This window comes from Litchfieldia alkalitelluris, assembly GCF_002153425.1.
Classification (GTDB): domain Bacteria; phylum Bacillota; class Bacilli; order Bacillales; family Salisediminibacteriaceae; genus Evansella; species Evansella alkalicola.
The window spans coordinates 3,268,095-3,383,437 of the sequence record NZ_KZ119600.1; the positions used below are offsets into that span (position 1 = coordinate 3,268,095).

Below are 115,343 nucleotides of genomic sequence, written 5' to 3' on the forward strand. Positions count from 1 at the left end.
CATCTTCTTCGTAGAAGTGATTTGCTAAACCTATCCTACATGCCTCTTCTCCAGAAACGGGTTCAGCTGTTAATAACATTTCTGTTGCTTTCGCCTTACCAACAAGCCTCGGTAGTCGCTGCGTCCCCGCAAATCCTGGGATTAGTCCCAACTGAAGCTCTGGTAGCCCTAATTTGGCCTCTTTAGTTACAAGACGGATATGACAAGCCATAGCCAACTCTAGTCCACCTCCAAGTGCTGCTCCATGAATAACTGCAATTACTGGTTTTGGAAACGCTTCAATTTTTGAAAAAACTTGTTGGCCACTCTTTGCTAACTGCGTGAATTTAGTTTTTCCAGTAGTTTTAGTAAACTCCTTAATATCTGCACCTGCTGCAAAAAAACGCCCTTCCCCATGAAGGATGACAGCCTTTACATCCTTGTCTTCCCTAAGTTGCTCAAATGCATCATCTATTTCCTCAATCATCGTCTGCGATAAAGCATTTGCAGGAGGCTGGTTTAAAGAAACATAACCAATTTCCCTATCCTTACTCACTTGTACCCTGGTTGTTGACACAACAATACCCCCTTTCATAAAACAAAGCTTTTCTATCAAGGTATACAATAATTACCTTGATAGAATCGATTAATGCTTTTTTAAACCATTAAGTAACATTTGATTTAAAGGTTCTGCTAGTGGTGTTAGTTCATAGCGGTGATCTTTCATGACCCAGTTTGTCACGACTTCATCAATAGCACCGAAAATAACTTGCCGTGCAATTCGGATATCTAGACCATCGGAGAAGAATCCTTCCTCCACTCCCTCGATGATGATAGAATCGATTAAACCTAAATAACCTTTTAATATTTCATTAATTCTATTACGTAGGGCGATGTTAGACTGCCTTAGTTCTAGCTGTGTAACGATTGCTAGGTTGTAATCAGCTTCTAACTGCTCAAGGTGCAGTGAAATTAACCTAAGTAATTTATTTTCAACAGATGTTTCTATGTCCAGCTGCTCTTTACTATGTTGAACAAACTTCCCCATTTTCTCCTCGAATAAAGATATTAGAATTGCTTCTTTATTCGTGAAATATAAATATATCGTCCCGTCTGCTACGCCTGCTTCCTTGGCTATTTTAGAAACTTGTGAATTATGATAGCCATTCTCTGCAATCACTTTTACAGCAGCCTCGATAATTTGATCGTATTTTTGTCCTCGTTTTTTTGCCAATATGATCACTTCCCCATTCGCCCTAATAAAAATGAATGATCATTCATTCATGTTTATTATTTTAGATTATCTTATCCTAACTGTCAAATGAATAATCTTTTTTTTAGGAAAAAATGAGGAAAAGTTATCTAGTTGTAGGAGAAGTTCCGCTCTCCACTATACACTAAATTGTACACTTACATACAATATATTAGCCTTTATGAAGGTGAGATTAAAAGTATTAGTTTTACCATGGAAGGTGGTGCTGTATCGATGATCTTTTTAATCACACTAGTGCTATTTATTCTCTTAGTAATTGTGGGAGCTGCGTTTTTCAGTAACCGCCCTTATTAAACCAATAAAACCAGGCCCTATAAGCTTTTAAAATAGCCCGCTATGTTAATCACAGCGGGCTTTACTTCATACTTTCACTTTATCAACTGCTTTGTTTTGTTATTGACTCTGACTTCTTCTTTTCTTCATCTACTAGAGCCCTTCGTAGTACTTTACCTACCATAGTTTTCGGCAATTCATCGCGGAATTCATACAGGCGAGGTACTTTGTAAGCAGAAAGGTGTTTTCTACTAAATTCATTGAACTCTTTTTCCGTCGCTTCAGCACCGTCTTTTAATACAATGAATACTTTCACTGTCTCTCCTCTATAGGGATCAGGAACCCCAATGGCTACAGCTTCCTGAACTGCCTCATGCTCGTAGAGTACTTCCTCAATCTCTCGGGGATAAATATTAAAGCCCCCTGCAATAATCATATCCTTTTTCCTGTCTACAATGTAGAAGAATCCTTCTTCATTCATGTATCCCATATCACCAGTAAGAAGCCAATCATCATGAAATGTTGCTTCCGTCTCCTCTGGTCGATTCCAGTAACCTTTCATTACTTGGGGTCCTTTAATTGCCAATTCACCGATTTCCCCTGGTTCGGCCCTTTCCCCTGTTTCAGCAGATATGATGGCTACATCAGTATCTGGCCAAGGAATACCGATACTACCAGTAGGCCTTTCCCCCCACATTAAATTGAAATGGGTAACAGGTGAGGCTTCCGTAAGGCCAAATCCTTCTGAAAGCTTACCACCAGTTAAGCTTTCAAATCGTTGCTGAACCTCTACTGGTAAAGGCGCAGAACCACTAATACATACTTCAATGGAGGATAAATCATATTTCTTCACGTTTGGATCATTAATTAACCCAATATACATGGTAGGTGCACCTGGAAAAATGGTTGCCTGTTGCTGTTCAATTGTCTTCAACACTTGCTTCGTGTCAAAACGAGGCAATATTACCATTTTTGATCGATCCATTACTGCGTAATTCATACCTACAGTCATGCCATACACGTGGAAAAATGGTAGTGCACATAAAATAACTTCATTTCCATGATCCGTATTATACATCCACTCTTTACATTGGGTAGTATTAGCCACAAGATTATGGTGTGTAAGCATTACTCCTTTAGCTACACCAGTCGTTCCACCTGTGTATTGAAGGAGTGCTAATTCTTCCTTCACATCTATTTCTAATGGTATTTCTTCTACTTTTGAACCTTTTAAAAGTTTTACAAGTGAATGGGTACTATCGTTATACTCCACCTCAGGTTTAAAACCGTAATTTCTCTTTTGAATAAATGGGTAAATGAGATTTTTTGGAAATGGTAAAAAGTCCTTAACACCAGTTACAATGACATGTTCCAGTTGCGTCTTATTAATAACATTCATCACGCGACCATACACTAGGTCAATACAAACCATTACTTTAGCACCTGAATCAACCATTTGATGCTCCAGTTCACGCTCTACATATAATGGATTTGTTTGAACAACAGTGGCACCAGCTAACAAAGCCCCATAATAACAAAATACAGATTGAGGCGTGTTAGGTAACATGATAGCTACGCGATCCCCTTTCTCCACTCCTAAGCTGCGAAGACTATTCGCAAACCGAAGAGCCGCATCGTACACTTCACGAAAGCTCATCTCTTTTCCCATAAAATGAAGAAGTATCTTATCAGGATCTTCCTTTGCTGCTTCCTTTAAATATTCCTGAAGCGGCTTTTCGTCATAATCAATATGGGTAGGAATTTCTTCCGGATAATGAGCTAACCACGGTTTTTGAACTATTTCCCCCATGAAACGTCCTCCTTTGTATCCCCTTTCTAAACAAGACATTCTAAACCCCTCTAATGTCCATTGTAATGAAACCGATTACAAAAATAAACTATTTTGTGACAATTTTTTAAATTTTTTATTTTGTTCGAAATAATGTTACTACTAAAAAGCTTGCAAAAATCACTTTTTTACCATAGCAAATTCAAAATTCCAATGCGATTTAACTATGTACTTCTTGTAATAATGTACTTTTTTAACTTTTTTCATATAGTAAGGAATTTGAATGAAGTTATATCAATTTAATTCCCAAAGCTTTTTTGAAAATATTGTTTGTGCTCAGATGAGCATTATGAATTAGAAAAAACAGGTGAGCGATTAGTTCACTCACCTGTCGGTATTATTTTTCCGATACACCTGCTGCTTCTTTAATTTTTTTCTTTTCTTCCTCTACTAAAACTCGACGTAGAATTTTTCCTACCATCGTTTTCGGAAGTTCTTCCCTAAATTCAATTAATCTCGGAACCTTATAAGCTGCAAGATGTTTCCTAGAAAACTCCTCTAGTTCTTTTTCTGATACATTTCTTCCATCTTTCAGTACTATAAAGGCCTTAACCGTCTCACCACGATATGGGTCAGGCACACCGATGACACAAGCTTCTTGAATATCCTCATGCTCATATAAAACTTCTTCTACTTCCCTAGGATAAATGTTAAATCCTCCAGCTATAATCATATCCTTCTTTCGGTCTACGATATAGAAAAATCCATCTTCATCCATATATCCCATATCTCCTGAAAGGAACCAATCATCTTTAAATGTTGCCTGTGTATCCTCAGGACGATTCCAATATCCCTTCATCACTTGCGGTCCACGAATGACTATCTCTCCGATTTCATTTGTACCTGCTAACTCTCCTGTTTCAGCAGAAAGAACTGCCACATCAGTATCTGGCCAAGGTACTCCAATACTACCTGTTTTCCGTTTTTCCCACAGAAGATTAGAAGTTGCTACAGGAGAAGTCTCCGTTAAACCATAACCTTCGACTAAACGGCCACCTGTGATTTTTTCAAATTTATTTTGAACTTCTAGAGGTAATGGTGCTGAACCACTGATACAAGCTTTGATAGATGACAGGTCATGTTTTCCTATATCAGGGTGGTTTAATAAACCGATGTACATCGTTGGAGCCCCTGGGAATAATGTCACTTTATGCTTTTCTATCGCCTTTAAAATATCCTTTGGATCAAACTTAGGCATAATAATCATTTTATATCCCATACGAATAGATAAATTCATTACCGTTGTCATCCCATAAACATGGAAAAATGGAAGTGCTGCAAGAACAACTTCATTCCCTTCTTCCATCTTATACATCAATTCCTTACACTGTTGCGTGTTGACAGTCAAGTTGTAGTGAGTCAACATACACCCTTTTGCAGGTCCTGTTGTTCCACCTGTATACTGTAACAATGCTAAATCTTCCTTAGGATTAATGTCTACTTCAATCTCATTAGCCTCCCCTTTATTCATAAAGTCTACAAAGGGGTGAAGTTTTTCATTATAGGTTAAATTTACACTAATACCAGTATTTTTCTTTTGAATGAAAGGATAGATCACATTTTTCGGGAAAGGTAAGTAGTCTTTAATTCCAGTCACAATGACATGTTCAAGCTTAGTTTTTTCGAGTACCTTAGCTACCCTTGGATACACAAGATCTAGGCAAATGATCACCTTAGCACCAGAGTCATTCATCTGATGTTCAATCTCCCGCTCCACATAAAGTGGGTTTGTCTGCACTACTATAGCTCCTGCAAAGAGGGCACCATAGTAGGAGATTACAGCCTGAGGTGTATTAGCTAACATAATTGCTACACGATCCCCTTGCTCTACCCCAATAGAGCGTAATTGATTCGCTAGCTTTAATGCTGAATCATACAACTCACTGTATGTCATTTCCTTTCCCATAAAATTGAGTGCAGATTTATTAGGAAACTTTTCTGCAGCTCGTTTAAGGTAGCTTTGTAGTGTTGCAACCTCATAATCAATCGTCCTAGGCTGTTCTTCTGGATAGTGCTCAAACCAAGGTTTTTCTGTCAATGTTTCCATTTCATTCTCCTCCCTTTAAACAAAGATCTCTCCTTTTTAAAATTCAGTGAAAAGTACTCCCAATTTATCTTGAATTAGTACTATAAATACAAACATGAGCACTATATCAAAAATGATTTGAGTTTCCTTTTCACTGATAGGCATTCTCCTCTTAATCCTATTTTAATGAAAACGCATTCAAAAGGAAACCTATTTGTTTCAATTTTTAGAATTTTCTCTAAAGGTGAAGTGAATTACTTCATTTGTTTGAGGGTTAATTCTTGAAAAGTGCAAAAAACTTATCTCCTCACCCATACCCATGAAGTGTATTTTTTAAAACATATTTTTTGAAATTGTTATTTTGTAGGCTCCCATGATAATTAGATTGTTGAAACAACCTGTGGTCATCTCCCTTTCCGCGGGCATGCCGCTTGTTCCTTTATTTAGAGGACTTTATATATAGGAAAAGCCGGGCAATAACCGCCCGGCCTTTGTTGTTCTAGGTCCTGATCATACTCTTTGGAATGCCATAAAGATTACGGGCTCTTGTAACCTTTACCGTATTCTTTCAAATAACCAAAATGAAGACTCAAATTGCTTCGCTACTCCAGTTCAGTCTCCATTCTGAAAAAATGAAGACTCAAATTGCTTATCTTCCTCATTTCAGTCTCCATTCTGAATCAACTCCATAAAAACTGCCGAATTATGTAAATTCTGGTGTATCTTTTTAAAAAAACCATGCTGTTGTTTTTCTTAACAGCATGGCTAACTTGAACTAAACTATTTAAGCAAAAAAGAACCAATACACAAGACCAGAAATAATAAATAATCCACATAAAACAACTAACACTTTCCATAATGTTTCCATATATTCACCTACATAAATATTTATTTCAGTTATGACTCATTCTATTATTCTACCACTATTTTTATTGTAGTGCCCTGTTCAAAGATTAAATTGGTATTGAATATCGCTGCCAAGACTACCTTTTATATTTATCAATGTATACTCGCTCCGATAATATAAGATAATGCTACTGATAATATAAATGACAAGAAACCAACAGCACGATTATCATTCTTTAATTCATTATCTACTTTAAAACCTGGAGTTAAAAATTCAAAAATGAAATAGACAAACACTAGGAGTATGAATCCAAAGGTACCCCATCCTAACATGGCCAGTACTGAATCATTATGCATGATTGAATGACGAAATACATTGGCAACACCGAATATTTTGCCCCCTGTTGCCAATGCAACAGCTACATTCCCATTTTTCAACTCAGTCCAAGTGCTATATCTTGTAACTAATTCAAATATGGTTAAATAAACAACGATAGAAACAACCACGATACTATACATACCAGCTGTGTATATATATTCATGGGCAAATAGATCCCCCATCATTTCCCCCTCCTTATTATTTCAAAGTAACAACAGTTACTCCAGAGCCTCCTTCACCCATACTACCCATTCGAGTTCCTTTTACGTTACGATGTGATTTCAACAAATCCTGTACACCTTTTCGGAGAGCACCTGTACCCTTTCCGTGAATGATAGAGATTTGGTGATAGCCAGCAAGAACAGCATCGTCCAAATACTTTTCCACTTCCATCATGGCGTTCTCGAATCGTTCGCCACGTAAATCGAGCTCTGTTTTCACGTGCGAATCCTTCCCTCTTATGGTAGATAGGGGGTTTTTCTCTACTTGTTTAGGACGGTCAATGTAGAGTAAATCATCCGCCTTTACTTTCATTTTCATCATACCAAGTTGCACAAAGTACTCTTTTTCATTTACTTGTTCAACGATGTGACCTTTTTGATCAAAGCTAAGAACCTTTACTTCGTCCCCAGGGATAAGCTTTTTCTTTCCTTTTTGCTTTACTTTCTCTTGCTCCTTTTGTTTCCGTTTTTCTACTAAGCTTGGAGTTGCTTCTTCTAGACGTTTTTTTGCGTCTATTAGTTCATGGTCTTTTATATGAGGATTATTCTTTTGAATTTCCCTTAACTCTCCGATAATCGATTCTGCTTCTAATTTTGCCTTTTTAACAGATTCTGCTGCTTTTTCTTCCGCTTCTTTTAAAACCTTTTCTTTTTCCCTTTCAAGTCGGGCAAATTCATTTTCTAAATCGCGATGAAGTTTTTCAGCAGCTTTCCTCAGAAGTTCCGTGTCTTCCATTTCCTTTTCAGCGCGCTTTCTACTGTCTTCTAAAGAGGCAATCATATTCTCAATTTTATTTGTATCAGCTCCTATATGGCTTTTTGCATCATCAATAATAGTATCACTTAAGCCCAATCGACGGCTGATAGCAAAAGCATTACTACGTCCAGGTACACCTATTAAAAGCCTGTACGTAGGTCTTAACGTTTCCACATCAAACTCTACACTCGCATTCATTACCCCTTCACGATTATAGGCATATCCCTTCAATTCACTGTAATGGGTAGTAGCAATTACCTTTGCCCCTGCATTGTATACATAGTCAAGAATGGATATGGCTAATGCTGCTCCTTCTGTTGGGTCTGTTCCAGCACCTAATTCATCAAAAAGAACGAGGGAGCGATGATCTACTTGCTCCAATATGTCTACTATATTTGTCATATGAGAGGAGAACGTACTTAAACTTTGCTCAATTGACTGTTCATCACCAATATCTGCAAAAATATGGTTAAATACAGCAGCAGAAGAGCCTTCCTCACAAGGAATTTGTAGACCTGACTGAACCATGAGAGTCAAGAGACCTACCGTTTTTAAAGTAACGGTTTTCCCCCCAGTATTTGGTCCTGTAATGACGAGAGAAGAATAATCTAAACCGATTTCAATATCAATTGGTACAATCTCATCAGAAGGAATTAATGGATGACGAGCTTTCATCATTTTTATGTAACCATCATCATTTAACTTTGGTTGTGTAGCATTAATTTCTTGACTGTAATGTCCTTTGGCAAAAATAAAGTCAACCTCTGTCATGACTTCAACTATCGTCATCAGCTCATCTGCCACTTCACTAACAAGGCTAGAAAGTTCATGTAATATCCTATCAATCTCCATTCGCTCCTTCATTCTCGCCTCTCTTAATTCATTATTAATTTGGACGACGGAACTAGGCTCAATGAATAGGGTAGCTCCAGAAGCGGACTGATCGTGTACCATTCCACCAAAGTGGCTTCTGTATTCCTGCTTAACTGGAATGACAAATCTGTCATTACGTATCGTTATAATAGCATCTGATAGCATTTTTCGGCCACTCGCTGAACGGGTGATACTTTCTAATTTTGAGCGTACATTTGATTCTTGGGATCGTATTTGCTGGCGAATTCCCCTTAAAGCTGGACTAGCAGAATCTAGTACATCTCCATTTTCATCAATCGCCTGTTTAATTTCACGTTCAAGATCAGTTAACGGCGTCATCTGAGCAACTAACTCTGGCAGGATTGTAAGCTCTACTTCATCTTCTACCATTCCTTGAACAAAAGTCTTAAACCTACGACTTCCATAAACAGTTGAAGCGATGTCCAATAATTCCATTTCATTTAAAGCTCCGCCGATTTTAGCACGCTTAACGGCAGTCCTTATGTCTCGGATCCCTCCCAACGGTGCTTGTCCTCTCAATCTTAAAACCTTTGTTCCCTCATATGTTGCATTTTGTTGATGTTGTATGTCAGTTAAATCGAATAAGGGAGTTAACTCCTCTACCCGTTGTTTTCCTAAACTACTACTGGCATGTTGGACTAATTGGTTCTTCATTTTATTATATTCTAATATGCGACAAACCCTTTCTAGCAAAAGGGACACCTCCTTTTCTATCTCTATTACCGTTTAAGGATATATGACCTTAACTCTTCCTCTGACCATGTATTTACAACTGTGCTTTTTTTCAACCATCCTCGCTTACCCGTTTTCACGCCAATTTCCATGTGATTGAGCCAAACAAGATGATGAGCATCAGTATTAATTGCAATTTTTGCACCTGCTGCTTGTGCTTTTGCAACCCATTCAGCAGATAAGTCTAATCGATTAGGATTAGCATTTAACTCTAAAATTGTATTTGTTTCTACAGCCATTTTAATTAATTCATCATAATCTACTGGATAACCCTCTCTTCTCCCAATTACTCTCCCAGTAGGGTGTGCGATCATTGCAACATGAGGATTCTCCATAGCAGTTCGTATTCTTTTCATTATCGTTTGCTTGTCCTGCTGAAATGCAGAATGGATAGAAGCAATGACGAAATCCACATCTTTTAATACATCATCTTCATAATCTAATGTACCGTCTGGCAAAATATCCATCTCTATTCCCGTAAAAATAGTAAAATCATTAAACTGTTCGTTTAGTTTACGGATTTCCTCATGTTGACGTTTCAATCTTTCAACAGTCAATCCGTTAGCAACCTTCAAAAATTGTGAGTGGTCTGTAATTGCCATATATTGATAGCCTCGTTCACGGCATGCATTTACCATTTCCTCAATAGAATCACCACCATCACTCCAGGTCGTATGCATATGCAAATCACCGCGAATATCCTTTAAATCGATTAAGGGATAATCTTCACTATTTTTCTGATAAACCTCTAATTCGCCTTTTCCTTCTCGAATCTCAGGTGGGATATAAGCTAACCCAAAATGATTGAAGAACGCTGCTTCTGTGTCAAAGGTAACGATTTCCCCTGTTTCTTCAATTTCCACACCATATTCACTGATCTTCTGTCCACTTTCCTTAGCACGCTGGCGCATGAAGACGTTATGATCCTTCGATCCAGTAAAATGATGGAGGGTTGTAGTAAATTCAGAATCCTTCACCATTCTAAAATCTACAGGCACAATAAGGTCATCAAACTGGAGTTCAAGACTAATCTTCGTTTCACCATGACCGCTTACCTCTCGAATATTTTCCATCGCAATGATTTGCTCACCAACAGAAACTGGGTCTTTCGTTGATAAGATAAAGTCTAAGTCCTTTACCGTTTCACGTCCACGGCGGAAACTACCTGCTAGTTGGAACCTAATGATCCCTTTCATTTCCTTTAGACGATCCTGGATTAATTCAGCAACAGGTATAACTTGAGCAATGGTTAACCGTTCTGGACGCTTTCCAAACACATCTAAAGCCGCTAATATTTTTTCTTCTGTCTTCTCCCCAAATCCTGGTAAAACTTGAACTTTTTTTTCTTCACATGCTTTTCGAAGAGACTGTACATCAACAACATTCAGCTCCCGATAAAGCTTTCCAATTTTTTTACCCCCTAATCCTGGAAGCTTTAATAGAGGAATTAACCCTTCTGGCAACTCGTCTTTCAACTCATTTAGGAGGCTTGATACACCTGTTTTAACTAACTCTTCTATGACTGCAGCTGTCCCTTTCCCTATACCTTGGAGTGCTGCTGGATCCTCTATTTCATTAATTGTACGTTCATCTTTCTCTAGAGCCATTGCCGCTTTTCTATATGCAGAGATTTTAAACGAATTTTCACCTTTAATCTCTAAATAAACTGCAATGCTCTCAAGTGCTTTAATAATTTCCTTTTTATTTAATGCGCTCATTTGATCACCTTCATGTCTATTTTCTGTTTCATCATATCTATTAATACCACTGCGGTGCAACTGATTCAACCAAGCATATTAAAGATAGCTTCCCGCTAATAACGGAAAGCTATCCTTTAATCAATATTTAACCAAAGCTCCTTTAATCTATCCGAAATGACAGGCGTATAATCAAAGATCATTTGAGCAAAAGATGAATGTTGTAGTACTTCTTGAATAATACCTATTTGTATAAGTGCAGCAAGATGTAAGACGATAACTATGATTAATAATCCCTCGATAAAACCTAGAATACCACCAAGCCAACGATTTATCATATTAAGAATTGGCAGATGAGCTAAAAAGTCAAATAATGATCCCAAAACTTGCATAATTATTTTCGTTCCAAAAAATAGTATAGCAAAGGCAATTCCATTATAATAGACTCTTTCAACTCCAAATGCATCTACTAAAAGAGTCAGCCCGGAATCTTCAGATAATTGCGGAAATGGAATCCACAGTCTTATGTAATGTGCAACTTCTTGATAATAGCTATAAGCAACGTAAAAAGCGACGACAAAACCAAGCAAATGTATGAGCTGGAGAATCAGTCCCCTACGAAAGCCCACAAAAAAGCTGATGACTAATGCAAAAAACAGTAAAAAACTCAGCATCTCTATTAATCCTCATCTTTCTTCTCTTTTTCCAACGCTTCTAACAATGATAGATATTCATTTCCAATATTCACGGCTGTTAGTACAGCTAATTTATTTGTATCTAAATATGGGTTATTGGTCTTTATATCACGCATTTTCTGATCAATAAATTTAGCTACCGCTTTAACATGTTCTGGGTTTTCTGAACCCACAATAGTATACTGCTGTCCATAAATGGATACGATTGTTCGACTCTTTCCTTGTCCCTCTTCCACTCAAAGACCTCCATTCGTCATAGAAATCCTATTTTATATCATACCATGATGAAACGTGTATGAAAATATAAAGTATTAATTAATCATATACAGTGACGAAAATAGTTAGGTTGTCTATACTAATGAAAGAGTATTTAATTCCATTAAACCAATGAAAAGGGTGAATATCTATTGAGCTATGAAGTTCTTAAGGTGTCAAAAAAAACATTGGACGACATGAAAAAAGACTATCAAAATTTCTTAAAAGTTCCAGCCCCACAAGGTGCAGTATTTGCTGCCAAAACAGGTGGCTGTTCCATTACAGGTTATCAATCGGGGAAAGTTTTATTTCAAGGAAAAGAAGCAACCATGGAAGCAAGGAAATGGCAAGGGAATATAACGTCCTCTTCCTCCTCTAGCACTGGCTCTACTAAAAGTGCAAAGAAATCTGTTGATTCCCATTCCTATCAACCTCCTGGAAATTTACCAAATCTCGTTTTATTAGGGAGCGACGAAACTGGAACAGGTGATTATTTTGGTCCAATGACAGTTGTCTGTGCGCATCTTTCTGAATCTCAGATGAAAACAATTGAAAACTGGGGAATTAAGGATTCTAAAATGATTAATGACACAACCATCAAAGAACTAGCTCCCCGATTGATTAAAGAGTGTACATATAGTTTATTAGTTCTAAAAAATGAAAAATATAATTCTCTTCAAGAAAGTGGGATGAATCAAGGTCAAATGAAGGCCCTTCTTCATCACCAGGCCATCACCAATGTGATGAAAAAGTGTCAAGAAGAGGGTTTAAATTATGAAGGCGTTTTGATTGATCAATTTGTAACACCACCAAAATACTTTGATTACTTAAAAACAAAGGGAAAGAAATGGGAGTCTACAAAGCCAATTTACTTCGCAACAAAGGCCGAAAACCTCCACCCTGCAGTTGCAGCCGCTTCCGTTCTTGCTAGATATTCTTTTTTAAATGAAATGGACAAGTTGGAAAAAGAAGTAGGACTTCCAATTCCAAAAGGGGCAGGGCCAAAAGTTGATCAAGCAGCAAGGTTAATCTTACAAACTAAAGGCAAGGACACTCTCTATCGCTGCTCAAAATGGCACTTTGCAAATACGAACAAAGCAATGAGAGGTTGAGAACATAAACATCAATAGAGCTTTATTACCTTTTAATTTTACTGGATCCACACTGAAAATGAGGGATCGGGTATGAGATTTTGTTTTTTCTAATTTTCATACCTGATCATGCGGCGATCTGGTATGAGATTTTGTTTTTTCTATTTTTCATACCTGATCAAGCGTCGAAACCCCAAAATAGGTTTATGGTAACAGGAGAAATTACCCTTATTTAAAATTCAGCACCGAAAATAGTGAAAATAGATGAGAAATTCCCGCTAATAACTTGAAAACCATGAAAATTTGATTCCAGAGTGTAGCTTAAAGGGAAAAACTACCCTTGTTTACCCTTATCCAATATAGATTCTGCAGCTTAAAGGAAAATCTCCCCATATCCCATATTTTAAGAATCCTTAGCTCCATATTTAAAGAGATTGTTTAAGATAAAAAAACGAGACAAATTCACTATGTGAAAATGTCTCGTTTTTGCTATATAAGTTTTAGTTTTCTACCTCTAAACGGAACTACTTACTCAAAAGTAAATAGCCTTGTTCTTACTATAACTAGAATTTAAGATCGCAAAGTCGCGCCTAGTTTTTCTTTTAATCCTTCTAATACTTTCTCATGGACAGTTGTAACTTCATCTTCCGTTAATGTTTTCTCAGGGTCTTGATACCTTAAGGAGAAAGCAAGTGATTTCTTCCCTTCTTCCAGGTGCTCCCCTTGATATAAATCGAAGAGTTCTACATTTTTCAAAAGTGGGCTACCTAATGCTACAATTTGCCGCTCCACATCTTCACTCTTCACTTTTTCGTCAACAACAAGGGCAATGTCACGCTCCATTGCTGGATAACGAGGAATTGTATCATAACGTACTTCCTTAGAAGGCTCAGACAAGACGTATCTTAAATCAATTTCAAAGACATAAGTCTCTGGAAGTGACCATTCTTTCGCAACAACTGGGTGTAATTGTCCAACAATACCTACTTGGAAACCATCTAATTCCACAATGGCTGTTCTTCCTGGGTGGAATCCTTTTGGTTCTCCTTGAACAAATCTGAGTTCACCTTGAACATTTAATTCCGCAAATATCCCTTCTACAATACCTTTCGCTACAAAGAAGTCCACTACCTTTTTCTCTGCTTGCCAGCTATGCTCATGCCACACACCCATCAAAGCACCAGATAGTAAAGTCTTTTCATCTGGCTGTTTACTTGCTGACTCTTCATCAGTATGAAAAACAGAGCCCATTTCATATACACGAACATTAGGCATACTTCGATTCTTATTGTGACTCAACACTTCTAATAAGTGTGGTATTAATGTAGTCCTTAAAGTACTACGGTCTTCACTCATTGGGAGTGCTACTTTTACTCGATGAGATACAGACTCTGTGAAAAACGCTTCTTTCTCTGCTGTAGTTAATGAATAAGTAATTGCCTCATGTAGTCCAGAATTTTCTAGGAATCTTTTAAGCTTCCTCTTTTTTGCCTGCACTACTGTCAATCCGCCTGGCGTAGTCGCTGTGTTCGGTAAAGTTGTTGGAATATTATCATAGCCATACAACCTCGCAACTTCTTCTATAATATCCGCAGCAATGACAATATCCTGTCTTCTTGTAGGAACAGAAATAGTAAAATTGTTACCAGCGACAGTTGCTTCAAATTTTAGCTTACTAAAAATACTCATTACAGTATCTGTATCTATATCGGTTCCTAATAGTCCGTTAATTTTGTCTAGACTGATGTTGATTTTCTTTTCGCTTCTATCAAGTTCATCATAAGCAACAACCCCTGACAAAACTTGACCACCAGCAAGTTCAGCAATCATGGCAGCAGCTCTCTCACCAGCTTTCTTAACACGATTTGGGTCCACTCCCTTCTCAAAACGGGCGCTTGCATCACTTCTAAGACCTAAATCTCTAGAAGCTTTGCGTACAGTAGACCCTTTAAAATATGCCGCTTCTAAGAGTATATTTTTTGTATCATCTTGAACCTCTGAATCTGCACCACCCATGACACCAGCCAATGCTACTGGCTCAGATCCATTTGTAATCACTAAATACTCATCAGAGAGCGTACGTTCAACGTCATCTAGGGTCACCATTTTTTCCCCATTATTAGCTAGACGTACTAACACTTCCTTTGACCCAAAGCGATCATAATCAAAGGCGTGAAGAGGTTGTCCGTATTCTAATAAAACATAGTTTGTAATATCTACAACATTGTTTATTGGACGGATACCAGAAGCCATCAATCTTGTTTGAAGCCATAACGGAGATGGTGCAATAGTTACATCTTTAATCATGGTGGCACCGTAATATGGATTGTCTTCATTTGCTTCAACATTTACAGAGACATAATCAGATCCCTTTTCAGATGCTTCGCTTAGGTTAACTTCAGGAAGCTTTACATCACGACCTAAAATTGCAGCAACTTCATACGCTGTTCCAACTAAGCTTAAGCAGTCTGCACGATTCGCAGTAAGATCTAATTCTAGGACAGCATCATCTAAGCCTAAAAGTGCAAGAGCATCGCTGCCTGGTGTAACTTCTGTTGGGAAATTGAAAATTCCTTCTGCAAATTCTTTAGCAACAACTTTCCCTTCAAAACCAAGCTCCTGTAAGGAACAAATCATCCCCTCTGACACTTGACCTCGAAGTTTTGCCCGCTTAATTTTCATTCCCCCTGGTAACCTTGCCCCAACCTTTGCTACAACCACATATTGATCTGCCCCAACATTTGCTGCTCCACAAACGATTTGGACTGTTTCCTCTTCCCCAATATCTACTTGGCATAGGTTCAATTTATCAGCCTCTGGATGCTTCTCACATGCAAGGACTTTACCAACAACAATATTTTTTAACCCTTTGTTCATTACGTGAACAATATCAACCTCTACACCACTTCTTGTCAATTTTTCAGCAACTTCATGTGGCGTTAAGTCATCTAATTCAATATAGTCTTTTAACCATTTATATGATACAAGCACATTTGTTCCTCCTTTAACTTTCTTTCATTAAACCCTTTTGAATTGTGATAAAAAGCGAGTATCGTTTGTGTAGAAATGACGGATATCGTCTACACCATATTTCAACATGGCGAACCGTTCAACACCCATTCCGAAGGCAAAACCTGTATATTTTTCTGGGTCAAAACCACTCATGCGTAACACATTTGGGTGAACCATTCCTGAACCTAATACTTCAATCCAACCTGTTTGCTTACACGTACGACACCCTTCTCCACCACAGATCGCACAGGAAACATCTAGCTCTGCTGAAGGTTCCGTAAATGGAAAATAGCTAGGACGCAAACGGATTTCACGCCCTTCTCCAAAATAACGTTTTACGAATTGCTCGAATATCCCTTTCAAATCACTCATTCTTATATTTTCATCGATCACTAATCCTTCAATTTGCATAAATTGATGGGAATGAGTAGCATCATCTTCATCACGACGGTATACTTTACCAGGACAAATAATTTTTACAGGCCCTTTCCCTTCATGCTTTTCCATCGTACGTGTTTGTACTGGCGATGTTTGTGTTCGAAGTAAAAGATCATTTGTAATAAAGAAAGTATCCTGCATATCTCGTGCTGGATGGTGCTTCGGTAGGTTCAATGATTCAAAGTTATAGTAATCTGTTTCTACTTCAGGTCCTTCTGCAACAGTAAAACCCATTCCGATAAATACATCCTCGATTGTTTCAACAACTGTAGTTAAGGGGTGACGGCTACCTTTACTAATAGGCCTCCCTGGCAATGTTACATCAACACTTTCTTCCTTGAGCTTAGCGGATAGCGCTTCTTCCTCAAGCTTTTGCTCTTTTTCTTCAATAAGTGCTGTCACTGCTTCACGCACATCATTTGCAACTTGCCCAACTTTTGGACGCTCTTCTTTAGAAAGCTTCCCCATCCCTTTCATTACTTCTTGAATTGGACCTTTCTTTCCTAAGTAAGCAATTCTTAACTCTTTAAGGTCTTTAAGGTTTGTAGCTTCTTTTACCTTGTTTAACGCTTCGTCCTTTAGTTCTTGTAGACGATCTAACATACTATTTTTCCTCCTTTTATCCTTCAAAGCTTTATTTAATGGCTCTGTTATTCATCAATGTTGATTTTCACTATTGTCGGTTCCAATTAAAAAATTTTCACTGTAGATTATTTAAGAAATGGGCTCTGTTAAAGGATAGTGTTGAATTTAACACTTTCGATTTTTTGTGTAAGGTACACCTGTCTCTTCCTCTACGAGCAAATGCTTCGTAGCGTATCCGTCGAGACAACTCGCAGCATACTCGTGATGTTTGTGCTCGTTCCTGCGGGATTAAAGGCAGGGGTAAGACCCCGCAGATGCAGGAGGCAGGACGCCGACATTACGCCGTTGCCCACAGGAAGTGGGCAAGTTCTTAGGCGGAATTTGGAGGAGGCTTACCAGCCTCCCGCGGCAAAGAAGACACTGCGAAGAATGAGCAGATGTCGCACTTGTACCTTGCGTGAAAGCGAGTACCAGTAACAAAAAATCAACATCTAAATTTAACAAAGCCTAAGAAATAAAAAAAAGCTTCGTTCCCAGAAGGGACGAAAGCTCGCGGTACCACCCTTGTTAATGGTTGGCTTCCATAAAGAAATGCCTCCCATTCACTTTAAAGATTTTAACGGAAATCTATCCGGATCACCTTCATAAGATATACTTATGGTCCAGTGTCAACTCCAGAGTGAATTCAACTGTGCTCCACATAGAAATGCTTTCAGTCTAGGACATTTCCTCCCTTAATGGGAACGGTCAGTTTACTACTCTCTTTCATAGTTTTTTCATTATGCAAACTAATTTAAATTTATGCTAATCATTATATAAGTTTTTCCTTGAAATCGCAAACTCTACTTTAAATCTCTATTATCCCCTTAAGTGATAAAGGAGAATACCAGTAGCAATACTTACGTTTAATGACTCAGCTTGGCCGTGTATTGGGATATATAAATTCTGGTCACACAGTTCTAATAAAGATTCTTGTACGCCATTTCCTTCATTCCCCATAATTAAGGCGAAGTTTTCTTGAGGTTCAATAGCATTGTAAGTACTACCAGTTAATGACGTTCCAAATATGGGTATACTCTGATCCCTACATAGTTGAACGGCTTCTTCTAAATTCATTTTTTGAACTGGAACATGGAAAGCTGAACCTTGAGTAGACCGGAGTACTTTCCCATTAAACAAGTCGACTGTTCCATCTCCAAGTATCACTCCATCAACTCCAGCTGCATCTGCAGTTCTTATCATAGCCCCGAGATTACCAGGATCTTGAACCCCATCAATAAATAAAAATTTACCCTTTTCCAGTAAGATATTTTTATTGATTGGCAGGTCACAAATGGCAGCATATCCTTGTGGAGTTTCTGTCTCACAAACTTCCTTCATAACTTTTTTAGTGACGTATACCTCTGAGAGATTCAAGACCTTCCATTCATGAGGAGTTTCTTTCTCTTCCTCAATGAGAAGTTCTTTAATCGGGAGCTCAGCTTTTAGCGCTTCTTCGATGAGATGCACTCCCTCTATTAAAAATTGGCCTGCTTTTTCTCGACCTTTTCTAGTATGTAACTTTTTCCATGACTTTACCTTTGTATTTTGAAGTGATTCAATTACCTCCACCATTCCCTAACTCCCCTCTTGAATAAAACAGCAAAAATATAATCACAAAAGTTCAATGGTGATTATTTCTTTCTATCACATAATCATACCCCATTTCACTCATACTATAACAGACTAAGTAACTAAAATCTGTAAAGTTGTTTACCTACACAAGAAAGGAAGATCTAATATGAGTTTCAATCTACGTGCTGCTATTATGCAGAATATCACTGGAAATAGTGCTGACGAAGTAGAAGCAACTATTGTCGATGCTGTGCAAAGTGGAGAAGAAAAAATGCTACCAGGTTTAGGTGTTCTATTTGAAGTTTATTGGAATCAAGCAAGTGAACAAGAAAAACAGCAAGTAGTAAATGAAATTTCAAAAGGCCTACAATAAAGCAACTTATATCGTTTTTGCTGGAAGAACTGCTATTTAGCAGTTCTTTTTTTGGTTTTATAAAAAGATAAAACGGTTAAAGCGATATAAACTACATTTATTTACTAAAGGGGCCTGTTAAATGAAGCAGTCGATTAAATCTAATACAGTATTTTTGATTTCTGCCGTCTTAGTAATTTCTATTGCACTCTGGGGATTCCTCACCCCTGAACATATGAATAGAACAATGGACGATCTATATCAATTAATTAATAATAGTTTCGGTTGGATTTACGTTCTCAGTACTGCTACAATGATTGGCTTCTGTTTATACTTGGGATTTGGACCATACCGACACATGAAACTAGGTAAATCAACAGATAAACCAGAGTACAGTTATTACTCATGGATTGGGATGTTATTTGCAGCTGGAATGGGTGTAGGTCTTGTTTTTTGGGGAGTTGGGGAACCTTTATCCCATTATGAGAATCCACCAAATGCGGAGTCTCATTCTTCTGAAGCGGGGGAAAGGGGAATAGTATATGGCGTCTTTCACTGGGGGATCCATCCATGGGCCGTATATGCTATTGTAGCCCTTGGTCTAGCATTTGCTAAATTCAGAAAAAACCTTCCTGGGCTCATTAGTTCAAGTTATTTTTCATTACTTGGGAGAAAAATTAATGGTCCCATTGGTTATTCTATAGACATCATTGCAATTATAGGAACAACGGTTGGTATTGCTACTTCGTTTGGACTTAGTACAATTCAGTTAGGGAGTGGTCTTGAACAGCTAATGGGAACTGACAATACCATCACACTGCAACTATTTATCATCATTATTATTACTTGTATATTTATTTTTTCAGTCGTTACTGGAATTAATAAAGGAATGCGTTACTTAAGCAACATTAATTTGTTTATTGCTTTGTTTTTAATGATTTCCGTTATTACCCTTGGTCCAACATTATTTATAATGGAGCATATTCCGAAAACAGTTGGAAACTATTTGAGTGAATTTGTCTCACTAAGTTTTCAAACAACACCATACAGTGATAATGAATGGATTGGTGATTGGACTTTCTTTTATTGGGCTTGGGTCATTTCATGGAGCCCTTTTGTCGGGACGTTTATAGCCAGAATATCCAAAGGGCGTACATTGCAGGAGTTTATATTAGGTGTTTTATTTGTCCCTGCTCTAGTAACTATTATTTGGTTTACAGCGTTTGGAGGATCCGCAGTTTACAACGAAATTGAAGGACACACCTCCATTTCAGAAACTGTATACAAAGAGCCAGAAACAGGCTTATTTCTCTTACTCAATGAATTGCCATTTGGCGTCATTTTAAGTGCCTTAGCATTATTATTGATTAGTATTTTCTTTATTACATCAGCAAATTCTGCAACATATGTGTTAGGAGTTTTTTCTTCCAAGGGGAACTTAGAACCTAGAAATAACGTTCTTGTCATCTGGGGGCTCCTCATCTCTTCCATCGCTGGTGCTATATTAATAAGTGGCGGTATAGATGGTTTACAAGCCCTTGCTATAACCACTGCCCTTCCATTTACATTGTTGATATTGTTGATGATGGTCTCCATGCTGAAGTCACTAAAAAGGGAAGGGAAAAAACTTCATAAAGTTTCTGAAAAAGAAGATTGGTAATCTAGTCTAACGACAATTTTCCAATACAAATATAAAGGCTGTCCCAAAAATATGATTTTGGGACAGCTTCTTATAATGATGACGATAACCCAGCAATTAGCAATTACTCAAACGTAATTGCATCTACTGTCTTGCGGTCTAATTTCTTAATTACTTCAACAATTAATTTAACTGCATTCTCAAAGTCATCACGGTGCAGAATCGCAGCATGTGTATGAATATATCTAGTTGCAATTGTGATGGAAAGGGCTGGAACTCCATTAGCAGTAAGGTGAATTGCTCCAGAATCAGTCCCTCCTGCTGCAACAGAGTCAAACTGATATGGAATATCATTTTCATCTGCCGTATCTGTTACGAAGTCTCGTAGACCTTTATGAGATATCATGGAAGCATCATAAACTAAGATTTGAGGTCCTTTCCCCATTTTTGCCAAGGCGTCCTTTTCAGTTACACCTGGCGTATCTCCAGCAATTCCTACATCAACGCCAAATCCAATGTCTGGTTGAATATGGTGAGCAGATGTTCTTGCACCACGAAGTCCTACTTCCTCTTGAACAGTTCCTACACCATAAACAATGTTAGGGTGTGATTCATCCTTCAAACGTCGAAGAACTTCAATAGCGATGGCACATCCAATTCGATTGTCCCAAGCCTTTGCCATAAGCATTTTCTCATTTTTCATTACAGTAAACTCACATACTGGGACGATTGAGTCTCCAGGGCGAACCCCAAACTCTTGTGCTTCCTCCTTACTTGTTGCACCAATATCGATAAACATATCCTTTTTATCAACTGGTTTCTTTCTAGCTTCTGGAGGAAGAATATGTGGAGGCTTTGAACCAATCACACCTGGCACATTGCCATTACGAGTCATGATTGTAACGCGTTGTGCAAGCATGACTTGCTCCCACCAACCACCAACTGGTTGGAACTTCACAAAGCCTTTATCGTCAATGTGAGTGACCATGAAACCAATTTCATCAAGGTGGCCTGCGACCATTATTTTAGGTCCATTAGCGTCCCCTGTTTTTTTAGCAATTAAGCTTCCTAAATTGTCTGTTTCAATATCATCAGCAAACGGTGCAATGTACTTTTTCATCACATCACGGACTTCACGTTCGTTGCCCGGGATTCCATTTGCATCTGTCAATTCCTTCAACATGGTTAAAATTTCATCCATCTATTATGTACCTCCTTCATTTTTTAGGCTTGTTAAAACATTTAAGCCTACGAAAATAAAAAATATTATGTCACTTACCTATTATAACGACTCCACTGAATATTCTCAAATTACGGAAATCGAAATAATTGAAATTACTTTTCAGAGCCTAGTGTCTAGACTTAGTTATTATTTACAAAAACCTCATGAATATTAATAGCCATTATCTTGTCTATCAAAATTCACGTTGTTTTTCTTTTCATATGCTTTAACAATCTGTTGTTCAGAAAAGTTAAGGGCTGCTCCTAATTGAAGATATGCATGAAATAATGTTGTGTATGAGTTAGAGCTTTTATCCTCTCTGAACTTATGAACTCCATTTAGAACTTCATAAAAGCATGGCACAAGATCTTCTCCTGTTTTTTCCCCTTCACTATTCATATCATAAACCGTGTTTACTTTATCGAAGTCACATTCCAGACCTACAGATAAAATGAAGTGAATACCATCTACATATTCTTCTAATATGATTTCGTTTGGTGAAGGTCCCTTTTCACTCCAAAATTTAAAACATCTTGTTTCATTTGCTAGTTCTGCTAATTCCACATAAAAAGCCATTAATTTCCTATCTAATAAATCTTCATTTCCTAAGTTATGCTTTTTTTCTATGTATGAATCCAATTGCTTTTGCATGTCATACAAACTTCTAAAATCCACTTATAATCCCCTCGATTCTATACATTCACAAAATTATTCTCTTATTATAACAAAAAAATGTACTTTTTCTGAAACCTTATTGTAACTAATACGTAGAAGTAACGAGTATTATAATATATATCAAAAAACACATGAGTTTATAGCTTATAACCACATGCTAAGAGAATTGTATAAATGGCTATCCTGAAAATAGGGTATAGAATAATACAAAGATTCTCTTGAAGGAGAGAGGCATATGATAACTGTTATCATTTTTCGATTATTACTCCTGGTTGCCATAGGAATTATTATCTATAGTATTGGCAAGTATTTATTTGACCCACGGAGAAAATTGGAAGCTGCACATTCTCAAGGCACTTTCCACTTTTTAGATGACCCCAATAACGTTCGAAAAAATTTATTGTTCACCTATAGAGGTGTTTTGTTTGAAGGTGAAAAATTCCTTGGTCCAACAGAAGACTCTTTTGAAGTAACTTCTATACTGATTGGGACAGAAGAGGTCGATAAGCTCCAAGGACTTAGTATTAAAGACTTTCATTTTTTGGAGAAAGAAATTCTCATTCATTACCCAAAAGCTGAAATTGAATGGAAAAGTCCAATGAAAGAATTGATTAAAAAACAAAAGAAGAATCATGAATATTAAAACAAGCTGCTATTAGTAGCTTGTTTTTTATTTAAATCCTCCTCACCTCATTAAAACCCCTTTCTTCGTACATACTATGAATAATTAATGTACGAAGGAGAATCTTCTATGCACACAATTTGGAAAGGCACCATCTCTTTTGGACTCGTTAGTATCCCTATTAAGCTTCATGCAGCAACAGAGAATAAAGATGTTAAGCTAAGAAATCTCCACAAAGATTGTCACGCTCCCATAAAATATGAGAAAACCTGTTCTGAATGCGGAAAAGAAATTTCAAATGAAGAAATCGTCAAAGCTTATGAATACACCGAAGGAAAATATGTGGTCTTAGATGACGAAGAATTGGAAAAACTAAAGAAAGAACAAGAAGAAAAGGCTGTAGAAATAATCGATTTCGTCAAACTTGAAGAAATAGATCCAATTTATTTTGATAGAACATATTATGTAAGTCCTAATGAAGGTGGGTCTAAAGCTTATTCATTGTTACGAAAAGCACTAGCAGATACAGATAAAATTGGTTTAGCTAAAATAACGATTAGATCAAAAGAAAACCTTGCTGCTGTAAGAGTATATGGTAAAACCCTTGTTATGGAGACATTACATTTTCCTGATGAAGTGAGGGATATAAAGAGCGTTCCTAACGTTCCTGATGAAGCTAACATTCAACCGAAGGAATTAGAAACAGCCAAAACTTTAATTGACCATTTAACTGCTGAATTTGACCCATCAAAATATACTGATGACTATCGCTTAGAACTGTTAGAGTTAATTCGAGAAAAGGTTGAAGAAGACAAAGGTGTTACGAAACAAGAGCAAACAAATGTAATTGACTTAATGGAGGCACTTGAAAAAAGTATCGAAAAAGCTAAACCAAAGAAAACAAAAACAACTGCTAAGAAAACAACAAAATCTACTACCACCAAGAAAACAACAAAGAAAACAACAACTAGTAAACAAGAAAAAGCTGCTAAGTAGTTATGATAAGAGGATTTGTTTATGAAACTAAAGCTTATTAAACCTTTTGAACCAGTTAGTGCTGATGAGATTCCCACAGGTGATAATTGGATTTCTCAAATCAAATGGGATGGCACCCGTATTCTAACATACTATGACGGAGATGAAGTAAGGCTTTTTAACAGAAGGAAAAATGAGCGGACCCATCACTTCCCTGAAATTAGTGATATCAATGACTATTGTTCTGCTAATTCCATCATTTTAGATGGGGAGGTAATTGCTCTTGATAAAAATGGAAAGCCCTCCTTTCATGAAGTCATGAAAAGGGATGCGATTCGGAAATTGGAGAAAGTAACGTATATTAAGGACGATGTCCCTGTCTACTATATTATATTTGACGTCCTTTACCTGAATGGGCAATGGATAATAGATAGACCTTTAAGGGAGCGGCAAGAAATACTCTCGAAAGTCATTAACCCAAATAGAAATATACAGTTGGCCAAAAGTCAACTAGATGGAGATACACTTTTTGAAGTAACAAAAGAGCAAGATATGGAAGGAATTATTGTAAAGGACCTCGATAGTCCTTATAAATTGGATAAAAAAGATGCAAGTTGGCTGAAAGTAAAGAATTACCGAGATATTATCGCAGTGATAGGAGGAGTGACTTACCGTGATGACATTGTTAACTCTGTTTTGCTTGGACTATATAATGAAAAAAGACAATTGTTCTTTGTGGGACATGCTGGTACAGGGAAAATGAAGCAGGAGGACTGGGCCAACTTAACAAAGTTAATTAAACCTCTATTGGTGGACGAGCGTCCTTTTATCAATCAACCGGAGCGCTATCAAAATACCCAGTGGGTAAAGCCACATTTAACGGTAAAAATAAAGTATATTGAATGGCCAGTTGGACGCTCCATTAGACAACCTAGTATCCAGGCGTTTACAGACATTCCGCCAAGTGAATGTACTTTACCTGGAATATAGCTCAACTAAACGTGAAAGGGCAGTTCGTATGTTCAATAAGTTTTTTGCTAGAAGAGGTAATTATGAAGGTACCTTTTTTATAATAGGTATGAATAAAGAGACATATGAGTTTGAAGTAGGCATCCTAGAAAATAAAAAAATCGTTCCCCTTGGCTCCTTTTCTAAAGGAGTAAAAGCCGAAGAAAGGGCTGCCCTGATACAGATACTTACTAAACACAAGACAACCTCTAAAGGAAGTCATGTGTCCGTTCAACCTGGAATTTGTATCTACCTTTCATTTAAGGGGATTAAAAATGATAAACTAATAAGTGCTTCCTTTCTCTCTTTTCAATTAAAAAAGGATTGGGAAGAATGTACAGTTGGAAACCTTCTACTACTTAACAAGGATATGAATGATGAGGTTCATATTACTAATCCAAATAAGCCCCTTTGGAATGAACCTTACTTAAATAAAGATTATTATATTTCGTATTTATTTCATATGTCTCCCAATATATTACCTTTCTTAAAAGACCGCCTATTAACCGTTATTCGATATCCCCATGGAGTAAATGGGGAATCTTTTTATCAAAAAAGTTGTCCTGAATATGCACCTTCCTTTATAAAAACAAAGAAGTCAGAAGATATTCATTATATCCTGTGCAACGACACCAGCTCTCTTATTTGGTTGGGGAATCAACTAGCCATTGAGTATCACATCCCCTTTGAAACAATAAAAACAAATTATCCAATAGAAATCATTTTTGATTTAGACCCACCATCAAGAGATTACTTCCCTTTAGCTGTATATGCAGCCAAAGAGATGAAAATTCTCTTTGATAAATTCCAAATAAAAAGTTTTCCAAAGCTCTCGGGTGGGAAGGGGCTTCAAATCCATATACCTGTAATGGACAGTCCCTTCACCTATGAAGAAACGCGTCATTTTACAGAGTTTATTGCGAAATACTTGGTAGAAAAATTCCCTGAGAAATTTACAATTGAGCGAATGAAAAAGAAGCGTGGGAAAAAGCTGTATATCGATTATGTACAGCATTGGCATGGGAAAACGATAATTAGTCCATATTCCCTAAGGGCTAGGGATAAGCCTACAGTGGCTGCCCCATTATATTGGAGCGAGGTAGATGAAAAGTTAGATCCAAATGATTTTACACTCTTTACAATGCAAGATAGGATAAAAAAAGGCTGTCCATTCTTGGAAGAAAACTATTTTGATACTTATAACGAGAATCTAGAAGATCTTATTCATACATTAAAAAACAAAACAAAGAGGCTTGGATATAAATAAGTGTTTAACTGAAATTACGAACCATGATAAACACTTATGTCCTAGCCTCTTGTTTCGTTCTTATTGTGCTGACTTTTTCGGAAAAAAATTGTTCCATTTATAAGTTACCGTTCCCCTATTTCCAAGGTAAGAGAAAATTGTAATGAGGAGAACAAAGAAAAGTACTGATAAATAAATTGGCATTTCAGTTATAGCCTGCCCGAAAGCTGTATACAGCAACGAGGGTAATATTACTCCCCCAATTGAATAACGCATATACTCTTTAAATGAAGAGGTCATTTCCATTAAATACAGCGAAAGTAGATGGAAATGTACAAAAGGCATCATACGTAAGATCATCACTTGACCTAGCGTTAGGACTCGATCCTTTAAGATTTTTTCTTTCATCCTAGTAATTCTTCCTCGAAAGGAAGGGAAAATGTCTACAACCTTATAAAAGAAAAAACTCATTAATGACAAACCAATAATGGAATATAATGTACCATGGAGAAATCCGAATAGAATGCCACCTGCAATACAGACGACTATGACGGGAAGAAATAAGAATGGACGAATGAGATGGACAAATATAAACAGGATTGGAGCTAGCCAACCTGCATCTTCAATGACGTGAGGAATTGCATTGTTGAACATATCCATGATGTTTCTTCTCCCCCTCTCTTTTACATATCTATGATTTAAAAACAAGTCTATGATAAGGAGACTGTTGCTTTCAGTAATTCCGATTGCTGGGAGTCATTATTATTTTAGTCAACAATGTAGATGATTACGAGTGCTAGATGGATAATAAAAAATGTTGGAAGTCCAATTTTAAACAATAACTTTTTTGTTTTGTGGTGAAATAGTCTTGAAGCCACTAACATTCCAAAAGCTCCTCCAATGAAGGCTACTAACATCAACGACTTTTCTGATATTCTCCATTTACCTTTTATTGCTCGCTTCTTATCTATTCCCATCATAGTAAAACTAACGATATTTAACAACAAAAAATATAATAATGCCATGTTTTCCAAATTATTTTACCTACCTAAAGTATATTCTCCCTTTCATTGGATGTGCCCCAAGCACAAAGAAAGGTGCAGAAGCCCTTTTAAAAAAGTGATTATAAATAAAAGAGGCTAGGACATAAATGTTTTAACATTTTCAGTTAAACACTTCAGTTATGTCCCAGCCTCTTTTTAAATTTGGATTATTTTAAACCTGCTTTTGCCTTTTCAGCTAAGTCAGCAAATGCTTTCTCATCATGAACTGCAATATCAGCAAGCATTTTACGGTTCATTTCAATTCCAGCTTGCTTTAGGCCGTGCATGAAACGGTTGTAAGAAAGTCCGTTAATGCGCGCAGCAGCGTTAATACGAGTAATCCATAGCTTACGGAAATCACGCTTTTTCTGTCTGCGGTCACGGTAAGCATATAGTAATGATTTCATTACCTGTACTTGTGCTGATTTAAATAATCTATGTTTTGAACCTACATACCCTTTTGCAAGTTTTAATACTTTTTTACGACGACGACGTGCTACATATCCGCCTTTTACTCTTGCCATCGTAATCCCTCCTTTAAGATCTATTCGTGTTAGTCATGAATCAAATATTTTAGTATTTTAAAGTTAATTAAATCATTTCTCCAATGCGTTTTTGGTCACTCTTACTAACTATTCCACTTTTACGAAGCTTTCTCTTTTGCTTTTGAGATTTGTTAGCAGCTAAGTGACTTGTATATGCATGAGAACGCTTCAATTTGCCGCTTCCTGTCTTCTTAAAACGCTTCGCAGCGCCTCTGTGTGTTTTCATTTTAGGCATCTTGAGTTTCCTCCCTATATCTTGATCGTTGTCTTATTGTTGTCTTGAGTATAAATGGTCGTTTTTATTTTTCAGCTGTTGGTGCAAGGACGAGAAACATACTACGTCCTTCCATTTTAGGCTTCTGTTCTACTGTTGCAATATCTTCACACTCTTTAGCAAGACGCTCTAAAACATCTTTACCAAGTGTAGAGTGAGTAATCGCTCGACCGCGGAAGCGGATTGCAGCTTTTACTTTATCACCTTTTGTTAAAAACTTACGAGCATTACGCAACTTTGTGTTGAAATCGTGCTCATCAATATTTGGACTAAGGCGTACTTCCTTCACATTAATAATTTTCTGTTTTTTACGAGCCTCTTTATCTTTCTTTTGTTGCTCATATCGGAATTTTCCATAGTCCATGATCCGACAAACTGGTGGTTTCGCATTTGGTGCTACCATTACTAGGTCTAAATTGGCATTCTGTGCCATTTCAAGTGCTTCTTGTTTTGATTTAACTCCAATTTGGTCACCATTTGCACCGACCAAGCGTACTTCTCGAGCACGAATAGCGTCGTTAATGATCATATTATCCTTACTAATATTGAGCCACCTCCAAAATTTATTGAGGACCAAAGCAAATTTGACATCAAAAAAAGATGCGGGAACATACCTTCGCCCACACCTCTACATTTAACGTGTAATTCTTCGTCATAACCTGTCAACTGCCTAAGCGTCAAACCAGGTGAGAAGCGGGCGCTTCTACTTGCTTTGTTTCCATATGTTGTTCACTTTGACTACTTTACCACAATATAAATACACTTGTCAACAAGTGCTTTTGAGATTACCTAAGTTGTCGTTCGAATCGTCTTTTGTTGAAAGAGTTTTACAAACTTCCTTGCTGGTATTGGTCTACTGAAGTGAAAACCCTGTACATATGGACAACCGATTGAGCTTAGATACTTGTATGCCTCTTCACACTCTACCCCTTCTGCTACTGTAAATAAACCTAAATCTTTCCCCATTTTTATTGTAGATGAAACAATTGCACGATCTGCCCTGTCTCCAGGAAGATCCCTTACAAATGATTTATCTATCTTCAAACAATGTACAGGGAACTGTTTTAAGTAGCTAAGTGATGAGTAGCCAGTTCCAAAGTCATCCACGGCAATATAAAAACCTAGTTCTTTTAATTTATGCAACGTATTTATGGAATCCAATGTATTTTCCATTAACCCATTTTCCGTTATCTCCAATTGAATACGAGTAGGAGAAATCTCATAGTAATCAGCCATTTCTTTTATTCGACGAACAAAGCCTGACTGTTGTAATTGAGACGGCGATATATTGATGGATATATCTATCTTTTTCTTATAAATTAATTCCCAGTTTCTTAAATCTTCAAATGCTTTCTGGATCACCCAGTCTCCAATCGGAATTATAAGGCCAGAGTCTTCAGCAGTCTTGATAAATTCCACTGGCGATACAAAGCCCCTTTCTGGATGGTTCCATCGGATTAACGCTTCACAAGAACTGAGGCTATTGTCACTCACACGTATTACTGGTTGATAATATAGTTCAAACTGATTACCACTTCTTATTGCCTCCCTAAGGTCCACTTCCATCTGAACCCTTGAAAGAAATGCTCCTTTCATATCGGAGCTAAAGAAACGGTAAGTTTGACCCCCGGCTTGTTTTGCAGCCATTAAAGCCATATCAGCATGCTTTAATAATTCCTCTGCATATCCAGCTGAGTTAGGGTACACAGAGATTCCTATACTTGCTCTCTGGTGAAATTCTCCACTATTATAATAGAAAGGTTCCTGAAAAACATTAATGACTAAATCTACAACATTAAGTAGATCTATCTCTTCAAAGTCATAAATAAACCAGACAAACTCATCTCCACCAATATGATATAGCTGATACTCATTTACATAGTTATCTAAAGTGATATTTTGCATTCGTTCAGCTGCCATCATAATAAAGCGGTCTCCAGCAGAGTGCCCTAAAGTATCATTTATATTTTTAAATTGATCAAGATTCACTAAGATGAGGCCTGCTTTTTTCCTATGAACTTTCGCTTCAAGAATTCGGTATACCAAGTCTTCTTCAAGTAATCTACGGTTTGGAAGGCCTGTAAGGGGATCGTGATATGCCATATTCCTCACTGCCAGTTCTGAATTCTTCAAATCTGTAATATCACTAATTGATGCAATCACTTCTATTACATGATTATTTTCATTTTGAACTGGAGATAAGGTGGCGTGATAATACCGTTTCCCTTCCTTGTAATCAAACTTAATTGTTTTTCCTTCAAATGCATTTCGAAACTGCTTTTTAATTAATGGCTGTTGATTTGTATCCCCAATGACACTCGTAACTAACTTGCCCTTTACCTTGTCTGCATGAAGTCCAATCTCTTTAGCTAGACGCCCAGCAATAAAGGTTACTTCAGGTCCATTCTTGTTCCATTTTGTTCGAATGACAAAGTTATGTAAGTTATTAATAAGAGTGGAATAATCATGTTCAATCACTTCTCTTAACTTTTCTCCTGCCGTTTTTCCTGCTGTTATATCCGTTCGAATGGAAAGAAATTTCTCAGGATTACCCGCACTATCAAAGATCGGAAAAATCATTGTTTTTACCCAGAAATCAGTACCATCTTTTCTCTTGTTTTTCACTTCTCCTGACCATATACCACCATTTTGAATAGTAGTCCACATATCCTTGAAGAAATTTTCATCATGATACTTAGCATTCACTATATAATGGGTCTTGCCTAATAGCTCCTCCCGACTATAACCGGAGATTTCACAATATGTATTGTTAACTTCAATAATTCTTCCTTTTGTATCAGTAATAGATAAAATACAAGATTGATCAAAGGCTTCCAGTACGACTTTGAGTTGTTCAAGCATGTTTTCAGTTACTTCTGCGATTTCACCATACTTTTCCTTCATGTGTTGACGAAATTCCTCAACCCATCCGTGCACTGTAACCAATGACTTAAACATGGGACCACATCCTTGTGTCTTTTTACTAAAACGCTTTCTTTATTAATTCCAGATCATACTTTCATTCATTTTTTTACCTATACTACTGTATTTTACTTTGTTTTTTACCATATCACAATACAACTTTTCTCTATTTTCAGTATAATTACCTATAAAATCTACAAAACCTCTATTTAAAAGTATAGTATATAATCCATCCTAATGATTAAAATTAAGACATGATTCCATATATTTTTCACAATTACATTGAGTATTTTCGTTAATAGTTGACAAAATTTATAGTTGGAGAGAACGAATGAAGGAGATTAAAAAGGATGCTAACAATTATACTACTATATTTATTCACATCATTTACAACAACGGTCAATGAAGTAGAAACAATAGACTATACAGAAAAATTACAACAATTAGAGGAAAAGGCAGAGGAAGCAATAAGAAATCTACTAGATGATTGGCAAGAGGAAATCGAAGATGAGACCCTAACCCTTCGTGACTTATATCAGTTATATAAAGAATTTAAAATGGCTGAACAGCATATTGATGAAGAGTTTAATCTTTTGTTACATGAAATAGAAGAAAGTATGGAGAATAAAGTGGAGTTAGAAAATACGATTCAACAGTTGGAAAAGTTCTATAAGAAGAAAAAGAAACATAGTATCATAAAAATTAAAAGAAAGATCAGTCCGTTTAATGACATAAATTAAAAGAGGCCGGGACATAACTTTAGTCCCAGTCTCTTCTTAAAATTATTTTCTATTTTTTATTTCATCTTGTAAGGAAGATACAAATTCACTTAAACCTACTACTTCTGTTTCCTTTTGCCCGTATCTTCTAACATTTACACTGTTTGTTTCTATTTCTTTATCTCCGAGAACTAAAATATACGGGATTTTCTGCATCTGTGCTTCTCTAATTTTGTATCCTAGCTTCTCATCACGCACATCTACATGAACACGAACCCCCGCTTGCTTTAGTTCATCTTCCACTTTTCTAACATAATCCATATGAACTTCACTAACTGGAATAGCTTGAATTTGAACTGGGGCTAACCAAGTTGGGAATGCACCTTTATATTCTTCTAAAAGGAAGGCAACAAAGCGTTCCATCGTTGATACTACACCACGGTGAATAACAACAGGACGATGTTCTTTCCCATCTTCCCCAACATAAGTCAGTTCGAAACGATTTGGTAAATGGAAGTCTAGCTGAACTGTAGATAAAGTTTCATCCTTACCTAATGCTGTTTTTACTTGTACATCCAATTTAGGACCATAAAATGCTGCTTCCCCTTCAGCTTCTACGAAGTCAACCTTCATATCCACCATTGCTTCTTTCAGCATAGCTTGTGCCTTATCCCACATCTCGTCATTATCAACATATTTTTCTTTATCAGCAGGATCACGATAGGATAGTCGGAAATAATAGTCGTTAATACCAAAGTCTTTATAAACAGCTTGGATTAATTCCACTACTCGTATAAATTCATCTTTCAACTGATCAGGACGACAGAAGATATGTGCATCATTCAATGTCATTGCTCTTACTCGTTGTAACCCGGCAAGTGCACCAGACATTTCATGACGATGCATCATTCCTAATTCAGCTATTCTAACTGGTAAGTTTCGATAGCTGTGTAATTGGTTTTTATATATCATCATATGATGTGGACAGTTCATTGGACGAAGAACTAGATCTTCATTATCCATTTCCATTGCTGGAAACATATCTTCATGGTAATGATCCCAGTGACCAGAAGTTTTATATAACTCTACACTACCTAGTACAGGTGTATACACATGATCATAACCAAGGCGCTCTTCTAGATCGACGATATAACGTTCAATTGTACGACGAATCGTTGCTCCTTTAGGTAACCATAATGGGAGACCTTGTCCTACCTTTTGATTGACCGTAAAAATCCCAAGCTCTTTACCTAATTTCCTATGATCTCTTTCTTTAGCCTCGTCAAGCATCTTTAAGTGATCATCTAATTGGCCTTGCTTCGGAAAAGCTGTTCCATAAATACGTTGAAGCATCTTGTTTTTACTATCTCCGCGCCAGTAGGCACCATTCACAGTCATTAATTTAAACTTCTTAATTTTGCTAGTTGAAGGAATATGAACACCACGGCAAAGGTCAAAAAATTCACCTTGTTCATATATACTAATTTTTTCGTTTGCAGGTATATCCTCTAGTAATTCTAGCTTAAGCTCATCACCAATCTCCTGATATCTCTGCACTGCTTCTTCACGTGTCACTTCTACTCTACGGATTTCATAATTCTCATCCGCTATTTTTTTCATTTCCTTTTCAATTCTCTCAAGATCTTCAGGAGTTAAAGAGTGCGGCATATCAATATCATAATAGAATCCGCCTTCTATCACAGGGCCTACTCCAAGTTTTACATCTTCATATAAACGTTTAACAGCCTGTGCCATTAAATGGGCAGTACTATGACGCAGTATTTCTAAACCATCTTGGCTATCGTAAGTGATAATCTCTAAATCTCCATTTTCTTCGATAGGTGTGCGTAGATCAACCATTTCTCCATTTACTTTTCCTGCTAATGAATTTTTCTTTAGCCCAGGTGAAATGGATCCAGCAATTTCCTCGGTTGTCGTTCCTTTAGGAAACTCCTTTTTCGCACCATCTGGAAATGTCATTACAATTTTTTCTGCGACTTCCGCCATAACATAACACTCCTTTATAAAAATAATTTGTTCCACTAAAAATAGGTCTCTGTTAAGATCTCAGAGACAAATAAAAAAACACTCATCCCTCAAGCAAGGGACGAGTGTGGTTACACGTGGTTCCACCCTAATTTCCAAATGAAAAATCACTTGGCTTCATTACTCTGTAACGGTGAGTCCGTTAGTACTTAATAGAAATGTCTTCGTTCTGTACTAAAGCTAAAAGGTGGTGAGTGATTTCTCGTACTAGGAAGTTTCCAGCCTTGACTTCCCTCTCTGTAAGCCGTATTGAAATTACTCATGTCCTTATCATTGCTATTCCCTGTATTTCCTTTATGGATAGTATTATAATCATCCATTTAAAGAAAATCAAGGGTAGTACAGACAATCTACTGAAATATTATCCTAACATGAAAATACAAGTATAAGTTCTACTTACCATTAAATTAAATAAAGTTAGAAATTTGTTGTCTCTTATCTCCCCTAATTTCTATCCTCTCTTCAAATATTAAAAGTAATGTCTGCAATAGTCCTTCCTGAGACTTAGATGGATAAACAAACAATTTCTCTGGTGCAATGGTTACGATAGGTCCTATTACCCGTTCATTAATAGGCAATGGTGCTTCAAAATTCAACTCTGGTGGGAGCCATCTACTGATTTTATCAGCAGAGATTTTCTCACCATGACTATCATCAACAATACTGACTTCATCATCAAGATATAAATGGATTGTAGGGAGCTTTGGTACATTATTTTTCAAGTAAAGCCTACAAGTATTAAGCATTTCTTGATAATCATGCTCCATCTTATACTCATCAATAGCCTTTTCCACTATTTCTACTATCTGTTCCTTTTGCTCTCGCAACCTAAATTTCAAGAAAGAGTCATAAGAAAAGCGGATCGTATTTCGTATTAGTTGATAATAAAGATCAAACATTTCATTTTGCCATGTGATAAAGGACGTTTTTAAAGGTATGGAAGATTTAGGATTGTAAAATAAATCTCTTCCATGCTGAACAATCTCATCAATTTCAAACTGGTCCTTATAATGAAAGCTTTCACGTAAACATTCTTCAATCCACAGTGGTAGAACATTCTTAATTGTGACATTCGTTAATACAGAGGCAACACAGTGTCGCCTTGCATTCTCTTCACCATCTATTGTAAAAAGATCAATACAAAGGTTGGTGTAATCACCAGCTTCCTTTACATAGATAGCTTGTTTCACACCACCATATGTATCCATGGAAAGAAGTAACTGTTTATAGAAGGCCTCACATAAATCGTAATCCTTAAACTGAATTGTTAACAACGGCAGCCCCTCCCAATCGTGCAATCGAGTTGAGAGTCATGGCGTAAATACACATTTTGTCACTTCAACTCTTTGCAAACATCTATTACATATATATGGGGGTGTCGTCCAATTATGAATCACAGTTTTAAAAAATCCACCTCAAATCGCTGGAGTTTGTTATTCTGTCTAAAAAATAAGTAGTACCAATGCCGGTTGCGAGCAATATAAAATTTAAGTGGCTTACAAACTTTTCACAGAAATAAGCAATCGACTTCATAAGAACCTACACAAGTTTAGTATTTTCACGGTAGCCAATTAAAATAAAAACACACCACTTTGAAGTGATGTGTTTTTTATCTTATTTAGTTTTGCATAATAAAATCTTTTTCTGCACTTTCTGTTTCATCAAATTTCCGAATGATATTATACTTCGTATCACGTTGAGCTGGTACTTTCCCAGCTTCACGGATTAATTGAAGAATTAAGTTCGTATTCACCTTGTGTGTTGCACCTGCGGCAGAAACAACATTCTCTTCAATCATTGTACTACCAAAGTCATTACAGCCAAATGATAAGGATTTCTTCCCTATTTCTGGCCCCATTGTTACCCATGATGATTGGAAGTTTGGAATATTGTCTAAGAAAATCCTAGAGATAGCAACATTTTTCAAGTAGTCTTCAGGAGTTAGCTTGTCACCTTTCATGTTTGTGTTATCCGGCTGGAATAACCATGAAATGTATGCTAAAAAGCATTCGGACTCATCTTGTGCATCACGAACCCTTTGTAAATGCATGGCACGCTCTTCAAATGTTTCACCAAAACCAATAACCATCGTTGCAGTACCGTGCATACCAACGTTTTTTGCAGTTTTCATGCAGTCAATCCATTCTTCCCAAGTACCTTTCAAACGACTAATTCTTTTCCGCGTACGGTTATCTAGGATTTCGGCACCACCGCCAGGAAGGGAATCCAATCCTGCCTCATGTAACTGACGACATACCTCTTCTAAAGATAATCCTGAAACTTCAACCATCTTGTAAATTTCTGCTGGTGAAAAAGAATGCATTGTTATTTCTGGAAAACGCTTTTTAATTTCCTTAAGTAAATCGGTATAATAGCTAAACGGAAGGTCAGGATTCGTTCCACCTTGCATTAAAATCTCTGTTCCACCTATATCAATTGTTTCTTGAATTTTACTAAAAATCTCTTCGTTGCCTAACACATAACCTTCTTCATGTCCTGGTGGTCGGTAAAAAGCACAAAAGCGACAATATGTATCGCAAAAATTTGTGTAATTTACGTTACGTCCAATCACAAATGTTGTCACTGGATCTGGATGCCATTTTTTCATTATTTCATTTGCTACAGCACCCATTTTTTCAATTTCATCACTTTCGTATAAACGTACCGCGTCTTCAACAGAGATCCTTTCTCCATTACGGGCACGATCAAGTATATGGTCAATACTCATTGTCACGCCTCCAATCTTTCAATCTACTAAACCTAATTAACTCTATCGTAACATAGAAGATAATTTATTTCTTAATAAAAGGCTGAATAAACTTGAATTTCTTTCACAAAGTTTTAAGCTCTTTTATTTTCACCTTTCATGTCAATCACGGTATTTAAATACCGAATCCTCTCCATAATCCTTTTTGCTTTTAATTGATCTAGCTTTTCAAGTCCTCCACGATGCGTATATGCGAGGTGGTTTTCCAGTTCATCTAAATCATAATTAGAGGTAAATAGCGTAGGTAGCTTCTCCATCATTCGAAACTGTAGTAAAGTACCAAGAATATCATCTCTCACCCAATTTGACATCGTCTCAGCACCAATATCATCTAGTATTAATACAGGGGAGCGTTTCACTTGATCTAATTTTTTCTGGTAAGATCCATCCTGAATACCATTCTTTAACTCTCTGAAAAAATCAGGTGTATACACAATCATTGTTTGAATATCTCGTTCAGCCAATTCATTAGCAATTGCACCCATTAAAAAAGTTTTCCCCACCCCAAACGGTCCATAAATATATAATCCTTGTCCATTTTCACCTGGGTTTACATTAACCGTAAACTCCATCGCTTTGACAATAGCTTCAATTCGAGATGGTGTATCTTCATGAACATCTTCAAAGGTTGCTGATGTCATTTCTTTAGGAATATATAAACTTTGAATTAAAGAAGCTTGTCGCCTGTTGTTTTCAACCTTTTTCATAAGTGGACAAATTTGATATTCCAATTGAAAGTCATTTCGATAAATAGATAACTGTGGCTGGTATCCTTTCATCACATTTGGGCATGATTCAAGGCCAGTACAGGAATCACAATTATCCCACTGAGTTTTGTATTGAAAAAGTTCATTCATTCCCTTATCAATTTGCTTTTCAGTTACAGCATGTTTTGTAAGAAAGCTCTGAATGCGTTGATCCTTCAACATATCAGCTGAAATCTGTTTCAACCTCTCCTCAAACTTTCCCCCAGGCATATTACGCAGTGTTTTACCAATGGAATCCACCAATTATCCCTCCTGTTTCTTTCCCTTTAACAACTCTCTATACTTTTCTACTTTCTTTTTCGCTTCCTCTAAATCGTCTGGATTACTCTCTTCCTTATTCCATGCCTCATCTGTCATCCACTTTGGTAGAGGCTCCTGTCGGACATTGTTTTTGTTTTCAAACCTTTTCGAAGTTGCTGCTTTTGACTCACCTTGTTTTTGCTTACTTGCTTCAAAACTTTCATATTGCTTCTTAGCAAAATCCATTGCTTCCTTCACAGTCTTTAATTGGGCCCTTGCCCATTGATTCGCTATTTTAAATGCTAAGTTCTTCGTCAGTTTTTTATCATATAATATGAAGATGTATTCTAATAGTACGTTTACAACACCAGGCTCCAGCTTGTATTCAAACATTAACTGTTCAATGATATCTACATCTCCTGGATAAACCTTTGCGCCGTTCCCCCACTCTTCCATAAACTCAATGGGTGGTGTTGTTTCAAAGTAATGGATTTGTTTTTCTTCGTCAGTTAACGGTGCTGACTTAGGTGTTCTTAATTGTTCAGATTGAATTCGATAGCCTAAACTTGGTGGTTTATCAGGCTCATTCATGCGATAGCGGCGTTTCGCCTGTTTTCTCAGTTCTCCTAAGTCCAACTCATCAGTGTGAAGTATCGCATCTTGAATAACACTACTCATTTGTAGTGCATCCATTTTATATAGAAAAGCCATTTGCCTAATTATTCGTTCATTATCACTTTTTTGTAATTCCTTTTTAGACACAAATGGCGGCATAAGCGCAAGTAATTGGTCAAAATCAAAGTCTTCTCCACTCATTCTATAATCCGCCTTCTCACTTCGACCCTCTAATAAGGCATCATTTGACAAGACCTCTAATGTATCTGGGTCATTGCTAGTCATCTCAGATGGATGAACAGAGGTAAAGACTTGATCAAAAGACCTCGTAATATTTTCTTTATTGTCTGTTTCAATTCTATCAATTTTAAAGGAATTTCGTAGTTGAATATATTGATCCTTACTACCGATTCGGTTATATAAAAAGACGCTTAACATATCGTCCTGAAAAAAATCATTTGGTGATAATGGCGTCTGTAATTCGTAATAATAAATAAATTCTCCATCTTGCTTTTCCCTAAAAACTTTTAACAAACCTATAGCTTCCAACTTTTTTCTTTCAAGAAAAATCTCATCTAAATGTTGTCCTGTATAGACCATTAACGTTTTATGTGTTTTTTCACAGCGTTTTCCTTCATTTCGGCCTATCAAGCTAAATAAAGTCATATAAAGGCTGTATGCTGTTGCTCCAACTAAAGGTTGATATAGGAGTGTTAATATATCCCTGTCAGTTTCATGAAGCTGATTCTGCATATATGCTATAAATCGATCTGATGGCAAAATTTCCTTCCAATGCAACACATCTCACCTCTATACAAATATTAATATTAATTAACTACTATTCCAAGAAACTATTATTCACAGAAATGGAATAATTCCTCTCTAAATAGAGAAAAATGGAGCGTATCTCCGCTCCAATAAATTCTGATTATTTTTGGTTCCCTTTATTTAACAAGTCCTTCAATTCATCAACAAACACATTTATATCCTTAAACTGCCTGTAAACAGAGGCGAACCTCACGTATGCAACATCATCAATCTTTGCAAGATGCTCCATCACTTGTTCCCCAATATCATGGCTCTGTATTTCAGAAACTCCTTGATTCCTTATTTCTCTTTCCACTAATTCAACGATATTTTCTAATTTCTCTAAAGGGACTGGTCTTTTTTCACAAGCTCTAATTATTCCTCTTAAAGCCTTTTCTCGACTAAATTCTTCACGATTCCCACCTTTTTTCACTACAATCAAAGGGGTTTTCTCAACACGTTCGAAAGTCGTAAATCTATAGCTACATTCTTCACATTCACGTCTTCTTCTTATTGACCTACCTTCATCACTCGGTCTAGAGTCTAAAACTCTTGTTCCATTATGCTGGCAATTTGGACATAACATTACTGATCATCTCCATCGTATCAGTTCCTTAAGATTGTATTAACCTGTCTCCTAGCGATGTTCCAACAAAACTCATTCTCTTGTTCATTTCAGAATATAGTTCATAAACTAATTTGCGACTATATCCGAGATCAGTAAAAAGGAAAGAATCAGTTGATATTGATAAATCCACTGCTGTTCGGAATGGTTTTACCATAATAACAGTAATAACCATAAATGCTTTTTTCCCCTTTGTGATATGAACGATGATTTCACCATGCTCTTCTGAAATAGATGCAATTTTAAAACCTTGCATCTGACTGAGCATACTTTCAATTTCTTTCATCACTTTATCTTTAGTGGACTTGTAATAATGCGTTCTAAGCTTTTCATCAAAATGATCTTCTTTTGTTTCTGTTTGTTTGCTAAAATATTTTTGCAAAGTATGTTTTATACTCATTTATCATCCCACCTTACCACTATTAAGAATAGCAAGAAACGACAGCTTGTTCAAATGAAATTATAAAGATACACAAAAAATTTGATAAGTATATTAGAAAAAGGAGGTGAAAATATCACCTCCTACTCTTAACCTGAATGAACACTTAAAACTTTATTATCCTTCGTTTTAATTGGGCCCATACCTCTAGGTAATTCTACAACCTCGGTGGACTTTGCATTCAATTTCTCAGATATATATTGTGATGCTACATTTGGATCTAAATTTCCGCAAGTGTATACATCAATACTCGCATAACCGTGCTCTGGGAAGCTGTGTATCGTTAAGTGCGATTCACTTATAATAACAACCCCACTCACACCTTGTGGTGCAAATTTATGGAAGGCAACCTCCCTAACTTCTGCTCCTGCTTTTAGTGCTGCGTCTACAAATAGCCTTTCAATATAGTTGATGTTGTTCAATTTTTCTGTGTCACAATCCCATAATTCAGCAATAACGTGACGTCCCATTGTTTCCATTGAAAATCCCCCTTAAACACAATTTATCATGCCTTCTAAAGCATGGCGGAATACATTACTACTGGGGGAAAGTTAGTCCAGAGAGGTCCTAACCCTTTGCGTAACATATATCCCTTGCTTTTTTAAACGAAGTTCACGGAAAATAGTATACTTTGTTTAAAATCGATTTGCAATCATTTTTTTGAAAGAGGGATGTTCCTTCTTGATATAGCGTCTGTCACAATCCATCTACTTATGTAAGGAGGGATATTCCAAAATGGCGATGAATAACAAATACTTCGATGATCTCGTTATTCTCTACCTATACAATATTAGGGACTGAAGGAGTGAAAAGGTCGAACAATAAATTTTTTCCCTTTTCCCATTTCAGCCCCTAATAAAGTTGATTCAGAGAGCAACTAGTTATGAAACATTAATTTTTGCATTTCTTAAATGATCGGCCACTAGTTGAATCAAATTCACCACTCTACATGAATAGCCCCACTCATTGTCGTACCAAGCTAGAACTTTAATTTGTCTGTCATTGAGCACCATGGTGGACAAACCATCAATAATGGATGAATACTCGCTACCATTAAAGTCAGTGGATACTAATGGCTCATCTGTATATGCTAAAATTCCATGCAAATCTCTCTCACTGGCATTTTTTAAAATACCATTTACATCTTCTTTTGTAACTTTTCTTTTTACGTCTACAACCAGATCAACTAGTGATACATTTGGCGTTGGGACACGTAAGGCCAGACCATTTAATTTCCCATCTAGCTCTGGCAGTACTTTCGAAATCGCCTTTGCTGCCCCTGTTGATGTAGGTATAATTGATTGTCCACATGCTCTAGCACGCCTTAAGTCTTTATGCGGATTATCAATATTATTTTGATCATTCGTGTAAGAGTGCACGGTTGTCATCATACCGGAAGTGATTTGTAATTCCTCATGAAGTACTTTTGCAACAGGAGCTAGACAGTTCGTTGTACAAGATGCGTTAGATAAAATGTCATGTGAGGAAGGTTTATATTTATGCTCATTAACACCGTAGACAATCGTTAAATCTTCTCCCTTACCTGGTGCTGTAATAACTACTTTTTTTGCACCTGCCTGCAGATGCTTTGATGCCAGCTCTCTCGATTTAAATTTACCAGTGGCTTCTACTACGATATCCACCCCTAACTTATCCCAGGGAAGCTCAAGAGGCTCACGTGTTTGATATAAATTTATTTTTTCCCCATTCACAATGAGGGCTTTATCATCTACCTGGACATTCCCAAAGAAGGGTCCATGTATTGAATCGTATTTAATTAGATGTGCCAACGTTTCTTCAGGGTATGTTGCATTTATTGCAACAATTTCTAACCCAGGATCTGTAATTGCCTTTCGGAAAACCATTCTACCTATCCTCCCAAAGCCGTTAATTGCAACCTTCACCATTACACATCCTCCTCCAACATATATAATATACTTTATCGTTATTCAACGATTAAAAGTATAACACATTGTATGCAATATGAGGAGTAATTTGTTCAATTTTTTTAAATATGTAGCGGACCGAGATAGATTCCCTAGTTTTAGGCTACACAAAAAAAGAACCCACTTTCGGTTTCCCTTAAGTGAGCTTCAACAATCTATATTCCTTTTTCCATTACCTCCTGTGTATATTGAAGGTACTCCTTTGCCTCTAACAGCTTTTCTTTCTCAACTGGACTTGCTTGCTGTATATACATCGGCATCTCTTGTTGTAGTTCTTGGAGTTCGTGCAAAAGATAGGAAAACTCTGTTGGGTCATTTTCCCTTATCATTTTAACCTCTGCTAATTCTTTTTGAGCATTTTCGATTGTATTTTTTACTTTATTTATGTAGTTCTCAATTTGACCAGAATTGTGATTCACTTTTATCCCTCCTTGAGAATCGACTCCATCTATAACTTCTCTCAAGTAGCCCAAAATATTCAATCAAACAATGAAATGGAATGTTTATCATTCCACTTTCCAGCGCTTCAGTATGTTGTCTAACTGTTCCTCTGTTTCTGCTATCGCGCCATCATTGAATATAATATCGTCAGCAACTTCTTTTTTTTCATCAATTGGCATTTGGGAATTAATTCTACTCATAGCCTCTTCCTTTGTTGACTGATCCCGTTTCATGAGCCGTTCTATTTGAATTTCTTGCGGTACATAAACAAGTAAAATTTTGTCTGCCATGTACTTTAAATTACTCTCAATAAGAAGTGGAATATCAAGTACAACTGTTTTGTGCCCAGCCTTGAGATACTCATCGGATTGCCTTCGCATCTCCATTCTGATTTCAGGATGGAGGATATTATTTAATACTTTTCTTTTATTAGTATCATTAAAAATAAGTTTGCCAAGTTGTTTTCGATCTAAGGTGTGTTCTTCTGTTAATACAATTTCACCAAAGGCTTGTACGATTTGTTTAAAGCCATTTGTCCCTGGTTCAACCACTTGTCTTGCAATAATATCTGCATCTACGACTGGTATTCCACGCTCCATTATCATCTTGGAAACTGTGGATTTACCTGTCGCAATCCCCCCAGTTAAACCTATAATCATATAACCACCTCCCATAAATTGATGACAAAGGGTGTGGGACTTATAAGCTCCACACCCCAATCAGAATAAGGAGTAACCCTGGTAAAAAAGAAAAATTTTGTACCCACTTGGCTTCAGAAAAACGCCAGCCACTCTTCATTCCAAACGTTAAAAAGACTGCACACATAATACCAACGCTAATAGCCATTATAGATGCTGGAAAACCAATTAAAGCTGCCCCAATTCCTGCACCAAACGCGTCTAAGGAAAGGGCAAACCCTAAAAGTAACGCTTCTCTTCCAGTTATTGTACCAGAATTATCTAAGTCGGCTACCATCGGCTTTCTTAAGATTTTTATAACAATTCCAAGTTTTTTCAATTCGAGATTTACAATAGTCTCTCGTTCTTTTTTTGTTTTTTTATCATTCTTTGCTGGCCGGTACACTTGATAAATAGCCCAGCCCCCAATTCCAATTAAAATAATTCCCCCGATGGATTCAGCTATTTCAGGAGACATAAATCGTAAAAGTGCATCTCCAAGTGTCATGGCAATAAGTATGGAGGCGGCGGAACAGCCAGCTATGAATAATAATGACGTTAGTGGAAGCTTCATCTTCCTCAGTCCATAAGTTAACCCAACACCAAAACTATCCATACTGACAGCAAAAGCGAGGAGCAGTAAAGAAAATATTTCCACCATTGGTAAGAACCCCTTCCACAACATTGATACGATAGTATATGGAGGCGGCTTTTCCAATGTACGTGAAAATATATTAAATAGCCCATATTTTTATTTTTGACACTCTGGACAAGTATGAGTTCCCCGTCCACCAACAACAGATTTTTCAATGCTAGTACCACAATTTTTACATGCATTGCCTTGACGACCATAAACAAATAACGTCTGCTGGAACATCCCCATTTCTCCCTGTCCATTGACATAGGTTTTGATTGATGAGCCGCCCATTTCCACTGCTTCCTGTAAAGTATTAATGATGCTCTGATGGAGTCTCACTAATTCCTTACATTCGAGAGTGTTCGCCTCTTTTTCAGGATGAAGTCCTGCTCGAAACAACGCTTCATCCACATATATATTCCCTAAGCCAACTAGCTTTGTCTGGTCTAATAGGGCGACCTTTAACTTTCTATTTGTTTTTGCAAGGATATTGCCTAATAACTCGACAGTAAATTCATCTGAAAATGGTTCTACACCTAATTGTGACAGAGGTAGGGAGTTCTCTTCCTCTCCTTTAGGGAATAAGTGCATCGTTCCAAATTTTCTAACATCGCGGTATCTTAGCTCTTTTTCACTTTCAAGTATAAACCTTACATGGGTATGTTTATCTGGTGTTTCACTTAGCTTAAAAACGCCATATCGGCCTTCCATTCTCAAATGAGATACGAGGGTATATTCATCAAGCTCAAATACTAGGAACTTCCCCCTTCTTTTTATATTATTGAATGTCTGACCGATTAACCTGTGTCGAAATTCTTCCGTATCATCGGGCTTTTTTATCATTTTAGGCCAAGTTACTATTACATCTTTTATTTTCTCGTTTAAGATTAATTCAGTTAATGTTCTCTTCACTGTTTCTACTTCTGGAAGTTCAGGCATAACATCACCTTTTTACCTTCATATATTATTTTGCATCATACCAAGTAGCACCATATTCAACGTCGGCTTTTAATGGAACATCGAGTTCCACAGCACTTTCCATTACATCACGCACTAATTTTGACATCAAATCTATCTCATCTTTTACCACTTCAAATATAAGCTCATCATGTACCTGTAAAAGGAGCTTTGATTTTAATTCCTGCTTTTCCATTTCCTCAGCCATGTTAACCATTGCCTTTTTAATAATATCTGCCGCACTACCTTGGATTGGTGTATTCATGGCTGTTCTTTCGGCGAAACTTCTTTGATTAAAATTTCGGCTATTAATTTCAGGAAGATACCTACGACGCTTCAGCATTGTCGTGACGTAACCATTTTCTTTCGCTTCCCTAACGATGTTTTCCATGTACTCCTTGACACCTGGGAAGCTTTCAAAGTACCTATTGATAAATTCCTGCGCCTCTTTCCTAGTTATTCCTAAGTTTTGAGATAAACCATAATCACTTATCCCATAAACGATACCGAAGTTTACAGCCTTTGCTGTTCTCCTCATTTGTGAAGTTACCTCTTCTTCAGTCACGTGGAAAACATCCATCGCTGTTTTCGTATGAATATCTAAATCATTCACAAATGCATCAATTAGATTTTTATCTTTTGATATATGTGCAAGTACACGGAGTTCAATCTGTGAATAATCTGCTGCTAAAATAACGGAACCTGACTGCTCCGGAATGAATGCATGTCGAATTTTTCTACCTTCCTCTAAACGAATCGGTATATTTTGCAGATTCGGTTCAGTAGAGCTTAATCGGCCCGTCTGCGTCAATGCTTGGTTAAAAATTGTATGAATCTTTCCTGTCTCCTTGTGAATTACTTTTAGTAAGCCTTCTATATAAGTAGAATTTAACTTTCCAAGTTGTCGATAATGAAGGATTTTTTCCACTACTTCATGCTTGTCCCTCAGCTTCTCAAGAATATCTGCAGACGTGGAGTAGCCAGTCTTCGTCTTTTTTATCACAGGCAAATTTAATTTTTCAAATAACACTTCACCTAGCTGCTTTGGGGAGTTGATATTGAACGATAAACCAGCTAGTTCGTGTATTTCTGCTTCAATGGTTTTTAATGTAGCTGTTAACTTTTCACCCATTTCAACTAGTTCATTTTTATCTACTGCCACCCCATTCCTTTCCATTTTTCCTAAAACGATAGATAGGGGCATTTCTAGTTCTTTAAAAAGCTCATATTGATGATTATCTTTTAACTCAGTTTCTAATTTTTCTTTCAACTCACTGATAGAAGCAGCTTTTCTAGCAAGGTGCTGGGACAAAACTTCTACCGCAGGAATGTGGCGTTTTTTCCCTTTCCCATATACAGCTTCATCCGTTTCCACACTGATGGCGTTATTCCGTTTTGCAATGTCAGCCATGTCATGTGAACTAGAAGATGGATCAATGAGATATGATGCAATCTGGATATCAAATGTAACTCCTTCAAATTTAATCCCTTTCCACCCTAAAGAAACGACTCCCCGTTTCGCATCAATGACCCACTTTTCCCTTTGCTTATCAGCAGCCCATTCCTTGAAAACATCACTAGTCAACGCCTTTTCAGTAGGAATATAATAATTACCCTTTTTATTGGCTACGGATATCCCGATAATGTCTGCATTGTGATAGTTTTCATCAAGAATCTCTACTACGATAGACGAAGGAGAAACCAACATCTCAGAGGTAATTTCTTCAACTACTGTAATTTCAAGATCTTCTAGTTCTTCTTTTTCTACTATTTCACTTCCACCTATACGGTCTAATAATGAAGAAAATTCAAGTTCTTTAAAAAGAGAGAGTAGAGCCTCATGGTTTGGTTCTTCCTTTTTCATTTCATCAAAGCCAATATCCACTGGAGCATTTATTTCAATCGTTGCTAGTTTCTTACTCATATATGCGCTTTCTTCATTAGCTTCAAGCTTCTCTTTTAATTTTTTCCCTGACACATTCTCAATTTCTTTATAAACACCTTCCACGGTTTCAAATTGTTTTAATAGCTTTAGTGCAGTTTTTTCTCCAACTCCAGGTACACCTGGGATATTGTCAGAGCTATCTCCCATTAAACCTTTCATATCAATAATTTGCTTTGGAGTTATACCGTATTTTTCATCCACCAAGTTAAGGTCATAGGTATCTACATTCGTGATCCCTTTTCTTGTTAATGCCACTTTAACTTTTTCAGATACTAGTTGAAGTAAGTCTTTATCACCTGTATACACTTTTACTTCGAAGTCACTATCCGCTGCTTTTGTTGCAAGAGTTCCGATAATATCATCTGCTTCATAGTTTTCTATCTCATAATGAGCGATGTTAAAAGCTTTTAATACATCTCGCATAAATGGTAGTTGCTCTGATAATTCAGGCGGCGTCTTTTGTCTTGTTCCTTTATATTCTTTATATGTATTGTGTCTAAATGTTGTCTTACCTGCGTCAAATGCAACCATCATATGTGTAGGGTTTTCTTCCTCTAATACTTTTAATAACATTGTTGTAAAGCCATATATGGCATTTGTATATACGCCTTTGTCAGTATTTAATAAAGGTAGTGCAAAGAATGCACGATAGGCTATACTATTTCCGTCTACTAATACAAGCTTTTTCACGTTATCACACCTCGCTATGATTAATAACCTTATTTTATCATGAATATGTTCTTGTACAAATTGAGACCTTCTTTGCCCCCATAAACGTAATTAGAATTGCTTCAGATTTACTTTCCAAGGGACATAGAATTGTCGGGGACCAGGTCCCCGACAATTTTGTGAATTAATCTATTTGGTCTTCATTTTCTTTATTGTCTTCATACCTCTCTTTTCTAAACTCTAAACGGAATAGAGTACCTTTTCCTACTTCACTCTCTACAGTTACTTTTGCTTTATGTGCTTCTGACAGGTGCTTTACGATAGCTAGTCCTAACCCTGTTCCCCCAGAGTTCCTACTTCTCGCCCTGTCAACCCTATAAAACCTTTCGAAGAGACGTGGAAGCTCCTTTTTACTAATACCAATGCCCGTGTCCTCTACTTCAAGGATGACTGTCTCAGTTTCCTCTAATAGCCTTACTGTAATTTCGCCGTCCTCCGGAGTATAACTGACTGCGTTATTTACGATATTAATGATAACTTGCTTTAAACGGTAAGGGTCCCCTTCGATTGTAGTATTGCCATTCACTTCAAATTCTAATGAAACATTCTTTTGAAGTGCTTTTTCTTCTAACATAACAAGAACTTCATCTACAATGCTTTCTAACTTCAGTTTTTGCCAACGAAGCTGAAATTGCTCGCCTTCAATCTTGGATAACTCTAATAAGTCATGGATAAGACTTTCTAGTCTTTCTGATTCCTTTGCAATAATCGTTAAAAACTTGAGGCGTAGCTCCTCATCATCCATTGCTCCTCCGAGAAGTGTTTCAGTAAATCCTTTTAAAGATGTAACAGGGGTCTTTAATTCATGAGATACATTAGCAACAAAATCCTTACGGGTCTGTTCCAGTTTTTTTAGCTCTGTAATATCATGGAAAACTAATACTATACCCTTAAGCTGGTGATCATTTCCAATAATTGGAGCGCCATGGACGTCAAAATGCCGTATTTCAAGCTTTATCGGCAATGTTAGATGTCTTCTCTTTCGATTTTCCGTAAGTAATATTTCCTGGATTAACTTAATTATTTCTTTATGGTTAATGACCTGATAATATAGCTTGTTTAGCCATTTGTCTGTATCCTCTTGGAAAATATCCTTGCAGGAGCGGTTTAAAAGCGTAATATCTCCTTTAGCATTAATTAAAATTAATCCACTGCCCATATTTTCTATTAATGTTTCGAGACGTTCTTGCTGCACTTCATACGTAGTTGTGATACGATCCAAGTTTTCTGCAAGAACATTCAGTGATTGATTTAATTGACCTGTTTCCAAGTTACTTCCTTCAAAAGATCTAGCAGAAAAGTTCCCCTTTGCTAATTCATTCGCTACTTTCCGCGCTTCTTCAATTGGTGCTACTAGTTGATTGGCTATTTTGGTAGCAAAGACTACGATAATAATGAATGCTAGAAAGAATCCTACAAAAATAACGGTCCAAATATCTTGATAGACATCATTCAGCTCTTCAACGGGCATACCTAGTCGAAGGATACCTATTGTTTCTCCATTTTGCGAAAATGGTACAGCATAATACAATAATTCTGTATGAATGGTGCTGCTATATCTTATTTCTTGTCCAGCTCCAGACTCTATAGCTCCCGTTACTTCAGGCCTGCCTAGATGATTTTCCATGGACAAGGGATCACTATGAGTTTCGGCAATTACTTCTCCTTCTAAGTTTAAAAGGGTAATGCGAATATCTAGTTTTTCTGCAATATCCACGATACGACCTTGCAATATATCTTGTGAATACATATCCAAGTTTTCTAAGTAAAATGCAACTGCATCCGTTTCTTTAGCAACACGATCTGTCATTCTTTCAAAGTAAAATTCCTTAAATAATGGTCCCAAAATGGCACCCAAACTAGCAAGCACTAATAAAATGATAAGTGCAAGGGGGAAGATTAATCTCGTTCTGTAACTATGCATTTTCTTGAGGGGCCTCCAATTTATACCCTAATCCTCTGATCGTTTTAATGTATACAGGTTTTTTCGTATTAGGTTCTATCTTATCTCTCAGGTGACTAACATGTACGTCTACAATTCTAGTGTCCCCTACAAACTCGTAGTTCCATACAGCATTTAATAATTGGTCCCTTGCAAGAGCTCTACCTTTATGATTAGCTAAGTACAGTAATAGCTCAAATTCTTTTGGCGTAAGCTCCAATGGTTTACCTTTTAAGAAAACTTCATAGTTCTCAGGGTATATATCAACATCACCAATAGTTATTTTTACTTCTTTATTTTCTATAACTTGATCTTCTACACGAGAGCGTGTCCTTCTTAAAATGGCCCTTACCCTTGCAACTACTTCCCTAGGACTAAATGGTTTTGTTAAATAATCATCTGCTCCTAACTCCAATCCTAAAACTTTATCAAACTCATCGTCCTTGGCAGTAAGCATAAAAATAGGTGTAGTAACTTTATTTTCCCTTAGTCGTTTGCATACTTCCAAACCATCCATCTCAGGCAACATGAGGTCTAGTAAAATTAAATCAAAGGGGTTATTTAATCCTTTTTCGAGTGCATCCTTTCCATTTGATGCTGTAGTAACTATGAACCCTTCCTTCTCAAGGTTAAATTGTAACAATGTAATGATAGATTCTTCATCATCTACTACTAAAACATGCTGTGACATTTCTTCTCCTCCTCGTCAATAGAGCAAGCTATTTATCTTTAGGCTAGCCTGAAATTTTAGTTAATCTATTGCCATTTTCCAACAATTCACTCGCTTTCACGTAAGGTACAAATTCCACATCTGCTCATACTTTGCAGTGTCTTCTTTGCTGTGAGACAAACCGCAGAGCCTCATCGATACATGTCCGCAGGAGTCTCGAAGATTGTTGTTCATGGCAGCTGTAAAAATCAACATCATGGTTTAACAGTGCCTATCTGTATAATATACCTCTGAATTTAGGATTATTGAAAAAAATGATGGTGTACTCATTTTCTTATATCTTACTATATTTTAAGAATTAGAAAAATGGGTGAAAAATTAAAAAGAGTCAAAAAACACACACTTAGTAGAGTGTTTTTGACTCTCGGTTAATGTTTTGTAAATTTTTCGTAAATTTACATTTACTAAAAATTTTCAAAGGTACCTGCATCATACGTAATTGGTTTCCATGGATAAGGAGGACATACTTCCACCGCTCCATCTAGTACGATATCTTCTAAATCATCCTTCCCTATCACATTTAGATAGATCGTATGACCCTTATCATCAATACTAGAAATTTCTATATTTAAATGGAGTGTTCCATAATGATATAACGGCTTTGGATAAGAAAATGTCACTTTCTTAATAACACTACCTGGTCCTGGTAAGTACATAGATATCACAGATGACACAAAGCCATTCATCATAATCTGCGGAACAATCGGTTTTTCATATGGGGTACGGGAAGCATAATCATGCTGAATATATACAGGGTTAGCATCATCAGTAAATCCTAGGTATAAGAGAATATCTTTATCCTCCACCTCTTTAGTGATTTCTATTTTGTCTCCCACTTTTAATTCGTCAATTGTCTTACCAATTTTCCGCTTTTTTGTAAACAATCAAAGTCCTCCTCCTTTAGGTAAGCGTTTACATTCATTGTATGAAGAAATCCGGTTTTTCAACCGGATTTCTTAAAGATTTATATTAGTCTATAAGCTTCATAACCGTTTTGACCGAATCCACTGACTTTTGTAATGCAGCTTTTTCATCATCATTTAATTCGAGCTCTAGAACTTTTTCTATTCCGTCTCCACCTAAGATAGTAGGGACTCCTAAATATAAATCTTCATAGCCATATTCTCCTTCGAGATAGGCGATGGATGGAAGAATGCGTTTTTTATCCTTAATGATAGCTTCTACCATTTGAACGATAGAGGCAGATGGTGCATAGTAAGCACTTCCCGTACCTAGTAGGTTAACTATCTCTCCCCCACCTTTTCGAGTTCGCTCTACGATTGCATCTAGGCGATCTTGAGGGATAAGCTTCTCTACTGGAATTCCACCTGCATAGGAATACCTAAGCATTGGCACCATATCATCTCCATGACCACCGAGAACAAATCCAGAAACATCTTCTACAGACACATTAAGCTCCTGTGCTACAAATGTTCTAAATCTAGCAGTGTCAAGTACACCCGATTGTCCTATTACCCTATTTTTAGGGAAACCAGATTCTTTAAATACAGAATATGTCATCGCATCAACCGGATTAGTTAATACTATGATATAACAATCAGGAGAGTATTTCACAATTTCCTTTGTAACTTGCTTCATAATATTGGCATTAGTACTGACTAAGTCATCACGGCTCATTCCCGGCTTTCTAGGAATTCCTGCTGTAATGACAACGATATCTGACCCTTCTGTATCTTGATAGTCAGAAGTACCTACGATGTTGGAGTCAAAACCTTGGACTGGACTTGCTTCAAGCATATCGAGAGCTTTACCTTTTGTTGGATCTTCCATTTTGGGGATATCTACTAAAACTACATCACCTAATTCTTTTTGTGCCACCATCAATGCTGTAGTCGTACCTGTAAAACCTCCACCAACCACGGTAATTTTCTTCCTTCTAATAGCCATCGTCCTATCTCCCTTCGCAAACCAAATATTTTTAAAGCATCTATTATGACTTATAAATTTTTGATTAGTTCATCAGCGAATTCAGAGCACTTAACTTCTGTAGCACCATCCATTAGGCGTGCGAAGTCATAAGTGACAACTTTGCTACCAATTGTTTTATCCATTGAGTTTTCAACAAGGTCAGCTGCTTCTGTCCAACCTAAATGACGAAGCATTAACACACCAGAAAGTAAAACAGATGAAGGGTTAACTTTATCTAAACCAGCATACTTAGGTGCTGTCCCGTGAGTAGCCTCGAAAATTGCATGTCCAGTATCATAGTTGATATTGGCACCTGGTGCAATTCCAATTCCACCGACTTGAGCAGCTAATGCATCTGAGATATAATCTCCGTTTAAGTTCATCGTAGCAACCACATCAAATTCTTTTGGTCGGGTTAGGATTTGCTGTAAGAAAATATCTGCAATCGAATCTTTAACGATGATTTTGCCTTCAGCTTCCGCTTTTGATTGCGCTTCGTTTGCAGCATCTCTTCCTTTTTCTTCTACGATCTTATCGTATTCAGCCCAAGTAAATACTTTATCACCGTATTCCTTCTCAGCTAATTCATACCCCCAATTTTTGAAGGCTCCTTCAGTAAATTTCATAATATTCCCTTTATGTACAAGGGTTACACTCTTTTTCCCGTGCTCAATTGCATATTCAATAGCTGCTCGTACTAAACGGTGAGTTCCTTCTTCAGAAACTGGTTTAATACCAATTCCAGATGTTTCTGGAAAACGAATTTTAGTAGCACCCATTTCATTTTGTAAGAAGTCAATAAGTTTCTTCACTTCATCAGTGCCTTGTTGGTACTCAATACCAGCATAAATATCTTCAGAGTTTTCACGAAAAATCACCATATCCGTATCTTCTGGACGCTTAACAGGTGATGGAACACCTTCAAACCATCTTACTGGTCGAAGACATGTATAAAGATCTAGCTCTTGGCGAAGAGCAACATTCAAAGAGCGAATCCCTCCACCAATTGGTGTAGTTAAAGGTCCTTTGATTCCGATAATATATTCGCGAATAGTATCAAGAGTTTCTGCTGGAAGCCATTCACCAGTTTGATTATAAGCTTTCTCACCAGCTAGTACCTCTTTCCACTCGATACCTTTTTCCCCACTATAAGCCTTATCTACTGCAGCTTCTAAAACACGTGAAGCTGCTTTCCAAATATCCGGTCCAATTCCATCTCCTTCAATAAAAGGAATAATCGGATGATTTGGTACGTTTAATTCACCATTTTGTACTGTAATTTTTTGTCCTGCCATGTTAATAAAAACCTCCTAATAAAATTCTTGTATGATTACAGTAGGAAAGGGAGTCTCCTCCCTTTCTACGGTATAACTTATCTATTATCTGTTATCTAATGGTACCCATTTTTGTCTTTCAGGACCAGTATATTCAGCCCTTGGACGAATGAGGCGGTTATTTTCATATTGTTCTAGAATATGTGCAATCCACCCTGATACTCGGCTCACTGCAAAAATTGGTGTGAATAAATCATGTTCAATACCTAAGCTGTGATAAACAGAGGCAGAATAGAAATCAACATTTGGCAATAATCCTTTTTCATTCGTTACAATATCATCTATTTTTACGCTCATGTCATACCATTTCGGCTCACCAGTAATACCTGTAAGCTGTCTTGACATTTCTTTTAGATGCTTTGCACGTGGATCTCCATTTTTATATACTCGATGACCAAAGCCCATAATTTTTACTTTTCGGCTTAATGCATCTTTTATATAAGATTCGGCCTTATCAACTTCCCCAATTTCTGACAACATCTTCATTACTCTTTCATTTGCACCACCATGAAGTGGTCCCTTTAGGGCACCGATAGCAGATACTATGCCAGAATACATATCAGATAAAGTGGCAACGCAAACACGCGCTGTAAAGGTTGATGCATTTAATTCATGGTCAGCATGCAAAACTAATGCTTTATCAAGAGCCTCTACTGAAATTTCATCAGGCTCTTCTCCATTTAACATGTAAAGGAAGTTTGCAGCATATCCAAGGTCACCCCTTGGAGCCAATGGTTCCTTACCTTGGCGAATTCTTGCAAACCCAGTAACAATTGTTGAAATTTGAGCTTGAAGCTTTAATGCCTTCTTACGGTTTGAAGATTCACCCATATCATCAGCTTCTGCATCAAATAAAGCTAACTGTGAGATGGCAGTTCTTAGTGCAGCCATTGGATGCACCTTACTGATTGGGTAGGATTTCATTTGTTCAAAGATTTCTTTTGGAACTTCCGCATATTCCCCTAACTCTTTTTTAAAGGTACTAAGCTCTTCCCTATTTGGAAGGCGATGATTCCACAGTAAGTATACTACCTCTTCAAAACTCGCATGTTCAGCTAAATCATCGATGTTGTATCCATGATAAGTTAACACTCCATCAATGATTGAGCTGACTCCTGATGTGGTTGCAACAACACCTTCTAGTCCTTTTGTTGTACTCATACCTACCTCTCCTTTACAAAAAAATTAAAGGGGTATTCTATATCTTTTACCCCCAAACAGCTTAGCTTGTAAGAAACTTTGCTAAAATACTTTCCTGAGAACGTGTTCTTTTCTGCACATACTCGATAAAACGTAAGCGGTTACGAAAGATTAACTCAGGGTAAAGCAAGTTAACCTATGTATTTGTATTCATTTACAACTTATTATACCATTTTTCACATTTTTGTGAAATTTATTTTTCTTAAACAACCAAAAATTTAGACTTATGAAAGAATTTAAATTTGTTAGAATATTAAATTTAGCAATACTATTTATCCACCTAATGAACTAAAAAAATCTACTATTTTCATAGCAGTATACGCAATTCCAGCACCTATTAAAGGGCCTACTGCTACTCCATTAAAAACAGCTACTGCAAGAATTGTACCAAACACTAATGCAACAGTAATGTGAGGATCGGTTTTTAAAAGGTCAATACCACTTGCTGCAATGACAGCTACAAAAACACCGGATAACATCGCAATCCATGCGTACGATGACTTTAGAGCCTGCTGCAAATCCTTAAATCCAATATCGCCTGTAACTATTGGAACTAGGACTGCGATTGTAATGATCGTCACACCTATACTAATCCCCTTTTGTTGCAAGTATGGGAAAACCTTTTCCCCTACTCCTATCCATTTAACTGCTAGCAAAAAACTGACTGCAATGATTAATGATTGATTTTTTGCAAATATACCAATCATTAAAAGTATGATCATAAACAACGTTGGTCCAGTAAACAAGCAATTCACTCCTCAGATGAATCTTTATTATTTTAACATAACAGTATATTTATTATAAAACGATTCGCTCAAACAAAGCATGACCCTATTAAGAGATTTAGCATATTTTCAGATTACTCTCATATTCTGTACAAGGAAGCTTGTCTCTAGGGGGAACACCTATGCAAAATACAACTGGCTATCAACGCCTCATTCGATTACTAACCGTTTTATTCTGGGTAATAGCTATTATTGGCTTTTCCTATGTTTTAATTGTTTATTTATATCCCTTCTTTATAGGGTTGATCATATCTTTTATTTTCATTCCTGCTGTGAATTTTATTGAGAAAAATTTCGGTTGGGGGAGGACATCAGCTGTCTTTTCTGTCATCCTAGCTTTTATCGTGATATTTACTGCGGTCATCTCGTTATTAGTAGTTGAGATTGTGGCAGGTCTAAGTTATTTAACGAAGGAACTCCCGCATTATATACAAGATGCATTTGAAAAAATACACCAATGGTTTGACTCTGTTATTATTCCAATTTATGAAGGAGCCCTCGCACTCACTTCTCAATTAAATACGGAACAGCAGACTACCATTCATCAATCAATTGAAAGACTTTTAGGAGATATAAGTGTTCGGTTAGGCAATATCGTACAAAACTTACTAAACGGCTTGGCCGACTTCTTATTATCACTCCCAAACACCGTAACAGTTCTCTTTTTTGCTCTTTTAGGAGCCTTCTTTATAACTAAGGATTGGCCAGTCATGATTCAATGGATAGAGCAAAGGACTCCTAAAAAAGTTAAAATACTAGTAAATAAAATGATAAAGCAGTGGAAGCATGCCATTGTTGGTTATGCCCTAGCTCAACTCACCCTAGTATCCATTACGGGCATAATCGTTTATATTGGATTATTAATAATTGGTGTTGAATACGCCATTACAACTGCATTACTTATTGCAATTGTGGACCTATTACCGTATTTAGGTACAGGCCTAGTTTTTATACCATGGATTATTTATGCTTTTGTATCGGGACATTGGCCCCTAACCATTGGTTTAGCCATTTTATATGCTGTTGTTATCATTCAAAGGCAACTGGCTGAACCAAAGGTTATGTCCAAACATATGGGTATTCCAACACTCGCGCTCTTGATCACTTTATTTTCCTGCTATCAATTTTTTGGTATTTTTGGCTTGTTGATCGGACCTGCAATCCTTGTCTTCATCTTATCGATTATTAAAGCAGGTGTAATTGAGGAAGTTATAGGATATGTAAAAGGTTCACCTCGATAAAAGAAAATGCGCCAAGAAGCTTCTGCTTCGGCGCATTTACCATTTACGATTTGTATAGAAGATGACATTCCCAGACTGGATACGCTTTTCAAAAATACGTCTTAAAAACCCTTTAAATATAGCCCTTGTCTGCGGGATTAATAAGAAAAACCCTATGGCATCTGTTAGGAATCCTGGTGTTAATAACACAACTCCACCAACTAATATACAAATCCCATCAAGTAAAACACTACTTGGAACTTGACCTTGTGAGGCTTGTAATTGGGCTGTACGGATCGCATTTAACCCCTCTTTTTTCGCCAAAGCTGCACCTAAAATTCCCGTTAAAATAATGAGAAGAATTGTAGCTGGAATTCCTATATAATTACCTGCTAAAACTAAAACACCAATTTCCAAAGCTGGAACTATAATTAATAATAAAAAGAAAATACGGCCCATCACAATTCTTTCCCTTCTACATGTAAAATAATGCACTTCTTCATTATAAGGGATGTTTTATTAGATCACAAAATGCAACATAAAAAAGGTGGAACAAAGTAGTGTTTAAGTGAAGTTGAATGAACGATAACTTCAATTTTTCTACAATGTTCCAACCTATATATATACTCTATTACAGTACTCTAGCTTGTCCTTTATAGATGTTACCGTGGCTACCATCAACGGTAATTTCTTCCCCATCAACAAGAATGCTAGTCGCTTTATCAACACCTACAATTACTGGAATACCTAAGCTAAGCCCAACAACTGCAGCATGGGAAGTAAGACCACCTTGCTCAGTGATAACAGCACTTGCTTTTTCAAAAGCGGCCATCATGTCACGGTCAGTGCTTGTAGTTACTAAAATGTCACCCTCGTTAACCTTTTCTAATGCCTCTGCAGCTGTTTTTGCAATAACTACTTTACCAGTTGCTGATTTTCTTCCTAAACCTTGTCCTTTCGCTGCAACTTCACCTACAACATGTACTTTCATAATGTTTGTAGTACCTGTTTCGTTAATTGGTACACCAGCAGTAATGACAACTAAGTCACCGCGTTTTACAAGGCCTGATTTTAATCCCCCATCAATCGATTGTTGTAGCATTTCATCTGTTGTATTCGCTTTTTCTCCTAATTGTGGATACACTCCCCAAGAAAGAGCTAAAGAACGACATACACGCTCGCTGCTCGTAATGGCAACGATAGCAGATTGTGGACGATATTTAGAGACCATTTTCGCAGTATATCCGCTTTCTGTAGCAGTTACAATTGCTGCTGCACTTAAGTTTAATGCAGTATGGGATACTGATTGGCTAATTGCATCCGTAATTGTATGTTCACTCTCTTTTGATCTTTTGCGAAGGATATCATCATATTTTAATGCTGTTTCTGTTTTCAATGCGATATTGCTCATAGTTTGAACAGATTCTACCGGATAATTACCAGCAGCTGTTTCTCCAGAAAGCATAATTGCATCTGTACCATCAAAGATAGCATTCGCTACGTCACTAGCTTCAGCACGAGTAGGACGTGGGTTGCGCTGCATCGAGTCAAGCATTTGTGTAGCAGTAATGACTGGCTTTCCTAATTTGTTACATTTTTTAATGAGCTCTTTTTGAACTAAAGGTACATCTTCAGCTGGAATTTCTACCCCAAGGTCTCCACGGGCAACCATAAGGCCGTCAGATACTTCAAGAATTTCATCAATATTATCTACACCCTCTTGGTTTTCAATCTTAGGGATGATTTGAATGTGCCCAGCACCATGCTTTTCTAATAGTTCACGGATTTCAAGTACATCACTTGCACGACGCACAAAAGATGCTGCAATGTAATCTACATCTTGTTCAATACCAAATACGATATCGTTTGCATCCTTTTCTGTAATACCAGGAAGTTGAACACTTACACCAGGAACGTTAACACCTTTTTTATTTTTTAAAGTCCCACTATTAACAACTTTCGTAGTAAGTTCATCTTTTCCTACTTCTGTTACTTTTAGTTCGATAAGTCCGTCATCAAGAAGAATCGTAGAACCAACTTGAACATCTTCTACTAATCGAGGGTATGTGATAGAGAACTTCTCCGCAGTCCCTACAACTTCAGTCATAGAGATTTTTACAGTTGTTCCTTGTACTAATTCCACTGCCCCACCTTCAACCGTTTGAGTACGGATTTCAGGGCCTTTTGTATCTAATAAGATTGCAACAGTTTTTCCTAGTTCTTTTGCAGCTGAGCGAATGTTTTTAATTCTCGCACCATGCTCTTCGTAATCACCATGGGAAAAGTTAAGGCGTGAAACATTCATACCTGCTTTCATTAAATCTGTTAACTGTTCAATACTCTCACTTGCTGGTCCAATCGTACATACAATTTTAGTTTTTCTCACTTCTTTATCCTCCTCAAAATACTTTCCATACTATAATCTATATTTTACTATTCTTCAAAATCCCATACAAAAGCCAGGACAAAACGTTACGTGTCCTAGCTCTTCTGGAAAAGCGCTGTTCATTTCATGAATCATAACCAATTCAAGCATAATCAACACGTGAAGAAAAAGTTTACATCCGTTTAAAGCTTATTATTTTAAATAGATAACTCTTTAGACAATTGGTACATTTGTTCATCAACAGAATGTTTTTTGGCTAAAGCTTCATCAATGCTATGATACACAAGCTGATTTTTCTCAATACCAACCATTTTTCCTGCTTCACCACTTATTAGAAGTTCCACAGCATAAGCGCCTAATCGACTCGCAAGAACACGGTCAGATGCTGTTGGTGAGCCACCACGTTGAATATGTCCTAGTACTGTTACCCTTGTCTCAAAGTTCGTTTTATCTTGTATTTCTTTACCAATATCAACGCCTGAACCTACACCTTCTGCAACAACAATAATACTGTGCTTCTTCCCACGTTCCCGTCCTCGCTTGAGTCGGGCAATAATCTCTTCCATGTTATACTCTGATTCAGGTATAAGTATTGTCTCTGCCCCATCTGCAAGACCAGACCACAAAGCAATATCACCAGCATCGCGCCCCATTACCTCTATTACATAGGTACGCTCGTGGGATGTTGCCGTATCACGTATTTTATCAATTGCATCGATAACAGTATTTAAAGCTGTATCAAAGCCGATAGTGAAGTCAGTCCCTGAAATATCATTATCAATTGTTCCCGGAACCCCTATCGTAGGGAAGCCATGTTCTGTTAATTTCTTTGCTCCTTGAAAGGAACCATCTCCCCCAATGACAACGAGGGCATCTATTCCAAATTTCTTTAACTGTTCAATACCTTTAAGTTGTCCGTCTAGCGTCTTAAACTCCTCACATCGCGCAGTATATAGCATTGTACCTCCACGATGTATAATATCACCTACCGAACCAATTTCAAGCTTTTTTATGTCACCATTGATTAATCCAGCATAACCATAATAAATTCCAAATACTTCAAGATTATGATAGATCGCTTTTCGAACCACAGATCGAATAGCTGCATTCATTCCTGGAGAATCTCCACCACTAGTTAAAATCCCGATGCGTTTCACAGAACTCACCTCTTATATACAACTATGTATTTTAATATGTGTTTAAAATACCATTTTCATTTATTAAAAACAATAGACATTCCGTGTCATTTAAAAAGCTTTCCCGTTTTCGGGAAAGCAAACTCCTTATTCCACAGGTGTGACATCGCTTACATGGTTATATTCTCCAATATTTTTAAATTTTTCGTAACGTTTTTGAACAAGGGTAATTCCGTCGAAATCCCTTAGAACTTGTAAGGACTTTTCTAAATATTCTCTTATTTCTCCAGCTTGTTTATCCACATCACGATGGGCTCCTCCCCTTATTTCAGGGATGACGCCATCGATTAATCCAAGCTCAAATAAATCTGGAGCAGTGATTTTCATCGTTTCTGCTGCACGCTTTGCCTGTGAAGAGTCTTTCCAAAGTAATGCTGCAGCCCCTTCAGGAGAGATAACTGAGTAAGTGGAATTTTCTAGCATATAAATGTGGTCACCTACACCTAAAGCTAAGGCTCCACCACTGCCCCCTTCACCAATAACAATACATATAATAGGAACTTTTAGACCTGCCATTTCTATTAAGTTTCTTGCTATGGCTTCACTTTGGCCCCGCTCTTCGGACTCAATCCCAGGATCCGCTCCTTTTGTGTCTATAAAACATATAACAGGCCTCTTAAATTTTTCAGCTTGCTTCATCAAACGAAGGGCCTTGCGGTAACCTTCTGGATGAGGCATACCAAAATTTCTTTTTATATTCTCTTTCGTTGCTTTGCCACGTTGGTGTCCAATAATGGTCACAGGCTTCCCTTGAAATCTCCCTATTCCACCTACTATCGCTTTATCATCACCATACAAACGATCACCATGGAATTCTAGGAAGTCTGTAAATAGCCTATCAATGTAATCAAGTGAAGTAGGACGTTTACTATGTCTAGCAATTTGGACTCTTTCCCAAGGATTTAAATTCCCATATATATCCTTTTCCAGTTGTTCTAATCGTCCTTCAAGTTTTTCAATTTCACCAGACAAATCTATCCCCTTTTCCGTAGTAAAGGTCTTTAACTCAGCTATTTTATTTTTCAACTCAATGATAGGTTTTTCAAAAGGTAGTTGATCAACCATCGATTATTCCTCCCCATTGGGATAATGAAGTGCTAAAATAGTCCCTAAAGTCTCTTTTAGATTATGACGTGATACAACCTGATCCAATTGACCATGTTCTAGTAAAAATTCAGCTGTTTGGAAATCATCCGGAAGCTTCTGTCTAATCGTTTGTTCAATAATCCTTCGTCCTGCAAAACCAATCAGAGCACCTGGTTCTGCAATATTAATATCTCCAAGAGAAGCAAAACTCGCCGATACTCCACCAGTTGTCGGATGAGTCAACACGCTAATAAAAAGCAATCCTTTTTCATGTAACTGATTTAAAGCAGCGCTAGTTTTTGCCATCTGCATTAAGCTAAAGACACCTTCCTGCATACGAGCACCACCTGATGCTGCAAACATAATAAAAGGCTTGTCTCCTTCAATAGCCCTTTCAATAGCTCTAGTTATTTTTTCACCTACGACTGAACCCATACTTCCCATTCTAAACCTAGCATCCATTACACCAATGACAGTCGGTATACCATTAATAGTACCTTCACCAGTAACTACGGCCTCATTTAATTTCGTCTTTTCTCGGTCTTGAGCCGATTTTTCTAGATAAGATGGGAATTCGAGTGGGTCCTTTGCAATCATATCAGCATCAAACTCCTGGAAGCTACCTGGATCAAGGGTGAGCTCAAGTCGTTCATAACTAGATAACCGATGATGATAGTCACAACCTTCGCACACTAAATTATTTTTCTTCAATTCTTTAATGTACATAATAGTTTTACACTGTGGGCATTTAGTCATCAAACCCTCCGGAACTTCTTGTTTTGCCTGCTCAGAAGGTATAGTTGCATACTTTTTCTTTTTTGAAAATATGTCCCTTAACACGATCTCACCTCTCTATTTGAAAAAAATATGTAAATGAAAGAAGAAAAGCACAAGCGCCTTTGGACACGATAGAAGTCCCCCGCGGCTAATAGGAGCTAGAGCTAAACATGAATTTGCTGAGCTTTTTTCATTCATATCTCTTAAATTAGTTCACAATATAAAGAATATAAATATAATTCCCTATTTTGCATCATACACTTTTATTAACTCATATTCAAGGCTACTATTAGTACTAGGTACTAACAAATTGTTCTTAAAATCGACTGTTTTCGAGGTGTTTCTTCAATGTTACAACAGCCTCGTCCTCGTTTTTTCTCCCTATCGCCTCTAAAATAGCACGATGTTCTTCAATAGAATTCTCAGTTCTCCCTCTACGAGCAAGGGATTCCCGGATAGCATATTTACTATAACTTACTAATGGACGCCAAATATTCAGTAATAGTCTATTATGACTTGATTCTACAAGTGTTTCATGAAATAAATAATCTTCTTCAACCGGTAAAATTCCATCAGACCATTTTTCCTCTGATTGTTTAATGAATGATTCAAGCTTTTCTAAGTGATCTTTAGAAGCCCTATTACAGGCAAGACGAACGGATTCTATTTCTATTATTTTTCTTGTTTCTTTCACATCTTGCCTTGCTTGGCTGTCCCGAAGGAAAAAACCAGCAAGTACCTCAGCAAGCCTATGACCACCAGACTCTTGTATAAAAGTACCTTCCCCTTTTTTAGTCTTAATTAAATCCAATAGTTCTAGGGCACGTAAGGCCTCCCGGACCGAAGATCTTCCTACTCCTAAACGTTCTGCTAATTCCCGTTCTGAAGGTAATTTATCTCCTGGAACTAGCTGATCATGAGTGATGATTTGGTCTATTTCATTAAGTATATTGACGTAAACTTTATTTTTTGTATTCATTTTAAAGCTTTATCCTCCTAGTAAGAACAGCCCGGACTAGTCGATGCTTAGTGCACCAACCAAATAGAAAGGAGTATAGAGGATCGGATAGCATAAATCCTTCATCTATACCCCCAGCAATCTATTAGTTATCATCAATCATCGTTAATTCCCTCGTCCGTTTTTCCACTTCATCAGGATTAACCTTTTTCCTTGCTACACCAGTTTCCATCGCGGCCTTGGCAACACTTTTTGCGACTGCTGGGGCAACCCTAGGATCAAAAGGTCCTGGAATGACGTAATCAGCGCTTAAATCTTCTTCTGCGACTAGCCCAGCAATTGCGTTTACTGCTGCAATTTTCATTTCCTCATTTATATGAGTGGCGTAAACATCTAACGCACCTCTGAAAATTCCAGGAAAGGCAAGAACATTGTTCACTTGGTTAGGAAAGTCTGACCTTCCTGTTCCAATCACACTTGCACCAGCAGCTTTTGCATCTTCTGGCATCACTTCAGGAACTGGATTAGCCATTGCAAAAATAATAGGATCTGTGTTCATCGTCTGAATCATTTCCTTTGTCAAGGCACCCGCTACTGATACACCTACAAAAACATCTGTTCCTTCAATAACATCTCCTAAGCTACCTTCTTTTTTCTCTCGATTAGTTACTTGTGCTAGTTCATGTTTTAAGTCATTCATTCCATGGGTACGGCCTTCGAAGATAGCACCTTTAGAATCACATAATATAAAGTCTTTACAACCCATACTTTTTAATAGTTTTATAATAGCAATCCCTGCTGCACCAGCACCATTAACAACCACTTTAATTTCCTGCATGGATTTCCCTGTAATTTTGAGGGCATTTAGTAAACCTGCAGCTGTAACAATTGCAGTACCATGCTGATCGTCATGGAAAACTGGAATATTCATTTCCTTCTTGAGGCGCTCCTCGATTTCAAAACACTTAGGAGCCGCGATGTCTTCCAAGTTTATGCCTCCAAAAGTAGGCTCCATCAATTTCACTGTTTCTACAATCTTATCCACGTCATTTGTATTTAAACAAATAGGAAAAGCATCTACTCCAGCAAATGATTTAAATAATACTGCCTTCCCTTCCATTACAGGCATTGCAGCTTCAGGGCCAATATTACCTAAGCCCAACACGGCTGTACCATCAGAAACAACCCCAACCATATTACCTTTTACAGTGTATTCATATACAGTTTGAGGGTCTTCAAAAATCTCTTTACAAGGTTCAGCAACACCTGGTGAATAAGCTAACGACAAATCTTGTGCATTACGGACCATAACTTTCGCTTTTGTTTCAATTTTACCTTTTTTTAACCGATGCATATGTAATGCTTCTTCTCGTAATGTCGCCACTTTCCCACTCTCCCTTTTTCTGCATTTCCAAGGTGGTCTGACCACTTCGGAACATTACCATTATAACAAAATATTATTATAGTTACACCCTTTGTTGTTTTAGAAAAACATTTTTTTTACTTAACAATCCTTGTATTTTTAATAATACTGCTTCTTCTATCGATACATTCCACATTTCAGAAAGGTGAATTGCTTTTCCAGTTCTTTCATAATATAAAATTACTCTAATGGAACCTGGGTTTTCTTGAATAATATTCTTCAACTTATTCAAATCACCATTTTTTTCCTGAAGCGCACTAATTTTCAGGTAAAGTTTAGGTTCAGATTTTTCTTTCTTTTTCCCTTTTAAGCTTTCCATTGTCGTACACTTCTCTAAGATAAGTTTCCTTTCTCCTTGGTGGTCTTGAATCTTCCCTTCAATAAACAGGAGAGCCCCCTTTTGTAGCTTCAAGCGGTAGTTCTCGAAGTGCGAAGGGAAAATCGTTATATCCATGTCCCCTGTCTCGTCTGACACAGTTGCAAAGGCCATTTGCTGCTTCTTTTTCGTTTGAATAACCTTTAGTTCTTCTAACATTCCAGCAATACGTACCATCTTGTTCCCATCTACCATATTTTTCACATCTAGTATCGTTGATCTATTATAGTCTTCAACAAAGGATAAGTCGGGCTCTATCGGATGGCCTGATGCGTAAAAACCTAATACTTGTCTTTCAAAATTTAATTGATCTTTTTCCGATAAAGGTGGTACATCAATATAATCAGGTTCCGTTTCTTCCTCAAAAAATAATTCTGTTTGTGTCCCACTTATACGTTCAAAGGCTTTTTCTCCATACTCCATTGCCATCTCAACACTTGCTAGTAGCTGGGCACGGTCCTTGTGTAAGTCATCTAATGCTCCTGCTACGATAAGTGCATCAATCGCTCGTTTCGGCAAAGTTTTTGCTGGTATTCTCGCACAAAGGTCAAAGAGACTTTCAAAGGGTTTAATCCGCCGCTCTGAGATAATTTCCTTAACTGCTTGCATTCCTACATTCTTAATTGGGAGTAACCCCATAATGATGACACCATCTCTGGATATAAAAGCCGCTTCACTTTTTAATATAGATGGAGGGAGTACAGTAATTCCTTGTCTTCTAGCCTCTGCTACATATTCCCCAAGCTTGTCTTGATGGTGTGTTGCACTATTCATAAGTGCACATAAAAATTCAAGGGGATAATTAGCTTTTAAGTAAGCTAAATAATAAGCAATTACGCTATACGCCACGGCATGACTTCTATTAAATCCATAATCTGCGAATCGCTGGATCAAATAGTAGACCTTGTCCGCGTCTTCTATTGAATAGCCTTTTTTCACTGCTCCTGTAACAAACTGCTCTTTCACCTGTTCCAAAACGTCCCGCTTTTTCTTCCCTACAGCACGTCTTAGTATATCTGCTTCCCCAAGGGAAAAACCAGCCATCTTTGAAGCAATTTGCATGATTTGTTCTTGGTAAATTAGAACACCGTATGTTGGCTCCAATATCTCCTTTAGGGAGGAGTGTGGATAGGAGACAGCTTCTTTTCCATGCTTTCTATTTATATAAAGGGGTATGTTTTCCATCGGGCCTGGTCGGTATAAAGCATTCACCGCAACTATATCTTCAAATTCCGTCGGCTTTAAGCGGCGGAGCACTGTCTTCATACCTGAGGATTCTAACTGGAATACTCCACTTGTTTCTCCTTTACCAAGTAATTGAAATGTCCTATCATCGTCGAACGGGATCTCCTGTAGCTCGACTGTCTTATTTTGTGATTTACTTATCATTTGAAGAATATTATTGATAAAACTTAAATTTCGTAAACCAAGGAAGTCCATTTTTAAGAGACCGAGATCCTCTAAATCTCCCATAGGATATTGTGTTAAGGACAAGCCCTCATTCCCTTCCTGTAAAGGGACAGTATGTGTAAGAGGTGATTTGCTCATGACAATCCCTGCAGCGTGGACAGAAGAATGCCTTGGAAGCCCTTCTACATGGTCGGCTATTTTAAATAATTCTTTAAGGTTGTCATCACTCTTGATCATTTCTCTTAAGTCTGGTGATTCTTCTATAGCAGCTTTAAGTTTTATATTTGGTCTTGACGGAATTTTCTTTGTAATCCTATCAATAACAGTAAGATCAATATCTAATACACGGCCAACATCTCGAATTGCAGCTTTAGCAGCAAGGGTTCCAAAGGTAATAATTTGCGCAACATGATTTTTCCCATATTTGCCCTTTACATATTGAATCACCTCGTCTCTCCGATCGTCAGGAAAGTCAATATCAATATCGGGCATGGAAACACGTTCAGGATTTAAAAACCTTTCAAATAATAACCCGAAATAAATAGGATCAACATCAGTAATCTTTAATACATAGGCGACGATGGACCCTGCCGCTGACCCACGACCTGGTCCTGTCAAAATTCCATTATCATGTGCATATTTCATAAAATCAGCAACAATTAAGAAATAATCATTGTACCCCATCTGATTTATTACATCTAATTCATAATCTAATCGATCCCACACAGTTTGGTTTGGATTTGTATATCGGCCATACACCCCCTCCACACACTGGTCCCGAAGATATTGAACAGCATCCTTATCATTCGGAACTGGGAAATGGGGAAGAATTGGATTACCAAATTCAAGTTCCACATGGCACCGTTCAGCAATATGAAGCGTATTTTCAAACGCCCCCTGCCATGACTGAAATAATTCTTTCATCTCATGTTCTGTTTTTAAATAAAACTCTGGGGATGACACATTTGTAGGAAGATCATTTAGCTTTTCTCCTAATCGGATTGCTTGAATAGTCTTATGTGCGTCCCTTTGCTCTGGACGGGTAAATTGGACATGGTTGGAGACAACAAAATGTATATCACCAGTCCCCTTTGCCCATTCACTCATTTTCAATAACCGCTCCCTTTCCTCGGGACGCCAATGATTTTGTATTTCTACAAATACATTTTCCTTACCAAAGGTTTGCTGGAACCACTCGAAATGGCTTGTAGCTTGATGGAGAGTACGGGCATCTAAAAGTCTCCCAATCGTCCCATTTTCAAATGGAATGATTAAGATTACTCCTTCTTTATGTTCTGAAAGCTCACGGGATGTGATGAAGGGGCCTTCTCTCCCTTGCTTCTCATGTGCTTTTGATGTCAGAGTAATAAGAGACCTGTATCCTTCATTATTTTCTGCTAGCAAAACAATCCTATCAACCTGTTTACTATCAGGGCTATCTTCAATAGAAAAGCCTAATTCCACACCAATAATTGGTTTTATATCATTCTTTAAACACGACTTATAAAATGGAATAACCCCATACATGGCATCAATATCAGTAATCGCCAGTGCCGGACTTCCATGCTTTTTCGCCTCAGTAACTAGCTCACTAATTTTCCCTGCACTTCTTAACAAACTGTATTCACTATGGACATGTAGATGAACAAATGCCACTTTAAGTTCCCCCTTTTGGAGAAATAATAATTTATCCTTTATTTACTCTATTGTACTCCCATTGTAACGCAAACGTCTGTTCTTTTCACGAATGTTAACTATTTTTAGAATAAATTGTAGGTGTTGTCCATAAAAATGTACAAAGAGGTGTTGGGAAAAGGGGGTTACATACATCATGGACAGAGACTTTTTAGCAACATTAGTTATTGATTACTTTGTAGCATTCGGAGTAATTATTGGTGGAACCATACTTGGTGGGATCGGAGCATATTTAATTGGTAAGCCTCCCCTTTCAGTTATGCATGATCTTGCTTCTAGTTTAAAAATATGGGCACTAGTAGCTGCGATTGGAGGAACCTTTGATGCCATCTCCAGTTTAGAGCGTGGTATATTTGAAGGGACGCATGCTGATATTTTTAAAACAATAATGATGATCTTCATTGCCCTTTGTGGTGCTCATACTGGCACACTCCTAGTTCAATGGATTACCCAAGAGGGGATAAAATGAGGATACCTCCATTATACCGCGAAAAATCGTGGCAGCGTTTTTTTGCAGGGGTTTTCATAGGATTGTTGTTTGGCTGGGTCTTCTTTATTTATCATTTTGGTATGGTCCATGAAAAATTAATACTAGAATTAAACGAGAGAAAGAGCATTATAGAAAAACACGAAAAAACGATTGAAATACTTCAACAAGACCAAGAAGAACAATCCCAAGAAACTGCAGACAAACTAAAAGTTCAAGACATTGAAGTCACGTTAATAAATGTTGATGAAAGTAATTTAAGTGAAATGGCAATCCATGACCTTAGGGACAAAGTGGAAAGTGAGTTAGATAACATTAGGGGTATGCAAATTGACACCGTAGCAAACTCCATCGATTTATTGTACAAGGCCATTGAAAACAAAGTTTTTACTGTAGGTGACAGTAGATCATATCAATTAGTCATTCAAACATTAATATTACACAGAAATACAGAAATACACGTGAAAATTGAACCAGGTCCATAACTTTCATCTTTCATTCCGCTGACATTTTTCCTTAATTTAGGATATAATAAGATTATAAATAATCACTCTGCCGCACATCGCCATTAAAGCTATTTATCTTAAATAGTAAGGGGGGCAGCAAAATGAAAGTCATGAGTAGAACGAAATTGGCAAGAAAAAAAGTAAAAGATATTGAAGCTGGATTTTCTGCCTACGCAGAAACTGAAGAACTATCTTCACTCATTCGAAAAGAACTAAATACTCTAGGAATCGATGTAATTGAAGAAACGTCACACATAGGTTCATGGTTTATACCTGAAAATAGAGCGTAGTTAAACTTAAGTAGTTCCGTTTGTGAGGAGAAACCTAGTCTAAATAGATAGCTAATTAGACTAGGTATTTTTATTGATAAAAAAGGTTAAAAGAGTGAATCCACTCGGACAGGCGTCGATCTGGTATGAGATTTTGATTTTTCTATTTCTCATACCTGATCAGGCTTCGATCTGGTATGAGATTTTTGATCAGATAACCGACTTAATGTGAACAAATTCTTAGTTGTTATAATTTGCACATAATTGATCAAGCTCTACCAAAAATTCTTTCGTTTCATCCCAAGTAGTTACAGAGGCACCTGAAGCCATTGGATGACCTCCGCCATTATACTTTTCAGCTAATTTATGAATTTCAGGTCCCTTAGACCTTAGACGAACTCTAATAACGTCAGGCTCTTCTACGAAAAATACCCATGATTTAATACCTTTTAGTGTAGAGAAGGCATTCACAATTCCAGCTGCCTCTTTTGAATCAACATTAAATTTTTCAAGAATATCTTTTGTTAAGTATACAACTCCAGCCCCCGATTCTCTTATTTCCACTTCAGAAAGAACATAGCCTTTTAGACGCAGAAGGGGAAGAGATGTTTCATACATAGCATCATACAAATCAGTTGGATCGAAATTAGCATTGATCAACCTGGATGCATGGTAGAAAGTCTTTTTTGTAGTATTGGAAAACTTAAATCTGCCAGTATCTCCAACTATACCTGCATAAAGTAACCTCGACGCTTCATCAGAAAATTGAATAACGTCCCCTTCTTCACTAAATAAGTCACAAATCATTTCACAAGTAGAACTTGCATTCGTATCAACCCAAGCCATGTCACCGTATTCATCTACATTCGGGTGATGATCTATTTTGATAAGAAACGCCCCATTTTTATAACGGTCATCATCAATCCGCTCTGTATTTGCAGTGTCACAAACGATAATTAATGCTTGATGGAAGACGCTATCATCAATCGTATCCATCTCCTGTAAAAAAGCTAGTGACTCTTCTTGCTCTCCAGCTAAATATACTGTTTTATTAGGATAATTGGTCTTAATCAATTCCTTTAAGCCAGCTTGCGAACCAATCGCATCTGGATCTGGTCTCACATGCCTATGTATAATGATCGTATCGTGTTCACGTATCTTCTTAATAATTTCTAGTTTCATAATATTACCCCTCAATCGTATTATCTTGAACACAACACCATAGTTATGCTAAGTTACTTAAGAGACAAACTAAATTATTCAAGTTGAATTTCCCATAAAAGGAGCTAACAAAAATGATATTTGTGATACTCATTATTTTTTCCCTTATATTCTTTGTATATTACAAAGTACAACAGGCTCGCGTTGGTGGACCAATGGAAAGACGTTGGTATGCTGCTAAAGGTAGTATTGCCATTGGAATATTTTTTATTTCTTTTGGGATCAATTCTTATTTAAGTCTAGGATCACAAGTAGCGGCCTATGTAGCATTACTCTTTGTAGCATTCGGTTTAGTAAACATTATATTCGGTGGAAAAAATTACAAAAACAGCTTACCGTATGCTAGAAAAGAGATAGAATTAAGAGAAAGTGAAGCAAATAATAGCTAATAATTTAGCAAAACTTAAGTGTTTATGTATCGTCCAGTGTATAGTACTGTTTCTAAATAAAGAGAGAATGGTTACTAAGCCATTCTCTTTTTTAGTGCAAATCTAAATTAACTATTCTAAGAGATGGGAATTTAAGCTTGTCTCCCTCCTTCCATTATCGGTCAATAAGTTGTGCCATTAGCATAGCCTTACCAACAATTTGACCTTCATGGAAGAGCTCCACATCCACTTTACCAAATTTCCTACCAACCTCTAACACTCTTGGAAGCACCTTAATTTTACTTTCGATTTGAACAGGCTTTATAAAAAATAACGTGATATTTTCAACAACTAGGTCGCCTTTTTTATACTTTCTCAAAACGCGACTACCAGCTTCTGTAACAATTGTAGTAATTACCCCATATGAAATCGTCCCTAAATGATTCGTCATTTGTGGTGTTACTTCAAGCAAATAACAGTACTCTTGAGATGTTGAAATATCTTCAAAATGTCTCGTAACCAAATCTTCTATTGTATCACCAACATGCGGTTGGCGTTGGAGCATTTGTAATGCTTTTAAAACGTCCTGCCTACTAATAATACCTAGTAATCTTTTGCCACTATCTATTACTGGTAATAGCTCGATCCCTTCCCATACCATCATGTGAGCTGCTGAGGCAACAGATGTTTGAGCAGTTACGGCGATTGGCTGCTTCGTCATCACTTTTTCAAGCTCAATAAATTGACTGACACCCATTACATCCTTTGCTGTTACGACACCTTGCAGTTTCAAATCCTCATCAACGATTGGATAACGGCTATGTCCTGTCTTATTATTTAATTCGTGCCATTTTTCCACTGTATTGGAGTTTGTCATATAATTTGTACGCTCCAGTGGGATTAATATATCTTCCACCAACACAATTTCCTTTTTGATTAGTTGGTCATAAATAGCACGGTTAATCATAGTGGCAACGGTAAAGGTGTCATACGAAGTTGAGATGATTGGAAGCTCTAATTCATCTGCTAAATGCTTTACTTCTTCACTTGTGTCAAAGCCACCAGTAATTAATACAGCAGAACCTTCCTCTAATGCTAGTTTATGAACCTGTTCCCTATTACCAACTATCAATAGGTTACCAGCTTCCACATATCGCATCATTGCGTCAGCCTTCATTGCCCCGATAACAAACTTGTTCAAGGTTTTATATAAACCATTGCGTCCACCCAGAACTTGTCCATCAACAATGTTAATTACTTCCGCATAGGTTAACTGTTCAATATTATCCTTTTGCTTCTTCTCGATCCTAATGGTACCTACCCGCTCAATTGTACTTACTAAGCCTTGATTTTCAGCATCTTTAATGGCACGATAAGCGGTTCCTTCGCTCACACCGAGAGCTTTAGCTATCTGTCTCACTGAAATTTTATTTCCCACTTCTAATGACCGTATATGCTGTAGTATTTGCTCATGCTTCGTCATTGAGCGGCTCACTTCCTTTTTTAAAAATCTGTTTTATATATTCGTCAAAAACTGTACTACTACAATTATAATGGTGTAGGTGAAAGACATCAAGATCAAATTGTGTAAGAATAAATATATGTATATATGGGTAAAGAGATTGATTAGCCCTTAATACAATCTTTATAATTTATAGATTAATGAACATGAGGCTGGGACATCATTAAGTGTTTTAACTGGAAATACGAACATATTAATAAAGCTCAAGAAATGTTCGCGTTTCTCATATGTTAAAGACTTTTGTCCCAGCCTCTAATTCTTATCTATTTTTTTCCAACCATCAATAAAAATTCTCAAAAGCTTATAACTCTATTGACTCCCCTGCTTTCAAAACTATTCCTTTCCCTGGCTTAACAGCATTCGCAAAAAGTTCAGGATCCTGTTCAATTACTGGAAATGTATTATAATGCATAGGAACAACCTTTTTAGCCTTCACCCATTCAGCAGCAAGTAGCGCGTCCTCAGGTCCCATTGTGAAATTGTCTCCGATCGGTAAGAATGCAAGGTCAATATTATTTCTTTCTCCAATTAGCTTCATATCTGAAAAAAGAGCCGTATCTCCAGCATGATAGATAGTTTTTTCTTCTGCTGAAAACAAAATCCCTCCTGGCATACCAGTATAAACAATACGCTGATTCTCTTCTTCTGTATAAGAAGATCCGTGAAAAGCCTGAGTATATTTTACAGTGCCGAAATCAAAATGGTGTGCGCCACCAATGTGCATTGGGTGTACATTTACACCTTGCCACCCAAGGTATGTAGCCAATTCAAATGACGCTACTACTAGGGCATCATTTGCTTTTGCCAGTGACACAGTATCCCCTACATGATCATTATGTCCATGTGTCAACAAAATCACGTCAACCTTTACATTTTCAGCTACTAAGTCTGTTGATCCATTCCCACTAATAAATGGATCAATGATGATTCTAGTACCTTTCGTCTCTATGTTCACTACAGAATGGCCATGAAATGAAACCTTCACTTAATCATCTCCCTTTTATTATTTTTCCCACTACACATAAATACTAGATTCCCGGGTGGAACTCCTTTTATTCATTGAATTTTCATTAATTAATACAAATTTATGTTAAGATATTACCAGCACATCAAAGGGGAGGTAGACAATGCTACTAGAAAAACGTATGTCGAAACTGAAACAATGGATGAAGGATAGTGATATTGATATCATTATGTGTCAAACTAGGGCAAATGTTTTCTATTATAGCGGCTTTGATACTGATCCACACGAACGACTTGTCGCTATCTTTATTCCACAAAATGATCAGCCTTTCATGGTATGCCCTGGGATGGAAGTGAACCAAGTACAATCCATTTTCTCTACAGGTGAAATTATTGGCTATACAGATACTGAAAACCCTTGGGAGAAAATTAACAATGCATTAAGGTCTCGTAATTTATCACCTAATAAAATGGCCATCGAGAAACTCTTAAGCTGGGAGAGAGTAAAATACCTTACTCAAATTTGCCCTTTAACTGAACTTATTGAAGTAGATGAGGTAGTGTTAAACAGTAGACTGATTAAGAGTGATGATGAAATTAGAAATCTTCGTGAAGCGGCAAAACTCGCAGACTATGGTATTCAAGTTGGAATCGGAGCACTAAAGGAAGGTATCACAGAATTGGAAGTCTTGGCGACTATCGAATTCGAGTTAAAGAAAGCTGGAATTCGAGAGATGTCTTTTTCAACCATGGTCCTCTTTGGTGAAAAGGGTGGAGATCCTCACGGGAATCCTGGAGACAGAAAACTGAAAAAGGGAGATAGTGTTTTATTCGATTTAGGTGTTGTGTGGCAAGGGTATTGCAGTGACATCACTCGCACTGTATTTTTTGATCATGTAACAGATCATGATAAAAATATATATGAAGCAGTATTACAAGCTCAACAAGCCGCACTAAATGAATGTGAGCCTGGCAATCCAATATCAAACCTAGACAAAGCTGCTAGAGGTTTCTTTAAAGGAGTGGGCTTGGACGGTTACTTCCCACATAGAATAGGACACGGGTTAGGCATAGAGGTGCATGAGTTCCCATCTCTTAACGAGACAAATGATGAACCATTACAAGCTGGTATAACCCTTACGATTGAACCCGGTTTATACATACCAAATAAAGTAGGGGTTCGTATTGAAGACGATGTACTCATTACAGAAGATGGTTATGAGACATTAACGAAATTCCCAAAAGAATTAACAATCGTGCCATAAGATACCCAAACAAAAAAAACTTACGAAAGGAATACTATCCTACCTTTCGTAAGTTCTAGTTTCATTTATACTACTCTTTACTCCACAACCATGTTGTTAAAAATAAATTGCGGTCCCTTTGACGTACCTCCACTCGTTCAATATCACCTAAACCCTTTTCCCTCAACAAGGAAATTTCTTCGTCCACAATGGTATCTTTGGATAGATCCAATATAGCCAGTATTTCCTCAAATGATTCCTTTGCTTCTATTCCTCTATAAATTCTATTTTCTATTTCATATTCAAAGGAATCTGGGTTCTCATACTCCCATTCATAAATGATACCTTCAGCTTCAATCGTTATTTTAAATGTGGCATATTCATTCCATTCACTATATGCACCGTATGATTGAGAACCTAAGACAAGAAATAATATCAATAATGAAGCAGTTAATAATTTTCTATAAACCATTGTTATCACCTCAAGATCAGTTTGAGGCTTACAATATAGATTTATACCTAATCTAACGGTATTTATGAAGGACGTCTATTCCACCAGTTACTTCAATGACTGCTCCAGTAACCATATCTGCATGATCCGCAGTTAAAAAACTTACTGTCCTTGCGATATCTTCTCCAGTACCTGATCTACCTACAGGTGTTTTTTCCACATTTAAAGCACTTGCTTCTTCAATTGAAGCTTCTTTCATTTTTCCAACAATCTCTCCTGGACAAACAACATTTGCAGTTATACCATACTCAGCCTCTTCGATGGCTATTGTTTTGGTTAATGAAACCAGTCCTACCTTTGCTGCTGCAAAAGCCGAACGGTATAACCAACCGGGAGAATGGTCTGCCCCCTGAAAAGCATAGGAAACGATCCGACCAAATTTTTGTTTCCTCATTACAGGAATAGTTTCCTTTAATAAATAAAATGCGGAGTCAAGGTTCCCTCTAATCATCCGTTGCCATTCATCCTCGGAGTAGTCAAGGAGTTTCTTTCTTTCAAATATGTATGGCCCCGCATTCATAACAAGGACATCAATTCTTCCCCATTTTTCCACTGTTTCTTGTACAGCACGCATTAAGTCACTTTTAATTGTTACATCAGCCTTTATAAACTGAAGCTTACTAATGTATGATTTCCATTCATTTTTGATTTCGTCTAATCCATCATCGCTGCGATATGTAACAGTTACAGAAAAGCCATCGTTTAAAAGACGCTCCGTCACTTTTTTCCCCAAGCCCTTTGAACCAGCTGTAATCAATGCATGACGCATGAGCACAATCCCTCATTTCAAAAAAAAGTCCTATCTATCTATATTATACTGATTGCTCCTTCCATTTGTAAAAGTACACGCATTTATTAATATTTTGTCTATTTCGTTGCAATTGCTCATAATTTCTCAAACTGTTTGAATTTTTTGATATAATAAGATTAGGTAAGAAACAACTACCCTTAAGGAGGGTGATAAAAATGTCTGTTCACTATAAGACGATTTTAGTTGCTGTAGATGGTTCTGATGAAGCAAGAAGAGCTTTAAAAAGGGCAATTATGCTCGCAACTGAACATGGTGCCAAGTTGCTCATTGTGCATGTTGTAGATACACGGACCTTCCCGTCGGTTGAGCACTATGACCGCATGATTTTTACAGAAGCGGAGAAATATGCAGAAGAGTTGCTAACAGAGTATAAAGAGCAGGCAATTGATGAAGGTGTTACTGATGTTACGATGATTATTGATTATGGCTCTCCTAAAGTAAAAATTATTAAAGATGTTGCAAAAACACATGTTGTAGACTTAATAGTTACTGGTGCTACAGGGTTAAATGCCGTAGAAAGGTTTTTAATTGGAAGTGTTTCAGAATATATTGCAAGACATGCTCGATGTGACGTATTAATAGTAAGAAAAGACTAAAGAAAGGAGGTAAATAGAGTCATGCATTTTACCTTTGATGAAAGATTAGGGATACCTGTTCCTTTTTTCGAAAACGATTGGGAGGACCTACAACCTGATACGCAATTTGCGATTATGGAAAAATGGGAGAACATTCGCGGGGATATCCCCGACAGAATTAAGGAACTAGAATCAGACATCAACAGGCTTCAGTATCAATTATATAACGAAGATCATTTTGATAAGAGTTGTGAATTGAATGCTGAGATTGCAGAATTAGCATCAGCGATTAATGATTTATGGATATGGTATCGATCTGGGGAAGAAGTTGAAGTGAAAAAAATCCATCATTAAAAGAAAAGCGTAAGCGCCTATGAGCACGAGCGTAGGGCAGTGGAGGAATGACAGTAGAAGTCGCGCATTTTAGAATAAGTGGAATCATGTATCTCATCATACATGATCCCACTTTTTGTTTACTTATTAACCATTAAAAGTTCCGATGGGTGTTTTTCCATCAGAAAACGTTTTTGATAAAACATATGTGAGCTTTCAGCTATATGACGGGCAAATTGATAGTTAAGCCCGGCACCTGTAGCAATACTGATTATTGGTATCCCTTGGATTAGTTTTTTCCTCAAAAAATTTAACATGATGAGCTTAAATATATGATTAAGTGGCCTCTGCATCCATGCTTTACTCGTTACTTCTTCATCCCCCTCATAGAATAACCACTCTTCCTCTTCATTTGATCTAATTTCGTTAATCAGTTGATTCCATGCATTTTCTTGTAAAGCTTTCGGCAACGAGATTGCATGAAAAACTTTCAATACCATCATCATTTCATAGGGCCTTCTTAAATCGTAACCATATATCATAGACATTAGTTGTACAGTTCTTAAGTTAATGGTCAACATAAATGGCAAATCACTTAATGTAAATGCAAGACCCCCAACACCCGTTAAACCTCCTTGGGCTAAAGCAGTCAACCTTTGTTTAGCGAGTTCTTTTTTTGCAATGAATCGTAATTGATCAATAGTTAATTTTTGCATATCTTCCGTAGAATAAATGTCCGAACGAAATATTCTAGCTTGGGAAAAAATGTTGTCCTTTGCCTGCTGATCAAAGCGACCTTGTTGAACAAATGCTTGAAGGTGAAACAATATATTATCCAACTTCGTCAACAAATTCTTAGCTGTTGTACCTTGAATTTTTTTTAAGCGTGAATTCACCCATTTTTGATAAGTAAGGGAAAAATCTGTACCTTTCTCTGAAAAGTGTCTACTCTCCCACATTTCAATTTCATTCCATACTTGCATATCCCTATGAGACAATGACATGGTTAAGCTCCCTTCCCATATGGTATCTATTCTATATATATTTTCATTATTATAATTCATCACATATTTGATCATTTTAAAAAGCTCTTTTCTAACAGATTGTTGTTTAATACATAATTATTTAGCTTGGCTACGCTACTGGTGGTCGCTTTCCGCGGGTAATGCCTCAGCCTCCTCGGGAAAAACCACCCTGCGGGGTCTTCGACTATTGCTTTTCCCGCTGGAGTCGCCACCTTTCGCTTCTCCAAGCTTTTTTATAAAAAGCAACAAAGTTTACGAAAAGAGCCTTTTAAAAAGAGGATATCCCATTGGGACATCCTCTTCAGGAAAAAGTTATTGAGTTAACCTAACTGTATCTCTAGCAATCATTACTTCTTCATTTGTTGGAATAACAATCACTTTTACTGGTGAATGAGGGTAGTTTAAGAACGCTTCCTCACCATGAACCTTATTTAGGGAAGGATCCCAGTAAATTCCCATAAACTCAAGCCCTTCCATTACTTTAGCACGAATAGTTTCACTGTTTTCCCCAATACCTGCTGTAAATATAACTGCATCTAACCCGTGCATGCGAGCTGCATAAGAACCGATGTATTTGTGGATTCTTGAAGTAAATACTTCAAGGGCTAATTTAGCACGTTCATTACCTTCATTTGCAGATATTTCAATATCACGAAGGTCACTAGAAAAACCTGATAATGCAAGCATACCACTTTTCTTATTTAAAACGTTTATTACTTCTTCAGCAGATAAATCTGCTTTTTCCATAATATAAGGAATTAAAGCAGGGTCAATATTACCTGATCGTGTACCCATAGTTACACCAGCAAGTGGTGTAAAGCCCATGGATGTATCAATGGATTTCCCACCTTCAATCGCAGCTATACTAGCTCCATTACCTAAATGACAGGAAATAAGACGCAAATGCTCAAGTGGACGTCCTAAAATCTCTGCTGCACGTTGAGAAACATATTTGTGAGAAGTACCATGGAAACCATACTTCCTAATTCCGTATTCCTCATAATACTCATAAGGTAAGCTGTATAGGTAAGAACCTTTTGGCATAGTCTGATGAAAAGCTGTATCAAAAACTGCAACTGAAGGTACGTTTGGTAACACCTCTAGAAACGCTCGAATTCCGACAAGGTTTGCAGGGTTGTGTAAAGGTGCTAATTCAGATACCTCTTCAATACCTTCAATAACTTGATCGTTTAATAATACTGAATCATTAAACTTCTCCCCACCATGAACAACACGATGGCCGATCCCGTCAATTTCGCTAAGGGAACTAATGATATTGTATGCCGTTAATTTGTCTAATAAGATCTTTACAGCTTTTGCATGGTCTTCTATATCTGTAACTTCTTTCTTTTTCTCTCCATCAACCTCGATTGTGAATATTGCATCATTTAATCCAATTCTTTCAACAAGCCCTTTAGTTAATATAGTCTCACTTGGCATGTCTAACAACTGGAATTTCAATGACGAACTACCAGCATTGATCGCCATAATTTTTGTCATACTAAAACCGCTCCTTCTACTACTTATTAAAACAATGTTGAAAAAGATGCTACTCTTTTCTCCCATAAGTTCCTTGTTTTTAACCATAGATAATTAAACCACGGCACTTTAAGAATTGCAACATCTGTTTCATGTATTTGAAAACTACAGTTATAGTACAGTCGACAAAATTCTTCCAATACTACAAAATAACCTTGTCAGTTATTATGTTCCCCTGTTTCTATACAGATATCGATGAAGTAGAAAACTAGTATTTTCCCAAAAATGAAATTTTTGTGAACTAAATTAGGAGCCCTTTAGTTGCTCATCAAACCAAGAAGATATTCGCTGTACCATATCTCCTAGAGCACCCTCATTTGAAAAAGATGGTAATTCAACTAATAACGCTTGTTTTGGACTTTTGATCCCTTCCTTCTTTTTTCTAAGGACAAGAATACTTTTTCCCCACTTTTCATTTTTAAACATGGTCTTTGGTAATTGCATGAGGGAATAGATGATTCCTTCACTCTTAATAAACTCATGAAGCTTTTTTGCTTCTTCTGTTTCAAATAGAAAATTAGGCACTATAAAGAATAAAAAACCTCCTGGCTTAATATGTTTTAAAGATTTTTCTATTAATAAGTGATGGACATATGAATGACCTTCATCAGCTGCGAGCTTAAAGTTAACGGCCATGTCATCGTTTGGATAAAAACCTACCGGCAAATCACTTATAATCACATCCATGTTATCTACAAATGGAGCGGATACGCTATCTTGATGGAACAGGTCAACAGAATGTTCCTGTAAATTAGAATTGACGTAAGATAGTCTTAATAATGTTTCGTCTGCTTCTCCACCAATCCCATTAGATTTAGCACCGATTTGATTCATCACTGCTGTTAACAAATTTCCTGAACCTACCGCTGGATCAAAAATTACCGCTGGTTTGTCCTTTAATTGCTCATATCCTAATATCTTTTTAACCAAGTAGCCTATAAATAAGCTTACAGCATCTGGTGTCATGGCGTGGTGTGGTTGAGTAGCTTCTTTCATCCCTTTTAAAACTGCAAGTTGTATAGCCCTTCGATATTCTTCCTTTGATATATTTGACATTGTATTAATATCGTCAATTAAAGGAACTACTTTCTTCTCTAATTCTGGATTTAGTGATTTCGTTATACTTCCTTGAAATATCATTTCCCCTATTTCAGCTAACGCTTCTAAATATGTAACATCTTCTTCTTTTTCTAATAGTTCTGCTCCAGTGTCTAACACCGAAAAGACTTTTTCTGTATGTGTTAACTCTTGCATATCAATACCTCTCCTCATTCTCGAGCAAATTTTCTCCTAATTATCTATTTTATCAAAGATCATGGTTTATAAACATAATTTATGTTTTTACGCTAAAAAAGTTCTAGAGCCAAATGTAAGGAGTGTTTAAAAAATGAAAAAGATGTCCCGAAAAGGACATCTTCACATTGTTAGATTACTTTGCAGCTTTTGCGGCTTCTAAAGCAGCTTCATAATTCGGGTGATTCGTTACTTCTGGAACATACTCAACATATGTAACAGTATCACTGCTATCTACTACAAATACCCCACGAGCTAGTAAACGAAGTTCTTCAATTGCAATACCATAGTTTTTACCAAACGACAGGTCACGATGGTCAGATAATACACTTACTTTATCTACCCCTGCAGCTGCACACCAACGTTTTTGTGCGAAAGGAAGGTCCACGCTAATGGTTAAGATTTCTACACCATCCAATTTTGAAGCTTCTTCATTAAATCGACGTGTCTGTTCGTCACAAACTCCAGTATCTACTGAAGGAACAACACTAATAATGCGTACTTTACCTTTTGAATCAGCTAACGTAACTTCCGACAGATCATTTGCCAAAACAGTAAAGTCAGGAGCTTTGTCTCCAACATTCACTTGATTCCCTAGTATTGTAACTGGGTTACCTTTAAATGTAATAGCCATGTGTGAATCTCCTCCTAAAATTTAATCTCATATACATACATAAAATACCACATCTTGTACTGTTATACCCAACAAAACGCTCTAAATCTTCTAATTATTAAATTAATGGACATATTGATAATTAATATTATATTATTTTATTTTATGTTTCCAAGAAAAAGAAACGCCCAGTAGAGTACCGGACGTTTTTGCAATAATGTCACTTTTTAGCTATCAAATATCAGGGTCTACATTTACATTAACGTTTGGTGTTGGTGGCTGTTGGTTTTGTTGGTTATTTTTTTGCTGTGATGTTGTTTGTAACATTTGCTGAATTTTATCAACTACTTGCGGTGTGAATTCTAGCAGTTTTTCATAAAGGTGTGTATTTTGATCTAAGTGAACCATATTGACACCTTGACTACTTACTACAAGGAATGCGATTGGTGTAATGGATACACCACCACCACTACCTCCACCAAAAGGATGCTTTTTCTCTGATTCATTGTTGGTTGTTCTCGTGTGTTCTAGCACAAATTCACTACCACCGGCAGCAAAACCAAAACCTACCTTAGATATGGGTAAAATGACACTTCCATCTGGAGTCTCTACAGGATCTCCAACGATGGTATTCACATCCACCATTTCTTTGAGGTTTTCCATTGCTGTTTTCATTAGTCCTTGAATAGGATGTTCAGACATTCATATCCCTCCCTGCATCAGTGTTTACTTTGAACAAGGTTCTGCCTTTTTTCCAGTGCCGTAGAACCTTTATTCCTGCAAGGATAGCATGTCCTATTCTGAAGGAAACCATGCATTTAAATGACGTTTTAACCATTAATTGTTGAAATTCAGGCTCTATATAAATTTTTGGCTCTGCTTTCACTTGCATATAATGAGACATAATGCCAATCGTATTTCCTTTAATCGCCCATAAGAGTCCTGAGGCTGACCCAGTAATGGCAGCATCTCCAGCTCCAATAAGCGTTTTCCAGTGAAACTCATTCACACTTACCTTACTCATAAATTTTCGAACAATGGTATGTAATCCAATTACATGTTTTACAAATCTCTCGAAATGTTTCATGTCGTCTAAAAACCTATGTAGGGTATATTTTTCGGAAATTTCCTTTGTTCCCAATGCACTTTCTCTTTTTTCCTTATATACCACAGAAGGACTTTCATCATCTACTGCTAAAACTGGTATGGTTATTTTATATTTAATTAAGTTAAAAAATGTCTTAAATTGGAGGATTAATTCATCATCTTTCCCGTCATGTACATAAGAAATAAAAACTTTAATCTTTAAGAAGATTATTGGTAAAAGTAAAGGTAAAATCAACAAAAGTAATAAATATTTCATCTAAGCCCTCCTTCCCAATTTTATAAATAAAAAAACCTGCTGGTATATTATCCAACAGGTTCCACATTTCTATAACAAATTCTAAAAAATATTCTAGAAAATATTTACTAATTTATCATTGACTTTTCACTTCTCGTGGTTCAAGTACAACATACGTATCTGCAAAATAGTCATGTAACCCCTTTTTCTTGTGGTGAAAAGCTACTAGTAAATAAATTAAATTTGTAAACACAAGGGATTGATGGATATACCTCCCAAACAATTCCCTCATAATAACATCTGCCCATGAAAGTGTTTCATTTTTCTCAGAAAGGACCCGTATCCCAAGTATACGCTTACCTAGTGTCTGCCCAAAATACTTAGTGAGGAATATAAAATAACTAAAGCTAACGAAAGCTCCTAAAATTCCTCCTATAGTATATATGCCAAGAGTTAAATCAGAAATATTTGTAAAAGCATAAATTGGTGTCAAAATGATCCCACTAATACTTGAAACGATAATGAGGTCAATAATATAAGCCCATAACCTTATCCAAAATCCAGCTGGATAAAACGTTCCATTATCCTTTCTTTCCCACAAACCTACTGTATCAGCTTCCATGATTTCATGCTCTTCTGTCATTTTTTCTCACCTCAGTTCGTATACAAATATAAAAGCTGTGGTCCATGATTTTGTCTCATTAGTTCTTTTATGTCATATAATGCTGCATCGTTTTTAAACACTCGGTCTGCTGCAAATGAAAACAGCGATGGAAAGCCCATATTAGCCTTATACTCTATCACATCAAGATCTCCCCGTCCTATATCTTCTTTTAAAACATCAATAACATCTTGAAGATGGCCTGTCCCATCAATTAACCCTGATTCTAATGCTTGATTGCCGTTATAGATTCTTCCATCTGCCAATTCATACACTTCGTTTCTCGTTAACTCTCTTCCAGCCTCTATAACATCTACAAATTGCTCGTAGGAGTCATCAATTAATTCCTGCAATATTTCCCTTTCGTCATCTGTCATTTCACGAGTAGATGACATGATATCTTTATAAGGCCCACTTTTTATCACTTCTGAATGTATGCCTAATTCATTTGCTAACTCACTAAAGTTAATTGATTCCATAATAACTCCAATAGAGCCAGTCAGAGTTTGTGGATTTGCGTATATTTTGTCTGCGGGGGCTGCAATGTAATATCCTCCACTGGCGGCCATACTCCCCATGGATATGTATACATTTTTACGATACGTTTCTCTTATGTCTACTATTTTGTCATGGATCTCATGGCTCTCCACCACTCCACCCCCTGGTGTATTAACACGAATGATTATTCCATGAACATCCCCGTCCTCTGCAGCTGCATCTAGTTGCCCTAGGAAATTTTCATGGTTATAGCCACCTGCTTGAAGTAAACTCGGAGCATCTCCTCCACTAGTAATTACACCGTTCAAGTGGATGACTGCAATTTTTCCCCTCCCATTTCCCCTCTCAATGACGTTTTCTTCGAATGCTTGGTCAGGAAGACTGAATAATTCGTCCAAGCTTGTTGAAAATATGGAAGAAAACAATGTTACTGCACTTGATGTTAAAAACAATGCTGCTGCTACTAAAACCGCTAGCCAACGTTTTGTGCTCATGTTTCTAGTACCTCCTTGGTTATTTTGTTATGATTACATTATACCTTTTCATTGCAGGAAATTGTAAAAACATAGAGAATATTGTACATAGCATCCTAAAGATAATAGAGAAAGGACGTATTCGTATGACAGACAGAAAAAAAGTTTATCTATACTATAATGATACGAAAGAATTAGCTCCTAAAATTGACGACTTAAGAAAGCTTGGACGCAAATATGAATTCGAACTAGTTACAAGTTTTGCAGATGCTGATATTATTGCTAGCATCGGAGGAGATGGAACATTTCTTCAAGCCATTCGAAAGTCTGGATTCAGGGAAGACTGCCTTTATGTTGGAATCAATGCTGGGCGTCTAGGCTTTTATACAGACTTTACTCTTGATGACCTTGAACGTATTGAACTGGCCATGCAAACTGGTATAGTAGAAGTTCACCGTTATCCTACACTTGATGTTTCAGTTGACGGCATTCAACACTTTCAATGTGTTAATGAATGTTCGATTAGATCTAACATCATAAAGACGTTTGCTATTGATGTTTTCATTGATGACATGCATTTCGAAACCTTCCGTGGAGATGGGATGGTTGTATCCACTCCAACAGGAAGTACGGCATACAATAAGTCACTTCGTGGTGCTATCGTTGATCCAAGGATTAAGGGTATGCAACTGACTGAAATTGCTTCTCTAAATAGTAATGAATATCGTACTTTAGGCTCACCGTTATTGATGAGCGGTGATCGTAATTTAACCTTAAAAATAATTCAAGACGGGAATGATCACCCAATCATTGGTGCTGATAATGAAGCATTAAGCATTCGTCATTGTCATGAAGTACAAGTGAAGGTATCTGATAAAGAAATTAAAACACTTAAACTGAAGGATAATTCCTTCTTCCATAAAGTGAAACGAAGCTTTTTATAAACGATAAACGGAATATAAGGCACAGATGCTAAGTGAAGTCACTGAAAAAGTAAAAATTTTGTTTTTTATTGTATCAATATTCAACACTCCCAATATACTTTTTCAGTGGCCTCTTCAAAGCATCTAGGAGGGCCTCATACATTTATGTTCTAGCCTCTTCTTTTCACTTTTTCTCCTAATCCTTATTCCTTTCATACATAACGGTATTGTCTACAACGGTTTTTTCTACCTTCACATTTAGCCATTCATCTGGAGCTAATTCAAATAGATCTTCACTCAACACTGTAAAATCTGCAGTATACCCAGCTTTAATCAATCCATACTTATTTTCGTTAGAAATTGCTTCAGCACTTCCAAGGGTAAATAATTTTATTGCTTCAAATAATGTTAGTTTCTCGTCTGAATTATAGCCTGGGTGTCCAACATTTTCTGGCTTACGGCGTGTAACTGCTGCATGTATACCTAAAATTGGATCAATCGGCTCGATTGGTGCATCGGAACCACCAGAACACATAAGTCCAGCATTTAATAAACGCTTCCAGGCAAATGAATAAGGAAGCCGTTCCTCTCCAAGTCTTTCTTCCACCCAAGGGAAATCAGAAGCCACAAAACGTGGCTGAATATCCAATACAACAGAGAGCTTTTTTAACCTATCTATTAAATCTTCTCTTGTTACTTGAAGGTGAATAAGACGATCCCTTTTCCCGCTTGGGACAGGGTGTTCCTCAATTGCCTGAATGGCATATTCTAATGCTAAATCCCCAATGACGTGAATAGCTACTGGCATATTGAATTTCCTAGCTTTTTGTACTATTTGTGACAACTGCTCAGGACTATAGATTGCTAAGCCATTTGTGGAAGGAGCATCCGTATATGGTTTACTTAAAAGAGCAGTTCTTCCTCCAAGGGCACCATCTGCAAATATTTTAATCGATCCCTTTTCAACATAATCATGCTCTATTTGGTCTTGCATGATATATTCTGCCACTTCATGATGTACAAGTAAATTCGCACGAAATTTTCTGCTTTCTCCATCAATCACTTCGTAAAACGTATGAAGCGTTCCAATTGGATCACGGTAGTAGTTCAAATCCTCTGTATGAGCTCCAACGAAACCATGCTGATATAAATCATCTAGTGATGTTACAAGTGCTCTTTTTATATACTTTCTGTCAATCTTGGGCAGTATTCCTTTAACTAGATCCTGTGCCTTGTCTAATAAATATCCTGTTGGAACCCCCTTTTCTTTTACAATAACGCCACCTGGTGGATTCAAGGTTGATTCATCTATCCCTGCAAGTCGTAATCCTTCACTATTTGTCACAAGAGCATGCCTACACACCCTTGTGAGCACAATAGGTTGTTCACTTAATATCTCATCTAGGAAAAACTTGTCCGGTATCATTTCATTAAATAAATTTTCATTAAATCCTTCACCAATTAACCATTCTCCTTGTCCTAGTTTCCTGTTATGTTGAATTAGTGTTTCTCGTAAGTCGACAAGACTGCTTATATCTGATAGATCAAGACGCAAAAGCTTTTCTCCATGGCCAATCATGTGTAAATGACTATCTACAAACCCAGGATAGAGCACTGCCCCATTCAGATTCACTTCATTTGAAATTACTTTACTATATTTCGAAGTAAGTAACTCCTTACTTCCTACATCTATAATGATACCACTCTCTACAAAAACAGCTTCTTGTATATCATGTTCATTGACTAATGTTCTAACTTTACCGCCATACCATAATGTTCCCATACACTTCTCCTCTTCTTCTTTAAATACAATTAATTACAAGAGTACCATATTTTTTATTAAGTGAAAAACGAATGGAGTAAATAGCAATCTTGCTAACTAATCATACATAAAAAGGAGTATCTCGAATTGAGATACTCCTAAGCCATTCTTATTTTTTTATTATTGAGACTGACCACCAAATTGTTGCTCAGCCATTTGTACTAAACGCTTCGTAATTTCTCCACCTACAGAACCGTTAGCACGAGACGTAGCATCCGCTCCAAGTTGAACACCAAACTCTTGAGCGATTTCATATTTCATTTGATCCAACGCTTGTTGGACACCAGGGACTAATAATTGGTTAGAACTATTGTTGTTCGCCATGTTTTTCACCTCCCTTGTACACATAGATTGTGTACTTAGGGGGAAATTCATTCAAACCAATTTTTTCTAATACCTTACTCTCACAATAGACCTTCATGCAATTAATTTGCACCAAGGAAGATGAAATTCAAAATAATGATTAGAATAACTCCTTAAATTCTTCATCTACTTGCTTTTTACTTGAGATCATTACTGTCTCTATACCATCTACTGCTTCCTGAACATATTTTTCAATATCTAATTTTTCCTCAAACAGATTTGCTTTGTTTTTATTAGGCTTTGTTTTGGATTGTGGGGGTAGAAAAATTGTACAACAATCCTCAAAAGGTAGGATCGACAAATCGTAAGTGCCTATTTCCTTGGCAATATCTATTACCTCTAACTTATCCATTGTTACTAACGGACGTATGATCGGGAGATTCGTAACCTCATTTATAGTGTACATACTATCTAACGTTTGACTTGCTACTTGCCCAAGACTTTCTCCATTCACAATTGCCCTAGCATCAATGTTTTGTGCTGTCCTCTCAGCAATTCTTAGCATAAAGCGTCGTGTAACAGTCATTTCATAACTGTCGGGAACGTGTTGATGAATTGCTTGTTGTACTGCTGTAAATGGAACAATATGCAACTTAATATTACCACCGTACTGAGTCAAAACTCTCGCTAGGTCTTCCACCTTTTGCCTAGCTCGATCATTTGTAAATGGTGGACTATGAAAATGAATTGCCTCAAGCATCACACCACGTTTTAAGGCAAGATACCCTGCAACAGGACTGTCAATTCCACCTGAGAGCATTAAAAGAACTTTCCCGGCAGTACCAACAGGTAAACCACCTGCACCTTTTAAAGTTTTACACAGAATATATGCTGCCTCGTGTCTAATCTCCACCTTTACTTCTACATCAGGGTGATGAACATCCACCGTCATTTCCTTTGTGTTCCTCAGTATATGTGATCCAATGTGATAATTTAATTCTTGTGAACGACCTGGGAAATCTTTATTTGGTCGCTTCACAGTAACTTTAAAAGTTCCATTTTCAGCAGGAATTGCATCTTTTACAGCCCATAAAGCTGCTTCATCTATTTTCTCTTGATTAAGGTCAACTTTTAGAGCTGGGCTAAATGAGTGAATACCAAAAATGTTTTTTAAACGATTGGAGACTTCTCTTTCATCTGCGCCATTAAGCTCCACGAACATTCTTCCAAAAGTTCGCTGCACACGTACATTCTTAAAGTCCTTTAATAATGTCCTCACTGTTTCCAAGAGTTTTCTTTCAAATTCTTTTCTGTTCTTTCCTTTTAACGACAATTCTGCATATCGAATCAATATATGATTATACTTCACGATCTTCTACCACCTTTTTAATTGACCTTACAACTTTAGAGAAGACTTCTACAAATTCCTTTGCTTCATCTAATGTATTCCCATAGCTAAATGATAAACGAATACCACTCTCTGCACGTTCATCACTTAAGCCTATCCCCTTTAAAACATGACTTGGCTCTGCGTGCTTAGATGAACAAGCTGATTTCGTCGACACATAAATGTCTTTTTCCCCTAGGGCTTGTACTACTACTTCTGGTTTCAACCCTGGTATAGACATGTTTAAAATATGTGGCGCTCGATTTTTAGGGGAATTTATAAACACACCTTCGATTTCCCTGCACTCCGTTTCTAACCAACTGTTTATAGTCTCCAAATTCTGTACTGACTGTTTAAAATTATCTAGAGTTAAACGTAACGCTTTTACCATTGCAACTGATCCAGGTACATTTTCAGTGCCAGCTCGGAATTTCCCTTCTTGACTACCTCCAGAAAATAAAGGATTTAACAGTACACTATTTCTCCGGAACAAAATCCCCGTACCTTTAAGTCCATGGATCTTATGTGCTGAAATAGTACAAAGATCAATTTTTGACCTGTAAAAATCTAGTGGTACTTTTCCTATCCCTTGCACATGATCTACATGAAATAAACATTTTGGAAAATGTTCAAGTAACTGACCAATTTCTTCTATAGGCTGGATACTACCAATTTCATTATTTACGTGGTTAAGGCTGACCAAAATTGTGTCTTTAGTCATCGCTTGCTCCACTTGATTTATAGATACTTTCCCTTCACTATCGACTGGTAAATATGTTACATCGAAGCCTTCTTGTTCTAATTGCCGAAAGGCTTCAAGAGTTGACGCGTGCTCAACAGTACTCGTAATCAAGTGATTACCTCTGCCTTTGTTTTGCCTTGCTGCACCTTTAATTGCTAAATTGTTTCCTTCTGTTCCTCCAGAAGTAAAAACTATTTCTTTCGGGCTAACATTCAGTAATTCTGCAGACTTTTCCCTTGCTTGTGTTAAAATCCTTTCAGATATTTTACCTAAAGGATGCAATGAGGAAGGATTACCAAAGTATTCTGTTGCAACTTTAGTGTAAGTATCTAGCACCTCGTCATATGGCTTTGTTGTTGCACTATTATCAAAATATATCATATTGAATACTCCTCAAAAATAAATTAATCGACTTTCAAAATTCAGATTTTGCTAATAAAAAGTTGATTAGTCTGCCAACAATATATCTTACCATATATATCATACTATTTCCTACACTTTTACATTTAACTGAACTGCGCAAAACTCTCCCAAAAAACAAAATATACAGTAAATTCTTAATAAATTTGTTTTTTGATTTTTCTATTCTTTTTGATATTTATTTGATAAAATTCATTCATTGTCTTTTGTATTCTACTCATAATGATAAAGGAGATTATATACATATGAAAACGAATGCAGTTACTAATAAAGATATTTTTATATTAGGTCTAATGATGTTCGCACTGTTTCTTGGAGCTGGTAATCTAATCTTTCCACCTGCAATGGGACAAGCTGCAGGAACCAATGTCTCATTCGCCACAATTGGTTTTCTAGTCACTGGAGTTGGTTTACCAGTATTAGCTATCATAGCTATTGCAAAATCAGGTGGAGACCTACAAAAGATATCTGAAAGAGTAGGCCCATTGTTTGCAATCATTTTTCCACTGGCTGTTTATTTAGCTATTGGACCATTGTTTGGAATACCTAGAACAGGGTCAGTAGCATATGAAATCGGCTTAACACCATATCTTAAACAAGAATCAACCCTCTCATTATTATTATTTACATGCATTTTCTTTAGCATTAGTTATTGGTTAAGTTTAAATCCTTCCAAGCTTGTTGGGAGAATAGGAAAAATAATAACGCCAATAATTGTATTAATTTTACTAGTACTTACCGTTACTGGCGTATTTCAACCATTAGGGTCGTCAAATAGTCCATTAACTGAATACCAGAATTTAGCCTTCTTTAAAGGGTTTCATGAAGGTTACTATACAATGGATGCTATTGCAGCCTTGGTTTTCGGGATTATTATTATTATGAGATTAAAGGAACATGGTATTTCTTCATATAATGATTTAATGAAAATAACGATACAAGTAGGAGTAATTGCTGGTTTAGGTCTGTCATTTGTTTATATTTCGTTATCCTTTCTTGGGGCAACAAGCGTGGATTCCATTGGTTATCTAGATAATGGTGGAGCAATATTAGCAGGAGTCTCACAGGAACTGCTTGGTTACACAGGTTTGATCCTATTATCATTAATTATTACACTTGCTTGTATTACAACGTCTGTTGGACTAATTACTGCCTTTGGAGAATATATGAGACGTGTTATGCCAAACATTCCTTATAAAGTGACAACTGGCATCATTGCATTTTTTAGTTTTTCAATGGCAAATATGGGGTTATCACAATTAATTCAGTTTTCTCTACCAATGTTATTAATGATTTATCCAGTTGCAATTATATTAATTTTATTAACTTTAGCAAAAGATCTATTTCAAGAAAATATGGGAGTTTTTAGAGGTGCAGTAATAGGTGGAGCGATCATTAGCATTCCTGATGGTCTAAGTGTTACAAATTTATTTGGAGAAACATTTACACCATTTCTTTCACTTTTTCCTTTCCATGATATTGGAATCGCCTGGATTCTTCCTGCTATTATTGGTGGAATTGTAGGTGGGATAATTATTAAGTACAAAAATAACACGTTGGTTAAATAACCATCGTGTTATTTTTTGTATACTACAAATTCAAGTAATTGGTCAATGGAGATAATGTTATCAGGTGCTATATCTGAAAAATCACCTGGTAATATCCCTCTCACACTATAATCTATAGATGTGTATTCATATTCATTAGCATTAGATATTACTTTTTCATAACTATTATCGTATGTTAACTCTCTATCATCAATCTCCACTTCAGGTTCACTGGATTTTTTCTGCTCTGGCTCTGAATCACTTATCTCATCTAACTGCCTATCAACAAAATCTGGATCGTGTTGATCTATCACAACTGTATCATTATCATCAATAAAAATGGAAAAAATCACCAGTACCCATATACCTATACATAAAGCTCCAATTGGCACCAAGAGCAATAATTGTTTTTTCAAGTTACATCTTCCCTCACTAAGTTCGTTGTAATGGTTGGTAGTTTTTTACGTTTTCAATAACATTAGGATCAAATGTTTTCACTGCATCAGTTGCAATTTCCAAGGCTTCGTCATATTGGTAGTTTCTAAAGCAATCCTCCGCTTGTAACAACTTAATATTTATTTCATCATTATTTCTTCGATAACGATTTCCATATTGAATAACAGATTCTGCAAGTTTTGCATCTTCTATTACTTCATTCAATTTACCTACACACTGATTCACGTATTCTTTTGCTTCATCAACTTTATAAACGACTTCTTCCATTGAGATTGGTATTTCATTTAATTTATCAGATGCAGAAAATAGTAATTTTTGTGCCTCATCAAGCTGGACAAGTAACGTGTTAGGTACACCTGGTAAATTACTTCGTTTAAGATGTTTTTGTGCATAGATCAACTTATTCCTTAATTCGAGGATTGCGTCCTCTGCACTACGTTCATCTTTCCTTAAATGGTCTAAGCGTTTCATACACTCGGCAATATCTTTTTCTACTTCTTCTACATTAGTACTTAATTCATCAAGTGCTACTCTAATGGAAGTATAGGTTTGCTTTTTTTCCTCAATAGAGTCATCTATGACAACATATTTATTTAATAGATCCTTCAACTTTTTTTCTATTTTAAGCTGTGACCGGTCTTCTTCCTCAGAAATTCTATAACTAAGCTTCACGCTTTCTGTTTCAGTTTTTAATTCCTCTATTTGCTTAGGTAGCCTTTCTACCCTTTCTTTAATATCAGGTAAAACACTATCTACATGTTTTCTTGATATTGCTTCATGCTCTAACTTCTCATAAATCTCATCAATTTGCTTTTGAATAGTTTCTAACGGTTCTTCTACTTTTTCAAGCTGCAAATTTTCAACGAGTGGGATAAGTGCGAAGAGACTCGATTTCATCTCCTTGATTTGAAACTTAAACGAAAAATGTTCTATTGGGTAATCATCTTCTTCCATTTCAGTTAACCCCTGCATTAACTCTTCCAATTGGTTGGGAATTTCCTTTTCAATCAAAATTAAGTGCTGAGGAACTTTATCAATGATCTGACTAACAACATTGATGTCTTCACGAAGGGAAAGGAGTAATTCTCTAGCTTGTAAATAATTCCCTTCCTCTGTTTGTTGCTCGAAGGTGGTAAAAACACCGTTTAATTCTTTCAATTTACGCTCAATACTTGCCCCAGAGCCACTTAAAGTGGATTTCTGTGCCCATAGCTTTTTCTTCACTTCATCGTATAAGTCTCTCACTACTGTAATCTCTTCACGATTTTGCTGTTCACTCTCTACTAGTTTCTCAACCTCTTCTACCATATCCCCGATATGACTAGTTATCTTATTTAATTCCTCATCTACAAAAGAAATATATCTTCTAGCTCTACTAAAGCGATACTTATTGGCAAGTTCTTCAATATCGAATAACTTTTCTTCAATGTCTGGTAATTGAAGGGTGACTATTTCATCCCATACCTCTCTCCACTCTTCAAACCTTTCTTCTGTCTCTCCAGACATTTTTAACCCTTTAATTTTTGAAAGCTCCTCTGTAACTGGTGTGTTCATCAATTGGATTTTTTTACTTTCTAATTTGTCCACCTGTTTGTAAATTCGCTTTCTTGACCAAGCGCCATACAGTATAACTATAATTATTAGAGCAAGAAATACATAAATGAAATTTAACAACATAAGAAGGCGCCCCTTTTCTTTGAAAGATAGAATTTATATCAATATTTGAGTGAGTTTTTTAGCTGCAGCACCACTCGTCGAAGGTCATTTCGCACAAAAATAAAGGTTACTTAAGTAACTTCTGTAGCCATATCTACGTCTTACACGTGTGACCATATGTACTTCAGCTTTAAATATAATTTTCTATTAATAAGATAGACTATTATCTACCTTTTACTAACTATTTTTGTTAATCTTATATTAGCATATAAAACGACATTTTCCTTACAAAATATATCTTTTTTTGATTAATTTCTCCTTTTTTCTTCAAAATGGAGAAATTTCCTAAGTAGAATTATTCATTTTATATTAACAGGAGGAATTCTTCATGAAAGAAAACTATGTTTATGATGGGCATATCCATTCTCCATACTGTCCTCACGGAACAAAAGACACATTTCACATGTATATAGAAAAAGCCTTACTACTAGGCTATAAAGAAATGACTTTTTCTGAACACGCCCCTCTACCATTAGCATTCACTGACCCAACACCTCAGAAAGACAGTGCTATTAAGATGGAGCAGCTTCATTTATATTTGTCCGAATTAAAACAAATTAAGGATATCTATAAGGATGAAATTAAAATTAATATTGGTTTAGAAATCGACTTCATCGAAGGTTATGAAGAGGACACGAAAATCCTCTTAAACGAATGGGGACAATACATTGATGACTCTATCCTATCTGTTCACTTCCTAAAGAAACAGGATAAGTATATGTGTCTTGACTTTAGTGCAGAGGAATTCAAATCGATGATCAAAGAGTTTGGTTCTTTAGAAAAACTGTATGATAAATATTTTGAGACTTTACTTTTATCTATAGAGTCTGATTTAGGAAAATATAAGCCAAACCGAATTGGCCACATTACATTAGTACGAAAATTTCAACGACTACATGAGCGATCCTTTGATGATCACCCTTATATACTAAAAGTATTACACGCTTTAAAAAGTCACCAGTTATCCCTTGATCTTAATGGAGCTGGATTAGTGAAAGAGCATTGCAAAGAATTCTATCCACCACTTTCTTATGCTAAGAAAGCAATGGATATGGGCATACCTCTCATTTATGGATCTGATGCCCATCGTGCAGACATGCTTGGAACTGGTCTAGACGACCTGCTTCATGTTTTTAATAACCGGTAAACATATACATTTAATCTATTAAAAGTACCCCTCTACCCACTGTGCCAACTCTGAAAAATATTGGTCTAAAAAATGGTCCTCATGGGGCATTAAATGGTACACTTCTCTAATATATTGTGGGTGGAGAAATGGCATAATAAGCATTCCACGTAATTGCAGTACAAAATATTCATTTGGCATGGTTTTTAATTCTTTATTTTCATATGCTGTTTGTAAAAATGTTTGGAATAAATGTTTTTCTTTTGCTAGGTAAGTGGTCATGAGCTCTCTCACTAGCATTGTATCCAAGGTTATTTCTCTATGAACAAACCGTGCTAAATGATGATTTTTTTGTTGAAAGACCATTACCTCCCATATTGCCGAGAGTAAACAGTCATATGCAGAATCCTCCTTATTTTCAGCCCTACTTGATTGCTCTTCAATTAGAATAATATAGCCTTCTAAAAACTCAGTGATTAAATGCTCCAAGAGACCTTGCTTACTGCCAAAATAATAAGATATTAAAGCCACATTACATTCTGCATGTTTAGCTATATCTCTTACTGAGGTACCTGAATAGCCTTGTAAATTGAACAACTCAACAGCTGCGTTTGCCACCTTATTTTTTGACGCTTTTTTCCCCATAAGCACCACCTTGTTTTCAAAAAAGTATTCTATTCAATAATACCATGAAATTGGACAAATCCCTTTTAAAAGTATCGACATTTTAAGCCATAATTCTAAGCTATCACTCTATAGTTATGTTATAATTCTTGCAATAAAAAATGGAGGTTTTAATATGTTTGAAGCTCAAGAATATAAAGGAAATATCCAAGAACGATATAACATGTTATCAAAACAATTAGATGCACTACTTGAAGGTGAAAATGATATCATTGCAAACTTAAGTAATGCATCTGCATTATTAAATCAGTTTCTTCATGATATTAATTGGGTAGGTTTTTATTTATGGAAAGAGGATCAATTAGTTTTAGGACCTTTCCAAGGGTTACCTGCTTGCGTCCGAATACAAAGTGGAAGAGGTGTTTGTGGAACAGCAGTGAAAGAAAAGAAGACTTTACTAGTCGAAGATGTACATCAATTTCCTGGCCATATCGCCTGTGATGCAGCGTCTAATTCAGAAATTGTTATACCCTTGATCAATGAAAATGATGAAGTGATTGGAGTCCTTGATATTGATAGCCCTATAAAGGCGCGTTTTACTAAAGAGGATCAGTCTGGCCTAGAGCATTTCGTTACTACTTTATTACGTCACGTATACTAATTTAAGAATATATATTAGTAACAAGGAATTCCCCTTGACATCTAATCATAGAAATTATACACTATTCTTTGTGCAAATAAGACAGCCAAGGTAAACATCATTTGATTCATTTTATTCCCGTTTGATAGCACATCTTAAAGTGCTGGCACGCCTGTGTCGCTGTGTGATGATCACAGCTATAAAACGAGGTGTACCGCGTAACCTCTAGCTGTCGAGGCGAAGGTACATGAAAATAAAATGACCGAGTGAATGGGATTACCACTGTTATTTATTTCACGAACACTTATATATAAAGGAGGAGCTAATTATGGCTCGATATACTGGACCAAGCTGGAAGCTTTCCCGTCGTTTAGGAATTTCCCTAACTGGTACTGGAAAAGAACTTCAGAAGCGCCCTTATGGACCTGGTGAACACGGTCCTAACCAACGTAAAAAACTTTCTGAGTACGGACTTCAACTTCAAGAGAAGCAGAAGTTACGTCACATGTACGGAATGAACGAACGTCAATTCCGTAAATTATTTGATCAAGCAGGTAAAATCCAAGGTATCCATGGTGAAAACTTCATGATTCTTCTTGAATCACGTCTTGATAACCTTGTTTATCGCTTAGGTCTTGCTCGTACTCGTCGTCAAGCTCGTCAACTTGTAAACCACGGTCACGTTACTGTTGATGGAGGTCGCGTAGACATTCCTTCATACCGTGTAGCACCTGGACAAGTAATTGGAATTCGTGAGAAATCACGTAACCTTGACATCGTTAAGAATTCTATTGAAGTTAACGACTTCGTACCAGCTTACTTAGAGTTTGATGCTGATAAGCTTGAAGGAAATTACACTCGTTTACCAGAGCGTTCTGAATTACCAGCTGAAATTTCAGAACAGCTTATCGTTGAGTTCTACTCACGTTAATGTTATTTAACCCTCATATTATATGAGGGTTATTTTTATGGTTTTGTCCGCATTTACAATTACACTTGTAGAACTAATGCGAACATCTAAACACCAAAAAATTAACATATATCGAACGCGAAAATGAGCAAAATCAAGAATCTCCCGTGAGATTGACCACTTATCGAACGCGAAAATCAACAAAAGTTAGAATCTCCCGTGAGATTGACTGCTTATCTAACGCGAAAATCAACAAAAGCAGGAATCTCGCGTGAGATTGACCGCTTATCGAACGCGAAAATCAACAAAAGTTAGAATCTCCCGTGAGATTGACTGCTTATCTAACGCGAAAATCAACAAAAGCAGGAATCTCGCGTGAGATTGACCGCTTATCGAACGCGAAAATCAACAAAAGTTAGAATCTCCCGTGAGATTGACCGCTTATCGAACGTGAAAATGAGCAAAATCAAGAAACTCGCGTGAGATTGACCGCTTATCGAACGCGAAAATCAACAAAATCAAGAATCTCCCGTGAGATTGACCGCTTATCGAACGCGAAAATCAACAAAAGTTAGAATCTCCCGTGAGATAACAATTTAGTATCTTTTTAGACACTCCACTACTAAGCTTCAGCAAGATAACTCCCTACACATATATTAATCCACGAGTTATCCTCAGTTTGAGAATTTTATAATTTCCTAAAACAAATAAAAAGGTGCTCCTCTTGGAACACCTCAGCAAGCATAATATAGCTTTGGTATTTCTTATTTGTATCGAATGAGGTAATTCTTTTTCTTACCTCTGCGAATAATCGTGAATTTGCCTTCGATTTTTTCCTCACCACTAATGATCTTATCCATTTCCTGCGTTCTTTCACCATTAATATATACAGCACCATTTTTTATATCTTCACGTGCCTGACGCTTTGATGGTGAAATACCAGCATCTACTAAGAGATCAATTAGCCCTACATCATCAGTATCCACTTTGTAAGTAGGTACATCCTTAAAGCCTTGTAAAACTTCATCGGCTGTAAGTTTCTTTAAATCGCCACCGCCGAATAGGGCCTTAGATATGTTTTCGGCTTGTTCTACGGCTGATTCTCCATGCACAAACGCAGTCAACTCTTGGGCCAACCTAATTTGAGCAGCACGCTCATGAGGACGCTCAGCAACTTCTGTTTCTAGTGCATCAATCTCTTCTTTAGATAGGAAAGTAAAGTACTTCAGAAACTTGATGACGTCTTGATCATCCGTATTGATAAGGAACTGATAAAACTCATAAGGAGATGTTTTTTCCGGATCAAGCCAGATGGCACCACCCTCCGTTTTACCAAATTTTGTTCCATCTGCTTTCGTTACAAGAGGAATTGTAAAACCGAACGCTTTTGCCCTTTCATCCTCTTCTTGACCTGTCATCTTTCGGATTAGTTCAAGTCCAGCAGTAATGTTCCCCCATTGGTCGCTCCCTCCAATTTGAAGTTTACAACCTTCCTCTTTGTAGAGTCTGTAGAAATCATAAGACTGTAGAATCATATAGCTAAATTCAGTAAAAGAAATTCCACTTGATATCCTTGATTCAACGGAGTCCTTTGCTAGCATGTAGTTTAGTCCAAAGTTCTTTCCTACATCACGTAAGAAGTCAATGACGGACATGGAGCCGATCCAGTCATAATTGTTTACTAATTTAGCTCCTTGTTCATTTTCATTAAAATCCAAGAACCTTGAAAGCTGTCCTTTAATTTTATTACTAAACTCCTCAACGACATTTTGTTCGTTTAGCGTTCTTTCTGCTTTTTTACCACTTGGGTCTCCAATTAATCCAGTCGCACCTCCAACTAACGCAAGGGGTTTATGTCCAGCAAGTTGAAATCTACGCAACGTCAAAATTGTTAATAAATGCCCAATATGAAGGCTATCCCCTGTCGGATCAAAACCACAGTATAAAGTTACTGCTTCTTTATTTAGTATTTCAGTTAAGCCCTCTTCATCTGTCATTTGATTCACAAGACCTCGAAACTTCAAGTCTTCTAACAAGCTCATATTATTCATCCTTTCTTTAATCATACTGTGAAAATAGTCAGTATGTTATTGAAGCACAAAAAAAACTCCTCCCCAGAATAAGGGACGAGTTACATCGCGGTACCACCCTAGTTGAAAACTAGATCAATCTGATCAAAGTTTCCCACTCAAAATGAGTTAACGCCTCATCTACGTTCTTCATTACAAGAAACACTCCAAGGAAGTAATTCATTTACATCTATGTACCGATTTCCAGCGACCATCGGTTCTCTGAGACAGGGAGATGGAAACTACTTTGTCCTCTTCTTCGTATTAGATATTTATGATTAGATTATTATTTATAATATTTCCTTTACAGATGAATGTCAACCTTATCGTTCAAATAATATTTAGTTGGTATATTAATTCTAGTAATTTATGCTATAATATTCATGACTTTTTAGGAGGTTATGACAATGAGCAATCATCGTTTTTCTATTAATAAAATATTTAAAATGAAAGGTCCTAGACATTTTTTCAAAGGGATAAGGGTAACCTCTTCTGTAGTCTGGAATTTGTTCCTCATCTTTATGGTTATTGGCCTTATGCTAGCATTTTTTGCTGGTGGAGCAGCAGCAGGTTATTTTGTTGCTCTCGTAAAAGACGAACCTATTCGCAGCTATGAAGAAATCCAAAGGGACATCTATGATTATGAAGAAGCAACCGAGATATATTTTGCAAACGATGTCTACTTAGGGGACCTCCCCAATCCACTTGAAAGACGTGAAGTAGCATTAGAAGATGTATCACAGTATGTGATTGATGCTGTAATCGCTACGGAAGATGAATACTTTTTTGAACATCAAGGTATTGTTCCAAAAGCACTATTACGAGCTCTATATCAAGATTTTTCAAACGCAGCTACACAAACTGGTGGAAGTACGTTAACCCAACAGTTGATAAAAAATCAAATTCTCACTAGTGAAGTCACACATGACCGTAAAGCCATTGAAATATTATTGGCACTTCGTTTAGAACATTTCTTTGAAAAAGAAGAAATTCTAGAAGCATATTTAAATGTAGTACCTTTTGGTAGAAATGCAAATGGTACACAAGTTGCAGGTATCCAAGCGGCTGCACAAGGAATTTTTGGAGTAGATGCAAGTGAACTATCTATCCCTCAAGCCGCTTACATTGCTGGATTACCTCAAAGTCCATTCGGTTACACCCCATTCACATCGCAAGGTGAAGTGAAGGAAAACATGGACGCAGGATTAAATCGAATGCGTACTGTTTTAAATCGAATGCTTTCTAATGAGATGATCACAGAGGAAGAATATAGAGAGGCTTTAACATACGATGTGAGAGAAAATTTAGCCGAGCCTACAACAAGAAGTATTGAATCATATCCTCGTATTACTGAGGAGGTAAGAAGGCGAGCTCCTAGTAAAATTGCAGCAGCTCTCATGGAGCAAGATGGTATCTTTCTTGATGAAATTGAAGACGAAGGTCGAAGGAACCTATTGCGTAATCGATACGAAGAAGAGGCACGAAGATCTCTACAACGTAATGGTTATAAGATATATACTACAATAAACAAAGACCTTTACGATGCCCATCAAAAAGTTGTTCAAGAGTATGATCAATTTGGAGGAGACAAGAAAGGAACATTTACAAACGATCAGGGCGAAGAAGTTGAGATATCTTTCCAGGAAGAAGCTGCCTCTATGCTTCTTGAAAACCGCACTGGAGCGATTTTAAGCTTTGTTGGTGGTCGTGACTTTGAAAGATCCCAATTTAATTTTGCAACACAAGGGGAGCGCTCAACAGGTTCTACGATGAAACCACTTCTAACCTATGCAGTAGGTTTTGAAACAGGGATCATTCAGCCTGGAGTAATAACCCCTGATACAGAACATTACTATATTACGCGCCCAGAACAACAGGTTACTAACTTTGGTGGAGCTAATAGTCATCATGGGTTAATTACTGCAAGGGAGGCACTAGTAAGATCACGAAACGTCCCTGCTGTCCGTGAAGGATTTAAAATTCCTGAGGACATTAGAAAAGAAGCCTTATTAAACTATGGTTTTAATATAGGGCATCACCCAGTTGAATCTACACCTTTAGGAACACTAGATATGTCTATCGAGGATAATACACGAGGTTTTGCAACCCTTGCTAATGGCGGAGAGCGTTTAGATAGTTATATGATTGAACGAATTGAAACGTCTGACGGAGAAGTCATTTATGAGCATGAAGTTGAAGCAACAAAAGTAGTATCTCCACAGGCAAGTTATTTAGTGACTGACATACTTAGGGATGTTTTAAAACCAGGCGGTACTGCTTCTAGAATACCAGGATACCTTAATTTTTCAGCAGACTGGGCGGGAAAAACAGGAACTACACAAAATACTACTGACTACTGGTTTGTCGGTTACAACCCTAACGTTACTTTAAGTGCTTGGATTGGTTATGAACACCTAAAAATTAACAATGTAACTTATAGCCTGGATAGAGATTACAGCCCACGACTACAAAGATTATGGGCTGAAATGGCTAACGCTTTAAATGAAGTTGACTCGGACCTAATGTCACCTTCTGAACGGTTTGAATCACCAGGTGGTATTGTTACGCAATCTATATGTGGAATATCAGGTAAATTACCATCAGAATTGTGTCATGAGGCTGGTTTAGTAAAAACAGATTTATTCATGTCACAATACGCACCTACAGAGGTAGATGACAGCTTAAAGCGTGTAAACTATGTTCGTGTAGATGACAGAATGTACACAGCACTAGAATCAACGCCACTAGAATTCACCAATGAAGGTATTTCCATAAAAGAAGATTTCTTTGATGAATATGGAATCGATGTTTTTGAATCTATTCCTGATAATTGGGAAAATATTGTGCCTGATGAGGAAGCACCTGACAACGGAAAAACACCAGATCCTATACAATCACTTGAATCTTCTAGAAGCTCTATCTCGTGGGATGAGCATCATGAAGGTGATGTTATCGGATACAGAGTCTATTATTCCTATGAAGAAGGAGCAGACTTCACCCTAGTAGACAGCGTTAAATGGGATGAGGAATATGAATACAGTGGTTCAGATGGTGCTTACTATATCACTGCCGTTGATGTGGCTGGACGTGAATCTTCCCCAAGTGAGCAAGTGATAGTTGGTGATTATATCGATCCTACTGAGGAAGAAGAAGAGGAAGAAGAACAGCCTGATGAAGATGAGCGAAGACGTGAAGACGAGGACGATGATGAATCGGACAATGACGATTCATCAAATGGTAATAATGGCAATAACAATGGTAACAATAATGGTAACAATGGAAATAACAATGATGATGAAGATCCTAGTAACGGAAACGGTAATGGTAATGATAATGGTAACGGTAATGGTAATGGCAATGGGCGAGATGACGATGGTTAACGATAATTGTTAAAAGTAACGTTGAGGCTGTTTATACAGATCACAAGAGTGGTAAGTGGTCTGTATGGAGTAGCCTCTTTTTTTATATAAGCGGTTGATAAATCAGAATATTATACTAATTTTATATCAAATATTTTCAAAGTTATGATATAGTAATAGAAACGAGGATATTGACCGAAAAGGTGGCGTGGCCATGAAGCATAAAAAAACTTTTCATTCAATTGAACTAGAGAAAAACGGAAGAAAGTTTGTTATCGAAGGTCCTGTATCTAAAGAAACTTTTGCTAGCTGTGAATTTGATTCTGGGTTAGTTGCTTTTCGTCCGCCAGAACAGCAGCATAAAGCTTTAATAAAAGTTGCGGAATTACCAGAGAGTAGAATTATAATTGCACGCGAGGAAAATAAAATAGTTGGCTATGCTATTTTACTTTACCCAGACGAATTAGAACGTTGGTCAGAGGTAAATATAGACAACTTATTAGAACTTGGTGCAATCGAGGTTTCAGCAAACTATCGAGGATTTAAACTAGCAAAAAATTTACTAAAAGTTTCTATGATGGACGATGCAGTAGAAGATTATATTATTATAACAACAGAGTATTATTGGCATTGGGATTTAAGAGGAACTGGTTTATCCATATGGGAGTACAGGGATGTCATGGCAAAAGTGATGGAATCTGGTGGCTTAGAATGGTATGCAACAGATGATCCTGAGATATGTTCCCATCCTGCTAATTGCTTAATGGCGAGAATAGGCAAGCGTGTATCCCCTGAAGCAATTCACGAATTTAATCGTGTTAGATTTAAACATAAATACATGTTGTAAAGATAGTGGGAAAGGAGAGAAGATACATTGAGACTAAACGAGATAATGATTAAAGATGTAATCACGTCAACTCCTGGAACAACAATTAAAACTGCTTTAACAATAATGGAGGAAAAGCGAATTCGCCATCTTCCCATTGTAAACGAATTGGATGAAATAATTGGTATTGTATCTGATCGAGACTTAAGAGATGCAAGTCCATCTAGATTTGAAAAAGACTGTAACCAACATTTAGAGAAGCCCATAAAAAACGTCATGATCACTGATGTTTTAACTGCATTCCCTAATGATTTTGTAGAAGAAGCCTCAAACATTATGACGGAAAACCAAATAAGCTGTCTTCCTATCGAAGATGACGGTAAACTAATTGGAATTATAACAGAAACCGATCTTTTACATACCCTTGTCAAATTAACTGGTGCAGATTTACCTTCCTCTAGGCTCGAGGTTGAAGTAGATAACAAGAGTGGAATGCTAGCAAGTGTTGCTCAAATTATAAAAGAACATCATTTAAATATTCATAGCGCCCTTGTGTATCCAAGCTTCAAGGATGATAAAAAGGTTCTTGTTTTCCGTATACAAGCAATGAATATCAGGCCAGTTACTGAAGCTATTAAAAAGCAAGGTTACAAAGTGGTTTGGCCAACTAATTTGGAGATGAAGGTATGAAAAAAGACGCTGCCTATATTTTCTCACCAGAACAGCTAACATACAAATTTAGTGAGGAGCACCCATTTAATCAAAAAAGACTACTATTAACTCATGATTTATTGCATAAGGTTTCGGCATTAGATAGTAATCAAATCTTCCCTGCAAGAAAAGCCACAGATGAAGAGCTAAAGCTAGTTCATGATAAAGACTATGTAGAAGCGGTAAAAAAAGCTAGCGAAGGCTATAACCCATCATCATATAAGACAACCTATGGCATCGGCACTGATGATACACCATCATTTTTGAAAATGCATGATGCAGCAGCTTGGCTTGTTGGAGGCACACTCGCAGCAGTAGATCTTGTTTTTGAGCACGGATATAAACACGCTCTAAATTTAGGCGGCGGACTCCACCATGGGTTTCGGGGAAAAGCCTCTGGATTTTGTGTATATAATGATAGTTCCATTGCAATTGAATATATGAGACGAAAATACAAAGCAAAAGTACTGTACGTAGATACAGATGCCCATCATGGAGACGGTGTACAATGGGCTTTTTATAATGATCCGAACGTCTGTACACTTTCTCTTCATGAAAGTGGTCGTTTTTTATTTCCTGGTACAGGTCACGTAAACGAAAGAGGACATGGTGAAGGGAGTGGATATTCTTTCAATGTACCTTTGGAAGCCTTTACAGAGGACGATTCGTTTCTAGAATCCTATGAAAAAAGTTTTCGTGAGGTGGTAGAGTACTTTCGTCCAGATGTAATAATTACCCAAAATGGCGCAGATGCCCACTACTATGATCCACTGACCCATTTATGCGGGACAATGAAAACCTATCACTATATTCCTAAGTTAGCTCACGAACTTGCTCATCAATATTGTGAAGGAAGATGGATTGCTGTCGGAGGTGGTGGTTATGACATTTGGAGAGTAGTTCCAAGAGCTTGGGCTGCTATTTGGCTTGAAATGACTGGAAAAACCTCCGTGACGAAAAATCCTATCCCTGAAAGCTGGTTGCAACGATGGAGTAAAGAAGCACCAGTTGATCTTCCCATTCATTGGTATGATGAGGAGAACTTTTATCCTGAAATACCACGGAAACAGGAAATTACTAAAAAGAATGAACGCACCGTATTAAAGTCATTAAAACCTATTTATGATACAGAAAATGAAAATAAAATGCAGTTGTAAAAGATAAGCGTAAACTGCTTGGTCAATATGCTGGGATATTATTCGTTTAAATAAACAAATAATGTCCCAGCATATTTTCTATAATTTCATTAAAAGTCGTTCAACTATTTGAGCGGACGTTTTTGCTGTTTTTTCCACAAACTCTTCAAAGCTCTTTGGTGCTTCTCCATTGGCCTTGTCTGATATTGACCGGATAATGACGAATGGAATGGAGTTGAAATATGCAATATGAGCAACTGCAGCTCCTTCCATTTCCACACAGTCCCCATTAAATTGTTCACCCAGTTCTCTAACGATACCTTTATCAGCAATGAATTGATCACCACTAACAATTTTTCCTTTAATTACTTTTAAATCTCCATCAAGTGTCTCACTTGCAGCTTGGTAAGCTTTCTCAATAAGATCCTGATCTGCCTCAAAGTCAGATGGTCCATCATGCATTGGTATACTTCCACGCTCAAAACCTAAGGCGCTTGCATCGATATCATGTTGCTGACTGCTTGTAGAAATAACAACATCTTCCACATTTAAGTTTTCATTGATAGCACCTGCAACGCCAGTAAATATAAGGGAATCAACTTTAAACTTGTCTATCATCATTTGAGCTGTCATAGCTGCATTGACTTTCCCTACCCCACATTTACTAATGACAACATCATGGTTATTCCATGTACCAGTATAAAAGGTTACAAGGCCTACTCCATTAGTTTCTAAGCTCTCCATTTTCTCTTGGAAGTAACTGATTTCTTCCTTCATCGCACCTATAATTCCTATCTTCATTTTACTCACCTTCCTCAGTAGTCTGAAATTTGAACATTATCCTTTTTTCATAGGTAAAAAAATAAATCTCCGGAGATTCCCCCCGGAAATTTTTTAGTATAAATCCCCATCTTCATAGGTGGGGTCTGATATTACAATGACAACACGTCTGTTTTTTTGTAAGTTCTCTTCACTCGTGTTAGGGGCAACAGGTCTAGTATCACCATAACCTACTGATATAAATCTTCCTGGATCCAAATCATTATAGTCTATTAAATATCTAATAACACTACTTGCTCTAGCACCAGATAATTCCCAGTTAGAAGGGAATTGAAAAGTATTAATTGGTCTACTATCCGTATGTCCCTCTACTCTAACGACGTTGGGGATTGTTTCCAGCAAGGTTGCAACTTTATCTAGAAAGCTCGTAGCACCATCAAGAATAACAGCTCTTCCGCTTTCAAATAAAATTTGCTCCTGTAAAACAAGCACGACGCCACGGTCATCACGGGAAGCAGAAATAAAGTCTAATAAATCATGCTCATGTAAGAAATTTAGGACTTCCATCAACAGTTCATCTAACTGCTGATTTATTTCTTCTTGCTCAAACTCAAGATAGTTTTCAAATGGATCAATGTCCTTTTCAAATGGGTCATCTTTAATATCGCGATCTTCAGCAGGATTATCAAAAGGAATTAGGGATGGATAGGAATCAAAGGCTGCCCTTTCTTGAAAGGATTCCGCAATAGCACGGAACTTGGATGCGTCCACTACAGACATAGAAAACAAAAGAATAAAAAATACTAAAATTAATGTCATCATGTCAGAAAATGTAACCATCCATTTTGGACTACCCTTTTGCTCCTGTTGCTGCCGTCTTCTAATCATTTAGCTCCTCTTCCTCCCCTCGTTCCTCTTCTTTACGATGGTTTGGTAAGAATGCACTTAATTTTTCTTGCAATATTTTAGGATTTTGACCAGATTGTACACCAATAACCCCTTCAACTACAATTTGTTTTACAAATATTTCCTCTTCTGTACTCATAGCAAGCTTACTAGCCATAGGGATAAATACTAGATTTGCTAATAAAGTCCCATATAATGTTGTTAGTAAGGCTACAGCCATATTAGGACCTAGTGTTGCTGGATCATTTAAGTTTTGTAGCATTAGTACAAGTCCTACCAAGGTACCGATCATCCCCCAGGCAGGAGCATATTCACCTGCTTTTTCAATGATAAGACGACCTTTACGATGTCTCTCCTCCATTGCGACTACTTCAGCCATCATTATATCCTTAATTACTTCTGGCTCAATCCCGTCTACAGCTAGCATAACACCTTTTTCTATAAACGGGTCTTCCACATCTTCAATTCCTGCCTCTAGTGCAAGGAGGCCTTCACGCCTTGCTTTTGTAGATAAATCAACAAACTTATCGATTAATTCTCTTAAATTACTCTCTCTCGTTTGAAAAGTCTCCTTAATAACCTTAGGAAGTAGCCTAAGGTCTTGTATAGAAAAGTTTATTAATATTGCAGCTGTAAGACCTCCAAGTACAATCAATAATGATGTCACTTGAAAGAAAGACTGAAAGCTCCCAGTACCAGCGGCATTTGTGTATATTGCTAACATAACCATGGTTAAACCAATGAAAATTCCAATGGGTGTCAATAAATCTAGTTTTTTCATAATCCTCTCCCTAACCCAGCAACAAAGATGTTATTAACCCATTAGATGAATCAAATCATACAATCTAATTTTCCTATTCGCCCTTTGTTGACTGTCTAAATTCTATACGGTGCGGTAATAGTACAACCTTATCGCTAACCTCTTCTTTATTCATATATTTAGTTAGTAACCTCATGGAAACTGCACCTAAGTCATACATAGGTTGTACCACACTAGTTAACGTAGGTCTGACCATTGTTGCTAATCGTGTGTTATCAAATCCAATGACTTCAAAATCCTCTGGTACAGAATAACCTGCATCTTGCGCACCATGAATAACACCAAGTGCCATTTCATCTGTTGATGCAAAAACTGCAGTCGGTTTAGTTTCAAGTTTTAAAAGAGTTTCCATCGCTTCTAATCCTGAATCATATGTATAGTCCCCAATAACAACATAATCATCATTTATCTCCAAATCCGCTTCCAATAGAGCACGTTTATACCCTGCAAATTTTTGATATCCATTAATTGGATCTTCTAATGTACCTGAAAGCATCGCTACTGCAGTATGTCCTTTATCAATCAGTGCTTTCGTAGCATCATAAGACGCTTGTTCATAATCAATATTTACAGAAGGAAACTCTTTTTTATCATCCACTGTTGCGGATAAAACGATAGGAACTGGAGACTTTCTAAATGTGTCTTCATGATCTTTTGTGATTTCCCCACCCATGAACACTATTCCGTCCACTTGTTTTTCAAGTAGTGTGTTAATTAAATGTATTTCCTTTTCCTTGTTTTGATCAGAGTTACACAAAATAATGTTATATTTATACATCGTTGCGATATCCTCAATACCTCTTGCCAATTCAGAAAAGAAAATACTCGAAATATCTGGAATGACCACTCCTACTGTTGTCGTTTTTTTGCTTGCAAGACCTCTAGCTACTGCATTTGGTCGATAACCTAATCTTTCGATAGCTTCTAAAACTCTTTTCCTTGTTGTTGGTTTGACATTAGGGTTCCCGTTAACAACTCGTGAAACGGTCGCCATGGAGACCCCTGCCTCTCTAGCAACATCATAAATGGTTATATTCATTTTTTTACCTCCTATATATTACATAAATTGGCTTTCATACTTTCATAATGTAATGTTATGATACGATACTTTAAGGAGGGGTGCAAATTCTTTATTTATATCGACACATTACATCACATTCTTTAGTCCAATTTCATTTCTAACTGCATTTTTTGTTGAATTATATATTTGTTACTTCTTCATCAAAATTTGTAAAATAATTCTTTTCTTTTTAGAATAACTCATATAATCTTTGACTATTCTAAAAAACCCCAAAATATTTAAGAATTAATTGCCTGACAGTAGCAGACAATTTTTCCTAAAAATATTTTGAGGTCATTGGATTATTTATTTGCGATTGAAACTTCCTTTTGATATAAGCCAGAATCAATTAACTGAGATATAAACTCGTGGAACTGTGGAATATCCATCTGTTGTGCTGAATCTGACAAGGCCACCGCTGGATCTGGATGAACTTCAGCCATGACACCGTCTGCTCCAATAGCAAGTGCTGCTTTCGCTGTTGGCAATAACAAGTCTCTTCGACCAGTAGAGTGTGTAACATCAACCCAAACAGGTAAATGAGTTTCTTGCTTTAGGATCGGTACCGCAGAAATATCTAATGTATTCCTTGTTGCCTTTTCGTACGTTCTAATTCCTCTTTCACAAAGCATGATATCCCCGTTTCCTTTTGAATGAATATACTCAGCAGCATTGATAAATTCTTCTATAGTAGCCGCTAATCCACGCTTTAGTAAAACAGGCTTTTTCACACTTCCTGCAGCCTTTAGTAATTCAAAGTTTTGCATGTTCCTAGCACCTATCTGTATGACATCTACATAATCTACTGCCATTTCGATATCGTGTGGTGATACTATTTCACTTATCACAGCTAAATCGTACTTTGCTCCAACCTCTTTTAAAATCTTTAAGCCTTCTTCTCCTAACCCTTGAAAATCATAAGGGGACGTTCGTGGTTTAAATGCACCACCCCTAAGGAACTTAATTCCATGGAATTTCAGTGCTTTTGCAACCTCTTCCACTTGTTCATAGCTTTCCACTGAACAAGGACCTGCAATGAGACGCTGTCTTCCATTACCTACTTTTTCTCCTTTAATAGAAACAACGGTATCTTCAGGATGTTTCTTTCTTGAAACTAAAAGCGCTTTGCGGTGATCATCTTCTTGCAACTCAAGACTGGCCTTAAATATTTGCTTAAAGATATGCTGTAAAGTAGATGTTTCAAATGGTCCTTTATTTTTTTCAGCAATTAAATCCAGCATTTTTCGTTCCCTGACTGGATCAAATTTATTAACTCCCTGTGCACTTTTTACTTTCCCAATCTCTTTAACAAGACTTGCCCGTTCGTTAATAAGGTCCATCAACTTCAAATTAACGTCATCCAACTGACCCCTCAGTTGTTCCAGTTGTTCGTTTCCCATAAAAAATAACTCCTCCCATTAGAACCCGAATAATTAATAATAATATTATCATGTTAATTACGGACTATTATATACGATCAAAGTAATAATGTCACGGATTTTTCTTTATTAATTAAACGCTTTTAAGTGCTAAAGTGAATTCCACCTCTATCTCTTGGGGTAATTCGATTATTTCTGACATATACCAACACACGTCTTTTATAGTTATGTATAATAGAATAAAGTAAGAAAAGCACAAGCTTTAGATTTTTTCACGGTAGCAAATAAATAAATTCTCTTTTAAAAGAGGTGCAGAATAAATGGATAATCAAAATGGTCAAGCTATATTTGCCTTAGATATTGGGACAAGATCCGTTGTAGGACTTATTTTACATAAACATGATGGAAAATATCACGTTATTGATATGGTCCGTGAAGAACATCAGGAACGTTCCATGCTAGATGGGCAAATTCATAATGTAGTAGCTGTATCAAACGTTATTAAAACTATTAAAGATAAACTAGCTCTTAAGCATGGGCCTTTAGAAAAGGTCTGCGTAGCTGCTGCTGGCCGTTCCTTAAAAACTCAGCGTGCAACTGCTGAAGTAGATATTAAAGGTAATCCTATACTAGAACACCAATCAGTTCTTCATCTTGAATTAAGCGCGGTACAAAATGCCCAATTTTCATTAGCTCAGTTACGAGATTCCGATAAGTCTTCTACCGACTATTGCGTAGGTTACTCTGTAATGGACTATCGCATTGATGGCGAAACGATAGGTAGTCTTATCGATCAACAAGGGGAAAAGGCTACCGTTGAAGTCATTGCTACTTTTTTACCTAGAATAGTAGTTGAATCCTTAATTACTGCACTTCAACGAGCAGAATTAGAACTGGAAGCATTAACATTAGAACCTATCGCTGCTATTCATGTACTTATTCCCCCTTCTATGAGACGTCTAAATGTAGCACTTGTAGACATCGGAGCTGGCACATCAGATATAGCTATAACGAATTTAGGGACTGTAGTGGCCTATGGTATGGTGCCATTTGCTGGTGATGAAATAACCGAGGCAATCAGTGACCATTTCTTATTGGATTTTCCTGATGCAGAACACTTAAAGCGAGAAATCTCTACAAAGGAACAGGTCACAATCACTGATATTTTAGGATTCGAAACGGAGTACAGTCAAGATGATGTAGTTGAGCCAGTGGAAGACGCCATTGATGAATTAGCTAAAAAAATTAGTGAGGAAATAATTAATTTAAATGGAAAATTTCCTAAGGCTGTGATGCTAGTTGGTGGAGGCAGTATGACACCTAAATTACCTGAAAAGGTAGCTGCTCACCTGGAACTGCCTAGTAATCGCGTAGCAATACGGGGCATTGACGCTATTAAAGGGCTCGTTTTTGATACTGAATTAGAATCAACTCCCGAACTAGTCACACCGATAGGAATTGCAATAGCAGCAAAGGAAAGTCCCGTGCAGTATATAAGTATTTCAGTTAATGACAGACCTGTTAGGTTATTTGATATTAAGGACTTAACGGTGGGGGATGGGCTCCTTACTAGTGGGCTTGAACTATCTAAGCTATATGGAAAACCTGGAATGGGATTACTAGTGACGGTTAACGGCCGCGTGGTATCATTGCCTGGAAAACATGGAACACCACCTGCTCTTACGAAAAACGGACAAGTCACTGAATTAGATGATTTCATTGCACATGGTGATGTACTAAGTGTTTCTAGTGGGAAAAATGGGGAAGATGCATCAGCCACTATTGGAGACTTCTTTAAAGACTACAATAAACCATTGTCATTCACCATTACGTATAATGGGGTAACCCATCAAGTAAACCCTATCATTACTTTAAATGGACGTGGTGCTACTTTAGAAACAGAAGTTCAGGATAGGGATAAGATTGAATTATTTATGCCTGAGACATTACAAGACGTATTACATTCCTTAAATATTAGTATTCAGGAAGTAAGCAGTAGACCACTGAACATCTACATTGATGGAACTAAAACTAGTAGCGAGGTAATTACTAACAGTTTATTAGTGAATGGAAATACTGCCCTTCCTTCGACACCAATTAATCCTGGTGATGTTATTAAATATAAGGCAGTCAATGTTAAGGCCATTCTTTTAAAGGATGTCCTACCTCAAAATATGGAATTAACGAGAGAAATAACTGTCATCTTTAACCACAAAAAGGTGAACTTAAAAAAGGCTTTCATTGATGTTTATAGGCGAAACGAGAAGCTATCCATGGATTCCCACGTTTTTGATGGAGATGAATTAAAGACGGTAAAAAAAGAGGTAGAGCCTTTTATATTCCAAGATGTGTTTGCTGTAGTGGATATTGAAAGACCTAGCTTACCTAGTAAGAAACCAGTAATTTTAAGAAACGAACAAGGGACCACATTCTCAGAAGTGATTCATCATGGGGACCATTTAGAATTAAAGTGGATAGATTAGAAGAGAACTGGCTGGAAAAAGAGGTTGGGGTATAACATATATGCCCTGCTCCAAAATAAAAACACTTATAGCTGAAGAAATATACAAAGACGCCTGCAGGAAACTAACTAGCGACGTCGGATATATTTCTTCAGCTATTCATTTAAAGGAATATAGGACTTTCTTTAGGATAACTTTTTATCCAATCTTCTTTACGTCCAATGTTGGCTTAAAGTTTGTTTTGTAACATTCCAATGCGAATCATGCCACCCTATCGTCCCATTATCAAATAGTAAAATTTGAGGTGATTCATGCTTCACTTCAAACGTTTCTGCAATGTAATTAGATAACGGTCTAGATTCTTGTACATTAAGGTAAAATACTGGTACTTCCTCATTATCAGTTGCATAATTTTCTACTTGTTTAAAAGCTTCATGGCTTATTGGACATGTAGTACTGTTTTTGAGTAAGAAAAATTTTGCGTTTGCCTCTATTACATTTTGAAATTCACTTTCGTTTTGAAGCTTCTTGATGCCCATTTTTATACAATCCCCTTTAAAATATTAGTTTATCATTTCATCGAATTCATTTTTATCGCAAGCCCCCCGACCTGATGGCCAAGGTGCTTGCGCTTTATCTAATTATTCCTTGTTTTTTTCCTTTTCTTCAACTTCTCTTACAAGTTCTTCTACTGATCGTTGAAGATCCTCAACTTCTTTTTTGACAGACGCAGCAATTTCCTCACTTATTCCTTCAAGATCATCCGTAAGGGAATCCGCTGATTCCGTTAACTCTGCCATATCCTTACGAACGGAACTTGCCAAATCTTTTACTTTCTCCAATAGGTGTGATGACTGATCTGATACAGAACGTGCAAAATTGGTTGTATTCTCTTTTGCTGTACTAGTCCAGTCGGCAGTTCGTTCCTTTGCAACCTTTGCCTGTTCATTAATATCATGACGTAGTTCTTTACCAGATTTCGGCGCAAATAATAGAGCTGCCGCCGCTCCTACAAAACCTCCAATTAACGAACCAATGAGAAAATCCTTCGTGTTCATACCGTTTTGATTTTCATGATCGCTCATTATAATTCCTCCCTTTATTTAGTATCTGTTTGGTCATCAGTTTTCTTTGTCTTATCTTTCTTATCTTTCCATTTAGCCCACAAATCAATAGCAGCACTTCCCCATTGTATAGCCTGTGCAACTTGCTCAGACTGTTGATTAGCTTTCTGAGATACCGTATTTGATAATACCTTTACAGAGCGATTCATTTGTTGTAGTGAATCCCCTAAATCTTTCGCTGCTATGAAAACTGAATCCAGCGATTCTGACTTACGCTTAAAATCTTCTAATAAGTGGTTTGACTTATGTATCAAATCTTTTGATTCTTTCGCAACCTCATTAACTTGGCCCTTTATGTTCAGAACTGTGTCCATTATATTTTCCTGCGTCTTTTTCATAGCAAATATTGTCTTAATTAAATAATACACCAAAATTACAAATGCAACAGCAATAACCCCTATACTAATGTATAATAAATTATCCATATAATACCTCCTCATTACTTATTTTACCTTTTCTGATACAAAAACATACTGTCTTACCCTCACATACACCTATCATAACATCATTCTACAATATCTTTAAAAATCCTCCTACCTTTTCACCTTCGAAAACTTTACTTAACAATCAAGGGCTAGTGCTAGTATAACGCACAAAATCTGTGTAAAATATATCTTGTACAATTATTCTTACGGAACAAAAAGAAAGGGGTATATCATATCATGAGAGATCCTCGTATTCAAACCTTGGCCCAAAACTTAATAAACTATTCTGTTAATCTACAAAAAGGTGAAAAAATCCTTATTGAGAATTTTGGCATTCAAAAAGAACTAGTAAGTGCTTTAGTAGAAGAAGCATATAAAGTAGGTGGACATCCATTTGTTTCCCTTAAAGATCATGAAATAAACCGATCATTACTACTTGGTGCTACTGAGGAACAGCAAAACTTAACTGCTGAGTTCGAAGCAACTGTGATGAAAGAAATGGATGCATACATAGGTTTACGTGCTGGTGATAACATTAATGAGCTATCTGATGTACCCGATGCTCAAATGGGCTTACATCAAAAAACAGTCGGTACAAAAGTACATCGAGAAATTCGTGTACCTAAAACAAAATGGGTTGTTCTCCGTTACCCAAGTTCGTCTATGGCCCAATTAGCAAAAATGAGTACAGCTGGTTTTGAAGATTTCTACTTCAATGTTTGTAATCTAGACTATAGTAAAATGGATCAAGCAATGGATGCATTAGTAGACAGAATGAACAAAACAGATAAAGTTCGAATTACTGGTGAGGGAACTGAAATAAGTTTTTCCATCAAAGATATTCCTGCCATCAAATGTGCTGGACGATTAAATATTCCTGATGGGGAAGTTTATACTGCACCTGTGAAGGACTCTATTAATGGTACTATTACTTACAACACATCTTCCCCATACCAGGGCTTTACATTTGAAAATATCCAGTTTACCTTCAAGGATGGTAAAATTGTGAAGGCTACATCAAATAATGACGAAAAGATCAATGCAATCCTTGATACGGACGAAGGAGCAAGATATATTGGAGAGTTTGCCATTGGCGTAAATCCATATATTTTACACCCAATGCAAGATATATTATTTGACGAGAAGATTGACGGAAGCTTCCACTTCACACCTGGACAAGCATATGAGAATGCCTATAATGGCAACGATTCTGCAATTCACTGGGATATCGTTAATATCCAACGTCCAGAATATGGCGGAGGAAATATTTATTTTGATGATGAATTAATTAGGGAAAACGGCAGATTTGTTGTTGATGATTTATTAATGTTAAACCCTGAAAATTTAAAATAAGGCTCAATACAACTTTGTTGAAATAATGATGAAAAGATAAAACTGATGGTCAAGTAGACCATCAGTTTTTTAATACTTTTTCATAGGCAGATTGGAATTTCTGTACATCTCCTGCCCCCA

General features: G+C 36.9%; 107 protein-coding genes and 4 other annotated features (2 of these 111 cut by a window edge). Of the genes, 28 read left to right on the forward strand and 79 right to left on the reverse strand.

Features of this window, described 5'->3' with window-relative positions; translation table 11 throughout:
• Together BW724_RS15820 and BW724_RS15825 are read right to left on the reverse strand one after the other, a co-directional pair.
• Nucleotides 1–556, reverse strand: partial view of an enoyl-CoA hydratase gene (locus BW724_RS15820; RefSeq protein ID WP_235848991.1) — the 5' portion only. 224 nt of this gene lie to the left of the window's left edge; 556 of the gene's 780 nt are visible here — the first part of the coding sequence; its start codon is at nt 554–556; the stop codon falls past the left edge of the window.
• A gap of 69 nt (nt 557–625) precedes the next feature.
• Nucleotides 626–1,213, reverse strand: a complete 588-nt coding sequence (locus BW724_RS15825) for a TetR/AcrR family transcriptional regulator (protein WP_088076149.1) — start codon at nt 1,211–1,213, stop codon at nt 626–628.
• Between the two features lie 252 nt (nt 1,214–1,465).
• On the opposite strand from BW724_RS15825, the gene BW724_RS24455 reads away from it, so the two are divergent.
• On the forward strand, nt 1,466–1,546 hold the full coding sequence (locus BW724_RS24455) for a YjcZ family sporulation protein (protein WP_419178078.1): 81 nt from the start codon (nt 1,466–1,468) through the stop codon (nt 1,544–1,546).
• Nucleotides 1,547–1,628: 82 nt separating this feature from the next.
• Here BW724_RS24455 and BW724_RS15830 read toward each other — a convergent pair whose 3' ends face one another.
• The 7 genes from BW724_RS15830 to zapA form a co-directional block, all read right to left on the reverse strand.
• Nucleotides 1,629–3,335: an AMP-binding protein gene (locus BW724_RS15830; RefSeq protein WP_088076150.1), complete on the reverse strand. Its 1,707-nt coding sequence runs from the start codon at nt 3,333–3,335 to the stop codon at nt 1,629–1,631.
• Between the two features lie 376 nt (nt 3,336–3,711).
• Nucleotides 3,712–5,421, reverse strand: a complete 1,710-nt coding sequence (locus tag BW724_RS15835) for a long-chain-fatty-acid--CoA ligase (protein ID WP_088076151.1) — start codon at nt 5,419–5,421, stop codon at nt 3,712–3,714.
• A 978-nt stretch (nt 5,422–6,399) separates the two neighbouring features.
• Nucleotides 6,400–6,807: a DUF350 domain-containing protein gene (locus tag BW724_RS15840; protein WP_088076152.1), complete on the reverse strand. Its 408-nt coding sequence runs from the start codon at nt 6,805–6,807 to the stop codon at nt 6,400–6,402.
• A gap of 16 nt (nt 6,808–6,823) precedes the next feature.
• Nucleotides 6,824–9,190, reverse strand: a complete 2,367-nt coding sequence (locus BW724_RS15845; RefSeq protein ID WP_088076153.1) for an endonuclease MutS2 — start codon at nt 9,188–9,190, stop codon at nt 6,824–6,826.
• A 26-nt stretch (nt 9,191–9,216) separates the two neighbouring features.
• The gene (polX, locus tag BW724_RS15850; RefSeq protein ID WP_088077971.1) at nt 9,217–10,947 is read right to left on the reverse strand and encodes a DNA polymerase/3'-5' exonuclease PolX; all 1,731 of its coding nucleotides are present in this window, start codon (nt 10,945–10,947) and stop codon (nt 9,217–9,219) included.
• 116 nt (nt 10,948–11,063) lie between these two features.
• Entirely contained in the window at nt 11,064–11,600 is a 537-nt protein-coding gene (locus BW724_RS15855) for a CvpA family protein (protein ID WP_088076154.1), read from the reverse strand.
• 5 nt (nt 11,601–11,605) lie between these two features.
• Nucleotides 11,606–11,857 carry a cell division protein ZapA gene (gene zapA / locus BW724_RS15860; protein WP_088076155.1) on the reverse strand — a complete coding sequence of 84 codons (252 nt, stop codon included), beginning with the start codon at nt 11,855–11,857 and terminating at the stop codon, nt 11,606–11,608.
• 171 nt (nt 11,858–12,028) lie between these two features.
• Between zapA and rnhC the strand changes: the two genes are divergently transcribed.
• Nucleotides 12,029–12,988: a ribonuclease HIII gene (gene rnhC, locus BW724_RS15865; RefSeq protein WP_088076156.1), complete on the forward strand. Its 960-nt coding sequence runs from the start codon at nt 12,029–12,031 to the stop codon at nt 12,986–12,988.
• 549 nt (nt 12,989–13,537) lie between these two features.
• Here the strand turns inward: rnhC and pheT are convergent.
• The 3 genes from pheT to BW724_RS15880 all read right to left on the reverse strand — a co-directional run bounded on the left by pheT (nt 13,538) and on the right by BW724_RS15880 (nt 18,613).
• Nucleotides 13,538–15,958 carry a phenylalanine--tRNA ligase subunit beta gene (gene pheT, locus BW724_RS15870; protein WP_088076157.1) on the reverse strand — a complete coding sequence of 807 codons (2,421 nt, stop codon included), beginning with the start codon at nt 15,956–15,958 and terminating at the stop codon, nt 13,538–13,540.
• 27 nt (nt 15,959–15,985) lie between these two features.
• Nucleotides 15,986–17,020 (reverse strand): phenylalanine--tRNA ligase subunit alpha, encoded by a 1,035-nt coding sequence (pheS, locus tag BW724_RS15875; protein ID WP_088076158.1) that lies wholly within the window; start codon nt 17,018–17,020, stop codon nt 15,986–15,988.
• Between the two features lie 517 nt (nt 17,021–17,537).
• Nucleotides 17,538–17,780 (reverse strand) — a binding site (T-box leader).
• 80 nt (nt 17,781–17,860) lie between these two features.
• On the reverse strand, nt 17,861–18,613 hold the full coding sequence (locus BW724_RS15880) for a TrmH family RNA methyltransferase (RefSeq protein ID WP_088077973.1): 753 nt from the start codon (nt 18,611–18,613) through the stop codon (nt 17,861–17,863).
• A gap of 169 nt (nt 18,614–18,782) precedes the next feature.
• Here BW724_RS15880 and sspI point away from each other — a divergent pair, with 169 nt between their 5' ends.
• Entirely contained in the window at nt 18,783–18,989 is a 207-nt protein-coding gene (gene sspI / locus BW724_RS15885) for a small acid-soluble spore protein SspI (protein WP_088076159.1), read from the forward strand.
• Nucleotides 18,990–19,110: 121 nt separating this feature from the next.
• Nucleotides 19,111–20,628, forward strand: coding sequence for a BCCT family transporter (locus tag BW724_RS15890; protein WP_088076160.1), 1,518 nt, complete (start codon nt 19,111–19,113; stop codon nt 20,626–20,628).
• Between the two features lie 103 nt (nt 20,629–20,731).
• On the opposite strand, the gene BW724_RS15895 is transcribed toward BW724_RS15890, so the two are convergent.
• Both BW724_RS15895 and BW724_RS15900 read right to left on the reverse strand, forming a co-directional pair.
• Nucleotides 20,732–21,808 (reverse strand): M42 family metallopeptidase, encoded by a 1,077-nt coding sequence (locus BW724_RS15895; protein WP_088076161.1) that lies wholly within the window; start codon nt 21,806–21,808, stop codon nt 20,732–20,734.
• Nucleotides 21,809–22,000: 192 nt separating this feature from the next.
• Complete coding sequence (locus BW724_RS15900; RefSeq protein WP_088076162.1) at nt 22,001–22,504, reverse strand: dUTP diphosphatase; 504 nt, start codon at nt 22,502–22,504, stop codon at nt 22,001–22,003.
• A 235-nt stretch (nt 22,505–22,739) separates the two neighbouring features.
• On the opposite strand from BW724_RS15900, the gene BW724_RS15905 reads away from it, so the two are divergent.
• The 4 genes from BW724_RS15905 (at nt 22,740) to ligD (ending at nt 26,376) form a co-directional block, all read left to right on the forward strand.
• Complete coding sequence (locus BW724_RS15905) at nt 22,740–23,147, forward strand: sigma-w pathway protein ysdB (protein ID WP_176371436.1); 408 nt, start codon at nt 22,740–22,742, stop codon at nt 23,145–23,147.
• A 108-nt stretch (nt 23,148–23,255) separates the two neighbouring features.
• Nucleotides 23,256–24,122, forward strand: a complete 867-nt coding sequence (locus tag BW724_RS15910; RefSeq protein ID WP_088076163.1) for a non-homologous end joining protein Ku — start codon at nt 23,256–23,258, stop codon at nt 24,120–24,122.
• Between the two features lie 21 nt (nt 24,123–24,143).
• Nucleotides 24,144–25,091 (forward strand): ATP-dependent DNA ligase, encoded by a 948-nt coding sequence (locus BW724_RS15915; RefSeq protein ID WP_088076164.1) that lies wholly within the window; start codon nt 24,144–24,146, stop codon nt 25,089–25,091.
• A gap of 28 nt (nt 25,092–25,119) precedes the next feature.
• Nucleotides 25,120–26,376, forward strand: a complete 1,257-nt coding sequence (ligD, locus tag BW724_RS15920; protein ID WP_088076165.1) for a non-homologous end-joining DNA ligase — start codon at nt 25,120–25,122, stop codon at nt 26,374–26,376.
• A 60-nt stretch (nt 26,377–26,436) separates the two neighbouring features.
• Here the strand turns inward: ligD and BW724_RS15925 are convergent, their stop codons facing one another.
• The 6 genes from BW724_RS15925 to BW724_RS15950 all read right to left on the reverse strand — a co-directional run bounded on the left by BW724_RS15925 (nt 26,437) and on the right by BW724_RS15950 (nt 31,175).
• Complete coding sequence (locus tag BW724_RS15925) at nt 26,437–27,015, reverse strand: TVP38/TMEM64 family protein (protein ID WP_088076166.1); 579 nt, start codon at nt 27,013–27,015, stop codon at nt 26,437–26,439.
• Between the two features lie 107 nt (nt 27,016–27,122).
• A complete protein-coding gene (locus tag BW724_RS15930) occupies nt 27,123–27,380 on the reverse strand; it encodes a DUF1294 domain-containing protein (protein WP_088077977.1) in 258 nt (85 codons plus the stop codon).
• 185 nt (nt 27,381–27,565) lie between these two features.
• Complete coding sequence (rplT, locus tag BW724_RS15935) at nt 27,566–27,922, reverse strand: 50S ribosomal protein L20 (protein WP_088076167.1); 357 nt, start codon at nt 27,920–27,922, stop codon at nt 27,566–27,568.
• Nucleotides 27,923–27,989: 67 nt separating this feature from the next.
• Entirely contained in the window at nt 27,990–28,178 is a 189-nt protein-coding gene (gene rpmI, locus BW724_RS15940; RefSeq protein WP_088076168.1) for a 50S ribosomal protein L35, read from the reverse strand.
• Between the two features lie 64 nt (nt 28,179–28,242).
• Nucleotides 28,243–28,746 carry a translation initiation factor IF-3 gene (infC, locus tag BW724_RS15945; RefSeq protein ID WP_088076169.1) on the reverse strand — a complete coding sequence of 168 codons (504 nt, stop codon included), beginning with the start codon at nt 28,744–28,746 and terminating at the stop codon, nt 28,243–28,245.
• 59 nt (nt 28,747–28,805) lie between these two features.
• Nucleotides 28,806–28,932: a sequence feature (ribosomal protein L20 leader region), on the reverse strand.
• Nucleotides 28,933–29,006: 74 nt separating this feature from the next.
• Nucleotides 29,007–31,175, reverse strand: coding sequence for a sensor domain-containing protein (locus BW724_RS15950; RefSeq protein WP_088076170.1), 2,169 nt, complete (start codon nt 31,173–31,175; stop codon nt 29,007–29,009).
• Between the two features lie 314 nt (nt 31,176–31,489).
• Here BW724_RS15950 and BW724_RS15955 point away from each other — a divergent pair, with 314 nt between their 5' ends.
• The gene (locus BW724_RS15955; RefSeq protein WP_088076171.1) at nt 31,490–31,879 is read left to right on the forward strand and encodes a hypothetical protein; all 390 of its coding nucleotides are present in this window, start codon (nt 31,490–31,492) and stop codon (nt 31,877–31,879) included.
• 42 nt (nt 31,880–31,921) lie between these two features.
• Here the strand turns inward: BW724_RS15955 and thrS are convergent, their stop codons facing one another.
• From thrS to BW724_RS16060, 21 genes are all read right to left on the reverse strand, one after another.
• Nucleotides 31,922–33,865, reverse strand: coding sequence for a threonine--tRNA ligase (gene thrS, locus BW724_RS15960; RefSeq protein WP_088076172.1), 1,944 nt, complete (start codon nt 33,863–33,865; stop codon nt 31,922–31,924).
• Nucleotides 33,866–33,958: 93 nt separating this feature from the next.
• Nucleotides 33,959–34,187 (reverse strand) — a binding site (T-box leader).
• Between the two features lie 124 nt (nt 34,188–34,311).
• The gene (locus tag BW724_RS15965) at nt 34,312–35,178 is read right to left on the reverse strand and encodes a putative sporulation protein YtxC (protein ID WP_088076173.1); all 867 of its coding nucleotides are present in this window, start codon (nt 35,176–35,178) and stop codon (nt 34,312–34,314) included.
• Between the two features lie 344 nt (nt 35,179–35,522).
• Entirely contained in the window at nt 35,523–36,632 is a 1,110-nt protein-coding gene (gene mqnC, locus BW724_RS15970) for a cyclic dehypoxanthinyl futalosine synthase (RefSeq protein WP_088076174.1), read from the reverse strand.
• Between the two features lie 113 nt (nt 36,633–36,745).
• Entirely contained in the window at nt 36,746–37,678 is a 933-nt protein-coding gene (gene dnaI / locus BW724_RS15975) for a primosomal protein DnaI (protein WP_088077979.1), read from the reverse strand.
• Nucleotides 37,679–37,681: 3 nt separating this feature from the next.
• A complete protein-coding gene (locus tag BW724_RS15980) occupies nt 37,682–39,091 on the reverse strand; it encodes a replication initiation and membrane attachment family protein (protein WP_088076175.1) in 1,410 nt (469 codons plus the stop codon).
• A gap of 130 nt (nt 39,092–39,221) precedes the next feature.
• Nucleotides 39,222–39,686: a transcriptional regulator NrdR gene (nrdR, locus tag BW724_RS15985; protein WP_088076176.1), complete on the reverse strand. Its 465-nt coding sequence runs from the start codon at nt 39,684–39,686 to the stop codon at nt 39,222–39,224.
• 28 nt (nt 39,687–39,714) lie between these two features.
• Nucleotides 39,715–40,125 carry a DUF1499 domain-containing protein gene (locus BW724_RS15990; protein WP_088076177.1) on the reverse strand — a complete coding sequence of 137 codons (411 nt, stop codon included), beginning with the start codon at nt 40,123–40,125 and terminating at the stop codon, nt 39,715–39,717.
• Between the two features lie 128 nt (nt 40,126–40,253).
• A complete protein-coding gene (gene speD, locus BW724_RS15995) occupies nt 40,254–40,643 on the reverse strand; it encodes an adenosylmethionine decarboxylase (RefSeq protein WP_088076178.1) in 390 nt (129 codons plus the stop codon).
• Between the two features lie 402 nt (nt 40,644–41,045).
• A complete protein-coding gene (locus tag BW724_RS16000; RefSeq protein ID WP_088076179.1) occupies nt 41,046–42,071 on the reverse strand; it encodes a glyceraldehyde-3-phosphate dehydrogenase in 1,026 nt (341 codons plus the stop codon).
• A 194-nt stretch (nt 42,072–42,265) separates the two neighbouring features.
• Nucleotides 42,266–42,529, reverse strand: a complete 264-nt coding sequence (locus BW724_RS16005) for a DUF2524 family protein (protein WP_088076180.1) — start codon at nt 42,527–42,529, stop codon at nt 42,266–42,268.
• Between the two features lie 87 nt (nt 42,530–42,616).
• Nucleotides 42,617–43,210: a dephospho-CoA kinase gene (coaE, locus tag BW724_RS16010; protein WP_088076181.1), complete on the reverse strand. Its 594-nt coding sequence runs from the start codon at nt 43,208–43,210 to the stop codon at nt 42,617–42,619.
• 40 nt (nt 43,211–43,250) lie between these two features.
• Nucleotides 43,251–43,889, reverse strand: a complete 639-nt coding sequence (gene ytaF, locus BW724_RS16015; RefSeq protein WP_088076182.1) for a sporulation membrane protein YtaF — start codon at nt 43,887–43,889, stop codon at nt 43,251–43,253.
• A gap of 90 nt (nt 43,890–43,979) precedes the next feature.
• Nucleotides 43,980–44,804, reverse strand: coding sequence for a DNA-formamidopyrimidine glycosylase (gene mutM / locus BW724_RS16020; RefSeq protein ID WP_088076183.1), 825 nt, complete (start codon nt 44,802–44,804; stop codon nt 43,980–43,982).
• 25 nt (nt 44,805–44,829) lie between these two features.
• A complete protein-coding gene (gene polA / locus BW724_RS16025; RefSeq protein ID WP_088076184.1) occupies nt 44,830–47,457 on the reverse strand; it encodes a DNA polymerase I in 2,628 nt (875 codons plus the stop codon).
• A 163-nt stretch (nt 47,458–47,620) separates the two neighbouring features.
• Complete coding sequence (gene pnpS, locus BW724_RS16030; RefSeq protein WP_088076185.1) at nt 47,621–49,420, reverse strand: two-component system histidine kinase PnpS; 1,800 nt, start codon at nt 49,418–49,420, stop codon at nt 47,621–47,623.
• Complete coding sequence (locus BW724_RS16035) at nt 49,413–50,129, reverse strand: response regulator transcription factor (protein WP_088076186.1); 717 nt, start codon at nt 50,127–50,129, stop codon at nt 49,413–49,415. Before BW724_RS16035 ends, pnpS begins: the two co-directional genes overlap by 8 nt.
• A gap of 443 nt (nt 50,130–50,572) precedes the next feature.
• Entirely contained in the window at nt 50,573–51,052 is a 480-nt protein-coding gene (locus BW724_RS16040) for a hotdog family protein (RefSeq protein ID WP_088076187.1), read from the reverse strand.
• Between the two features lie 85 nt (nt 51,053–51,137).
• Nucleotides 51,138–52,076, reverse strand: coding sequence for a malate dehydrogenase (mdh, locus tag BW724_RS16045; protein ID WP_088076188.1), 939 nt, complete (start codon nt 52,074–52,076; stop codon nt 51,138–51,140).
• A gap of 50 nt (nt 52,077–52,126) precedes the next feature.
• A complete protein-coding gene (gene icd, locus BW724_RS16050) occupies nt 52,127–53,392 on the reverse strand; it encodes an NADP-dependent isocitrate dehydrogenase (RefSeq protein WP_088076189.1) in 1,266 nt (421 codons plus the stop codon).
• A gap of 84 nt (nt 53,393–53,476) precedes the next feature.
• Nucleotides 53,477–54,592 carry a citrate synthase gene (gene citZ / locus BW724_RS16055; protein ID WP_088076190.1) on the reverse strand — a complete coding sequence of 372 codons (1,116 nt, stop codon included), beginning with the start codon at nt 54,590–54,592 and terminating at the stop codon, nt 53,477–53,479.
• A gap of 311 nt (nt 54,593–54,903) precedes the next feature.
• Nucleotides 54,904–55,377, reverse strand: a complete 474-nt coding sequence (locus tag BW724_RS16060) for a DUF441 domain-containing protein (protein ID WP_088076191.1) — start codon at nt 55,375–55,377, stop codon at nt 54,904–54,906.
• A gap of 161 nt (nt 55,378–55,538) precedes the next feature.
• Between BW724_RS16060 and ytvI the strand changes: the two genes are divergently transcribed.
• Nucleotides 55,539–56,657 carry a sporulation integral membrane protein YtvI gene (gene ytvI / locus BW724_RS16065; protein WP_088076192.1) on the forward strand — a complete coding sequence of 373 codons (1,119 nt, stop codon included), beginning with the start codon at nt 55,539–55,541 and terminating at the stop codon, nt 56,655–56,657.
• Between the two features lie 36 nt (nt 56,658–56,693).
• Here ytvI and BW724_RS16070 read toward each other — a convergent pair whose 3' ends face one another.
• The 8 genes from BW724_RS16070 to dnaE form a co-directional block, all read right to left on the reverse strand.
• Complete coding sequence (locus BW724_RS16070) at nt 56,694–57,095, reverse strand: FxsA family protein (protein WP_088076193.1); 402 nt, start codon at nt 57,093–57,095, stop codon at nt 56,694–56,696.
• A gap of 172 nt (nt 57,096–57,267) precedes the next feature.
• Nucleotides 57,268–59,022, reverse strand: a complete 1,755-nt coding sequence (gene pyk, locus BW724_RS16075; protein WP_088076194.1) for a pyruvate kinase — start codon at nt 59,020–59,022, stop codon at nt 57,268–57,270.
• 197 nt (nt 59,023–59,219) lie between these two features.
• A complete protein-coding gene (pfkA, locus tag BW724_RS16080; protein ID WP_088076195.1) occupies nt 59,220–60,179 on the reverse strand; it encodes a 6-phosphofructokinase in 960 nt (319 codons plus the stop codon).
• A gap of 126 nt (nt 60,180–60,305) precedes the next feature.
• Nucleotides 60,306–61,283, reverse strand: coding sequence for an acetyl-CoA carboxylase carboxyl transferase subunit alpha (gene accA / locus BW724_RS16085; RefSeq protein WP_088076196.1), 978 nt, complete (start codon nt 61,281–61,283; stop codon nt 60,306–60,308).
• 3 nt (nt 61,284–61,286) lie between these two features.
• Nucleotides 61,287–62,144 carry an acetyl-CoA carboxylase, carboxyltransferase subunit beta gene (gene accD, locus BW724_RS16090; protein WP_088076197.1) on the reverse strand — a complete coding sequence of 286 codons (858 nt, stop codon included), beginning with the start codon at nt 62,142–62,144 and terminating at the stop codon, nt 61,287–61,289.
• 253 nt (nt 62,145–62,397) lie between these two features.
• On the reverse strand, nt 62,398–63,060 hold the full coding sequence (locus BW724_RS16095; RefSeq protein WP_088076198.1) for a FadR/GntR family transcriptional regulator: 663 nt from the start codon (nt 63,058–63,060) through the stop codon (nt 62,398–62,400).
• A 124-nt stretch (nt 63,061–63,184) separates the two neighbouring features.
• On the reverse strand, nt 63,185–64,393 hold the full coding sequence (locus BW724_RS16100) for an NADP-dependent malic enzyme (protein WP_088077981.1): 1,209 nt from the start codon (nt 64,391–64,393) through the stop codon (nt 63,185–63,187).
• A gap of 112 nt (nt 64,394–64,505) precedes the next feature.
• Entirely contained in the window at nt 64,506–67,904 is a 3,399-nt protein-coding gene (gene dnaE, locus BW724_RS16105) for a DNA polymerase III subunit alpha (RefSeq protein WP_176371437.1), read from the reverse strand.
• Between the two features lie 175 nt (nt 67,905–68,079).
• Here dnaE and BW724_RS16110 point away from each other — a divergent pair, with 175 nt between their 5' ends.
• The 3 genes from BW724_RS16110 (at nt 68,080) to BW724_RS16120 (ending at nt 69,226) form a co-directional block, all read left to right on the forward strand.
• On the forward strand, nt 68,080–68,412 hold the full coding sequence (locus BW724_RS16110; protein WP_088076200.1) for a sporulation membrane protein YtrH: 333 nt from the start codon (nt 68,080–68,082) through the stop codon (nt 68,410–68,412).
• Nucleotides 68,409–68,915: a sporulation membrane protein YtrI gene (ytrI, locus tag BW724_RS16115; RefSeq protein WP_088076201.1), complete on the forward strand. Its 507-nt coding sequence runs from the start codon at nt 68,409–68,411 to the stop codon at nt 68,913–68,915. The genes BW724_RS16110 and ytrI overlap by 4 nt, the downstream gene beginning before the upstream one ends.
• 122 nt (nt 68,916–69,037) lie before the next feature.
• A complete protein-coding gene (locus BW724_RS16120; protein WP_088076202.1) occupies nt 69,038–69,226 on the forward strand; it encodes a YtzJ family protein in 189 nt (62 codons plus the stop codon).
• A gap of 219 nt (nt 69,227–69,445) precedes the next feature.
• On the opposite strand, the gene BW724_RS16125 is transcribed toward BW724_RS16120, so the two are convergent.
• Nucleotides 69,446–70,387, reverse strand: a complete 942-nt coding sequence (locus tag BW724_RS16125) for a DHH family phosphoesterase (RefSeq protein WP_088076203.1) — start codon at nt 70,385–70,387, stop codon at nt 69,446–69,448.
• Nucleotides 70,388–70,500: 113 nt separating this feature from the next.
• Between BW724_RS16125 and BW724_RS16130 the strand changes: the two genes are divergently transcribed.
• Nucleotides 70,501–70,815: a YtpI family protein gene (locus BW724_RS16130; protein WP_088076204.1), complete on the forward strand. Its 315-nt coding sequence runs from the start codon at nt 70,501–70,503 to the stop codon at nt 70,813–70,815.
• Nucleotides 70,816–70,969: 154 nt separating this feature from the next.
• On the opposite strand, the gene BW724_RS16135 is transcribed toward BW724_RS16130, so the two are convergent.
• Both BW724_RS16135 and BW724_RS16140 read right to left on the reverse strand, forming a co-directional pair.
• On the reverse strand, nt 70,970–72,277 hold the full coding sequence (locus BW724_RS16135; protein ID WP_088076205.1) for a CBS domain-containing protein: 1,308 nt from the start codon (nt 72,275–72,277) through the stop codon (nt 70,970–70,972).
• A gap of 340 nt (nt 72,278–72,617) precedes the next feature.
• Nucleotides 72,618–73,301 carry a metal-dependent hydrolase gene (locus BW724_RS16140; RefSeq protein WP_088076206.1) on the reverse strand — a complete coding sequence of 228 codons (684 nt, stop codon included), beginning with the start codon at nt 73,299–73,301 and terminating at the stop codon, nt 72,618–72,620.
• Between the two features lie 142 nt (nt 73,302–73,443).
• Here BW724_RS16140 and BW724_RS16145 point away from each other — a divergent pair, with 142 nt between their 5' ends.
• A complete protein-coding gene (locus BW724_RS16145; protein WP_088076207.1) occupies nt 73,444–74,544 on the forward strand; it encodes a M24 family metallopeptidase in 1,101 nt (366 codons plus the stop codon).
• A 70-nt stretch (nt 74,545–74,614) separates the two neighbouring features.
• Here BW724_RS16145 and BW724_RS16150 read toward each other — a convergent pair whose 3' ends face one another.
• Together BW724_RS16150 and BW724_RS16155 are read right to left on the reverse strand one after the other, a co-directional pair.
• Nucleotides 74,615–74,995, reverse strand: a complete 381-nt coding sequence (locus tag BW724_RS16150) for a hypothetical protein (RefSeq protein WP_088076208.1) — start codon at nt 74,993–74,995, stop codon at nt 74,615–74,617.
• Between the two features lie 52 nt (nt 74,996–75,047).
• Nucleotides 75,048–75,803 carry an SDR family oxidoreductase gene (locus BW724_RS16155; protein ID WP_088076209.1) on the reverse strand — a complete coding sequence of 252 codons (756 nt, stop codon included), beginning with the start codon at nt 75,801–75,803 and terminating at the stop codon, nt 75,048–75,050.
• Between the two features lie 197 nt (nt 75,804–76,000).
• On the opposite strand from BW724_RS16155, the gene BW724_RS16160 reads away from it, so the two are divergent.
• Nucleotides 76,001–76,441, forward strand: coding sequence for a universal stress protein (locus BW724_RS16160; RefSeq protein ID WP_088076210.1), 441 nt, complete (start codon nt 76,001–76,003; stop codon nt 76,439–76,441).
• Nucleotides 76,442–76,462: 21 nt separating this feature from the next.
• Nucleotides 76,463–76,774, forward strand: coding sequence for a hypothetical protein (locus BW724_RS16165; protein WP_088076211.1), 312 nt, complete (start codon nt 76,463–76,465; stop codon nt 76,772–76,774).
• Between the two features lie 119 nt (nt 76,775–76,893).
• Here the strand turns inward: BW724_RS16165 and BW724_RS16170 are convergent, their stop codons facing one another.
• The 8 genes from BW724_RS16170 to sppA form a co-directional block, all read right to left on the reverse strand.
• A complete protein-coding gene (locus tag BW724_RS16170; RefSeq protein WP_088076212.1) occupies nt 76,894–77,832 on the reverse strand; it encodes an EcsC family protein in 939 nt (312 codons plus the stop codon).
• Between the two features lie 258 nt (nt 77,833–78,090).
• Entirely contained in the window at nt 78,091–79,278 is a 1,188-nt protein-coding gene (locus BW724_RS16175) for an acetate kinase (RefSeq protein ID WP_088076213.1), read from the reverse strand.
• A 285-nt stretch (nt 79,279–79,563) separates the two neighbouring features.
• Nucleotides 79,564–80,571 (reverse strand): class I SAM-dependent methyltransferase, encoded by a 1,008-nt coding sequence (locus BW724_RS16180; RefSeq protein WP_088076214.1) that lies wholly within the window; start codon nt 80,569–80,571, stop codon nt 79,564–79,566.
• 175 nt (nt 80,572–80,746) lie between these two features.
• Nucleotides 80,747–81,244: a thiol peroxidase gene (tpx, locus tag BW724_RS16185; protein WP_088076215.1), complete on the reverse strand. Its 498-nt coding sequence runs from the start codon at nt 81,242–81,244 to the stop codon at nt 80,747–80,749.
• Between the two features lie 213 nt (nt 81,245–81,457).
• Complete coding sequence (gene ytfJ / locus BW724_RS16190; RefSeq protein WP_088076216.1) at nt 81,458–81,925, reverse strand: GerW family sporulation protein; 468 nt, start codon at nt 81,923–81,925, stop codon at nt 81,458–81,460.
• Nucleotides 81,918–82,586 (reverse strand): DUF2953 domain-containing protein, encoded by a 669-nt coding sequence (locus tag BW724_RS16195; protein ID WP_088076217.1) that lies wholly within the window; start codon nt 82,584–82,586, stop codon nt 81,918–81,920. Before BW724_RS16195 ends, ytfJ begins: the two co-directional genes overlap by 8 nt.
• A gap of 115 nt (nt 82,587–82,701) precedes the next feature.
• Nucleotides 82,702–83,208, reverse strand: coding sequence for an RDD family protein (locus BW724_RS16200; protein ID WP_235848992.1), 507 nt, complete (start codon nt 83,206–83,208; stop codon nt 82,702–82,704).
• Nucleotides 83,209–83,219: 11 nt separating this feature from the next.
• A complete protein-coding gene (gene sppA, locus BW724_RS16205) occupies nt 83,220–84,218 on the reverse strand; it encodes a signal peptide peptidase SppA (protein WP_088076218.1) in 999 nt (332 codons plus the stop codon).
• A gap of 29 nt (nt 84,219–84,247) precedes the next feature.
• Here sppA and BW724_RS16210 point away from each other — a divergent pair, with 29 nt between their 5' ends.
• Entirely contained in the window at nt 84,248–85,141 is an 894-nt protein-coding gene (locus tag BW724_RS16210) for an NAD kinase (RefSeq protein WP_328588721.1), read from the forward strand.
• A 175-nt stretch (nt 85,142–85,316) separates the two neighbouring features.
• Here BW724_RS16210 and BW724_RS16215 read toward each other — a convergent pair whose 3' ends face one another.
• The 4 genes from BW724_RS16215 to BW724_RS16230 all read right to left on the reverse strand — a co-directional run bounded on the left by BW724_RS16215 (nt 85,317) and on the right by BW724_RS16230 (nt 89,755).
• The gene (locus BW724_RS16215; RefSeq protein ID WP_088076219.1) at nt 85,317–86,903 is read right to left on the reverse strand and encodes an amidohydrolase; all 1,587 of its coding nucleotides are present in this window, start codon (nt 86,901–86,903) and stop codon (nt 85,317–85,319) included.
• Between the two features lie 159 nt (nt 86,904–87,062).
• Complete coding sequence (locus BW724_RS16220) at nt 87,063–87,266, reverse strand: alpha/beta-type small acid-soluble spore protein (RefSeq protein ID WP_088076220.1); 204 nt, start codon at nt 87,264–87,266, stop codon at nt 87,063–87,065.
• Between the two features lie 139 nt (nt 87,267–87,405).
• Nucleotides 87,406–88,614, reverse strand: coding sequence for a tRNA uracil 4-sulfurtransferase ThiI (gene thiI / locus BW724_RS16225; RefSeq protein ID WP_088076221.1), 1,209 nt, complete (start codon nt 88,612–88,614; stop codon nt 87,406–87,408).
• Nucleotides 88,604–89,755, reverse strand: coding sequence for a cysteine desulfurase family protein (locus BW724_RS16230; RefSeq protein WP_088076222.1), 1,152 nt, complete (start codon nt 89,753–89,755; stop codon nt 88,604–88,606). Before BW724_RS16230 ends, thiI begins: the two co-directional genes overlap by 11 nt.
• 284 nt (nt 89,756–90,039) lie before the next feature.
• Between BW724_RS16230 and brnQ the strand changes: the two genes are divergently transcribed.
• Entirely contained in the window at nt 90,040–91,362 is a 1,323-nt protein-coding gene (brnQ, locus tag BW724_RS16235) for a branched-chain amino acid transport system II carrier protein (protein ID WP_088076223.1), read from the forward strand.
• Between the two features lie 8 nt (nt 91,363–91,370).
• Here the strand turns inward: brnQ and BW724_RS16240 are convergent, their stop codons facing one another.
• On the reverse strand, nt 91,371–91,757 hold the full coding sequence (locus BW724_RS16240) for a hypothetical protein (RefSeq protein ID WP_088076224.1): 387 nt from the start codon (nt 91,755–91,757) through the stop codon (nt 91,371–91,373).
• A 16-nt stretch (nt 91,758–91,773) separates the two neighbouring features.
• Nucleotides 91,774–93,474 (reverse strand): septation ring formation regulator EzrA, encoded by a 1,701-nt coding sequence (gene ezrA, locus BW724_RS16245; protein WP_088076225.1) that lies wholly within the window; start codon nt 93,472–93,474, stop codon nt 91,774–91,776.
• 367 nt (nt 93,475–93,841) lie between these two features.
• Between ezrA and hisJ the strand changes: the two genes are divergently transcribed.
• Nucleotides 93,842–94,660 carry a histidinol-phosphatase HisJ gene (gene hisJ, locus BW724_RS16250; protein ID WP_088076226.1) on the forward strand — a complete coding sequence of 273 codons (819 nt, stop codon included), beginning with the start codon at nt 93,842–93,844 and terminating at the stop codon, nt 94,658–94,660.
• Between the two features lie 18 nt (nt 94,661–94,678).
• Here the strand turns inward: hisJ and refZ are convergent, their stop codons facing one another.
• Nucleotides 94,679–95,284, reverse strand: a complete 606-nt coding sequence (refZ, locus tag BW724_RS16255; protein ID WP_088076227.1) for a forespore capture DNA-binding protein RefZ — start codon at nt 95,282–95,284, stop codon at nt 94,679–94,681.
• Between the two features lie 154 nt (nt 95,285–95,438).
• Here refZ and BW724_RS16260 point away from each other — a divergent pair, with 154 nt between their 5' ends.
• Together BW724_RS16260 and rpsD are read left to right on the forward strand one after the other, a co-directional pair.
• Nucleotides 95,439–95,924 (forward strand): GAF domain-containing protein, encoded by a 486-nt coding sequence (locus BW724_RS16260; protein WP_088076228.1) that lies wholly within the window; start codon nt 95,439–95,441, stop codon nt 95,922–95,924.
• Nucleotides 95,925–96,231: 307 nt separating this feature from the next.
• Nucleotides 96,232–96,834 (forward strand): 30S ribosomal protein S4, encoded by a 603-nt coding sequence (rpsD, locus tag BW724_RS16265; RefSeq protein ID WP_088076229.1) that lies wholly within the window; start codon nt 96,232–96,234, stop codon nt 96,832–96,834.
• Nucleotides 96,835–97,577: 743 nt separating this feature from the next.
• On the opposite strand, the gene tyrS is transcribed toward rpsD, so the two are convergent.
• Nucleotides 97,578–98,855, reverse strand: a complete 1,278-nt coding sequence (gene tyrS, locus BW724_RS16270) for a tyrosine--tRNA ligase (RefSeq protein WP_088076230.1) — start codon at nt 98,853–98,855, stop codon at nt 97,578–97,580.
• A gap of 77 nt (nt 98,856–98,932) precedes the next feature.
• Nucleotides 98,933–99,151 (reverse strand) — a binding site (T-box leader).
• A gap of 138 nt (nt 99,152–99,289) precedes the next feature.
• Here tyrS and BW724_RS16275 point away from each other — a divergent pair.
• From BW724_RS16275 to BW724_RS16290, 4 genes are all read left to right on the forward strand, one after another.
• Nucleotides 99,290–102,262: a transglycosylase domain-containing protein gene (locus BW724_RS16275; protein WP_088076231.1), complete on the forward strand. Its 2,973-nt coding sequence runs from the start codon at nt 99,290–99,292 to the stop codon at nt 102,260–102,262.
• A gap of 193 nt (nt 102,263–102,455) precedes the next feature.
• Nucleotides 102,456–103,088, forward strand: coding sequence for a GNAT family N-acetyltransferase (locus tag BW724_RS16280; protein WP_088076232.1), 633 nt, complete (start codon nt 102,456–102,458; stop codon nt 103,086–103,088).
• A 27-nt stretch (nt 103,089–103,115) separates the two neighbouring features.
• Nucleotides 103,116–103,757: an acetoin utilization AcuB family protein gene (locus BW724_RS16285; protein WP_088076233.1), complete on the forward strand. Its 642-nt coding sequence runs from the start codon at nt 103,116–103,118 to the stop codon at nt 103,755–103,757.
• The gene (locus tag BW724_RS16290; RefSeq protein ID WP_088076234.1) at nt 103,754–104,935 is read left to right on the forward strand and encodes an acetoin utilization protein AcuC; all 1,182 of its coding nucleotides are present in this window, start codon (nt 103,754–103,756) and stop codon (nt 104,933–104,935) included. Before BW724_RS16285 ends, BW724_RS16290 begins: the two co-directional genes overlap by 4 nt.
• A gap of 78 nt (nt 104,936–105,013) precedes the next feature.
• Here BW724_RS16290 and BW724_RS16295 read toward each other — a convergent pair whose 3' ends face one another.
• The 5 genes from BW724_RS16295 to BW724_RS16315 form a co-directional block, all read right to left on the reverse strand.
• The gene (locus tag BW724_RS16295) at nt 105,014–105,715 is read right to left on the reverse strand and encodes a 5'-methylthioadenosine/adenosylhomocysteine nucleosidase (RefSeq protein WP_088076235.1); all 702 of its coding nucleotides are present in this window, start codon (nt 105,713–105,715) and stop codon (nt 105,014–105,016) included.
• A gap of 93 nt (nt 105,716–105,808) precedes the next feature.
• On the reverse strand, nt 105,809–106,582 hold the full coding sequence (gene motS / locus BW724_RS16300; protein WP_088076236.1) for a flagellar motor protein MotS: 774 nt from the start codon (nt 106,580–106,582) through the stop codon (nt 105,809–105,811).
• Complete coding sequence (gene motP, locus BW724_RS16305; protein ID WP_088076237.1) at nt 106,575–107,381, reverse strand: flagellar motor protein MotP; 807 nt, start codon at nt 107,379–107,381, stop codon at nt 106,575–106,577. Before motP ends, motS begins: the two co-directional genes overlap by 8 nt.
• A 73-nt stretch (nt 107,382–107,454) precedes the next feature.
• Nucleotides 107,455–108,459 carry a catabolite control protein A gene (gene ccpA, locus BW724_RS16310; protein ID WP_088076238.1) on the reverse strand — a complete coding sequence of 335 codons (1,005 nt, stop codon included), beginning with the start codon at nt 108,457–108,459 and terminating at the stop codon, nt 107,455–107,457.
• A 323-nt stretch (nt 108,460–108,782) separates the two neighbouring features.
• Nucleotides 108,783–109,880: a bifunctional 3-deoxy-7-phosphoheptulonate synthase/chorismate mutase gene (locus BW724_RS16315; RefSeq protein ID WP_088076239.1), complete on the reverse strand. Its 1,098-nt coding sequence runs from the start codon at nt 109,878–109,880 to the stop codon at nt 108,783–108,785.
• Nucleotides 109,881–110,179: 299 nt separating this feature from the next.
• On the opposite strand from BW724_RS16315, the gene BW724_RS16320 reads away from it, so the two are divergent.
• Nucleotides 110,180–112,342 (forward strand): cell division protein FtsA, encoded by a 2,163-nt coding sequence (locus tag BW724_RS16320; protein WP_088076240.1) that lies wholly within the window; start codon nt 110,180–110,182, stop codon nt 112,340–112,342.
• Nucleotides 112,343–112,533: 191 nt separating this feature from the next.
• Here the strand turns inward: BW724_RS16320 and ytxJ are convergent, their stop codons facing one another.
• The 3 genes from ytxJ to BW724_RS16335 all read right to left on the reverse strand — a co-directional run bounded on the left by ytxJ (nt 112,534) and on the right by BW724_RS16335 (nt 113,870).
• A complete protein-coding gene (gene ytxJ, locus BW724_RS16325; RefSeq protein ID WP_088076241.1) occupies nt 112,534–112,860 on the reverse strand; it encodes a bacillithiol system redox-active protein YtxJ in 327 nt (108 codons plus the stop codon).
• Nucleotides 112,861–112,962: 102 nt separating this feature from the next.
• Nucleotides 112,963–113,406 (reverse strand): YtxH domain-containing protein, encoded by a 444-nt coding sequence (locus BW724_RS16330; protein WP_088076242.1) that lies wholly within the window; start codon nt 113,404–113,406, stop codon nt 112,963–112,965.
• 14 nt (nt 113,407–113,420) lie between these two features.
• Entirely contained in the window at nt 113,421–113,870 is a 450-nt protein-coding gene (locus tag BW724_RS16335; RefSeq protein ID WP_088076243.1) for a DUF948 domain-containing protein, read from the reverse strand.
• A gap of 237 nt (nt 113,871–114,107) precedes the next feature.
• Here BW724_RS16335 and BW724_RS16340 point away from each other — a divergent pair, with 237 nt between their 5' ends.
• Nucleotides 114,108–115,223 carry an aminopeptidase gene (locus BW724_RS16340; protein WP_088076244.1) on the forward strand — a complete coding sequence of 372 codons (1,116 nt, stop codon included), beginning with the start codon at nt 114,108–114,110 and terminating at the stop codon, nt 115,221–115,223.
• Between the two features lie 61 nt (nt 115,224–115,284).
• On the opposite strand, the gene murC is transcribed toward BW724_RS16340, so the two are convergent.
• Nucleotides 115,285–115,343: the final stretch of a UDP-N-acetylmuramate--L-alanine ligase gene (murC, locus tag BW724_RS16345; protein ID WP_088076245.1), read on the reverse strand. 1,243 nt of this gene lie beyond the right edge of the window; the window shows 59 of its 1,302 coding nt (coding positions 1,244–1,302); the start codon falls outside the window, past its right edge; it ends in the stop codon at nt 115,285–115,287.

What these genes read in the sequence shown, in the direction of transcription:
- BW724_RS24455 (WP_419178078.1), top strand. Translation starts at nt 1,466, where the DNA reads ATGATCTTTTTAATCACACTAGTGCTATTTATTCTCTTAGTAATTGTG.
- BW724_RS15830 (WP_088076150.1), bottom strand. Translation starts at nt 3,335, where the DNA reads ATGGGGGAAATAGTTCAAAAACCGTGGTTAGCTCATTATCCGGAAGAA.
- BW724_RS15835 (WP_088076151.1), bottom strand. Translation starts at nt 5,421, where the DNA reads ATGGAAACATTGACAGAAAAACCTTGGTTTGAGCACTATCCAGAAGAA.
- BW724_RS15840 (WP_088076152.1), bottom strand. Translation starts at nt 6,807, where the DNA reads ATGGGGGATCTATTTGCCCATGAATATATATACACAGCTGGTATGTAT.
- polX (WP_088077971.1), bottom strand. Translation starts at nt 10,947, where the DNA reads ATGAGCGCATTAAATAAAAAGGAAATTATTAAAGCACTTGAGAGCATT.
- BW724_RS15855 (WP_088076154.1), bottom strand. Translation starts at nt 11,600, where the DNA reads ATGCTGAGTTTTTTACTGTTTTTTGCATTAGTCATCAGCTTTTTTGTG.
- pheS (WP_088076158.1), bottom strand. Translation starts at nt 17,020, where the DNA reads ATGTTAGATCGTCTACAAGAACTAAAGGACGAAGCGTTAAACAAGGTA.
- sspI (WP_088076159.1), top strand. Translation starts at nt 18,783, where the DNA reads ATGAGTTTCAATCTACGTGCTGCTATTATGCAGAATATCACTGGAAAT.
- BW724_RS15890 (WP_088076160.1), top strand. Translation starts at nt 19,111, where the DNA reads ATGAAGCAGTCGATTAAATCTAATACAGTATTTTTGATTTCTGCCGTC.
- BW724_RS15895 (WP_088076161.1), bottom strand. Translation starts at nt 21,808, where the DNA reads ATGGATGAAATTTTAACCATGTTGAAGGAATTGACAGATGCAAATGGA.
- BW724_RS15905 (WP_176371436.1), top strand. Translation starts at nt 22,740, where the DNA reads ATGATAACTGTTATCATTTTTCGATTATTACTCCTGGTTGCCATAGGA.
- BW724_RS15910 (WP_088076163.1), top strand. Translation starts at nt 23,256, where the DNA reads ATGCACACAATTTGGAAAGGCACCATCTCTTTTGGACTCGTTAGTATC.
- BW724_RS15915 (WP_088076164.1), top strand. Translation starts at nt 24,144, where the DNA reads ATGAAACTAAAGCTTATTAAACCTTTTGAACCAGTTAGTGCTGATGAG.
- ligD (WP_088076165.1), top strand. Translation starts at nt 25,120, where the DNA reads ATGTTCAATAAGTTTTTTGCTAGAAGAGGTAATTATGAAGGTACCTTT.
- BW724_RS15925 (WP_088076166.1), bottom strand. Translation starts at nt 27,015, where the DNA reads ATGGATATGTTCAACAATGCAATTCCTCACGTCATTGAAGATGCAGGT.
- BW724_RS15930 (WP_088077977.1), bottom strand. Translation starts at nt 27,380, where the DNA reads ATGGCATTATTATATTTTTTGTTGTTAAATATCGTTAGTTTTACTATG.
- rplT (WP_088076167.1), bottom strand. Translation starts at nt 27,922, where the DNA reads ATGGCAAGAGTAAAAGGCGGATATGTAGCACGTCGTCGTCGTAAAAAA.
- rpmI (WP_088076168.1), bottom strand. Translation starts at nt 28,178, where the DNA reads ATGCCTAAAATGAAAACACACAGAGGCGCTGCGAAGCGTTTTAAGAAG.
- infC (WP_088076169.1), bottom strand. Translation starts at nt 28,746, where the DNA reads ATGATCATTAACGACGCTATTCGTGCTCGAGAAGTACGCTTGGTCGGT.
- BW724_RS15950 (WP_088076170.1), bottom strand. Translation starts at nt 31,175, where the DNA reads ATGTTTAAGTCATTGGTTACAGTGCACGGATGGGTTGAGGAATTTCGT.
- BW724_RS15955 (WP_088076171.1), top strand. Translation starts at nt 31,490, where the DNA reads ATGCTAACAATTATACTACTATATTTATTCACATCATTTACAACAACG.
- thrS (WP_088076172.1), bottom strand. Translation starts at nt 33,865, where the DNA reads ATGGCGGAAGTCGCAGAAAAAATTGTAATGACATTTCCAGATGGTGCG.
- mqnC (WP_088076174.1), bottom strand. Translation starts at nt 36,632, where the DNA reads ATGAGTATTGACCATATACTTGATCGTGCCCGTAATGGAGAAAGGATC.
- nrdR (WP_088076176.1), bottom strand. Translation starts at nt 39,686, where the DNA reads ATGTTATGTCCAAATTGCCAGCATAATGGAACAAGAGTTTTAGACTCT.
- BW724_RS15990 (WP_088076177.1), bottom strand. Translation starts at nt 40,125, where the DNA reads ATGAGTATAAAACATACTTTGCAAAAATATTTTAGCAAACAAACAGAA.
- speD (WP_088076178.1), bottom strand. Translation starts at nt 40,643, where the DNA reads ATGGAAACAATGGGACGTCACGTTATTGCTGAATTATGGGATTGTGAC.
- BW724_RS16000 (WP_088076179.1), bottom strand. Translation starts at nt 42,071, where the DNA reads ATGGTGAAGGTTGCAATTAACGGCTTTGGGAGGATAGGTAGAATGGTT.
- coaE (WP_088076181.1), bottom strand. Translation starts at nt 43,210, where the DNA reads ATGATTATAGGTTTAACTGGGGGGATTGCGACAGGTAAATCCACAGTT.
- ytaF (WP_088076182.1), bottom strand. Translation starts at nt 43,889, where the DNA reads ATGGTGGAAATATTTTCTTTACTGCTCCTCGCTTTTGCTGTCAGTATG.
- mutM (WP_088076183.1), bottom strand. Translation starts at nt 44,804, where the DNA reads ATGCCTGAACTTCCAGAAGTAGAAACAGTGAAGAGAACATTAACTGAA.
- pnpS (WP_088076185.1), bottom strand. Translation starts at nt 49,420, where the DNA reads ATGCATAGTTACAGAACGAGATTAATCTTCCCCCTTGCACTTATCATT.
- BW724_RS16035 (WP_088076186.1), bottom strand. Translation starts at nt 50,129, where the DNA reads ATGTCACAGCATGTTTTAGTAGTAGATGATGAAGAATCTATCATTACA.
- mdh (WP_088076188.1), bottom strand. Translation starts at nt 52,076, where the DNA reads ATGGCTATTAGAAGGAAGAAAATTACCGTGGTTGGTGGAGGTTTTACA.
- icd (WP_088076189.1), bottom strand. Translation starts at nt 53,392, where the DNA reads ATGGCAGGACAAAAAATTACAGTACAAAATGGTGAATTAAACGTACCA.
- citZ (WP_088076190.1), bottom strand. Translation starts at nt 54,592, where the DNA reads ATGAGTACAACAAAAGGACTAGAAGGTGTTGTTGCAACCACATCAGGA.
- ytvI (WP_088076192.1), top strand. Translation starts at nt 55,539, where the DNA reads ATGCAAAATACAACTGGCTATCAACGCCTCATTCGATTACTAACCGTT.
- BW724_RS16070 (WP_088076193.1), bottom strand. Translation starts at nt 57,095, where the DNA reads ATGGGCCGTATTTTCTTTTTATTATTAATTATAGTTCCAGCTTTGGAA.
- accA (WP_088076196.1), bottom strand. Translation starts at nt 61,283, where the DNA reads ATGGTTGATCAACTACCTTTTGAAAAACCTATCATTGAGTTGAAAAAT.
- BW724_RS16095 (WP_088076198.1), bottom strand. Translation starts at nt 63,060, where the DNA reads ATGAATACAAAAAATAAAGTTTACGTCAATATACTTAATGAAATAGAC.
- BW724_RS16100 (WP_088077981.1), bottom strand. Translation starts at nt 64,393, where the DNA reads ATGCATCGGTTAAAAAAAGGTAAAATTGAAACAAAAGCGAAAGTTATG.
- BW724_RS16110 (WP_088076200.1), top strand. Translation starts at nt 68,080, where the DNA reads ATGGACAGAGACTTTTTAGCAACATTAGTTATTGATTACTTTGTAGCA.
- ytrI (WP_088076201.1), top strand. Translation starts at nt 68,409, where the DNA reads ATGAGGATACCTCCATTATACCGCGAAAAATCGTGGCAGCGTTTTTTT.
- BW724_RS16120 (WP_088076202.1), top strand. Translation starts at nt 69,038, where the DNA reads ATGAAAGTCATGAGTAGAACGAAATTGGCAAGAAAAAAAGTAAAAGAT.
- BW724_RS16125 (WP_088076203.1), bottom strand. Translation starts at nt 70,387, where the DNA reads ATGAAACTAGAAATTATTAAGAAGATACGTGAACACGATACGATCATT.
- BW724_RS16130 (WP_088076204.1), top strand. Translation starts at nt 70,501, where the DNA reads ATGATATTTGTGATACTCATTATTTTTTCCCTTATATTCTTTGTATAT.
- BW724_RS16135 (WP_088076205.1), bottom strand. Translation starts at nt 72,277, where the DNA reads ATGACGAAGCATGAGCAAATACTACAGCATATACGGTCATTAGAAGTG.
- BW724_RS16145 (WP_088076207.1), top strand. Translation starts at nt 73,444, where the DNA reads ATGCTACTAGAAAAACGTATGTCGAAACTGAAACAATGGATGAAGGAT.
- BW724_RS16150 (WP_088076208.1), bottom strand. Translation starts at nt 74,995, where the DNA reads ATGGTTTATAGAAAATTATTAACTGCTTCATTATTGATATTATTTCTT.
- BW724_RS16155 (WP_088076209.1), bottom strand. Translation starts at nt 75,803, where the DNA reads ATGCGTCATGCATTGATTACAGCTGGTTCAAAGGGCTTGGGGAAAAAA.
- BW724_RS16160 (WP_088076210.1), top strand. Translation starts at nt 76,001, where the DNA reads ATGTCTGTTCACTATAAGACGATTTTAGTTGCTGTAGATGGTTCTGAT.
- BW724_RS16165 (WP_088076211.1), top strand. Translation starts at nt 76,463, where the DNA reads ATGCATTTTACCTTTGATGAAAGATTAGGGATACCTGTTCCTTTTTTC.
- BW724_RS16170 (WP_088076212.1), bottom strand. Translation starts at nt 77,832, where the DNA reads ATGATCAAATATGTGATGAATTATAATAATGAAAATATATATAGAATA.
- BW724_RS16175 (WP_088076213.1), bottom strand. Translation starts at nt 79,278, where the DNA reads ATGACAAAAATTATGGCGATCAATGCTGGTAGTTCGTCATTGAAATTC.
- BW724_RS16180 (WP_088076214.1), bottom strand. Translation starts at nt 80,571, where the DNA reads ATGCAAGAGTTAACACATACAGAAAAAGTCTTTTCGGTGTTAGACACT.
- tpx (WP_088076215.1), bottom strand. Translation starts at nt 81,244, where the DNA reads ATGGCTATTACATTTAAAGGTAACCCAGTTACAATACTAGGGAATCAA.
- ytfJ (WP_088076216.1), bottom strand. Translation starts at nt 81,925, where the DNA reads ATGTCTGAACATCCTATTCAAGGACTAATGAAAACAGCAATGGAAAAC.
- BW724_RS16195 (WP_088076217.1), bottom strand. Translation starts at nt 82,586, where the DNA reads ATGAAATATTTATTACTTTTGTTGATTTTACCTTTACTTTTACCAATA.
- BW724_RS16200 (WP_235848992.1), bottom strand. Translation starts at nt 83,208, where the DNA reads ATGACAGAAGAGCATGAAATCATGGAAGCTGATACAGTAGGTTTGTGG.
- sppA (WP_088076218.1), bottom strand. Translation starts at nt 84,218, where the DNA reads ATGAGCACAAAACGTTGGCTAGCGGTTTTAGTAGCAGCAGCATTGTTT.
- BW724_RS16210 (WP_328588721.1), top strand. Translation starts at nt 84,248, where the DNA reads ATGATTACATTATACCTTTTCATTGCAGGAAATTGTAAAAACATAGAG.
- BW724_RS16215 (WP_088076219.1), bottom strand. Translation starts at nt 86,903, where the DNA reads ATGGGAACATTATGGTATGGCGGTAAAGTTAGAACATTAGTCAATGAA.
- BW724_RS16220 (WP_088076220.1), bottom strand. Translation starts at nt 87,266, where the DNA reads ATGGCGAACAACAATAGTTCTAACCAATTATTAGTCCCTGGTGTCCAA.
- BW724_RS16230 (WP_088076222.1), bottom strand. Translation starts at nt 89,755, where the DNA reads ATGATATATTTTGATAATAGTGCAACAACAAAGCCATATGACGAGGTG.
- brnQ (WP_088076223.1), top strand. Translation starts at nt 90,040, where the DNA reads ATGAAAACGAATGCAGTTACTAATAAAGATATTTTTATATTAGGTCTA.
- ezrA (WP_088076225.1), bottom strand. Translation starts at nt 93,474, where the DNA reads ATGTTGTTAAATTTCATTTATGTATTTCTTGCTCTAATAATTATAGTT.
- hisJ (WP_088076226.1), top strand. Translation starts at nt 93,842, where the DNA reads ATGAAAGAAAACTATGTTTATGATGGGCATATCCATTCTCCATACTGT.
- refZ (WP_088076227.1), bottom strand. Translation starts at nt 95,284, where the DNA reads ATGGGGAAAAAAGCGTCAAAAAATAAGGTGGCAAACGCAGCTGTTGAG.
- BW724_RS16260 (WP_088076228.1), top strand. Translation starts at nt 95,439, where the DNA reads ATGTTTGAAGCTCAAGAATATAAAGGAAATATCCAAGAACGATATAAC.
- rpsD (WP_088076229.1), top strand. Translation starts at nt 96,232, where the DNA reads ATGGCTCGATATACTGGACCAAGCTGGAAGCTTTCCCGTCGTTTAGGA.
- tyrS (WP_088076230.1), bottom strand. Translation starts at nt 98,855, where the DNA reads ATGAGCTTGTTAGAAGACTTGAAGTTTCGAGGTCTTGTGAATCAAATG.
- BW724_RS16275 (WP_088076231.1), top strand. Translation starts at nt 99,290, where the DNA reads ATGAGCAATCATCGTTTTTCTATTAATAAAATATTTAAAATGAAAGGT.
- BW724_RS16280 (WP_088076232.1), top strand. Translation starts at nt 102,456, where the DNA reads ATGAAGCATAAAAAAACTTTTCATTCAATTGAACTAGAGAAAAACGGA.
- BW724_RS16290 (WP_088076234.1), top strand. Translation starts at nt 103,754, where the DNA reads ATGAAAAAAGACGCTGCCTATATTTTCTCACCAGAACAGCTAACATAC.
- BW724_RS16295 (WP_088076235.1), bottom strand. Translation starts at nt 105,715, where the DNA reads ATGAAGATAGGAATTATAGGTGCGATGAAGGAAGAAATCAGTTACTTC.
- motS (WP_088076236.1), bottom strand. Translation starts at nt 106,582, where the DNA reads ATGATTAGAAGACGGCAGCAACAGGAGCAAAAGGGTAGTCCAAAATGG.
- motP (WP_088076237.1), bottom strand. Translation starts at nt 107,381, where the DNA reads ATGAAAAAACTAGATTTATTGACACCCATTGGAATTTTCATTGGTTTA.
- ccpA (WP_088076238.1), bottom strand. Translation starts at nt 108,459, where the DNA reads ATGAATATAACCATTTATGATGTTGCTAGAGAGGCAGGGGTCTCCATG.
- BW724_RS16315 (WP_088076239.1), bottom strand. Translation starts at nt 109,880, where the DNA reads ATGGGAAACGAACAACTGGAACAACTGAGGGGTCAGTTGGATGACGTT.
- BW724_RS16320 (WP_088076240.1), top strand. Translation starts at nt 110,180, where the DNA reads ATGGATAATCAAAATGGTCAAGCTATATTTGCCTTAGATATTGGGACA.
- ytxJ (WP_088076241.1), bottom strand. Translation starts at nt 112,860, where the DNA reads ATGGGCATCAAGAAGCTTCAAAACGAAAGTGAATTTCAAAATGTAATA.
- BW724_RS16330 (WP_088076242.1), bottom strand. Translation starts at nt 113,406, where the DNA reads ATGAGCGATCATGAAAATCAAAACGGTATGAACACGAAGGATTTTCTC.
- BW724_RS16335 (WP_088076243.1), bottom strand. Translation starts at nt 113,870, where the DNA reads ATGGATAATTTATTATACATTAGTATAGGGGTTATTGCTGTTGCATTT.
- BW724_RS16340 (WP_088076244.1), top strand. Translation starts at nt 114,108, where the DNA reads ATGAGAGATCCTCGTATTCAAACCTTGGCCCAAAACTTAATAAACTAT.